This window comes from Pseudoxanthomonas sp. (assembly GCF_027498035.1).
In the GTDB taxonomy this organism is placed as follows: Bacteria; Pseudomonadota; Gammaproteobacteria; order Xanthomonadales; family Xanthomonadaceae; genus Pseudoxanthomonas_A.
Window position 1 is genome coordinate 3,737,295 of the sequence record NZ_CP114978.1, and the last position, 112,200, is coordinate 3,849,494.

At 65.5% G+C, this 112,200-nt stretch carries 107 protein-coding genes, 5 tRNA genes and 6 pseudogenes (2 of these 118 running past the window's edge); 84 read left to right on the forward strand and 34 right to left on the reverse strand.

Annotation, left to right across the window (positions count from 1 at the left end; all coding sequences use genetic code 11):
• On the forward strand, positions 1-363 hold the 3' portion of the coding sequence (locus tag O8I58_RS16365) for a hypothetical protein (RefSeq protein WP_298318419.1). The gene continues 336 nt to the left of window position 1, outside the view; 363 of the gene's 699 nt are visible here — the last part of the coding sequence; the start codon falls outside the window, past its left edge; its stop codon occupies positions 361-363.
• Between the two features lie 3 nt (positions 364-366).
• On the opposite strand, the gene O8I58_RS16370 is transcribed toward O8I58_RS16365, so the two are convergent.
• Positions 367-1,257 carry a LysR family transcriptional regulator gene (locus O8I58_RS16370; RefSeq protein WP_298318422.1) on the reverse strand — a complete coding sequence of 297 codons (891 nt, stop codon included), beginning with the start codon at positions 1,255-1,257 and terminating at the stop codon, positions 367-369.
• A gap of 127 nt (positions 1,258-1,384) precedes the next feature.
• On the opposite strand from O8I58_RS16370, the gene O8I58_RS16375 reads away from it, so the two are divergent.
• Complete coding sequence (locus O8I58_RS16375) at positions 1,385-2,545, forward strand: MFS transporter (protein WP_298318424.1); 1,161 nt, start codon at positions 1,385-1,387, stop codon at positions 2,543-2,545.
• A gap of 6 nt (positions 2,546-2,551) precedes the next feature.
• Here the strand turns inward: O8I58_RS16375 and O8I58_RS16380 are convergent, their stop codons facing one another.
• The 5 genes from O8I58_RS16380 to O8I58_RS16400 all read right to left on the reverse strand — a co-directional run bounded on the left by O8I58_RS16380 (position 2,552) and on the right by O8I58_RS16400 (position 6,350).
• Positions 2,552-3,418: a transglutaminase-like domain-containing protein gene (locus tag O8I58_RS16380; RefSeq protein WP_298318426.1), complete on the reverse strand. Its 867-nt coding sequence runs from the start codon at positions 3,416-3,418 to the stop codon at positions 2,552-2,554.
• Positions 3,419-3,444: 26 nt separating this feature from the next.
• Positions 3,445-4,257 (reverse strand): N-formylglutamate amidohydrolase, encoded by an 813-nt coding sequence (locus tag O8I58_RS16385; RefSeq protein WP_298318428.1) that lies wholly within the window; start codon positions 4,255-4,257, stop codon positions 3,445-3,447.
• Complete coding sequence (locus tag O8I58_RS16390; protein WP_298318430.1) at positions 4,238-4,789, reverse strand: NUDIX hydrolase; 552 nt, start codon at positions 4,787-4,789, stop codon at positions 4,238-4,240. The genes O8I58_RS16385 and O8I58_RS16390 overlap by 20 nt, the downstream gene beginning before the upstream one ends.
• Complete coding sequence (locus tag O8I58_RS16395) at positions 4,789-5,682, reverse strand: 5'-3' exonuclease (protein ID WP_298323086.1); 894 nt, start codon at positions 5,680-5,682, stop codon at positions 4,789-4,791. Before O8I58_RS16395 ends, O8I58_RS16390 begins: the two co-directional genes overlap by 1 nt.
• An 86-nt stretch (positions 5,683-5,768) precedes the next feature.
• Positions 5,769-6,350 (reverse strand): nitroreductase family protein, encoded by a 582-nt coding sequence (locus tag O8I58_RS16400; RefSeq protein WP_298318432.1) that lies wholly within the window; start codon positions 6,348-6,350, stop codon positions 5,769-5,771.
• Between the two features lie 130 nt (positions 6,351-6,480).
• On the opposite strand from O8I58_RS16400, the gene O8I58_RS16405 reads away from it, so the two are divergent.
• From O8I58_RS16405 to O8I58_RS16415, 3 genes are all read left to right on the forward strand, one after another.
• Positions 6,481-8,703, forward strand: coding sequence for a DUF1631 family protein (locus O8I58_RS16405; RefSeq protein ID WP_298318434.1), 2,223 nt, complete (start codon positions 6,481-6,483; stop codon positions 8,701-8,703).
• A gap of 143 nt (positions 8,704-8,846) precedes the next feature.
• The gene (locus tag O8I58_RS16410; protein WP_298318436.1) at positions 8,847-11,231 is read left to right on the forward strand and encodes a PacR family protein; all 2,385 of its coding nucleotides are present in this window, start codon (positions 8,847-8,849) and stop codon (positions 11,229-11,231) included.
• 98 nt (positions 11,232-11,329) lie between these two features.
• The gene (locus tag O8I58_RS16415; RefSeq protein ID WP_298318439.1) at positions 11,330-12,430 is read left to right on the forward strand and encodes an NAD(P) transhydrogenase subunit alpha; all 1,101 of its coding nucleotides are present in this window, start codon (positions 11,330-11,332) and stop codon (positions 12,428-12,430) included.
• A gap of 158 nt (positions 12,431-12,588) precedes the next feature.
• Here the strand turns inward: O8I58_RS16415 and O8I58_RS16420 are convergent, their stop codons facing one another.
• Genes O8I58_RS16420 through O8I58_RS16430 form a run of 3 tightly spaced genes read right to left on the reverse strand, consistent with a single transcriptional unit; the run spans position 12,589 to position 13,990 of the window.
• Complete coding sequence (locus O8I58_RS16420) at positions 12,589-13,062, reverse strand: DUF3106 domain-containing protein (protein WP_298318442.1); 474 nt, start codon at positions 13,060-13,062, stop codon at positions 12,589-12,591.
• Complete coding sequence (locus O8I58_RS16425; protein ID WP_298318444.1) at positions 13,059-13,421, reverse strand: hypothetical protein; 363 nt, start codon at positions 13,419-13,421, stop codon at positions 13,059-13,061. The genes O8I58_RS16420 and O8I58_RS16425 overlap by 4 nt, the downstream gene beginning before the upstream one ends.
• On the reverse strand, positions 13,418-13,990 hold the full coding sequence (locus tag O8I58_RS16430; RefSeq protein WP_298318446.1) for an RNA polymerase sigma factor: 573 nt from the start codon (positions 13,988-13,990) through the stop codon (positions 13,418-13,420). The genes O8I58_RS16425 and O8I58_RS16430 overlap by 4 nt, the downstream gene beginning before the upstream one ends.
• Positions 13,991-14,125: 135 nt before the next feature.
• On the opposite strand from O8I58_RS16430, the gene O8I58_RS16435 reads away from it, so the two are divergent.
• On the forward strand, positions 14,126-14,425 hold the full coding sequence (locus O8I58_RS16435) for an NAD(P) transhydrogenase subunit alpha part 2 (RefSeq protein ID WP_298318448.1): 300 nt from the start codon (positions 14,126-14,128) through the stop codon (positions 14,423-14,425).
• On the forward strand, positions 14,422-15,876 hold the full coding sequence (locus tag O8I58_RS16440; RefSeq protein WP_298318451.1) for an NAD(P)(+) transhydrogenase (Re/Si-specific) subunit beta: 1,455 nt from the start codon (positions 14,422-14,424) through the stop codon (positions 15,874-15,876). Before O8I58_RS16435 ends, O8I58_RS16440 begins: the two co-directional genes overlap by 4 nt.
• A 31-nt stretch (positions 15,877-15,907) precedes the next feature.
• On the opposite strand, the gene O8I58_RS16445 is transcribed toward O8I58_RS16440, so the two are convergent.
• Positions 15,908-16,318, reverse strand: coding sequence for a hypothetical protein (locus tag O8I58_RS16445; RefSeq protein WP_298318456.1), 411 nt, complete (start codon positions 16,316-16,318; stop codon positions 15,908-15,910).
• Between the two features lie 176 nt (positions 16,319-16,494).
• On the opposite strand from O8I58_RS16445, the gene sufT reads away from it, so the two are divergent.
• On the forward strand, positions 16,495-17,046 hold the full coding sequence (sufT, locus tag O8I58_RS16450) for a putative Fe-S cluster assembly protein SufT (RefSeq protein ID WP_298318459.1): 552 nt from the start codon (positions 16,495-16,497) through the stop codon (positions 17,044-17,046).
• Positions 17,047-17,053: 7 nt separating this feature from the next.
• On the opposite strand, the gene O8I58_RS16455 is transcribed toward sufT, so the two are convergent.
• On the reverse strand, positions 17,054-17,479 hold the full coding sequence (locus tag O8I58_RS16455) for a hypothetical protein (RefSeq protein WP_298318462.1): 426 nt from the start codon (positions 17,477-17,479) through the stop codon (positions 17,054-17,056).
• 377 nt (positions 17,480-17,856) lie between these two features.
• Between O8I58_RS16455 and O8I58_RS16460 the strand changes: the two genes are divergently transcribed.
• The 4 genes and pseudogenes from O8I58_RS16460 to O8I58_RS16475 form a co-directional block, all read left to right on the forward strand.
• Positions 17,857-19,755, forward strand: coding sequence for a M4 family metallopeptidase (locus tag O8I58_RS16460; RefSeq protein ID WP_298318465.1), 1,899 nt, complete (start codon positions 17,857-17,859; stop codon positions 19,753-19,755).
• A 171-nt stretch (positions 19,756-19,926) separates the two neighbouring features.
• Positions 19,927-21,024, forward strand: coding sequence for a branched-chain amino acid aminotransferase (locus O8I58_RS16465; protein WP_298318468.1), 1,098 nt, complete (start codon positions 19,927-19,929; stop codon positions 21,022-21,024).
• Between the two features lie 491 nt (positions 21,025-21,515).
• Positions 21,516-23,517 (forward strand): annotated as a pseudogene (locus O8I58_RS16470) (S8 family serine peptidase); the annotation flags it as partial.
• A 183-nt stretch (positions 23,518-23,700) separates the two neighbouring features.
• Positions 23,701-23,883: pseudogene (locus O8I58_RS16475) on the forward strand (proprotein convertase P-domain-containing protein); the annotation flags it as partial.
• A gap of 181 nt (positions 23,884-24,064) precedes the next feature.
• Here O8I58_RS16475 and O8I58_RS16480 read toward each other — a convergent pair.
• From O8I58_RS16480 to wrbA, 3 genes are read right to left on the reverse strand one after another with little or no spacing between them, the layout of a single operon-like run.
• Positions 24,065-24,550: an asparaginase domain-containing protein gene (locus O8I58_RS16480; RefSeq protein ID WP_298323090.1), complete on the reverse strand. Its 486-nt coding sequence runs from the start codon at positions 24,548-24,550 to the stop codon at positions 24,065-24,067.
• 32 nt (positions 24,551-24,582) lie between these two features.
• Complete coding sequence (locus O8I58_RS16485) at positions 24,583-24,981, reverse strand: DUF2069 domain-containing protein (RefSeq protein WP_298318472.1); 399 nt, start codon at positions 24,979-24,981, stop codon at positions 24,583-24,585.
• Positions 24,978-25,577, reverse strand: coding sequence for an NAD(P)H:quinone oxidoreductase (gene wrbA / locus O8I58_RS16490; RefSeq protein ID WP_298318475.1), 600 nt, complete (start codon positions 25,575-25,577; stop codon positions 24,978-24,980). Before wrbA ends, O8I58_RS16485 begins: the two co-directional genes overlap by 4 nt.
• Before the next feature lie 91 nt (positions 25,578-25,668).
• Between wrbA and O8I58_RS16495 the strand changes: the two genes are divergently transcribed.
• Genes O8I58_RS16495 through O8I58_RS16505 form a run of 3 tightly spaced genes read left to right on the forward strand, consistent with a single transcriptional unit; the run spans position 25,669 to position 27,802 of the window.
• The gene (locus O8I58_RS16495) at positions 25,669-26,946 is read left to right on the forward strand and encodes a YihY family inner membrane protein (RefSeq protein WP_298323093.1); all 1,278 of its coding nucleotides are present in this window, start codon (positions 25,669-25,671) and stop codon (positions 26,944-26,946) included.
• Complete coding sequence (locus O8I58_RS16500) at positions 26,943-27,536, forward strand: TlpA family protein disulfide reductase (RefSeq protein WP_298318478.1); 594 nt, start codon at positions 26,943-26,945, stop codon at positions 27,534-27,536. The genes O8I58_RS16495 and O8I58_RS16500 overlap by 4 nt, the downstream gene beginning before the upstream one ends.
• Entirely contained in the window at positions 27,533-27,802 is a 270-nt protein-coding gene (locus O8I58_RS16505) for an acylphosphatase (protein WP_298318481.1), read from the forward strand. The genes O8I58_RS16500 and O8I58_RS16505 overlap by 4 nt, the downstream gene beginning before the upstream one ends.
• Positions 27,803-27,823: 21 nt before the next feature.
• Here the strand turns inward: O8I58_RS16505 and O8I58_RS16510 are convergent, their stop codons facing one another.
• The 6 genes from O8I58_RS16510 to hemA all read right to left on the reverse strand — a co-directional run bounded on the left by O8I58_RS16510 (position 27,824) and on the right by hemA (position 33,097).
• Positions 27,824-28,912 (reverse strand): glycosyltransferase family protein, encoded by a 1,089-nt coding sequence (locus O8I58_RS16510; RefSeq protein WP_298318484.1) that lies wholly within the window; start codon positions 28,910-28,912, stop codon positions 27,824-27,826.
• Positions 28,913-29,042: 130 nt separating this feature from the next.
• Positions 29,043-29,828, reverse strand: coding sequence for a polyphosphate kinase 2 (gene ppk2, locus O8I58_RS16515; RefSeq protein ID WP_298318487.1), 786 nt, complete (start codon positions 29,826-29,828; stop codon positions 29,043-29,045).
• The gene (locus tag O8I58_RS16520) at positions 29,825-30,184 is read right to left on the reverse strand and encodes a helix-turn-helix domain-containing protein (protein WP_298318489.1); all 360 of its coding nucleotides are present in this window, start codon (positions 30,182-30,184) and stop codon (positions 29,825-29,827) included. Before O8I58_RS16520 ends, ppk2 begins: the two co-directional genes overlap by 4 nt.
• 6 nt (positions 30,185-30,190) lie before the next feature.
• The gene (gene moaB, locus O8I58_RS16525; protein ID WP_298318491.1) at positions 30,191-30,709 is read right to left on the reverse strand and encodes a molybdenum cofactor biosynthesis protein B; all 519 of its coding nucleotides are present in this window, start codon (positions 30,707-30,709) and stop codon (positions 30,191-30,193) included.
• A gap of 44 nt (positions 30,710-30,753) precedes the next feature.
• The gene (prfA, locus tag O8I58_RS16530) at positions 30,754-31,839 is read right to left on the reverse strand and encodes a peptide chain release factor 1 (protein WP_298318493.1); all 1,086 of its coding nucleotides are present in this window, start codon (positions 31,837-31,839) and stop codon (positions 30,754-30,756) included.
• Complete coding sequence (hemA, locus tag O8I58_RS16535) at positions 31,817-33,097, reverse strand: glutamyl-tRNA reductase (protein ID WP_298318495.1); 1,281 nt, start codon at positions 33,095-33,097, stop codon at positions 31,817-31,819. The genes prfA and hemA overlap by 23 nt, the downstream gene beginning before the upstream one ends.
• A gap of 66 nt (positions 33,098-33,163) precedes the next feature.
• Between hemA and O8I58_RS16540 the strand changes: the two genes are divergently transcribed.
• The 8 genes from O8I58_RS16540 to ychF all read left to right on the forward strand — a co-directional run bounded on the left by O8I58_RS16540 (position 33,164) and on the right by ychF (position 40,050).
• Positions 33,164-34,849, forward strand: coding sequence for a tetratricopeptide repeat protein (locus O8I58_RS16540; protein ID WP_298318497.1), 1,686 nt, complete (start codon positions 33,164-33,166; stop codon positions 34,847-34,849).
• The gene (lolB, locus tag O8I58_RS16545) at positions 34,846-35,490 is read left to right on the forward strand and encodes a lipoprotein insertase outer membrane protein LolB (protein WP_298318500.1); all 645 of its coding nucleotides are present in this window, start codon (positions 34,846-34,848) and stop codon (positions 35,488-35,490) included. The genes O8I58_RS16540 and lolB overlap by 4 nt, the downstream gene beginning before the upstream one ends.
• Positions 35,487-36,371, forward strand: a complete 885-nt coding sequence (ispE, locus tag O8I58_RS16550; RefSeq protein WP_298318503.1) for a 4-(cytidine 5'-diphospho)-2-C-methyl-D-erythritol kinase — start codon at positions 35,487-35,489, stop codon at positions 36,369-36,371. Before lolB ends, ispE begins: the two co-directional genes overlap by 4 nt.
• A gap of 5 nt (positions 36,372-36,376) precedes the next feature.
• A tRNA-Gln gene (locus O8I58_RS16555) sits at positions 36,377-36,452 on the forward strand.
• Positions 36,453-36,516: 64 nt separating this feature from the next.
• The gene (locus O8I58_RS16560) at positions 36,517-37,476 is read left to right on the forward strand and encodes a ribose-phosphate diphosphokinase (RefSeq protein ID WP_298318505.1); all 960 of its coding nucleotides are present in this window, start codon (positions 36,517-36,519) and stop codon (positions 37,474-37,476) included.
• Positions 37,477-37,590: 114 nt separating this feature from the next.
• A complete protein-coding gene (locus tag O8I58_RS16565) occupies positions 37,591-38,250 on the forward strand; it encodes a 50S ribosomal protein L25/general stress protein Ctc (protein ID WP_298318506.1) in 660 nt (219 codons plus the stop codon).
• Positions 38,251-38,304: 54 nt separating this feature from the next.
• Entirely contained in the window at positions 38,305-38,883 is a 579-nt protein-coding gene (pth, locus tag O8I58_RS16570; RefSeq protein ID WP_298318509.1) for an aminoacyl-tRNA hydrolase, read from the forward strand.
• A 75-nt stretch (positions 38,884-38,958) separates the two neighbouring features.
• Entirely contained in the window at positions 38,959-40,050 is a 1,092-nt protein-coding gene (gene ychF / locus O8I58_RS16575) for a redox-regulated ATPase YchF (RefSeq protein ID WP_298318512.1), read from the forward strand.
• A 180-nt stretch (positions 40,051-40,230) separates the two neighbouring features.
• Here ychF and O8I58_RS16580 read toward each other — a convergent pair whose 3' ends face one another.
• The gene (locus O8I58_RS16580) at positions 40,231-41,748 is read right to left on the reverse strand and encodes an MFS transporter (RefSeq protein ID WP_298318515.1); all 1,518 of its coding nucleotides are present in this window, start codon (positions 41,746-41,748) and stop codon (positions 40,231-40,233) included.
• 178 nt (positions 41,749-41,926) lie between these two features.
• Here O8I58_RS16580 and O8I58_RS16585 point away from each other — a divergent pair, with 178 nt between their 5' ends.
• Positions 41,927-42,835: a LysR family transcriptional regulator gene (locus O8I58_RS16585; RefSeq protein WP_298318517.1), complete on the forward strand. Its 909-nt coding sequence runs from the start codon at positions 41,927-41,929 to the stop codon at positions 42,833-42,835.
• 155 nt (positions 42,836-42,990) lie between these two features.
• On the opposite strand, the gene O8I58_RS16590 is transcribed toward O8I58_RS16585, so the two are convergent.
• Genes O8I58_RS16590 through O8I58_RS16610 form a run of 5 tightly spaced genes read right to left on the reverse strand, consistent with a single transcriptional unit; the run spans position 42,991 to position 49,467 of the window.
• On the reverse strand, positions 42,991-43,893 hold the full coding sequence (locus tag O8I58_RS16590) for a hydroxymethylglutaryl-CoA lyase (protein ID WP_298323095.1): 903 nt from the start codon (positions 43,891-43,893) through the stop codon (positions 42,991-42,993).
• A gap of 5 nt (positions 43,894-43,898) precedes the next feature.
• Positions 43,899-45,902 (reverse strand): acetyl/propionyl/methylcrotonyl-CoA carboxylase subunit alpha, encoded by a 2,004-nt coding sequence (locus O8I58_RS16595; protein WP_298318520.1) that lies wholly within the window; start codon positions 45,900-45,902, stop codon positions 43,899-43,901.
• Positions 45,899-46,684: an enoyl-CoA hydratase/isomerase family protein gene (locus O8I58_RS16600; protein WP_298318523.1), complete on the reverse strand. Its 786-nt coding sequence runs from the start codon at positions 46,682-46,684 to the stop codon at positions 45,899-45,901. Before O8I58_RS16600 ends, O8I58_RS16595 begins: the two co-directional genes overlap by 4 nt.
• 10 nt (positions 46,685-46,694) lie before the next feature.
• The gene (locus O8I58_RS16605) at positions 46,695-48,302 is read right to left on the reverse strand and encodes a carboxyl transferase domain-containing protein (RefSeq protein ID WP_298318526.1); all 1,608 of its coding nucleotides are present in this window, start codon (positions 48,300-48,302) and stop codon (positions 46,695-46,697) included.
• Between the two features lie 13 nt (positions 48,303-48,315).
• Complete coding sequence (locus O8I58_RS16610; protein WP_298318529.1) at positions 48,316-49,467, reverse strand: isovaleryl-CoA dehydrogenase; 1,152 nt, start codon at positions 49,465-49,467, stop codon at positions 48,316-48,318.
• Between the two features lie 335 nt (positions 49,468-49,802).
• On the opposite strand from O8I58_RS16610, the gene O8I58_RS16615 reads away from it, so the two are divergent.
• From O8I58_RS16615 to O8I58_RS16835, 45 genes and pseudogenes are all read left to right on the forward strand, one after another.
• Positions 49,803-49,888, forward strand: a tRNA-Tyr gene (locus O8I58_RS16615).
• Positions 49,889-49,924: 36 nt separating this feature from the next.
• Positions 49,925-49,998 (forward strand) — tRNA-Gly (locus O8I58_RS16620).
• A 51-nt stretch (positions 49,999-50,049) separates the two neighbouring features.
• A tRNA-Thr gene (locus tag O8I58_RS16625) sits at positions 50,050-50,125 on the forward strand.
• A 51-nt stretch (positions 50,126-50,176) separates the two neighbouring features.
• Complete coding sequence (gene tuf, locus O8I58_RS16630) at positions 50,177-51,367, forward strand: elongation factor Tu (protein WP_298318532.1); 1,191 nt, start codon at positions 50,177-50,179, stop codon at positions 51,365-51,367.
• A 169-nt stretch (positions 51,368-51,536) separates the two neighbouring features.
• Positions 51,537-51,612: transfer RNA gene (locus O8I58_RS16635), tRNA-Trp, on the forward strand.
• A 61-nt stretch (positions 51,613-51,673) separates the two neighbouring features.
• The gene (gene secE, locus O8I58_RS16640) at positions 51,674-52,066 is read left to right on the forward strand and encodes a preprotein translocase subunit SecE (RefSeq protein WP_298318535.1); all 393 of its coding nucleotides are present in this window, start codon (positions 51,674-51,676) and stop codon (positions 52,064-52,066) included.
• A 13-nt stretch (positions 52,067-52,079) separates the two neighbouring features.
• A complete protein-coding gene (nusG, locus tag O8I58_RS16645; protein ID WP_093134998.1) occupies positions 52,080-52,637 on the forward strand; it encodes a transcription termination/antitermination protein NusG in 558 nt (185 codons plus the stop codon).
• Between the two features lie 204 nt (positions 52,638-52,841).
• Entirely contained in the window at positions 52,842-53,270 is a 429-nt protein-coding gene (gene rplK, locus O8I58_RS16650; protein ID WP_093135003.1) for a 50S ribosomal protein L11, read from the forward strand.
• Between the two features lie 4 nt (positions 53,271-53,274).
• Entirely contained in the window at positions 53,275-53,973 is a 699-nt protein-coding gene (rplA, locus tag O8I58_RS16655; RefSeq protein WP_298318545.1) for a 50S ribosomal protein L1, read from the forward strand.
• Between the two features lie 364 nt (positions 53,974-54,337).
• Positions 54,338-54,889, forward strand: a complete 552-nt coding sequence (gene rplJ / locus O8I58_RS16660) for a 50S ribosomal protein L10 (protein ID WP_298318547.1) — start codon at positions 54,338-54,340, stop codon at positions 54,887-54,889.
• 41 nt (positions 54,890-54,930) lie between these two features.
• The gene (gene rplL, locus O8I58_RS16665; protein ID WP_298318550.1) at positions 54,931-55,305 is read left to right on the forward strand and encodes a 50S ribosomal protein L7/L12; all 375 of its coding nucleotides are present in this window, start codon (positions 54,931-54,933) and stop codon (positions 55,303-55,305) included.
• A gap of 282 nt (positions 55,306-55,587) precedes the next feature.
• Positions 55,588-59,782 (forward strand): annotated as a pseudogene (gene rpoB / locus O8I58_RS16670) (DNA-directed RNA polymerase subunit beta).
• A 102-nt stretch (positions 59,783-59,884) separates the two neighbouring features.
• On the forward strand, positions 59,885-64,102 hold the full coding sequence (gene rpoC / locus O8I58_RS16675) for a DNA-directed RNA polymerase subunit beta' (RefSeq protein WP_298323098.1): 4,218 nt from the start codon (positions 59,885-59,887) through the stop codon (positions 64,100-64,102).
• A gap of 235 nt (positions 64,103-64,337) precedes the next feature.
• Positions 64,338-64,713: pseudogene (gene rpsL / locus O8I58_RS16680) on the forward strand (30S ribosomal protein S12).
• A 10-nt stretch (positions 64,714-64,723) separates the two neighbouring features.
• Positions 64,724-65,191 carry a 30S ribosomal protein S7 gene (gene rpsG / locus O8I58_RS16685; protein ID WP_298318553.1) on the forward strand — a complete coding sequence of 156 codons (468 nt, stop codon included), beginning with the start codon at positions 64,724-64,726 and terminating at the stop codon, positions 65,189-65,191.
• 230 nt (positions 65,192-65,421) lie between these two features.
• Complete coding sequence (gene fusA / locus O8I58_RS16690) at positions 65,422-67,464, forward strand: elongation factor G (protein WP_298318555.1); 2,043 nt, start codon at positions 65,422-65,424, stop codon at positions 67,462-67,464.
• Between the two features lie 55 nt (positions 67,465-67,519).
• Positions 67,520-68,710, forward strand: coding sequence for an elongation factor Tu (tuf, locus tag O8I58_RS16695; protein ID WP_298318532.1), 1,191 nt, complete (start codon positions 67,520-67,522; stop codon positions 68,708-68,710).
• A gap of 405 nt (positions 68,711-69,115) precedes the next feature.
• Positions 69,116-69,427, forward strand: a complete 312-nt coding sequence (gene rpsJ / locus O8I58_RS16700) for a 30S ribosomal protein S10 (protein ID WP_014161383.1) — start codon at positions 69,116-69,118, stop codon at positions 69,425-69,427.
• Between the two features lie 10 nt (positions 69,428-69,437).
• Positions 69,438-70,091 (forward strand): 50S ribosomal protein L3, encoded by a 654-nt coding sequence (gene rplC, locus O8I58_RS16705; RefSeq protein WP_298318558.1) that lies wholly within the window; start codon positions 69,438-69,440, stop codon positions 70,089-70,091.
• Positions 70,092-70,102: 11 nt separating this feature from the next.
• Positions 70,103-70,708, forward strand: a complete 606-nt coding sequence (gene rplD, locus O8I58_RS16710) for a 50S ribosomal protein L4 (RefSeq protein WP_298318561.1) — start codon at positions 70,103-70,105, stop codon at positions 70,706-70,708.
• The gene (rplW, locus tag O8I58_RS16715; RefSeq protein ID WP_298318563.1) at positions 70,705-71,004 is read left to right on the forward strand and encodes a 50S ribosomal protein L23; all 300 of its coding nucleotides are present in this window, start codon (positions 70,705-70,707) and stop codon (positions 71,002-71,004) included. The genes rplD and rplW overlap by 4 nt, the downstream gene beginning before the upstream one ends.
• Positions 71,005-71,015: 11 nt before the next feature.
• Entirely contained in the window at positions 71,016-71,843 is an 828-nt protein-coding gene (gene rplB, locus O8I58_RS16720; protein ID WP_298318566.1) for a 50S ribosomal protein L2, read from the forward strand.
• Between the two features lie 6 nt (positions 71,844-71,849).
• Positions 71,850-72,125: a 30S ribosomal protein S19 gene (gene rpsS, locus O8I58_RS16725; protein WP_093135052.1), complete on the forward strand. Its 276-nt coding sequence runs from the start codon at positions 71,850-71,852 to the stop codon at positions 72,123-72,125.
• Positions 72,126-72,135: 10 nt separating this feature from the next.
• Complete coding sequence (rplV, locus tag O8I58_RS16730; protein ID WP_298318574.1) at positions 72,136-72,477, forward strand: 50S ribosomal protein L22; 342 nt, start codon at positions 72,136-72,138, stop codon at positions 72,475-72,477.
• Between the two features lie 4 nt (positions 72,478-72,481).
• The gene (gene rpsC / locus O8I58_RS16735; protein ID WP_298318576.1) at positions 72,482-73,201 is read left to right on the forward strand and encodes a 30S ribosomal protein S3; all 720 of its coding nucleotides are present in this window, start codon (positions 72,482-72,484) and stop codon (positions 73,199-73,201) included.
• A 6-nt stretch (positions 73,202-73,207) separates the two neighbouring features.
• A complete protein-coding gene (gene rplP / locus O8I58_RS16740; RefSeq protein ID WP_014161375.1) occupies positions 73,208-73,621 on the forward strand; it encodes a 50S ribosomal protein L16 in 414 nt (137 codons plus the stop codon).
• The gene (rpmC, locus tag O8I58_RS16745) at positions 73,621-73,806 is read left to right on the forward strand and encodes a 50S ribosomal protein L29 (protein ID WP_093135061.1); all 186 of its coding nucleotides are present in this window, start codon (positions 73,621-73,623) and stop codon (positions 73,804-73,806) included. Before rplP ends, rpmC begins: the two co-directional genes overlap by 1 nt.
• 11 nt (positions 73,807-73,817) lie before the next feature.
• Positions 73,818-74,084, forward strand: coding sequence for a 30S ribosomal protein S17 (gene rpsQ / locus O8I58_RS16750; protein ID WP_014161373.1), 267 nt, complete (start codon positions 73,818-73,820; stop codon positions 74,082-74,084).
• A gap of 14 nt (positions 74,085-74,098) precedes the next feature.
• Positions 74,099-74,469, forward strand: a pseudogene (gene rplN / locus O8I58_RS16755) (50S ribosomal protein L14).
• 15 nt (positions 74,470-74,484) lie between these two features.
• On the forward strand, positions 74,485-74,802 hold the full coding sequence (gene rplX / locus O8I58_RS16760) for a 50S ribosomal protein L24 (RefSeq protein WP_298318602.1): 318 nt from the start codon (positions 74,485-74,487) through the stop codon (positions 74,800-74,802).
• 11 nt (positions 74,803-74,813) lie between these two features.
• Positions 74,814-75,356 carry a 50S ribosomal protein L5 gene (gene rplE, locus O8I58_RS16765; RefSeq protein ID WP_298318605.1) on the forward strand — a complete coding sequence of 181 codons (543 nt, stop codon included), beginning with the start codon at positions 74,814-74,816 and terminating at the stop codon, positions 75,354-75,356.
• 15 nt (positions 75,357-75,371) lie between these two features.
• Positions 75,372-75,677 carry a 30S ribosomal protein S14 gene (gene rpsN, locus O8I58_RS16770; protein WP_298318608.1) on the forward strand — a complete coding sequence of 102 codons (306 nt, stop codon included), beginning with the start codon at positions 75,372-75,374 and terminating at the stop codon, positions 75,675-75,677.
• A gap of 186 nt (positions 75,678-75,863) precedes the next feature.
• The gene (gene rpsH, locus O8I58_RS16775) at positions 75,864-76,262 is read left to right on the forward strand and encodes a 30S ribosomal protein S8 (protein ID WP_298318611.1); all 399 of its coding nucleotides are present in this window, start codon (positions 75,864-75,866) and stop codon (positions 76,260-76,262) included.
• Positions 76,263-76,280: 18 nt separating this feature from the next.
• Positions 76,281-76,808, forward strand: coding sequence for a 50S ribosomal protein L6 (gene rplF, locus O8I58_RS16780; RefSeq protein WP_298318614.1), 528 nt, complete (start codon positions 76,281-76,283; stop codon positions 76,806-76,808).
• Between the two features lie 29 nt (positions 76,809-76,837).
• Entirely contained in the window at positions 76,838-77,194 is a 357-nt protein-coding gene (gene rplR / locus O8I58_RS16785; RefSeq protein WP_093135083.1) for a 50S ribosomal protein L18, read from the forward strand.
• A 153-nt stretch (positions 77,195-77,347) separates the two neighbouring features.
• Positions 77,348-77,884, forward strand: coding sequence for a 30S ribosomal protein S5 (rpsE, locus tag O8I58_RS16790; protein WP_298318622.1), 537 nt, complete (start codon positions 77,348-77,350; stop codon positions 77,882-77,884).
• Positions 77,877-78,068, forward strand: coding sequence for a 50S ribosomal protein L30 (gene rpmD / locus O8I58_RS16795; protein ID WP_298318624.1), 192 nt, complete (start codon positions 77,877-77,879; stop codon positions 78,066-78,068). The genes rpsE and rpmD overlap by 8 nt, the downstream gene beginning before the upstream one ends.
• Positions 78,068-78,511, forward strand: a complete 444-nt coding sequence (rplO, locus tag O8I58_RS16800) for a 50S ribosomal protein L15 (RefSeq protein WP_298323124.1) — start codon at positions 78,068-78,070, stop codon at positions 78,509-78,511. Before rpmD ends, rplO begins: the two co-directional genes overlap by 1 nt.
• 7 nt (positions 78,512-78,518) lie before the next feature.
• Positions 78,519-79,862, forward strand: a complete 1,344-nt coding sequence (secY, locus tag O8I58_RS16805; RefSeq protein WP_298318626.1) for a preprotein translocase subunit SecY — start codon at positions 78,519-78,521, stop codon at positions 79,860-79,862.
• Between the two features lie 349 nt (positions 79,863-80,211).
• A complete protein-coding gene (gene rpsM, locus O8I58_RS16810; protein WP_014161361.1) occupies positions 80,212-80,568 on the forward strand; it encodes a 30S ribosomal protein S13 in 357 nt (118 codons plus the stop codon).
• Between the two features lie 12 nt (positions 80,569-80,580).
• Positions 80,581-80,973, forward strand: coding sequence for a 30S ribosomal protein S11 (gene rpsK / locus O8I58_RS16815; protein WP_093135101.1), 393 nt, complete (start codon positions 80,581-80,583; stop codon positions 80,971-80,973).
• A gap of 15 nt (positions 80,974-80,988) precedes the next feature.
• The gene (rpsD, locus tag O8I58_RS16820; protein WP_298318631.1) at positions 80,989-81,618 is read left to right on the forward strand and encodes a 30S ribosomal protein S4; all 630 of its coding nucleotides are present in this window, start codon (positions 80,989-80,991) and stop codon (positions 81,616-81,618) included.
• A 52-nt stretch (positions 81,619-81,670) separates the two neighbouring features.
• Entirely contained in the window at positions 81,671-82,669 is a 999-nt protein-coding gene (rpoA, locus tag O8I58_RS16825) for a DNA-directed RNA polymerase subunit alpha (RefSeq protein ID WP_298318633.1), read from the forward strand.
• 194 nt (positions 82,670-82,863) lie between these two features.
• Entirely contained in the window at positions 82,864-83,238 is a 375-nt protein-coding gene (gene rplQ / locus O8I58_RS16830) for a 50S ribosomal protein L17 (RefSeq protein WP_093135110.1), read from the forward strand.
• Positions 83,239-83,402: 164 nt separating this feature from the next.
• Positions 83,403-83,912, forward strand: coding sequence for a disulfide bond formation protein B (locus O8I58_RS16835; RefSeq protein WP_298318635.1), 510 nt, complete (start codon positions 83,403-83,405; stop codon positions 83,910-83,912).
• Between the two features lie 52 nt (positions 83,913-83,964).
• Here the strand turns inward: O8I58_RS16835 and O8I58_RS16840 are convergent, their stop codons facing one another.
• The gene (locus O8I58_RS16840) at positions 83,965-86,091 is read right to left on the reverse strand and encodes a TonB-dependent receptor (protein WP_298318637.1); all 2,127 of its coding nucleotides are present in this window, start codon (positions 86,089-86,091) and stop codon (positions 83,965-83,967) included.
• Between the two features lie 199 nt (positions 86,092-86,290).
• On the opposite strand from O8I58_RS16840, the gene O8I58_RS16845 reads away from it, so the two are divergent.
• A complete protein-coding gene (locus O8I58_RS16845) occupies positions 86,291-87,682 on the forward strand; it encodes a class II 3-deoxy-7-phosphoheptulonate synthase (protein ID WP_298318639.1) in 1,392 nt (463 codons plus the stop codon).
• Positions 87,683-87,750: 68 nt separating this feature from the next.
• On the opposite strand, the gene O8I58_RS16850 is transcribed toward O8I58_RS16845, so the two are convergent.
• From O8I58_RS16850 to typA, 3 genes are read right to left on the reverse strand one after another with little or no spacing between them, the layout of a single operon-like run.
• Positions 87,751-89,355, reverse strand: a complete 1,605-nt coding sequence (locus tag O8I58_RS16850) for an amidase (protein WP_298318641.1) — start codon at positions 89,353-89,355, stop codon at positions 87,751-87,753.
• A gap of 60 nt (positions 89,356-89,415) precedes the next feature.
• Positions 89,416-89,889, reverse strand: coding sequence for a DUF2127 domain-containing protein (locus O8I58_RS16855; protein ID WP_298318643.1), 474 nt, complete (start codon positions 89,887-89,889; stop codon positions 89,416-89,418).
• Between the two features lie 31 nt (positions 89,890-89,920).
• Complete coding sequence (typA, locus tag O8I58_RS16860) at positions 89,921-91,768, reverse strand: translational GTPase TypA (protein WP_298318645.1); 1,848 nt, start codon at positions 91,766-91,768, stop codon at positions 89,921-89,923.
• Between the two features lie 105 nt (positions 91,769-91,873).
• Between typA and O8I58_RS16865 the strand changes: the two genes are divergently transcribed.
• The 5 genes from O8I58_RS16865 (at position 91,874) to prpE (ending at position 98,304) form a co-directional block, all read left to right on the forward strand.
• Positions 91,874-92,368 (forward strand): peptidylprolyl isomerase, encoded by a 495-nt coding sequence (locus O8I58_RS16865; RefSeq protein WP_298318649.1) that lies wholly within the window; start codon positions 91,874-91,876, stop codon positions 92,366-92,368.
• Positions 92,369-92,646: 278 nt separating this feature from the next.
• Positions 92,647-93,633 (forward strand): malate dehydrogenase, encoded by a 987-nt coding sequence (locus tag O8I58_RS16870; protein WP_298318651.1) that lies wholly within the window; start codon positions 92,647-92,649, stop codon positions 93,631-93,633.
• A 232-nt stretch (positions 93,634-93,865) separates the two neighbouring features.
• Positions 93,866-95,503: an acyl-CoA synthetase gene (locus O8I58_RS16875; protein ID WP_298318653.1), complete on the forward strand. Its 1,638-nt coding sequence runs from the start codon at positions 93,866-93,868 to the stop codon at positions 95,501-95,503.
• 63 nt (positions 95,504-95,566) lie between these two features.
• A complete protein-coding gene (locus O8I58_RS16880; protein ID WP_298318656.1) occupies positions 95,567-96,280 on the forward strand; it encodes an SEL1-like repeat protein in 714 nt (237 codons plus the stop codon).
• A gap of 122 nt (positions 96,281-96,402) precedes the next feature.
• Positions 96,403-98,304 carry a propionate--CoA ligase gene (gene prpE, locus O8I58_RS16885; RefSeq protein WP_298318658.1) on the forward strand — a complete coding sequence of 634 codons (1,902 nt, stop codon included), beginning with the start codon at positions 96,403-96,405 and terminating at the stop codon, positions 98,302-98,304.
• A gap of 18 nt (positions 98,305-98,322) precedes the next feature.
• Here the strand turns inward: prpE and O8I58_RS16890 are convergent, their stop codons facing one another.
• A complete protein-coding gene (locus O8I58_RS16890; protein ID WP_298318660.1) occupies positions 98,323-99,540 on the reverse strand; it encodes a citrate synthase family protein in 1,218 nt (405 codons plus the stop codon).
• A gap of 106 nt (positions 99,541-99,646) precedes the next feature.
• Here O8I58_RS16890 and prpB point away from each other — a divergent pair, with 106 nt between their 5' ends.
• From prpB to prpC, 3 genes are read left to right on the forward strand one after another with little or no spacing between them, the layout of a single operon-like run.
• Positions 99,647-100,534, forward strand: a complete 888-nt coding sequence (prpB, locus tag O8I58_RS16895; RefSeq protein ID WP_298318662.1) for a methylisocitrate lyase — start codon at positions 99,647-99,649, stop codon at positions 100,532-100,534.
• 35 nt (positions 100,535-100,569) lie between these two features.
• Complete coding sequence (locus O8I58_RS16900; protein WP_298318664.1) at positions 100,570-101,193, forward strand: DUF1003 domain-containing protein; 624 nt, start codon at positions 100,570-100,572, stop codon at positions 101,191-101,193.
• A gap of 4 nt (positions 101,194-101,197) precedes the next feature.
• Positions 101,198-102,355, forward strand: coding sequence for a bifunctional 2-methylcitrate synthase/citrate synthase (gene prpC / locus O8I58_RS16905; RefSeq protein WP_298318666.1), 1,158 nt, complete (start codon positions 101,198-101,200; stop codon positions 102,353-102,355).
• Between the two features lie 90 nt (positions 102,356-102,445).
• Here the strand turns inward: prpC and O8I58_RS16910 are convergent, their stop codons facing one another.
• Together O8I58_RS16910 and O8I58_RS16915 are read right to left on the reverse strand one after the other, a co-directional pair.
• Positions 102,446-102,904, reverse strand: a complete 459-nt coding sequence (locus O8I58_RS16910; RefSeq protein WP_298318669.1) for a cell wall hydrolase — start codon at positions 102,902-102,904, stop codon at positions 102,446-102,448.
• 321 nt (positions 102,905-103,225) lie between these two features.
• A complete protein-coding gene (locus tag O8I58_RS16915) occupies positions 103,226-105,250 on the reverse strand; it encodes an NADPH-dependent 2,4-dienoyl-CoA reductase (RefSeq protein WP_298323127.1) in 2,025 nt (674 codons plus the stop codon).
• A 399-nt stretch (positions 105,251-105,649) separates the two neighbouring features.
• Here O8I58_RS16915 and O8I58_RS16920 point away from each other — a divergent pair, with 399 nt between their 5' ends.
• The 3 genes and pseudogenes from O8I58_RS16920 to O8I58_RS16930 all read left to right on the forward strand — a co-directional run bounded on the left by O8I58_RS16920 (position 105,650) and on the right by O8I58_RS16930 (position 108,294).
• Positions 105,650-106,729 carry an OmpA family protein gene (locus tag O8I58_RS16920; protein WP_298318672.1) on the forward strand — a complete coding sequence of 360 codons (1,080 nt, stop codon included), beginning with the start codon at positions 105,650-105,652 and terminating at the stop codon, positions 106,727-106,729.
• Positions 106,730-106,952: 223 nt separating this feature from the next.
• Complete coding sequence (locus tag O8I58_RS16925) at positions 106,953-107,480, forward strand: hypothetical protein (RefSeq protein WP_298318674.1); 528 nt, start codon at positions 106,953-106,955, stop codon at positions 107,478-107,480.
• A gap of 48 nt (positions 107,481-107,528) precedes the next feature.
• Positions 107,529-108,294: pseudogene (locus tag O8I58_RS16930) on the forward strand (pseudouridine synthase).
• Positions 108,295-108,339: 45 nt separating this feature from the next.
• On the opposite strand, the gene kbl reads toward O8I58_RS16930, so the two are convergent.
• Entirely contained in the window at positions 108,340-109,548 is a 1,209-nt protein-coding gene (gene kbl / locus O8I58_RS16935; RefSeq protein WP_298318676.1) for a glycine C-acetyltransferase, read from the reverse strand.
• Positions 109,549-109,738: 190 nt separating this feature from the next.
• Here kbl and O8I58_RS16940 point away from each other — a divergent pair, with 190 nt between their 5' ends.
• The 3 genes in view from O8I58_RS16940 to cysW are tightly spaced (each overlapping or abutting the next) and all read left to right on the forward strand, a layout consistent with a single transcriptional unit that may run on beyond the window.
• Entirely contained in the window at positions 109,739-110,776 is a 1,038-nt protein-coding gene (locus O8I58_RS16940; protein ID WP_298318678.1) for a sulfate ABC transporter substrate-binding protein, read from the forward strand.
• Positions 110,773-111,633, forward strand: a complete 861-nt coding sequence (cysT, locus tag O8I58_RS16945) for a sulfate ABC transporter permease subunit CysT (RefSeq protein WP_298318680.1) — start codon at positions 110,773-110,775, stop codon at positions 111,631-111,633. Before O8I58_RS16940 ends, cysT begins: the two co-directional genes overlap by 4 nt.
• A protein-coding gene (cysW, locus tag O8I58_RS16950; RefSeq protein WP_298318682.1) for a sulfate ABC transporter permease subunit CysW crosses the window boundary here: on the forward strand, positions 111,633-112,200 show its 5' portion. The gene runs 347 nt beyond the window's last position; the window shows 568 of its 915 coding nt (coding positions 1-568); its start codon is at positions 111,633-111,635; its stop codon lies beyond the right edge, outside the window. Before cysT ends, cysW begins: the two co-directional genes overlap by 1 nt.

Here is a 112,200-nt window from a genome sequence, read left to right on the forward strand (position 1 = left end):
CGCTCGCAGGCCGGTGCCGACGCGATGCTGCGTCCGGAAATGGACTTCGCCGCACCGCTGAAGGGCACCCTGGTGCTGTACCGCAGCCGCGAGGCAGTGATCTTCGGCAGCACCGAATCGTCGGACGTGACGATCCTGCCGCTGTCGGGCGAGGGCGTGTCGATCGCGCCAGGCGTCTTGGCCAGCGTGCATGACGATGCCGGCGCGCTGCGCGTGGACATCGTCACCACCAATGACATCCACGTGACCTTCCGCTATCACACTGATGCGGGCGTGCTCACCGTGGTCGCGCATGCCGAAGGACCGTTCCCGCGTCCGGGCAGCCGTTTCGATGTGCAGCGCCAGTACCGACTGGCACGCTGAAGCTCACTGGCACCAGCCATTGGCGCGCAGTGCTTCGATCAAGGCCCGCAGCCGCGCCGAGCGCTGTCGCGACGGCGGGTAAACCAGTGATAGCGGTCGCTCGCTGCCTTCGTGTTCGGTCAGCACGCGCTGCACCCGGCCAGCGGCCAGCGAAGGCGCGGCGAAGAATTCCATCACCTGGGCGATGCCCGCGCCCAGCTCGGCGGCTTCGAGCAGGGGATCGCCGCTGTCGAACACCAGCCGCGCCTCGACCTGGACCGGATACTGGCCGTGGGCATTCATGAACTGCCATGGCGACAGCCGACCACTGCCCGCGCTGCGCACCGCCAGGCAGTCATGCGATGCGAGTTCATCGGGATGCCGGGGCGCGCCACGACGCTGCAGGTAGCTGGGCGCCGCGATGGCGATCCAGCGCAGCGGCCTGAGCGGCAGGGCGATCATGCGCAGATCGTCGATCGGGCCGGTCCGGAGCGCGGCGTCGTAGCCCTCCTCGACCAGATCGACCACGCGGTCGGTCAGTGCGGTCTCGATCGAGAGCTGCGGATGCCGCTGCAACAGCCCGGCCAGCAGGGGCAGCAGGACCACGCGGCCAAACGCGGACGGCGCCGAAAGCTTGAGCGTGCCGGACGGGGCGATGTTGTGGTCGGCGAGTTGCCGTTCGGCTTCCTCAAGCCCGGCCAGCAGCGGCGCGCAGGTTTCAACGAAGGCGCGGCCCTCGGCGGTCAGTGCCACCTGGCGGGTACTGCGATGGAGCAGTCGCACGCCCAGTTGCGTTTCCAGGCGGGCAATGGCGCGCGACAGGCCGGGCTGGCTGATCTCCAGCACTGCCGAGGCCCGGGTGAAGCTGCGTTCCTCGGCCACCTTGAGCAGCAAGCGCACGGCGTTGAGATCCATCGATTGATGCCAATCCGCATGACAGAATGAATGCAGATGGTATTTATTGATTCATGCGCATGGAAGAGACTGCGGCGCTGATTTCGTACTGGAGTGTCGTGTGACGTCTTTTTCTGGACCGGCCCGGATGCCGGCTGCGGTCGCCCTGCTGGGCGGCGCGATCTTCGCGGTGACCACCGCGGAATTCTCGGTGTCCGGCCTGCTGGACACGCTGTCGCGCGACCTGGATGCCTCGGTCGCGCAGATCGGCTACCTGGTCTCGATCTACGCCGCGGGCATGGCGCTTGGCGGTCCGCTGATGGTCCTGGCCCTGCGCCGGTTCCGGCAGACCACCGCCTTGACCATCGTCCTGATGTTGGTCGCCGCGGCGCAGTTGGCTGCGGCGTTTACGCCCGGCTACAACCTGCTGGCGGTGTCCCGGTTCGTGCAGGGATTTGCCGGTGCGGCAGCCTTCGGCCTGGCGCTGTCCATTGGCGCACGCCTTGGCGGCCCGGGCCGGGAAGGGCAGGCGGCGGCCCTGATCATGGGTGGGCTGATGATCGGTACCGTGCTGGGTCTGCCGCTGGCGACCTGGCTGGGCAGCCTGGTGGGTTGGCGCTGGGTCTTTGCCGGACTGGCAGGCGTGGCGGCGTTGGCCGCTGGGCTGGTCGCCGCGCTGGTCCATGCGCCGGAGGCCGACGCTGGCGCGCCTCGCCCGACGCGGGCGTTGGCCGATGCGGGCCTGTGGCAGGTGTTTGCCACCAGCTTCCTGCTGATCGGCGCGACCTTCGCGGCGTTCACCTATTTCGTGCCGTTGCTCGGCCAGCGTGCCGGCATCTCCGCGCGCTGGATTCCCGCCTGTCTGGTGTTGTATGGCGCGGCGACGGTGGCGGGCAACTTCGCCTGCGGGCGCTGGGTGGACCGGCACGGCGCATGGCGCGTGCAAGGCATCGGCCTTGCGGTCCTTAGTGCGGCATTGCTGTTGTTTGCCGTTGCCGGTGCGCACCCGGCTGTGGCCCTGCTGTCACTGGTGCTGATTGGCCTGACCGGCGTGGCGCTGAATCCAGCGATGGTGGCGCGGGTGTTGGCCATCGATGCCTCGCCGCTGGTCGGCGCCGTGCATACCGCGGTGATTTCGCTCGGGTTGCTGACGGGTGCAGCGCTGGGTGGCTTCCTGATCGAACGCACCGACCAGCTCGGCGCCGCGCTGTGGGTGGCGGCGGCGATGTCGGTGCTGGGTTGCCTGTCGCTGCTGCGCGCGCCTGATCGCCTCTCGGCACTGCATGCATCGCGTTCGGCGCGTGCGTGACACCGATCAGGTGGGCGTATAGGTCGGCGGCGTGGCGCTGACCGGCAGTCGCGGTGACAGCGTCGGGTCGTCGGTCTGCTCGGTCCACACCTCGAACTTCTCCAGTGTGCTGGCGCCGAAGCTGTTGCTGATCGCCGCATCGGCGGCATCGCGGCCGCGGGCGATCAGCACCCGGCCGATGCGCGGAGTGTTGTGGCGTGCATCGAAGGTGTACCACTGGCCGTCCAGGTAAGCCTCGAACCACGCCGAGAAATCCATCGGTGCGGCCACCGGCGCGACCCCGATATCGCCCAGGTAGCCTGTGCAGTAGCGGGCGGGGATGTTCATGCAGCGGCACAGCGCGATGGCCGAATGGGCGAAGTCGCGGCACACGCCGCGGCCTTCCTGCAGCGCCTGCATCGCGCCCTTGGTGGCATTGGCGTGGTGGTAGCCGAACTCGATCTGCGCGTGCACGTAATCGCAGATCGCCTGCACCCGGTTCCAGCCGGTCGGCGCGTTGCCGAACAGGTCCCAGGCCATGCCGACCAGTTTGTCGGTTTCGCAGTAACGGCTACCCAGCAGGAAGATCAGCGTCTCGTCGGGCAGCGCGTCCATTGGCACTTCGCGCAGCTGCGGCATGGTCAGGTCCTGCACGCCGCTGTCCTGCACGACTGCATCGCCGTAAAGGGTGAACAGGCCGGCCGGTGCGTGCAGGCGCGTGCAGGTGTTGCCGAAACTGTCGTGGTACTGGCGCATCGGCACGCCAGGCAGTGCGCGCAGTTCCTGGCCGATGACGATGTCGGTGCGGCGCGAATCGTGGATGTTCAGCGTGGCCAGCATCGGCGTGGGCTGCGGCAACCGGAAGGCGATCTCGTAACCCAGATGGATCAGCATGAGGTCGGCACTGCGTCGGGGAGGTGCTACCGGTATAGCACCTGCGAAACTTCGTGCTGCGTGAAGCCTGCTTCCAGTGAGGTCAGCAGGTTCGCCAGGCGCTGTGCCCAGGCCTGCTGGCCGGACTCGCTGGCGATCAGGTCCTGGCGGATTTCCAGCTCCAGGTGCACCAGTCCGCGCGCTTCGCCATGCACCGGAATCGCGTAATCGGTCTGGTCGCTGACCGCATACGGTTCGTTGTCGCCAACCACCAGTCCATCGGCTTCCAGCAGCGGCTTGAGCGCCATCGCCAGGCGGTTGTCGCGCTGGTACAGCACGCCGGCATGCCAGGGCCGCACGATGCCGGCATAGACCGGGGTGAAGCTGTGCATCGCCAGCAGGATCGTCGGCTGCTCGCGCGCGACGCGGGCATCGAGCTGGGTGCGGATCGCGTCGTGGTAGGGGGTGAAGATTTCCGCGACCCGCTGCGCGCGCTGGGTTTGGCTGGCGGCCACGTTCGCGGCGATGTCGGTGCCGTCGCTGACCGCGGGGATCGAGCCGGGCGCTACCAGCGGGCGGTTGCAGTCGATCACCAGCCGCGAATAGGTCTGCAGCACGGCGGTGGCGTCCAGCAGCGCGGCCAGCTTGCGGGTGACGCCGGCGATGCCGATGTCCCAGCCGATATGGCGGTCCAGTTCCCCCTGCGGCAGGCCCAGCTGCGCCAGCGCGGCGGGCACGATCTGGCCGGCGTGATCGGCGATCAAGAAGAATGGTGACGGCGCGTCTTCGCCGAGCAGGGTGAATGGGGGTGGATCGCTGGGCCCCAGCAGCGTGATCGCCTCAGACACGCGGCGCGCCATCCAGATGGTGTTCGATCATCCACAGGCCGGCCCACAGCTTGGCGTCGAGCTGGTAGCCCTCGCCGAGTTTCTGCACCAGCCAGGCCGCGGCCCGGGTGCGCGGGACTTCGTGCACGGTGATGTTCTCGTCGCCATCGCCGCCACCTTCGCCAACCTTGGTCAGGCCGGTCGCGCGCACGAACGCGATGCGCTCGTTGGTCGAACCCGACGACACCGGTCCGATCAGCAGCACTTCGGCGTGTTCGGCGGTCCAGCCGGTTTCTTCCTCCAGTTCGCGGATCGCCGACAGCTCGATCGATTCATCGGCGTGGATGTCGCCGACCAGCCCGGCCGGCATCTCGATGGTGTTGGCCTGCAGCGGCACGCGGAACTGCTCGACGAAGACGATGTTGTCCTCCGGGGTGACCGCGATGATGATCGCGGCCAGCCCGCCGGCATGGGCGCGTTCGGCGTATTCCCAGGTGCCGCGCCGGATCATGCGCAGGTACTTGCCGTCGTACATGAGTTCAGCGGGTTCGGTCTTGGAGTTCATCAGCCGGGCTCGTAGGAGGGGAAATGGGGGGCATCGTCGTCCTGCGGGGGCGTCCATGGCTGTTCCAGCCCGGCGGCGGTGCGCAGGCGCCGGCGCAGGGTCGGGCCGAAACGCACCGCATCGGACAGTGCGTCGAGCATGTCGCCATCGGCCGGCGCGCGGGTGAAATCGGGCGTGTTGCCATCCAGCGGCGCATCCAGCGCAATCGTGCTGAGCTGGCGCCACAGCAAGGCCTGCTCGCGTTGTTCGCGCAGGCGCGTGGCTGCCTGGGCCGCGCCGCGCATGCGCAGGAACGCCACTTCGTCACTGCGCGCCAGCAAGGCATCCAGGCTGCCGAAATGCGCCAGCAGGATCGCCGCGGTCTTGGCACCGATGCCGCTGACGCCGGGAATGTTGTCGACCGCATCGCCGCACAGCGCCAGGTAATCGGCGATCTGGTGCGCTTCCACACCATGCCGCGCCTTGACCCCGGTCATGCCCCAGCGCAGGCCGCGGGCGAAATCCCACTGCTCGTCGTGCTCGAACAGCAGCTGCGACAGGTCCTTGTCGGCCGAGATGATGACCCCGCGATAGCCCAGCGGCCGCGCCGCATGCAGCGCGCTGCCGATCAGGTCATCGGCTTCGTATTCGGTGTGGGCCAGGACGTTGAAGCCCAGCGCCGCGCACAGCGCCTTGCAGTGAGCGAACTGGCGCCGCAGCTCCGGCGGTGCCGGTTCGCGGTTGCCCTTGTAGGCCGGGTACAACGCATGTCGGAAGCAGCTGTCCAGCGCTTCGTCGAAGGCCACCACGATGTGCTGCGGGCGTTCGCGTTCGCTCAGGTCCAGCAGGAACCGCGCGAAGCCGTGGACTGCATTGGTCGGCCAGCCTTCGGCGTCGTGGAACTGGTCGGGCATCGAATGCCAGGCGCGGAACACGTACAGGCTGGCGTCGATCAGGTACAGCGGTGCTGGCTGCTGTGCATGCGCGGTGCGAAGTTCAGTCACGGCTGGCCGTGCCAATCCGTCAGCAACGCCGCGGCATCGGGACGTTCGCGTTCCGGCGCTTCCATCACGGCAGTGCCGATGTGGATGAAACCTGCAATGCGTTCATCCGGGCCCAGGTCCAGTGCAGCGTTGATGACCGGATCGGTCGCGGCCCAGCCGGTCAGCCATTGCGCGCCGAAGCCATAGGCCTGCGCGGCCTGGAGCAGGGCAAAGCACACGCTGCCGGCGGTCAGCCATTGCTCCTGCAGCGGCACTTTGTGACCTGGCTTCAGGTTGGCGACCACGGTGATGATCAGCGGCGCGTCCGAAAAACGACCGCGGTCCTTGTCCACGACTGAAGCTGGCGCAACAGGATCCTTCTGCAGGGTCCGGTTGGCCAGCAGGTCACCCATGGCCTGGCGTGCATCGCCTTGGATCCGGATGAAGCGGAAGGGCACCAGCTTGCCGTGGTCCGGCACGCGGCTGGCGCTCTGCAGCATGTGCAGCAGCGTGTCGTCGTCAGGTCCGGGGGCGCGCAGCTGCTTGGAGGGAACCGAACGCCGTTGGTCGAGCGCTTGCAGCAGTTCTGGGGTTGGCATGCGGTCCAGTTTATCCGTTTGGCACGTTTTTTGAGTGGAAGGCAGGTCAAGCGCAGGAATGGATGTGGATCACGTCCCAGTCAGCGTACGATTTCATTCTGCAGGGCATTCGGGGATCTGGTTTCGCGGCATGGCAAGTGTGTTCATCCAGGAGGTCAAGCGCGATCGCAACGCGGCGCTGCTTGAGCATTTGCGGCTGCTGGCGCTCGTGCCGGTGGGTGAGATCTTCCAGGCCGTCGTGGACCTGTTGCCGGCCCGCCTGGGTGAGCAGGCCGGTCGCGCCAGCGATGCACAGATCGAGCTGATCGAGGCCCGGCACGAAGTCCGTCGCCGCCGCGAGTACAGCCTCTCGCGTTTCCGCGCGCACCTGGTCAATGCCTGGCAGCTGCTGGAGCTGGGCCGGCCGCTATCGGTCGAATACAAGCTGGCCGAGACCGGCCTGGACCAGGAGGGCGGCAAGAAACTCAGCCTGCTCAGTCACCAGGACATGGAAGTACGCCTGGCGATCCGGCGCATGGCCGATGCCATCGCCTACCGCTGGCGTCCGGAGCTGATGCGGATCAACCGCGACGTCGGCCTGCTGGCCGGTGGCCTGAAGCTGGGCGACGACACCCTGCCGTTCGGTCCGCACCACATCGGGGCCGGCGTGTTCGATGCGTTCGAGGACATGGCCCTGGCCCCGGCTGCGCGCCTGGCCATCATCCGCATCTGCGAGGACGAACTGCAGGAACGCCTGGGATCGCTGTACGCCGGGCTGGAGCGGCGCCTGGTCCAGGCGGTGCGCAATTCGGAAAGCGCGTTGCTGAAGCCGCGTTCGCGCCTGCGCATTCCCACTGCGTCGCCCCAGGCTGGCGACGCCCAGGGCGAAGAGGCGCCTGACTGGATCGCGCGCTTCTTTGCCGAATGGCAGCCGCCCTCGACGGAGGCGCCGGTGGTTGCGGGTGCCGACCACGCCCGGACGGCCGCGGAGATCCTGCCGGGCGAGCTGCATGCGCTACTGCAGCAGGCGCGCGAAGCGGACGTGGCCAGCCTGGACCGGCGACGCCATCTGTCCCAGCGGGAACTGCTCTCGGTCCTGTCGCTGATGCAGTCGATGTCGGGTGAGTCCCAGGCGCCGGGTCCGCGTGATGGGCCGCTGCCCGAGCTGCTCAAGCGCGACATCCTGGTGACCGCCAGCAAGCTGGGCATTGACCCAGCGCAGGTGCGCCTGGATCCGGTGGACGAAGACATCGTCGACCTGGTGGCGAGGCTGTTCGAGGTGATGGTGGGGCAATGCCATCTGCACGGCGCCGAACGTGCCGCCATGCTGCAGCTGCTGGTGCCGTACACCAAGGTCGCGCTGCTCAGCCCGGAGCTGTTCCTGCGCGAGAACGATCCACCGCGCCGGCTGCTGAACCTGCTGGCTGACGCCGCCGAAGACCTGGCCGGCGGTGAGGTGGCTGAAAAACAGCTGCGGATCGAATTCGACCGCACGGTGGAGCAGATCACCACCGACTTCGCCGAGCACACCGATGTGTTCGCCGTGCTGCTGCACGCCTTCGGCACCACGTTTGGCAACTATCGGCGTCGGGTGGAGATCGCCGAGCGGCGTGCCACCGAAATGCACCGGGCCCAGGAGCGTCGCGACGAAGCGCGTCGTTTCGCCAGCGGTGCAGTTGCCGCGCGGGTACAGGGGCGCACCCTGCCACCTGCCATCCGAGATTTCCTGTCGCGCTACTGGGCGCCGTACACAAGCATGACCGTCCTGCGCGGCGAGAGCGGTGCGGCCGACCTGGCTGAAGCGCTGGCCTTGGTCGACGCCCTGCTGGAGGCCCTGGACCTACCCCGCGCGCATGGCCAGGGCTGCCCGTGGCTGGAGCAGTTGCAGCCGTCCCTGGCCAAGCTGCTGGCCGGTCTGGGGCTTGGCGCGGCCGGTGCAGAAGCCGCGCGCCAGGCGTTGGGTGATGCCCTGTCGGACCAGGCCCAGCATGATCAGCGCGTGCCGGTCGAACTCCCGCCGCTGCCCCACCTCCTGCCGACGGCCCAGCCCGAGGTGCCGGTGCCGGCCGCCTGGGAAGCGCCGGTCCCGCCGGAGGACGTGGACGAAGTCACCGCCGATTATTTCCGCCAGATGCCGATGGGGGCCTGGCTCGATTTCGTTTCCCGGGACGGCGGCGTGCGTCCTGGCAAGCTCAGCTGGGTCAGTCCGATCTCGGCCCGCCTGATGTTCGTGGACCGTCGGGGCGGGCGGATGTGCGTGGCCTCGCCGGATGAACTGTCGGCCTTGGCGCATCTGGACCGGGTGCGGCCCCACCGGCATGAGGACGCCTTCTACAGCGCGATGCAGGGCGCCGTCGACCAACTGGAACACTGACGCGGTTCACAGATGTCTTGGTTTCGTGGGGGACTGCCAATTTCATCACGGTCCACGGAAGGGCTTATTCTCTACGATCAGGTCCGCGGACTTTCGCGTGCCGCTTCCCCCGCGCAGCACCATTCACGGACGCCCTCGCCCGCATGTCCTCATTTGTTGACATCCAAGGCCGTCAAGGCCGCAATCCGCGCCTGCTAGAACAGGCGCGCGGCACGGTGTTGCCCATGCTTGTCACGGCGTTTGGCGATGCGCTTGGGACATTTGACGATGCGCTGTTCGACCGCGCCGAGCGCGCCGGTCCGGCGCAGATGGCGTTCCTGGACGGCATGCGCGAGCTGCGCAGGCAGCGCGAGCCGTCGATTTCGCGCTTCCGCCAGCACTTGGAAAAAGCCTGGCGCGCCCTGGAAGACGGCGTGCCGCTGTCGGTGGACACCGCTCTGACCGACCCGAACGCCACCGGCCTGAGCCTGGTGTCGGAGACCGAACTCGAATCGCGCCTGGCCGCGCGCAACCTGGCCAGTGTCGTCGGCCGCGATTGCCGCCAGGTGCTGACCCGCCTGGACCGCAGGCTGGGGCTGATCGCGGCGGTCGGCGACCTGGATGCGGACCACAACCCGATTGGTCCCGAGCACGTCGGCGTGGCCATGCATGAGGCGTTTTCCGGTTGCGACTTCACCCTGGACGTGCGCCTGACCGTGATCAAGCTGGGCGAGCGCGAGCTGGTGCCGCAGCTGTCGCGGATTTACGAAATGCTGGACCAGATGCTGCTCCAGGCCGGCGTGATCGGCGAACTGCCGGCGCCGCGCCGGGTGGTCCCGCAGCGGGCGCCCGCGCCTGCCCATATCCCCGGCCTGGAGCCCGTGGAAAGCCGTAACGTGGCCGAGCAGGGCATGCCGGCCGGCAACGATGATGTCTTGCCGGCCTGGATGGCGCGCTTCACCGAGCGCCTGCATGGCGGGGAGTCCTGGCAGGGCGGCGCCGAAGCGGGCGGCGGCCTGCAGGCGGGCGGCCACTACGGCGGCGCGGTCGATCCGTCCCTGGGCACTGGCGCCCAGGGCGTGCTGCTGGAAGCCCTGCATCATCTGTTGCAGGAGTCGCGTGGCCAGCGCGGCGAACCGGCAGCCGGCTACGGCGCCGGGCAAGGCCTTGCGGGCGGTGGTCTGGAGGGCGGCACCCGCCCGCTGTCCAAGCGCGAGATGCTCTCGGTCCTGTCCACGTTGCAGGCCACGCCCAGCGCCACGCTGCAGCGCGCAGCCGTCGGCGGCACCAATGAGTCCCTGGCCCAGCGCCTGAAGAGTGAAGTCATCAACAATGCGGGCCAGCTGGGCATGGAGCCGGGCACCACGCGGCTGTCGCCAGTCGATGAGGACGCTATCGACCTGGTCGGCATGCTGTTCGACGTGATGCTGGATGAGCGCGACCTGGAAGTGCACTCGCGCGAACTGATGGGCAAGCTGGTGGTGCCCTTCGTCAAGGTCGCGCTGCTGGACCGGCGCATGTTCGTGCAGAAGACCCACCCGGCACGGCGCCTGCTCAACGTGCTGGCCGAAGCCTGCGAAGGCAACGCTGGCGAAAGCGCGGCCGAGCGCGTGTTGATGGCCAAGGTGGAAGAGGTCGTCGAGCGGCTGGTGGCCGAGTTCAATGAGAACCTTGCGATCTTCCTGACCCTGGAAGAGGAGTTTCGCGACTTCCTGGGCCAGCACAAGCGCCGCATCGAGATCGCCGAGCGCCGGGCCACCGAGCTGCAGCGCGGCCAGGAACGGCTGGAGGCGGCCCGTGCGCGCGCCGCCGCCGAGCTGTCCAAGCGGCTGGAAGGCCGCCGCGTGCCGCAGACCATCGAGGATTTCCTGCGCCAGCCCTGGGCGCACCACCTGACCATGGCGCTGCTGCGCGATGGCGAGGACAGCTCCATGGCCGTCAGCGCGCTGGCGTTGGCCGATGGCGTGCTGCAGGAGCTGGCCGAGGCGCAGATGCAGATCGTGGGCAAGCCATGGCTGCAGGAATGGCGCCATGGCCTGATCAAGGTCTTCAGCAGCGTGGGCATGGGCGGCGAAGCGGCCGGTTCGGCCATCGATGCGCTGCACGACACGTTGCAGGCCGTGTCGGTGTCGCGCCCGGACCTGGAACGCGCGCTGCCGGACCTGCCGCCGGTGGCCGAACCCGCCGCGCAGGCCGCCGCTGCGCAGTCGTCCAATCTGGAGCTGATCGACGGCGCCGATGCGCTGGATTTCGACAGTGCCGATGCAGACCACTTCCGCGCGCTGCCGATCGGCACCTGGCTGGACTTCGTGGACAAGCAGAACAAGGTCCAGGCCGGGAAGCTGTCGTGGGTCAGCCCGATCTCCTCGCGACTGCTGTTCGTCAACCGCCGCGGCGTGCGCTTCTGCGTGGCTTCGCCGGAAGAATTGGCGGTGATGGTTCGCCTGGGCCGGTTGCGCCGCCATCGCCACGAAGATGCCTTCGACAGTGCCATGCAGGGCGTGATCGACCGGCTGGATGGCGTGAACCGCGAGCCCGCCGACAGCTGAGCGTGGATTCGCGCCAGCACCGCGGTGGCCGTCCGCGGCAACCGTAACCATTCACCTTTGCTAGCATCGCCGCTCTTTGGACAGCAGGCGATACCGGCATGACGGTCGAAGTACGGGTGGTGCGGGAAACGGCGGCAGGCGAACGGCGCGTGGCGGCGGTTCCGGAAACCGTGAAGAAGCTCGCCGCCGCCGGTGCCGCTGTCCAGGTGGAAACCGGGGCGGGCAGCGCCGCAGGCTTCACCGACCAGGCTTATCAGGATGCCGGCGCCACCGTCATCACCTCGGACACGCCGCTTACCGCTGGGCTGGTGCTGTGCGTGCAGTGTCCGGAAGTATCCGCGCTGTCGTCGTATCCGGCCGGCACGGTACTGGTGGGGTCGCTGCAGCCGCAGGCCGATACCGCCCGTGCGCAGGCATTGACCACCGCGGGTGTGGTCGCCTTCCCGCTGGAGCGCCTGCCGCGGACCACCCGCGCCCAGGCGATGGACGTGCTGAGTTCGCAGGCCGGCATGGCCGGCTACAAGGCCGTGTTGATCGCCGCCGAACTGACCCCGCGCTTCTTTCCGATGCTGACCACCGCGGCCGGCACCATCCGCCCGTCCAAGGTGCTGATCGTCGGTGCCGGTGTCGCCGGACTGCAGGCCGTAGCCACGGCCAAGCGCCTGGGCGCGCAGGTGGAGGGGTTCGACGTGCGGCCTGAGACCCGCGAGCAGATCGAATCACTGGGCGGCAAGTTCCTGGACCTGGGCGTCAGCGCGGCGGGCGAGGGCGGCTACGCGCGCCAGCTCACCGATGAAGAACGCGCCGAACAGCAGCGTCGGCTGGCCGAACACCTCAAGGGCGTGGACACCATCGTCTGCACCGCCGCCGTGCCGGGCCGTCCGGCGCCCAAGATCATCACCGCCGCCATGGTGGCCGGGATGAAGCCAGGTAGCGTGATCGTGGACCTGGCCGCCGAGACCGGCGGCAACTGCGAGCTGACCCAGCCGGGCCAGACCGTCGCTTCGGACAACGGCGTCACCGTCGCCGGCCCGCTCAACCTGGCCAGCATGGGCGCGGTGCATGCCAGCGAGATGTTCGCGCGCAACGTCTACAACTTCGTCGCGCTGTTCCTGAAGGACGGCGCGCTGTCCTTCGACTGGGAAGACGAACTGCTGGCCAAGACCCGTTGGCAACAGGCGGCTGCGGCCAACGCCTGACCCGGGACCGGGCGACCCTGGTGTGGTGTTCCATCAATTTGCGGTCCGTCATTCCCGTAAAAGCGGGAACCCAGTGGCTTCAACGCATTGAACGCAAAGGCGCTGGGTTCCTGCTTTTGCGGGAATGACGAACCATCGTTTCTTGCGGGGACACCGCATTAGTCCGGATCGTCGTTGTGCTCGGGCGGATGCGTCCGCACCCAGTCCTGGCGCTGTTGCGGGGTCATGCTCTTCCAGGTATCGCGCAGCTGTTTGCGCTGCGAGGGCGGCAGGTCGCGCATGTGGTCGAACAGGGCGCGGGCCTCCTCGCGCTGCTGCGGGTTCATGCCTTCGTAGCGACGCACGCCCTGGCGCGCCTGCTCGCGCTGCTGCGGGCTCATGTCATGCCAGCGCTGGGCGTGTTCCATCATCTTCGGGCGCTGGCTGGGGGCGGCGTTCCAGCGTTCGCGCAGCTGGGTCACCAGCGCGTCGCGCTGTTCGGGCGTCAGCTGTTCCCAGGCCGGCCACTGGCCCTGAGAGCCTGATGACGGAGGGGGCGGCGGCAGTCGTTGCTGCTGGGCCCACAGCGGCGCGGACAGGCTGGCCAGCAACAGCAGCAGGATCAATCGGAGGGGCGTGCGCATGGTCGTCATTCCATCGCCAGCGAGGCATCCGAGCCCAGCCAGACATAAAGGTCGGGATTTTGGTCCAGCACATCCGCAGTGCTGACGAAGTCGCCGGCGTCGTCACTGGCCTGCGCGGCGATGGTCGCCGGCTGGCTGGTTGCAGGCACCGCGCGGTACGTTGGCAGCAGCTGTGTGGCGACCACCACCGCCAGCACGGCGGTGCAGGCGGTGGCGCCCAGCCAGGCGAAAGTGCGGCCATGGCGCGGACGGGTGGCCGTGCCATGGCGCGCGCTGCGCAACCGGGCCAGGGTCTGCGGTGAGACCGCGCCGAGCGACGCGGCGTGCAGCTGCCGCAGGTCGTGGTCGAAGTCGGATGGGGTGTTCACCGGAAATCCTCCAGCTGTTTCTGCAAGGCGTCGCGCGCGCGCGACAAATGGGTTTTGACCGAACCTTCCGAACAGCCCATGGCGCGGGCGGTCTGTGCCACGTCCAGTTCTTCCAGCACGCGCAGGGTGAAGGCCTCGCGCTGGCGGGCGGGCAGGCCGCGCAGGGCCTGCACCAGCTTGCTGTAAGCCTCGTGCTGGTCGTGGCTGCCGGACGGTCCAGGCGTGGTATCGGCCCAGTCGATCAGGCTGTCCTCGTTGCGCTCGCTGGCCGGCAGCATCCAACGCAGGCGGAAGTTGCCCCGACGCTGCAGGTCGATGATGCGCCGGCGCAGGATGCTCCAGAACAGCGGCGTCCACTCGGCGGCCGGCCGGTCGGCGTAGCCCAGCATCTTCATCATCGCGTCCTGGACCGCGTCCAGGGCATCGTCGCGGCTGCGCAGGCCGGCCTCGGCGAAGCGGAACGCACGGGTGGAAATGCCGGCCAGGAACGCTTCCAGCGAAGCCGGCAAGGCTTCGCCGGTGGTGTCCGGGCGCGCCGGCGGGTCAGGGATGAGGGGGCTCACCAGCACAGCTTAGCCATGGCAGGGGGAAGACTGGTGCGAACGTGCCAGCGGGGCGGAGGTTGACCAGGGTCTCGGGCCAGTCAGCCCGCGGTTATGATGCCGCCCCCGGCTTTCGCCGGGCTTCCACGGGGAACACAGTCCATGAGTGACGGCTTCGTTGCGTTGTACATCTTCATGCTGGCGGCCATCGCCGGCCACGTCATCATCTCGCGCGTGCCGGTGATCCTGCACACGCCGCTGATGTCCGGTTCCAACTTCATCCACGGCATCGTGCTGATTGGCGCCATGGTGGTCCTGGGCCACGCCGACACCACGCTGGAAAAAGCACTGGGCTTCATCGCCGTGCTGCTGGGTGCGGGCAATGCCGCCGGCGGTTATGTGGTGACCGAGCGGATGCTGGACATGTTCAAGTCCAGCAAGAAGCCGGAGGCCAAGCCGTGAACCTGACCACTGCCGAATTGCTGAACTGGTTGGTCAGTGCCAGCTATCTGGTCGCCGCCACGCTGTTCCTGTTGGGCCTGCAGCGCATGGCTTCGCCGAAGACCGCGCGCAGCGGCATCCGCTGGGCCGGCGCCGGCATGCTGCTGGCGACCGTCGCCACCTTCTTCCTGCCCGACCTGCACAACATCCCGCTGATCCTGGCGGCGATCGTGATCGGCGTCGGCGCGGCCTGGGTGTCGGCCAAGAAGGTCGCCATCACCGACATGCCGCAGATGGTGGCGCTGTACAACGGCATGGGCGGCGGTTCGGCTGCGGCCATCGGTGCGGTGGAGCTGCTGCGCCTGTCGTTCCTGCTCAATCGCGATACCCGCAACTGGAGTGACCAGGCCATCGCCGACCTGGCCGCGCGCCAGCCCAGCGTGACGATGCTCGCGCTGGCGGTGATCGGTTCGGCTATCGGCGCGGTGTCGCTGTCTGGTTCGGTGATCGCCTGGGCCAAGCTGGACGGCCGCCTGGACAAGCGCGTGACCTTTCCTGGCCAGCAGGTGTTCAACCTGGCCGTCGCGGTGGCCGTGGTGGTGCTGGGCATCTGGGCAGCGGTGAGCCTGAGCCCGCTGGCGATCGTGGCGTTCTTCGTTACCGCGCTCGCGCTGGGCGTGCTGATGACCCTGCCGATCGGCGGCGCTGACATGCCGGTGGTGATCTCGCTGTACAACGCGTTCACCGGCCTGGCGGTGGCCTTCGAAGGCTACGTGCTGGGTAACGAGGCCCTGATCATCGCCGGCATGATGGTCGGCGCGGCCGGCATCCTGCTGACCCGCCTGATGGCCAAGGCGATGAACCGCCCGGTCAGCGGCGTGTTGTTCTCCAACTTCGGCGGTGGCGGCAGCGCGGCCGAGATCAGCGGCACGCAGAAGCCGATCGAAGCTGGTGACGTGGCCGCGATGATGGCCTTCGCTGAGCGCGTGGTGATCGTGCCCGGCTACGGCATGGCCGTGGCCCAGGCTCAGCACAAGATCTGGGAACTGGCCCAGCGCCTGATTGAGCGCGGGGTGAAGGTGAAGTTCGCGATCCACCCGGTCGCCGGGCGCATGCCGGGCCACATGAACGTGCTGTTGGCCGAAGCCGGCGTGCCGTACGACCTGATCGCCGACATGGATGACATCAACCCGGAGTTCGCCAACACCGATGTGTCGCTGGTGATCGGCGCCAATGACGTGGTCAACCCGGTCGCCAAGACCGACCCAGGCAGCCCGATCTACGGCATGCCGATCCTGGACGTGGTCGATTCGAAGAACACCATCGTGATCAAGCGCGGCAAGGGCACCGGCTTTGCCGGCATCGAAAACGCCCTGTTCTATGCCGACAACACCCGCATGCTGTACGGCGACGGTGCCGAAGCGGCCAGCAGCCTGGTCAGCGAACTCAAGGCCCTGGACGGCGGCCACTGAGTCGCAGCGGCCCTGCCATCGCCTTGCGGCTTCAGCGCGAGGCGATGGCGGCGCCGACGACGGCCAGCGCCAGCAGCGCGTAGTCCAGCGGCGTATTGGCCAGCAGGAACAGGGTTTTGGCCAGGTGCCAGCCCATCTTCACCGCCGATTCCTGCGGGCGCACCCCCATCGTCACGCCCATCTGCAGGACCACGATCCCCCAGCTGGTCCAGGCCACGCCAATGGCGGTCAGGCCGGCGGCCCACAGCATGCGCGGGCGCCCGGGGACCATGCCGCCCAGGCGCAACGATAAGGTGGCAGTTACTGCCAGGACCAGCGCCATCCAGCTGCATTGCGCGCCGAGGTAGAACGCCAGGGCCATCCAGATCAGGGATTGCAGCAGGCCTAGCAGCGCGAACAGGGACAGGGCGGTGAGCGGGGGAAACCGGGTCGGGGCGGGCATCGGCGGAAAGCAAAGGGCAATCCTGCAAGGATACTGCGCCGGGCGTCCGCGCCGTGGTGGGTCGCCCCAGCGGCCATGCTGCAACGCTGTGGGGTATGAGTGGAGGCGCGGCTGGCGGCCGCTGCCCGGTAGAATGCGTGCTTGCCTTGCGTCCGCGCGTCCCCATCTTTCCCCGCATGTACTCCAGTAGCAGCGAACCGGTCCAGTTTGAGCGCGATTGCGCCGCCGTCATGGTGCCCGCGGGCGAAACCGTGACCCTGCCGGCTGGCACCTACGGCTATATCACCCAGGCCTTGGGCGGTAGCTATACCGTCTTCGTGGAAGGCAACCTGTTCCGCATCGCGGGCAAGGACGCCGATGCCCTGGGCAAGGAGCCGGCGCCGGCGCTGGAGCTGGCCGAGAACGCCAGCGACGAACAGGCCGAGCAGCTGGTCTGGGCGCAGCTGCGCACCTGCTTCGATCCCGAGATCCCGTTCAACATCGTCGACCTCGGCCTGGTCTACGAAGTGGACATGTCCCACCGCGAGGATGGCCAGCGCCAGGTCGCGGTGAAGATGACCCTGACCGCGCCCGGATGCGGCATGGGCGACATCCTGGTCGATGACGTGCGTAGCAAGCTGGAGATGATCCCGACCATCGCCGAGGCCGATGTCGACCTGGTGTTCGACCCGCCGTGGAATCGTCACATGATGTCCGAAGCGGCGCGCCTTGAAACCGGGATGATGTAATCCCGCGTCACATTGCTCGCGCCTTCCCCCGCGCGGCATCCGTTCCAGATATTTCCTGCAATCCACCACGGAACGACGCGTGGCTTCCGTCGTGTTGTGCGTGGTTGCGCGCACGTCCCGTGTGCAGGACAACCGTTGCGATGATCGTGGGCACGCAGCGCACGATGCGCGCCATGGACGTGTGACTCCGCGCGATCTTCGCCGGCACTTCCTGACAAAAAGATCCCATCCGAGCGCGCTGCGCAGCGATGGCTGGAACAGTGGTGGCGTCGCGATTGCCAAGACAGTCCCATATCGGAAATATGAAACCGTCTTCCTGATAAACGCGGGTGTGAACCGTGTTTGACTCGCCACGCATTGTCATTTTGGACACGCAGACGTTGAGGTGTTCATTGGCTGCTGGAATCGCGATGCGACGCGCATCGGCAGCCATCCGTCATGGGTCATACAGGAGTTCGAACGCGTCACGCCGCAGGTCTTCGGGCAGCAAGGATGGCCATGACGGCTTCCAGCCCGGCGATGTGATGACGTCCAGGAAGATCCCGGCCCCACGGCCGCACCGGCAAGGTTGCCAGTGCGGATTGGTCTTTGTTGGTCGCAGATAAAAACAAGTGCTCTTCGAGAGTTGCGTGCATACGCCCGGTCTTGCGTACAGGGGGGCTTCTTGCGCGTTGGAGGATTGCGGGCCTGCAAAAAGCAGCCTGAAAGACACGACGGCCATGCCGGCTGTCGTGCAGCCCAGATGCGCCCTGGACAACCGATGTCCTTGGCGTGCACCGAACCTTTCATTGACGGAGAACCGCACTCGTGATGTCAAACAACGGACGTTCCATCGCCCTCTGGCTCAGCCCCCTGGCCATCGCGCTTTGCGCGGCATCGGCCCAGGCTGCCACGCGCACCGACCTGCATACGCAGAATGTCGCCCAGCTCAACGCGCAATACGCACGTGCCACGCAGACGCTGGGCGCCACGCCCGCGGTGGCCGAGCGCCACGCCGAACTGGCAGGCCTGGATGCGCGCTCCACGCTCAAGCTGATCAAGACCACCAAGGACAAGAACGGCGCGCAGCACTACCGCTACCAGCAGGTCTACAACGGTCTGCCGGTGTTCGGCGAACAGGTCGTGGTCGGCGAAGACAAGTCTGGCGCGGTACGCACGTTGTTCGGTCGCCGCGTCGACGGCCTGGCCAGCGAGATTCCGCTCAACGCCAGCACGCGCGTCACCGGCCCGCAGGCGCTGGCGGCGGCCAAGACCGCCACGCTGGGCAAGCAGGTCCTGACCCGGAAGATCGAGCGCGAAAAAAGCGAGCAGATGATCTACGTCGATGACACCGGCAAGGCGCATGTGTCCTACGTGGTGACCTTCTTCTCCGATGCGCCCACTGGCGGAAGCCCGACGCGCCCGGTGGTGATCATCGACGCGCAGACCGGCAACGTGCTGAAGAAATGGGATGCGCTGGCGCATGCCGAAACCGGCACCGGCCCCGGCGGCAACGCCAAGACCGGCCAGTACGAATACGGCACCGACTTCGGCTATCTGGACGTCACCCAGAGCGGCACCACCTGCACGTTCAACAACACCAACGTCAAGACGATCAACCTCAACGGTGGCACCAGCGGCAGCACGGCGTTCTCCTATACCTGCCCGCGCAATACGGTGAAGACCATCAACGGCGCGTACTCGCCGCTCAATGACGCGCATTACTTTGGTGGCGTGGTCTTCGACATGTTCAACGACTACGTCGGCCAGGCGCCGCTCACCTTCCAGTTGCAGATGCGCGTGCACTACAGCAGCAGCTACGAGAATGCGTTCTGGGACGGCACCGGCATGACCTTCGGCGACGGTGGCAGCACGTTCTATCCGCTGGTGGCGCTGGATGTGTCCTCGCATGAAATCGCGCATGGCTACACCGAGCAGAATTCCAACCTGACCTATGACGGGCAGTCCGGCGGCATCAACGAGGCGTTCTCGGACATGGCCGGCGAAGCGGCCGAGTACTTCAAGGACGGCAGCAACGATTTCGAAGTGGGTGCACAGATCTTCAAGGGCACCGGTGCGCTGCGCTACATGGCCAACCCGACCGCCGACGGCAGCTCCATCGACAATGCGGCCGACTACTACGACGGCCTGGACGTGCATTACTCGTCGGGCGTCTACAACAAGGCGTTCTACGAGCTGGCGACCACCTCGGGCTGGACGACCAAGACCGCGTTCCAGGCCTTCGCCAAGGCCAACTCGGATTACTGGACTTCCAGCACCGACTACGACACCGGTGCCTGCGGCGTGGAATCCGCGGCTGAAGACCTGGGTTTCGACCCGGCTGATGTCACGGCCGCCTTTGCAGCCGTCGGGGTGAGCTGCACCGGCGACGGTGGTGGCGATGATGGCGGCGGGGACGATGGCAGCGTGCTCAGCAACGGCGTGGCCAAGACCGGCTTGTCGGCCAGCACCGGTGGTGCGTTGAACTACACCCTGGCGGTGCCGTCGGGCACCAGCAGTGTGAGCTTCGTCATCTCTGGCGGCAGCGGCGATGCGGACCTGTACGTCAAGGCTGGCAGCGCGCCAACCGATAGCTCCTACGACTGCCGCCCCTACAGGGCCGGCAACAGCGAGACCTGCACCATTTCCAATCCGACCGCAGGGACCTATTACGTGCGGATCAAGGCCTATTCGACCTTTTCGGGCGTGAGCCTGAAGGGCACGTACTGAGAAACCCGGCAACGGCGTGATGCCGTCGCGACAGGGATGACCAGGCCCCGGCTTCGCGCCGGGGCTTTTTGTTGTGGGGTGGCGATCGGGACCAGACGGCTCCGTCGGGTGAATCACCCATCGGCGGGCGGTATGCTTGCGGGGTTTTGTCACTCAGCAGGTATGTGGTCCATGTCCTCGTCGTCCCCGGCCTTCACCGTCCAGACCTCCAACAACGCCCGCAGCGCCGCCGAGCGCGGGGAAATCCTTGCTTCACCAGGTTTCGGCACCCGCTTCACCGACCACATGGTCGCGGTGAGCTGGACGCCCGGCCAGGGCTGGTACGACGCCCAGGTCCGTCCGTACGGTCCGCTGCAGCTGGACCCTGCCGCGTCGGTGCTGCACTACGGCCAGGAAATCTTCGAAGGCATCAAGGCTTATCGTCATGAAGACGGTTCGATCTGGACCTTCCGCCCGGAAGCCAATGGTGCGCGTCTGCAGCGTTCGGCCAAGCGCCTGGCACTGCCGGAACTGCCGGTGGACCTGTTCGTCGAATCGCTGCGCCAGCTGATCGCCGTCGATGGCGCCTGGGTGCCGTCGGCGCCGGAAACCAGCCTGTATTTCCGCCCGTTCATGATCGCCGACGAAGCATTCCTGGGCGTGCGCGCGGCGCAGAAGGCTTCGTATTACGTGATCGCCAGCCCGGCCGGCCCGTACTTCGCCAAGGGCGTGGCGCCGGTGGCGATCTGGCTGTCCACCGACTATGCGCGTGCGGCCAAGGGCGGCACCGGTGCGGCCAAGTGCGGCGGCAACTACGCGGCCTCGCTGCTGCCGCAGCAGATCGCGGCCGGGCAGGGCTGCTCGCAGGTGTTGTTCCTGGATCCGGCCGAAGGCAAGTACATCGAGGAACTGGGTGGCATGAACGTGTTCCTGGTGTTCAAGGACGGCACGCTGGTCACCCCGGCGCTGTCGGGCAGCATCCTGGAAGGCATCACCCGCGACAGCATCCTGCAGCTGGCCCGCGACCGCGGCATGACCGTGCAGGAGCGCAAGGTCTCGATCGACGAGTGGAAGGCCGGCGTGGCTTCCGGTGACATCGCCGAGGTCTTCGCCTGCGGCACCGCCGCGGTGGTGACCCCGATCGGCCAGCTGAAGGGTGAGGGTTTCTCCGTCGGCGACCTGGATGCGCCGGCCGGCGAAGTCACCATGGCCCTGCGCAAGGAGCTGACCGACATCCAGTACGGCCGTCTGCCCGACCGCCACGGCTGGCTGGTCCGCCTGGACGCGTAAGGCATCCAGGCGTCTCCACGCTGCCTTCCCGCATCGCCCGCTTCAACCAAAACGCCCGGCCGCTGTGCCGGGCGTTTTCGTTGCACAGGCCCGGTGTCTACCGCGGCCATGTGCTGTCGTCGACGCATGTCGGTCAGGTCATGGCCTGTCCGACATGCGCAAATTCGGCGCTTCCGCCGCCGTAAATAACGAATAAATAACGAAATAAGCGATTCCGAGTCCGTTCCTGTCCGTTCTGAAAGCGGTTCAAGTGGTGACAGGCTTCGCGAATCTGAAATCCAGAGGCACATTTCGTCACAATTTGACGCGGGACCGATGTCTGGCGCGCGTCCTCTCGGTTAAGTTCTAGTCAGGTTCGGTGCAACGCCGGACCGTGTTCCCCCGGAGATCGCAGCAGCCATTACAACAAGACAGCTCCCGACACCGTCGTGGGCGATCACCCGGGTATTCCCGCATGAAGCGGGTCACATCATCTGAAGAGGGAAGTTCTGATGTCCGATGTCTCCAAGCGTCGTTTGCGTTTGCATTCGCTGGCCGCCGCCACGGTGGTCGCGTTGTCTGCGCTGAGCGCAGCCCCGGCCATGGCCGCTGGGCGCGTGAACCTGAGTGGTCTGCAATCCCCCGAGCAGCACAGCTTCGACCGCTTCATCGTGAAATACATCGACAACAGCACGCCGCAGACCAGCACCGCGGCGCTGACCCAATCCCTCTCCACCGCGGCCCGCGCGGTCCCCAGTGCGCAAGGACGCGCGCTGGGTATGCAGCGGTTGCGCCGTACGGCGGTGGGTTCGGATGTGGTGGTGGCCAACCGCAAGCTGGACCGCGTCGAGGCCGAAACCCTCATGCGCCAGATCGCCGCGGACCCGAACGTGGACTACGTGGAAGTGGACAAGCTCAACCACGCCTACCTGACCCCGAACGACACCAACTTCTCCCAGCAATGGGACCTGGGAACCGGCGTGGGCGGCATGTACGCGACCACCGCATGGGATGTGACCAGCGGCAGCGGTGCGGTGGTGGCGGTACTCGATACCGGCATCACCGCGCATTCGGACCTCGATGCGAACATCCTGCCGGGCTACGACTTCATCGTGGATACGTTCGTCTCCAACGACGGCGATGGGCGCGATGCCGATCCGTCCGATCCGGGCGACGCCTACGCGGCCAACGAATGCGGCAGCGGCATCCCGGCATCGACCTCCAGCTGGCACGGCACGCACGTGGCCGGCACGATTGCCGCGGTCACCAACAACAGCAAGGGCGTGGCGGGCATCGCCTATGGCGCCAAGGTCGTGCCGGTGCGCGTGCTGGGCAAGTGCGGTGGCTACGATTCGGACATCGCCGACGCGATCCATCTGGGCTTCGGGCGGCACGGTCAGCGGTGTACCGGCCAATCCCAATCCGGCTGAAGCGATCAACCTGAGCCTGGGCGGCAGCGGCGCCTGCGGCAGCACCACGCAGGCGGCCATCAACGGCGCGGTCTCGCGCGGCACCACGCTGGTGATCGCCGCGGGCAATGACAACACCAACGTCTCCAACGCCAGCCCGGCCAACTGCAACAACGTGATCGCGGTGGGCGCCACGACCAGCACCGGTGCGCGCGCCAGTTATTCCAACTACGGCGCGCTGGTGGACATCGCCGCGCCCGGTTCGGGGATTCTCTCGACGCTGAACACCGGCACCGGCGCACCGGGCACCGAGACCTACGCCTCCTACAGCGGTACCTCGATGGCGACGCCGCACGTGGCCGCGGTCGTGGCGCTGATGCAGTCGGTGGCCAATCCGGCACTGACCCCGGCGCAGGTGGAATCGATCATCAAGAGCACCGCACGTGTCTTCCCGTCCACGCCCTCGCAGACGATCGGCGCGGGCATCCTGCAGGCACGCGCAGCGGTCGATGCGGCCAATAGCGGCAGCGGTGGCGGCACCAATGCGGCACCGGTGGCGAACTTCACCTCGTCGGCCAACGGCCTGACGGTGGCCTTCACCGACAGCTCGACCGATAGCGATGGCACCATCGCTTCGCGCAGTTGGAGCTTCGGCGATGGCACCACGTCCACCGCAGCCAGTCCGTCCAAGACCTACACCGCGGCCGGTACGTACACGGTGTCGTTGACGGTGACCGACGACGGCGGTGCGACCAACACCAAGACCGCTTCGGTGACGGTCAGTGCGGCGGGCGATGGCGACACGGTCCTGAGCAACGGCGTCGCCAAGACCGGACTGGGCGCGGCCACCGGCGCATCGCTGGCCTACACCATCGTGGTGCCGGCGGGCGCGTCGAACCTGGTGATCGCAAGCGCTGGCGGCACCGGTGACGCGGACCTGTACGTCAAGGCCGGCAGTGCGCCGACCGACACGTCCTACGACTGCCGGCCCTACAAGTCGGGCAATGCCGAAACCTGCACGATCGCAAGTCCCACCGCTGGTACCTACTACGTGCGGCTGAAGGCCTATTCGACCTTCGCTGGCGTCAGCCTGACCGGCAGCTACACCGCCGGTACGAGCGGTGGAACCACGCAGACCTATACCAACGACACCGACGTCACCATCAGCGACAACGCCACGGTCAGCAGCACGATCAACGTGTCCGGTCGCAGCGGCAATGCCGGCAGCAGCGTACCGGTGGCGGTGAACATCGTGCACACCTATATCGGTGACCTGAAGGTCGACCTGGTCGCGCCCGATGGCAGCGTGTACGTGCTGAGCAACCGTGCCGGCGGCAGCGCCGACAACATCGTCAAGACCTACACGGTGAATCTGTCCAGCGAGGCGCTCAACGGCGCCTGGGCCTTGCGCGTGAACGACGGCGCCAGCGGCGACACCGGCTACATCAACAGCTGGAGCATCACTTTCTAAGCGGGATGCGACACCGCAGGGTGCGCAGTGGATGCGCCGGGCAAGGAGGCCCGCCCTGCTTCAAGGAAGATGCAGGACCACGACCCGCCGGGCAGGAAGCTCGGCGGGTCGTTCTGTTTGGGGCGGCGCAAATAAGAAGCCCCGGCTGGCCGGGGCTTTGATCGTCGGATCGAAGGACGGTTCAGGCCGCTTCGAAACGATTGGCCGCCACGTTCTTGCGCACCTGGGTCGGGTCCCAGATGCGGCCGTTCATGGCGATCCAGACGCCGTTGGGCGCCGACTGCACTGCACCGACCGCGCAGCCGATGTTGAACTCCGCATCCGAGCCGCGGAAACCGGCCGGGTTGAGCGCGCCGGTCAGCACGATCACCCGGTCTTCCAGCGAGGACAGCGCCTGGGCGGTGGCGACCATCGAATCGGTGCCGTGGGTGATCAGCACGTGGCGGGCGGACTGTGCGGCGATGGTGGCGCGCATCAGCTCGCGGTCGGCGTCGTTGATGTGCAGCGAGTCCTTGCGGATGATCGGGATCACCGTGAAGCGGAATGCCACGCCCAGCGCCTTGAGGATGCTGCCGATCTGCGGCTCGCCGACCTGGTAGTCGGATTTGTCGTCGAAATAGATCTTGTCGATGGTGCCACCGGTGGTGACCACCAGCAGTTCGTCCATCGGCTTGAGTGGTGTGTTCACGGGAAGGTCCATCACTGTGCGGAATCGTCGGGTTCTGATTTTACCCGGGTAGGCGCCGCTGCCCCAGCTTTACCCGTGCGGCCCAGCTTGGCGCGCAGGCCGGTCCAATTCGAGGCGAGGATCACCGCCAGGGCCAGGGCCAGTTCGATCCAGCCGTAGAGGCGGACGTCCGGGTGCGACCAGGCTGTCATCACCCCGTGGCTGAACCAGCCCAGTGCCAGTACACCGGACCAGAACACCGCCAGGCGCGCGCCGAGCCGGGCACCGACGGCCAGCAACAGCGGCGGCAGGGTGAACACCACCAGCGTGGCGACGAAATGCGGGTCGTCGCGGAACCACCACGCAAACAGCGCCGACAGCGCTAGCAGGGCGATCGCCAACAGCGGGCGCGGCGTACGGGCGGGCTTCACCGCGTGGCATCCAGACGGCGGGCGATATCGGCCAGGCGCCGGCCCAGGGCGCGGGCCAGGGCGGCTTCCTCATCGCTGGGTTGCGGGTCGTCCTCGCCACCGGCGACATGGCTGGCGCCGTAAGGCGAGCCACCGGTCCGGGTGGTGCTGAGCTGCGGTTCGGTGAAGGGAATGCCCACAATCACGCAGCCGTGGTGCAGCAGCGGGACCTGCATCGACAGCAGGGTGGATTCCTGGCCGCCATGCTGGGTGGCGGTGGAGGTGAACACCGACGCAGGCTTGCCGATCAGGGTGCCGCTGGCCCATTCGGCGCCCAGCGAGTCGATGAAGAACTTCATCGGCGCGGCCATGTTGCCGAAGCGGGTCGGGCTGCCGACGGCGATGCCAACGCACTCGGCCAGGTCCTGCTTGTCCACGTAGGGCGCGCCGTCTTCAGGCACCGGCGGTGCGCTGGTTTCGGTGACTGCGGCCACCGGCGGCACGCTGCGCAGGCGCGCGGACATGCCATCGATTTCACCGATGCCACGCGCGATTTGCCGGGCCAGCCTGGCCACCGAACCGCCGCGGCTGTAATAGAGGACCAGGATCTCGGGCATGGGCAGCACATCGCGCAGGAAGGAAGGGCGCCAGTATCGGCGCTGGTCGCAGGCCTGTCGCCCCGGGATGCTTGGGGTACCCTTGGCCGCGATGTCACTGGCCACCACTTTTCAGCGTTGGAACCAGAACGTGCGTGATCGTGCGCGTCTGGCGGCGTTCTCGCGGTTCCTGCTCAAGCGCTTCTGGGACGATCGCCTGTTCCAGACCGCCGCGTCGCTGGCCTATACGACCATGTTCGCGCTGGTGCCGCTGGCGATGGTGGTGTTTGGAGTGCTCTCGGCGTTCCCGGGTTTCAACCAGTGGAGCGACGCGCTCAGCGACTACATTTTCTCCAACTTCGTCCCCAGCGCGGCGCGCGCGGCCGAAAAATACCTGCGCGATTTTTCCGCAAGCGCGCGCGACCTGACCGTGGCCGGCGTGATCGCGCTGGTGATCTCGCTGCTGATTACGCTCAACAGCGTGGAGGCTGCGTTCAATCGCATCTGGCGCGTGCCGGGCTCGCGCCCGCGGCTGGGCCGCTTCGTCGTGTACTGGACGGTGCTGACCCTGGGCGCGCTGCTGTCAGCGGCCTCGCTGGCCATCACCGCCAAGGTGTTCGCACTGCCGCTGTTCAAGACAGAGGAAGGCCGTCAGGTCGCCTCGCTCGCGCTGTCGCTGGCGCCGGTGTTCATTGAGCTGTGCGCGATCGCGGTGATCTACCGGGTGGTGCCGCATCGCTCCATCCACTGGCGGTACGCGTTTGCGGGCGCGTTGCTGGCGACGGTTGGGCTGGAGGCGATCAAGTGGGGCATGGGCCTGTACCTGAGCAGCTTCAGCTCCTATACGCGGGTCTACGGCGCGGTCGCGGTGGCGCCGATCCTGATGCTGTGGATCTACCTGAGCTGGGGTTCGATCCTGTTGGGAGCGTCGCTGGCCGCGTCGATGTCGGCCTTCCGCTACCAGCCCGAATCGATGCGCCTGCCACCGGGCTTTGAAATCTATGGGCTGCTGCGGCTGCTGGGGCGCTTCCATGAGGCACGCCAGCAGGGTCGTGGCTTGAGCGATGACCGGATCCTGCAGCTGGAGCCGATGCTGACCGATTCGATGGTGCAGGAATTCCTGGAACAACTTGGTCGCATCAAGCTGCTGAGTCGTACCGAAAGTGGTGAATGGTTGCTCGCGCGTGACCTGGAAACCACCTCGCTGGCCGAGCTGTACGAAGCCTGCCAGCTGCGCATTCCCATCGCCGAGGTGCACCTTCCCTGCCAGGACGACGCACTCGGCGTCGCCGCGCGCGAGGCGCTGGATCGCATCCGCCTGCCAGTGCGTGACCTGCTGCGTCATCGTGCAGGCGCGATCTACCTTTCTCTTCCGGAGTCAAAGTCTTGAATACGGTTCGTTCGATTGCGCCGGTTGCTGGGGTGGCCTTGCTGGCCTGTCTGCTGTTCGCTGCCTGCAAGGGGAGCGAGAACGAGGCGATTTCAGCGCCGCCGGCATCCACTCCGGCCGTGGCGATGACCCAGTCCGAGCCGGTTGAAGCGGTGACGACGCCTTCGGCCGATGCGCCGGTCTCGTTGAAGCTGGCCACGGTCGACGGTGGCAGCTTCGACACGGCCGCGCATCGCGGTAAATGGCTGGTGGTGAACTTCTGGGCGACCTGGTGTCATCCGTGCCTGGCGGAAATGCCTGAGTTGTCGGCCATGGCGATGCAGCGCAAGGACATTGACGTGATCGGCCTGGCCTACGACGACATCGCGCCAGCGGCACTGAAGACCTTCATGCAGGCCCATCCGGTGAGTTACCCGATCGCGCAGGTCGATGTGTATGACCCGCCCAAGGTGTTCGAGGCACCGACCGGCCTGCCGACGACCTATCTGCTGGACCCGCAGGGCAAAGTGGCCAAGCGTTTCGTCGGTCCGGTGACACCGGCCGAGATCGAGCAGGTTGTCGATGGTGGCAAGGCCGCCGGCATGCCATGAGCGACGCAGCCCGGTTCCTGGTCAGTGGTCGCGTGCAAGGCGTGTGCTTTCGCGCTTCGACCCAGTGGCAGGCCCGGGCGCTGGGGCTACGGGGTGTCGCGCGGAACCTGGATGATGGACGGGTGGAGGTGATCGCCCAGGGCGACGGTGTCGCTATCGAAGCACTGGCGCAGTGGTTGCAGCATGGCCCGCCGATGGCGCAGGTGGAACGAGTCGAACGCAGCGTGTGGAGCGGTGCGGTCGCGGACGGCTTCGGAACGGCCTGACTCCGCGGGCGGCGTCTGCGTTTACTCGGCGGAGGTGCCGGGCAGCAGCGCAGCAGCCAGGCGAGCCACGCGTCGACGCGCCGGCGCGTGGCGACCGACGTCCAGCGAGGGCTGCAGTGCGTTGGCCAGCCGCTGCGGAAAGGCGGCGTCGTTTTCAAGGAAGAAGCCGCGGGCCGCCGCACCCATCGCCGCGCAGGTGTCCGGCGCCAGCGCCAGGGCGCGGGTCACTGCATCTTCAATCCCGGCGACATCGACGGTGTAACGCGTGCCGAGCGCCATCGGACGCTGGCCGGCGGGCTGCAGCAGGATGCCGCGTTCGGGCGTCACCAGCTCGTTCATCGGCTCGCCGTCGGTGGTGATGACGACCGCCGAGGTGCTCAGTGCTTCCACCAGGTAGTGGCCAAAGCCTTCGGCTTCGGATGGGCACAGGTGGAAGGCGTGCGCGTTCTGCAGGCGGCGTAGTTCGGCATCGTCCAGATAGTCCAGGCGATGGTCGATGTTGGCGGCTTCGACCCTGGGCACATCGCGCGACTGCACCACCGTCAACATTGGCCACTCCGGGTGTTGCAGCCAGGCCTGCATGACCGCTTCGGTGCCCTTGGCGGTGCTGCGCCCGGCCACGTGCAGGAAGGCGCGCTCACGCGGCACGCTGGCGTCGAAGCGGTCCTCGCTGGTGAAGCCGATATAGCGGGTATTGCAGCCCAGTTCCGAAAATACGCGTTCGGCATTGCGCGTCTTGCACAGCACGCGTTCGAACTGCGGCAGCAGCGGCAGCCACTTGTCCAGCATCCACTCGGGATTCGGAATCAGCACGTTGCGGTGCGCCGCCGGCAGCACGCCGCGGTAGATGCGTTCCAGGAAGATCTGGGTGTCGATGCGGCCGCCCGCGACGGCCTTCAGGCGTGTACCGGCCTGCATCAGGTTGTTGAGCACGCGGGTGCCGCCGAAGCTCAGTGCCTCGCTGTGGATCTGCGCACCGCGGAGGGCGCGCGCCACGATCTCCATGTCGCGGCGCAGACCGACCCCGTTGTCACGGGTGATCAGGCGGACGCGGCCGGTGTCGGGAAGCTTGGAGGCTGATGCGGGAGAGGGCGTGGTAAGCAGGGCCATGGTGACGTCTGGCACGGTGAGGACGTGCTGTTGAAAGGGTATGATGCAAGGTTGCCACCCAAACGTCATCACCCAATGCCGGGCCTTGTCATCGGATGTTCAGTGCCGTGGCGACGGTGCCGGGGGGATTTCAGTCGTTGTTGCTGCCGTCTGGGATCGGTTTCAGCAGGTTGAAGGTCTCGTGCAGGGCTGGGTGGCCCAGCTTCTTCAGTTTCAGCGTGGACTCGGGGACCGAGGTATCGGGCAGGCGCGACAGCAGGTCCCGGATCAGGGTCAGCCGGCCGCGCCGCTGGTCGTTGAAGTCCACCAGCGTCCATGGCGCGTGGTGACTGTGGGTGGCGGCCAGCATCGCTTCGCGGGCCTGGGTGTAGTCGTCGTATTTGGCCCGGGCCTGCAGGTCCACGGGTGAGAGCTTCCAGCGCTTGAGTGGGTCGTCCAGGCGCTCGGCGAAACGAGCTTCCTGTTCCTTCTGGTCCACGGTGAGCCAGTACTTGAACAGCAGGATGCCGTCGTCGACCAATAGCTGCTCGAACACCGGTGCCTGCTGCAGGAAGGCTGCGTACTGCCCGGGCGTGCAGTAGTCCATGACCTTTTCCACGCCGGCGCGGTTGTACCAGCTACGGTCCATCAGCAGCAGCTCGCCGGCCGCCGGCAGGTGCGGCACGTAGCGCTGGAAATACCACTGGGTGGCTTCGCGGTCGCTGGGTTTTGGGAGTGCCAGCACCTTGCACTGGCGCGGATTGAGATATTCGCGGATCGCATCGATGCTGCCGCCCTTGCCGGCGGTGTCGCGGCCTTCGAAGATCACCACGATCCGGCGCCCGGTCCTGGCCAGCCAGCGCGCCATCGACACCAGTTCCAGTTGCAGCGGTTCCAGTCGGGCCTGGTAGTCCTTGCGCTTGAGTGGCTTGCTCACGATGCATCCTTTGCGGAAGTGCGGCGCCGTCGGGCGCGGGTATCGGCCATGCCGCGAGCGACTTCAATCAGCGCCCCTCGCTGGCGTGGAGTCAGGCTGCGATAGGCGGTCAGCAGGTCGGATTCGCCACGGGTCCGGGCCGGATCGAGCTGGCTGGCCAGTTCCGACAAGAGCGCGCCGGCCGGAATCCCCAGCGTACGCGCCAGGGCGATGAGTTGTTCGCGACCGGGCAGTTTTTCCCCGGCCATCCAGGCCCGCACGGTGGCGGCGCCGACACGGGGAATGGCGGCGGCGAGATCGGCGGCGCTCAAGCCACTGCTGCGCGCGAGCAGGCGCAGCGTGGTGTCCAGCGCCACGCGCGCCTACTCCTTCAACCGTGGCCGCAAAGTGGCCAGGTTGCAGGGGCGGGTGCGGGCATCGAGCTGGGCGCCGATGATCTTTTCCCAGCCGGTGCGGCAGGCCGAGGTCGAACCCGGCAGGCAGAAGATGAAGGTCTGGTTGGCCAGCCCGGCAAAGGCGCGTGACTGCAGCGCCGAGGTGCCGATCTCGTCCACGCTGACGGCGCGGAACAGTTCACCGAAGCCGGGCATTTCCTTGTCTAGCAGCGGCAGGACGGCCTCGGGCGTGGAGTCGCGGCCGGTGAAGCCGGTGCCGCCGGTGACCAGCACGCCGTCCACTTCGTCATCGGCGATCCAGCGCGAGATGATCGCGCGCATCCGATAGATGTCGTCGGTGACCAGCAGGCGTTCGTGCAGCAGGTGGCCGGCATCGGTGGTGACCTGCACCAGGTAATCGCCGGAACTGTCATTGGCCAGGGTGCGGGTGTCGGAGACGGTCAGCACGCACAGGCGCAGAGGGATCAGGGTGTCGGCATGGCTCATGGGCCCAGCCTAAGCGTTGGGCCGCGCGGCTTCAACGCGGCGCGTCAACTGCCTTCGGCAAGCCGGGCCAGCTCGTCGGCCTGGTGCTCGTGCAGCAGGCGGCCGATCAGGTCGTCCATGCCGCCTTCGATGATGTTGGGCAGGTCATACAGGGTCAGGCCTTCGACGCGATGGTCGGTGATCCGGCCCTGCGGGAAGTTGTAGGTGCGGATGCGCTGGCTGCGGTCGCCGCTGCCGACCTGCAGCTTGCGGGTTTCGGCTTCGGCCGCGGCCTGCTTGCTGCGCTCGGCGTCGAGCAGCTGCGCCTTGAGCCGCTTCATCGCCTTGTCGCGGTTGGCGTGCTGGCTGCGTTCGGTCTGGCATTCGACCACCGTGCCGGTGGGCACGTGGGTGATGCGGATCGCCGAATCGGTCTTGTTGACGTGCTGGCCGCCGGCGCCGGACGAGCGAAAGGTGTCGACCCGCAGGTCGGCCGGATTGATCACGATCTCCTCGACCTCGTCGGCCTCTGGAATGATCGCCACCGTCGCGGCCGAGGTGTGGATGCGGCCCTGCGATTCGGTGGCCGGCACGCGCTGCACGCGATGCGTGCCCGATTCGAACTTCAGCCGCGAATACGCGCCACGGCCGACTACGCGCGCCACCACTTCCTTGTAGCCGCCGTGCTCGCCGGGCGAATCGGATTCGACCTCCACCTTCCAGCCCTGGCGCTCGGCATAGCGGGCGTACATGCGGAACAGGTCGCCGGCGAAGATCGCGGCTTCGTCGCCACCGGTGCCGGCGCGTACTTCCAGGAACAGGTTGCCGTCGTCGCGCGCGTCGCGCGGAATCAACAGCAGCGACAGGGTTTCGTCCAGTTCGGCCAGGCGCGCCTGGGCGGTGCTGACTTCCTCGTCGGCCAGCTCGCGCAGTTCGGGGTCCTCGCGCATGGCCAGCGCCGCGGCCAGGTCGTTCTGCGCGCGGCTTTCGTCGGCCATGGCGGTGGCGATCGGTTCGAGCTGGGCGAATTCGCGCGAGAAGTCGCGGAAACGGCTGTTGTCCGCCACCACCGACGGGTCGGCAAGCAGGCGTTCGAGTTCTTCGCGACGCTCGGCCAGCGCCTCCAGCTTACGGCGCAGGGTCGGCGTCATCGGGCAACTTGGCGTGGGAGTAGGGCGCCTGGGCCGGGAACATCCGGTCGGCTGCGCGGGTGAGTTCGGTGTCGCCGGACAGCGCCGCTTCGCGCAGGGCAGCGGTTGGCGGGTGCAGCAGGCGGTTGGTCAGGGTATGGGCCAGGAATTCCAGCACCTGCGCCGGGTCGCGGCCGTTGGCCAGCTGCGACTGCGCCTTGTCCAGCACGTCCTGGCGCGTGGCATCACCGTAGGCGCGCAGGCGCTTGAGCGGCTCCTGGCGGTTGCCGGCCTGCAGGGTTTCAACGAAGCGCGCGACCTGCACATCGATGATGGCTTCGGCCTCGTCGGCGGCTTCGCGGCGACCGCGGCGGTTTTCCTCGACGGCGCGTTCCAGGTCGTCGACCGTGTAGAGATAGGCGTCGTCCAATTCGGCGACGCTGGCCTCGATGTCGCGCGGCACGGCCAGGTCGAACAGCATCATCGGCTTGTGCTTGCGCCGACGCAGGGCTTCGGCAACCTGCGTACGGGTGATGATCGGTTCGCGCGCGGCGGTGGCCGAGAACACCACGTCGGCCTCGCCCAGGTGGCGGTCCAGCTCGGTCAGTGGCATCGCCACGCCGCCGTGGCGGCTGGCCAGCTCCTGCGCATGTGCAAGCGTGCGGTTGGCGACCAGCAAGCGCCGGACCTTGCCTTCGCTCAGGTGCTTGGCGGCCAGCTCGATGGTCTCGCCGGCGCCGACCAGCAGCACGGTTGAATCGCTCAGCCTGGCGAACGAGTTCTGTGCCAGGCGCACGGCGGTGGAGGCAACGGAAATCGGATTCGCGCCGACGCGGGTGTCGGTGCGGGCGCGCTTGGCCACGGCGAAAGCCTGCTGGAACAGCCGGTCCAGGCCGCTGCCCAGTGCCTGGTGCTCGCGCGCCAGCGCCCAGGCGTCCTTCACCTGGCCCAGGATCTGCGGTTCGCCCAGGACCATCGAATCCAGCCCGGTGGCGACCCTGAACAAGTGGCGCACGGCCTCGGCATCGCGGTGGCGATAAAGATAGGTGTCCAGCCCTTCGCCATGGGTGGCCAGCCATTGCACCAGCGGCGTGGCGTCGTCGGCCACGGCGTACAGCTCGGTCCGGTTGCAGGTGGACAGCAGTGCGGCCTCGCTGACCTGGGGCAGGCCGCGCAAGGCGCCCAGCGCCTCGGGCAGCGCATCGCCGGCAAAAGCCACCCGTTCGCGCAGATTGACCGGCGCGGTTTGGTGGTTCAATCCGAGGACCCACAACGTCATTTTTCGGGGCTTGCGCTAAGCTGCTGGCTATCTGTTGCCCGCCATTTTACGGCCCGGTTCCCCCTAATGCCTGCAAAGATGCGTTTCGTCCCGCCGTTGTTGCTGATTCTTGCCGGTTTTGCGTCATCTCCTGCGCTCCAGGCCCGGCAGCCAGCCAAGCCGGCGGACCAGGCGGCCGGGGTGCTGGAGCCAGTGCTGGCTGGTGAATTCGCCCTGCAGGCCGGCAAGCTGCCCGACGCCGCACGCTGGTACCTGCAGGCAGCCGAAGCCGGCCATGACGTCGGCCTGGCCGAACTGGCGACCCGGATTTCCCTGCTCGCCAACGACGATGCGCGTGCCACCCGTGCCCTGAAACTATGGAAGCAGCGCGCCCCGGAGTCGCTCGCCATGCGTGCGGCCCAGGCCACGCTGGCGTTGCGCGATGGCCGCGAGCGTCCGGCCCGGCGTGAACTCGAATCCCTGTTGCGCGACCCCGATCCCCAGGCCTGGCGCTATGCGCTGACGGCATTGGGCAGTGGTGGCCGGGATCCAGCGCTGTCGGCCAAGCTGCTGGGCCAGTTGCTGGATGGCAAGGCGCTGCCGAACCAGTTGAATGTCTGGTTGGCCTTCGGTGGACTGGCCCAGTCGCTGGAGCAGCCGGCGCTGGCCGAGCGTATCGTCGGCGAAGTCATCCAGCGCTTCCCGGTCAATGCGCAAGTCAGCCTGTTGCACGCCAGCCAGCTGCGCCAGGCCGGCAAGACCGACCAGGCTCGCCAGGTACTGGAAAACCTGCAGCAGCAGGCCGATGTCGACCCGAATGTCCGTCTGGGTGCCGCGGCCGAGTTCGATGCACTGGGCCTGCCGACCCAGGCGGCGGCGGTGCTGGCCCGCGGGCCGCAGGACACCCGCACCTACGGCCTGCGCGCGTCGCTATTGGCCAAGGCGGACGATACCGATGGCCTGGCCCGGCTGTACGACGAGGCCAAGACTTCGAATACCGATGCCCAGGACATGGCCCAGCGCCTGCTGCTGGGACAGATCGCGGAGTACCTCAAGCGGCCGCAGGAGGCGCTGGACTGGTACCAGGGCGTCGGTCATGGCGAGCATCAGGTGGAAGCGCGCTTGCGCGCGGCCAACGTGCTGTTCCAGTTGGGTCGCAAGGACGAAGCTTTTGCCTCGGCGCACGCGATGCAGGCCGATGCCAGCGTCGATGACGATGCGCGCCGCGATGCCTATCTGCTGGAAGCTGACCTGCGCCAGAAGAACGATGACGATGCCGGCGAGCTGGATGCGCTGGCCCGCGGCCTGGCGGCGTATCCGGACGACAACAACCTCCTGTATTCACGCGGCCTGGCCTGGGAGCGGCGCGACCGCATCGACCGTGCCGAGGCCGACCTGCGCCGCGTGCTGGTCACCGACCCGACCAACACCGCCGCGCTCAACGCACTGGGCTACACCCTGGCCGATCGCACCGATCGCTATAAGGAAGCGTTGGAGCTGATCGATCGCGCCCGTGCGGCCGAGCCCGACGAACCGGCGATCCTGGACAGCTATGGCTGGGTGCTCTATCGCATGGGCCGGCGCGACGAGGCGCTGGTCCAGATCCGGCGTGCCTTCACCCTGATGAAGGACCCGGAAATCGCCGCCCACCTGGGCCAGCTGCTGTGGGAGCAGGGCAACAAGGACGAGGCGCGGCATTACTTCGATGAGGCGCGCAAGCTGGATCCGGACAATCGCTCGCTGCTGCGCGCGCTGGAAAAGACCGGCGCATGAGCCGGCATCTGCGATGCGTGGCGGCGCTGGCTGCGGTCCTGTTGCTGGCCGGTTGCGCGGGCCTGTCCACGCGCCAGTCGTTGCCGCCGGCGGTCGATGTGGCTGCGGCGGCGCAGGTGCAAGCCGTTCGCGAGCAATGGCTGCAGGCCCATCGCGACTGGTCGCTGGAAGGGCGGGTGGCGATTCGCCGTGCCGACAAGGGTGGCAGTGGCCGCATCGACTGGACCCAGCGCGGCGAGGATTTCGAAGTGTCGCTCAGTGCGCCGATTACCCGCCAGAGTTGGCGCCTGACCGGCGATGGCGCGGGCGTGGTGCTGGATGGCCTGGATGGCGGTCCGCGTCGTGGTGCCGATGCTGGGCAGTTGCTGGTCGAAGCAACCGGCTGGGAGATTCCAGTGCAGGCGCTGGCCTACTGGATTCGCGGCCAGGCGGCACCGGGTCTGTCGGCGGCCGATCTCCAATATGGGGTCGACGGCCAGCTGGCCGCGCTCAGCCAGGGTGGCTGGAAGATCGCCTATACGGCCTGGCAGCCGGCGGCCGGCGACACGCCCGCGCTGCCGGCGCGGATCGAGGCCGAGCGCGGCGATTCGCGCGTTCGCCTGATCGTGGACGGCTGGCAACCCGGCGCGGCGTCGCCATGATCGACGCGGTTGCGCCGGGCGGCTGGTCCTGGTGGCCGGCGCCGGCTAAGTTGAACCTGTGCCTGCGGATCACCGGCCGCCGGGCCGACGGTTATCACGACCTGCAGAGTGCTTTTCGCATCCTGGATTGGGGGGATCGGGTCGGTATCCGGTTGCGGGCGGATGGCCACATTGGACGGGTCGGGGCATCGGTCCCCGGCGTGGCCGAAGCTGATGACCTGCTGGTCCGGGCCGCGCTTCTGCTGAAAAATCACGCCAATACCGCGCAAGGTGCTGAGATCTGCGTCGAAAAGCGCATTCCAGCCGGCGGTGGCTTTGGTGGCGGCTCGTCCGATGCGGCCACCGTGCTGCGTGTGCTCGACCGGTTGTGGGACCTGGATCTGGGTGAAGACGCGCTGGCTGCGCTTGGACTGACCCTGGGTGCGGACGTGCCGGTGTTCGTACGCGGGCGCAATGCCTGGGCCGAAGGCGTCGGCGAACAACTCACGCCGTTGGACCTGCCGCAGGCCTGGTACGTGCTGGTCGACCCGGGCATCCACGTCGCCACGGCCGGGCTGTTTGCAGCGCCGGATTTGACGCGCACTGCCACACCCGTGAAAATAGCGGACTTCCTTTCCGGATCTGTGCCCGACAACGTGTTCGAGCCGGTGCTGCGTCGTCGTGAACCTGCCATCGAGGCGGTGTTCGCCACGCTCTCGCGCATCGGGACGCCACGGCTGACGGGGACGGGCAGCGGCTGTTTCGTGGAATTCGCAAGCCTTCAGGCCGCCCAGGCCGGATTGGCATTGTTACCTGCGGATCTGCGTGGCTGGGTGGTAGCCGGGGCGACGCGCTCGCGCCTGCTGGATGCGCTGGAAAGGAACATGCAGGACATCAACTGATTCATTGGGGCGTCGCCAAGTGGTTAAGGCACCGGGTTTTGATCCCGGCACCCGCAGGTTCGAATCCTGCCGCCCCAGCCAGTCCCGTCCGTGCGCGAAAGGACCCGCGTCGTTTCGCCCACCGCTGTCCAATCGAGATCCCCACGTGCAAGACGAACGCAGCCTGCTGGTCTTTTCCGGCAACGCCAACAAGCCCCTGGCCCAGAGCATCTGCCGTGAACTCGGCGTGCGTCCGGGCAAGGCGATGGTCTCGCATTTCTCCGATGGCGAAGTCCAGGTGGAGATCGAGGAGAACGTGCGCCGGCAGGAAGTCTTCGTCATCCAGCCGACCTGCGCGCCCAGCGCCGAGAACCTGATGGAGCTGCTGGTGCTGATCGACGCGCTCAAGCGCGCCAGCGCCGCCAGCGTCACCGCGGTGGTGCCGTACTTCGGCTACTCGCGCCAGGACCGCCGCCTGCGTTCCTCGCGGGTGCCGATCACGGCCAAGGTGGCGGCCAAGATGTTCAGCGCGGTCAGTGCCGACCGCGTGCTGACCGTGGACCTGCATGCAGACCAGATCCAGGGTTTCTTCGATATCCCGGTGGACAACGTGTACGCCTCGCCGCTGTTGCTGGCCGACATCTGGCGCGCCTACGGCACCGACAACATGGTGGTGGTCTCGCCGGACGTGGGCGGCGTGGTCCGCGCCCGCGCGGTGGCCAAGCGCCTGGACGACGCGGACCTGGCGATCATCGACAAGCGCCGTCCGCGCGCCAACGTGTCCACGGTGATGAACATCATCGGTGACGTGGAAGGCAAGGCCTGCGTGCTGGTCGACGACATCGTCGACACCGCCGGCACCCTGTGCGCCGCCGCGGCCGCGCTGAAGGACCGTGGCGCGACCAAGGTCGCTGCCTACTGCACCCATCCGGTGCTGTCGGGCCCGGCCGTGGACAACCTGAACAAGTCGGTCCTGGACGAGCTGGTCGTGACCGATACCATTCCGCTGTCGGCCGCCGCCGCGGCCTGCACCAAGATCCGCCAGCTGTCGGTGGCCGGGATGCTGGCCGAGACCATCCGCCGCATCGCCTTCGGTGAATCGGTCAGCTCGCTGTACGTGGATTGATCCAAGGTTTTCGGGGAGTCGCCATTCCGGCGTCTGCCCAAAACGACTCTTCTGGTCGCGGAAGAGTCGCATCGCCGCCGCGAGGCGGTTTACTCAACGAAAGAAGTGAAAAACATGGCTAAGACACACGAAATCAAGGTGGAGCGCCGCGAAGACGAAGGTAAGGGTGCGAGCCGCCGCCTGCGTCACGCCGGTAGCGTCCCCGCCATCGTCTACGGTGGCGACCTCAAGCCGGTCAGCATCCAGCTGAACCACAATGAAGTCTGGACCGCCAGCCAGCACGACTGGTTCTACTCGTCGATCCTGGACCTGAGCCTCAACGGCGACGTGCAGAAGGTGCTGCTGCGTGACATGCAGCGCCATCCGTTCAAGCAGCAGATCATGCACCTGGACTTCCAGCGCGTGAACGACAAGGAAGCCATCCGCACCGCCGTGCCGCTGCACTTCCTGAACCAGGAAACCTCGCCGGCCGGCAAGTCGTCCGAAGTGGTCATCGGCCACGAGCTGAATGAAGTCGTGATCGAGTGCCTGCCGGCCGTGCTGCCGGAGTTCATCGAGGTCGACCTGGCCAAGCTGGCCCTGGGCGACGTGATCCACCTGTCGCAGCTGAAGCTGCCCAAGGGCGTCGAGATCCCCGAGCTGAAGCTGGGCAAGGAACACGACGTGGCCGTGGTCACCGCCAAGCACGGCCGTGTCGAAGCTGAGTCGGAAGGCGAGGCTTCGGCCGAAGTGCCGGCCGCCAAGGTGGCCAAGGACGAAGGCGACGCCAAGTAATCCACCTCCCCCGCGCTGGCCGAGGCTGGCGCGGGGGAACGGATTGCGGTCGATATGGAAGGCGTGCGCCTCATCGTCGGGCTGGGGAATCCCGGACCCGAACACGCGCGGACCCGGCATAACGCCGGGTTCCGTTTTGTGGACACCCTGGCGGCCAGCCAAGGCCAGCGTTTCAGCGTGGATGCCAAGCTGTTCGGCGAAACCGCGCAGGTCAGCATCAACGGCCAGACGGTGCGGCTGCTCAAGCCAGCCACCTACATGAACCTGTCGGGCAAGTCGGTCACCGCCGCGCTGCGGTTCTGGAAACTCGAACCCGAACAGGCGCTGCTGGCGCACGACGAGCTGGACATGCCGCCTGGCGTGGCCCGGTTGAAATTCGATGGTGGACACGGCGGCCAGAACGGCCTGCGCGACACCATGCACCTGTTGGGCCACGGGCGCTTCGGTCGCCTGCGGATCGGCATCGGCCATCCCGGCCACAAGGACAAGGTCACCGGTTGGGTGCTGGGCCGTCCCGGCGCGGATGACGAGATCCTGATCGGGCGCGCGATCGATGACGCGCTGGATGTTTTGCCGCTGGCGGTTGCCGGCGATTTCAACGAGGCGATGAAACGCCTGCACACCCCCAAATAGCGAGTCGTTCAACCGTGAGCCGATGCGCATCTGCGTGGGCTGACGGTTACCGGCTTTCGGTTACCGGAGAAATTCATGGGCATCAAATGCGGCATCGTGGGCCTGCCGAACGTCGGCAAGTCGACCCTCTTCAACGCGCTGACCAAGGCCGGCATCGCCGCGGCCAACTTCCCGTTCTGCACCATCGAGCCCAACGTCGGCATCGTGCCGGTGCCGGACCCGCGCCTGAACGCGCTGGCCGATATCGTCAAGCCGCAGCGGGTCGTGCCGACCGCGGTCGAGTTCGTCGATATCGCCGGCCTGGTCGCCGGTGCGGCCAGCGGCGAAGGCCTGGGCAACAAGTTCCTGTCGCACATCCGCGAAGTCGATGCGATCACCCACGTGGTGCGCTGCTTCGAGAACGACGACGTGATCCACGTCAATAACAAGGTCGATCCGATCTCGGACATCGAGACCATCGATACCGAGTTGGCGCTGGCTGACCTGGACAGCGTGGAAAAGGCGCTCAACCGCGCCGAGCGCAGCGCCAAGGGCGGCGACAAGGACGCGGCCGCGCGCAAGCCGGTGCTGGCCAAGTTGCTGGCCGCGCTCAACGACGGCACCCCGGCCCGCGGCGCGGGCCTGGACGAGGAAGAAAAGGCGCTGGTGCGCGACCTGTTCCTGCTGACCCTCAAGCCGGTGATGTACATCGCCAACGTGCTGGAGGACGGCTTCGAGAACAACCCGCACCTGGATGCCGTGCGTGCGCGTGCCGAGAAGGAAGGCGCGCGCGTGGTGCCGGTCTCGGCCGCGATCGAAGAAGAACTCTCGCAGCTGGACGACGAGGACCGCGACACGTTCCTGGCTGACCTGGGCCTGGAAGAGCCGGGCCTGAACCGGGTGATCTACGCCGCCTACCAGCTGCTGGGCCTGCAGACTTACTTCACCGCCGGTGTGCAGGAAGTGCGTGCGTGGACAGTCAAGGCCGGTTCGACCGCGCCCAAGGCCGCAGCCGTGATCCACACTGATTTTGAGAAGGGCTTCATCCGCGCTGAGACGATGGCCTACGACGACTTCATCAAGTACAAGGGCGAAGCCGGCTGCAAGGAAGCCGGGCGCCTGCGCCTGGAAGGCAAGGAGTACAAGGTGCAGGAAGGCGACATCCTGCATTTCCGTTTCAACGTCTGACCGCGCGTTACAGGTGGAACGAAAAGGCCGCGCATTGCGCGGCCTTTTTCGTGGCGGGATCTTCGTCCATGCGTCCTCGCTGGACGTGTACATCAATGCAGCCCTGCAAGTGCTTGCGCGACCCGGTGCCTGGCAGATGAAATTGACGGCCGTTCACCGGGGGATGAAATAGGCCAAGCGTCAACGCGCATGGCCGCGCTCCTCCCGCCTCAGCAGCACAAACACCAGGATGGCCGTCAATACGGATGCAGCGGCCAGCGCATGGAGCGCCTGCCCGAACGCATGGTCGTAGGTCGCCAGCAGCAGCGCACGCGCGCCAGGGAGTCGTGCCGCGGCTTGCTGCACGTCGCCCAGTGCAGTCCGGTTGGCGGCCTCGATCACCGCGGCAGGATCGGTAGCGCCCAGGCTGGCAAACAGGCCGGCCTGGATCAGGCTGGCCAGGAGCGCCCCGACCATCGCGATGGCGATGCCATCGGCTGAAACGCGCACGCAATTGAAGATGCCGGTCGCCATGCCCGCGCGCTCCTTCTCGACCACGCTCACCGCCATGCCATCCATCAGCCCCCACGGCAGGCCGATGCCGATGCCAGTCAGGGCCAGTGGCAATACCAGCGCGGTGCCTGCGCCATCGGCCAGCGTCCGGCCCAGCCAGACCAGGCCGGCGGCCACCAGCAGCAGGCCGAACCCGGACAGGCTGCCGGCACTGAACCAGCGCGTCAGCAACGCCGCCAGCAACGGGACAACCAGCAGCGGCACGGCCAGCGCGACCATCATCTGCCCAGCCTCCAGCGGCCCCAGGCCATCGATGCCGATGAAGCGCCCCGGCAGCATCACGATCAGCGTAACGAAGAAGAACGCAGGGGAGGCGGCCAGCACCTGCACGCCAACGAAGCGTGCCTGCCGGAACAGGGACAGGTCGAGCATCGGCCGCGCCACGCGGCGCTCAATGCCCACGAACGCGACGAACAGCACCGCCGAAGCCAGCAAGGCACCGAGCACCCGGCGACTGGTCCAGCCGTCCTCCGGGGCGAGCAGGATGCCGTAAGTGAACAAGGCCAGCGCCGCCGTGAAACTGATGGCACCGGGCCAGTCCAGCCCGCGCGCCTGCGGGTCGCGTGATTCCGTCGCCCCCACCCAGACCAGCACCAGGCCCAATATCGCGATCAGTCCCGTGGCCACGAACACCCAGCGCCAGCCGGCGATCTCCACCAGCCAGCCCGCAGCCAGTGGGCCGAATGCCAGGCCAAGACCGAAGGTGGTGCCCAGCAGGCTGAAAACGCGGGTGCGGGCCGGGCCATGGAAGGTCTGCGCCAGCGAGGACATCGCCCCGGCGAAGGCGGCCGCGCCGCCCAACCCCTGCGCCAATCGCAGTCCATCGACCCAACCCACTGTCGGCGCCAGCGGAATGGCGAATGTCACCAGTGCGAACAGCACCAGTCCGATCCACCACACCCGCTTGCGGCCATAGGCGTCGGTCAGGCTGCCGGCTGCCATCATCGCGCTGCCGTAGGTCAGGATGTAGCCATTGACCACCCAGTTCAGCTGTACGGCCGTGCCGCCCAGCGCGTGGCTGATGGAGGGCAGGACCACGGCTGGCCCGGTAAAGCACAGTGGAATGAGCAGGCCGCTGAGGCAGGCGGCTAGCAGGAGCAGCCAGTCGCGGCGGGGCGTGCCGCCTGGGGCGGGAAGTGGGGTCATGGGAAGCGTTCGCGGAAGTCGGTCGGGTTGCCATCCGGTCGGCGCCACCGCGTTCGATGGGATGTAGTGGCGATCAGCCAGCCGGAAGTGCGGACGCCAGCGTAGGATTTCGCGAACTAAAGAAAAATTAGTTAATGTTCTGAAGATATCGGACAAGAATTCTCAAATTGGTCGTGGCATGGATTCCTTGAGCGGCATCGACTTCTTCGTGCAGGCAGCGGAAACCCGCAGTTTTTCCGAGGCCGGGCGCAATCTCGGGGTGTCCTCGTCGGCGGTCGGCAAGGCTGTGGCGCGGCTGGAAGAGCGCCTGGGCGTGCGCCTGTTCCATCGCAGTACGCGTCGCATCACCTTGACGGCCGAGGGCGCGCTGTTCCTTGAGCGCTGCCGCCGCATCCTGGGCGAAGTGAAGGCGGCGGAACTGGAGCTGTCTGAAACCCGGCAGCTGCCACAAGGGCGCCTGCGCATCAGCCTGCCGCTGGTCAGCCGTTTGGTCATGCCGGCCCTGACGGCTTTCATGCACCGCTATCCGGCCATCGAACTGGATGTGGATTTCAGTGACCGGCTGGTCGACGTGATCAGCGAGGGTTTCGACGCCGTGATCCGCACCGGGGCGCCGGCGGACTCGCGACTCATGTCGCGGCCGCTGGGGACCTTCCGGCTGCTGCTGGTGGCCGCGCCCGGCTACCTGTCCCGGCGGGGCACGCCCGAAGTGCCTGCGGAACTTGCCGGCCATGCCTGCCTGCAGCACAAGTTCCCAAGTACGGGCCGGTTCGAGCCTTGGCCGCTCACGCTTGCCGAGGGCGAGGCCGAGCTGTCGCTACCGGCTTCGATGGTCTGCAACACCACCGAGGTGTTGATCGACGTGGCACGTGATGGATTGGGGATCGCCTGCCTGCCGGACTTCATGGTGCGCGAGGCCATCGAACGCGGTGAACTGGTCACCGTGCTGGACAGCTTCATCGAGCACCAGGGGACGTTCCGCATGCTGTGGCCTTCGAGCAAGCATCTGGCGCCGAAGTTGCGCGCGTTCATCGACTTCATGGGCGCGGAGTTGTTCAAGGTTCGCAGTCCTGCCGATCGACGGTAGATGCTGGATGGCGTTGCGGATGGGGCGCAGCACGCGCGCCGAGCGCGGAATCCGGTTCAATCGGCTGCCCGACGCCGCCGTTTCGGTGCCATTGGGGATCTGCATGCGGGGCACGGCTGCCGAACTTCTGCTCGGGAGACGGGCGGATGCTGTCGTCAGCCGGTCCCTTGTCCGGCCAGGGCCTGGGCGACCTTGGAACGCGTGGTGCGGCCCAGCGCCTGGCAGATGAAGTCGCCGGCTTCGGCGAGTTTGTGCAGGTCCACGCCGGTCTCGATGCCGAGCCCGTCCAGCAGGTAGAGCAGGTCTTCGCTGGCGACGTTGCCGGCTGCGCCGGGTGCATACGGGCAGCCGCCCAGCCCGGCGACCGAACTGTCGAACGTCGCCACGCCCAGCTCCAGCGAGGCATAGACGTTGGCCAGCGCCTGGCCAAAGGTGTCGTGGTAGTGGCCGGCCAATTGCGCGACCGGCACGCGCGCCATCACCGCTTCCAGCATCCGTTTGGTCTTGTCGGGCGTGCCGACGCCGATGGTGTCGCCTAGCGAGATCTCGAAACAGCCCTGGTCCAGCAACGCGGCGGCGACCTCGGCCACGGCCTGCGGTGCGATGGCGCCTTCGTATGGGCAGCCCAGCACACAGGACACGTAACCGCGCACCGGAATGCCGTGCTCGTGCGCGGCACGGGTCACGGCTTCGAAGCGCTGCAGGCTTTCGGCGATGGAGCAGTTGATGTTCTTCTGCGAGAACGACTCGGAGGCTGCACCGAACACGGCGACCTCATCGGCACCCGCAGCCAGCGCCGCCTCGAAGCCCTTCAGGTTGGGCGTCAGCGCCGAATAGGTCACGCCTGCGCGGCGCGGCACGCCGCGCATGACCGCCTCGTGGTCGGCCATCTGCGGCACCCACTTGGGCGAGACGAACGCGGTGGCTTCGATATGGCGCAGGCCGGCGTCGGCCAGGCGCGCGATCAGGGCAAGCTTGGTCTGCGTGGACACCGTGCCCGGCTCGTTCTGCAGGCCGTCGCGCGCGCCCATCTCGACCAGCTTCACCTTGCCGGGCAGGACACTCACGTCGTCGCCTCAAACTCGACCAGTGGCGCCTTGTCGGCGACGAGGTCGCCGACCTTGCATAGCATCCGGCTCACTGTGCCTGCGGTGGGCGCGCTGACGGTGTACTCCATCTTCATCGCCTCCATCACCAGCAGTGGCGTACCGGCATCGACCTGCGCACCGTCGGCGGCCAGCACCGCGATGATCCGTCCGGGCATCGGCGCGGCCAGTCCGCCATGCGCGTCACCGCCGCTGGCGACGTGGGCGAGTGGATCCACCGGCTGCAGCACCGCATGGCCAGCGCTGGCGAACACATGCAGCGCGCCATCGGCATCGGCCAGCACGGTGGCATGGCCCTGGCGGGTGCCGAGCTGATGGCGCAGCACGGCGCCTTCGACCGACAGCACGCGTGCCGGCGCTCCGTCCAGCACGAAACCACCGGCGCCGTCATGGTGCAACGCGAGCATGTGCGATGTGCCGGAGGCGTCGCGCAGTTCAAGCTGACGCGTGGCGGCGCCGTTGATGCGCCAGCCGTCGGCCGTACCCCAGGGGCTGTGTGGATCGGCGCTGCTGCGGGCCCGGGCCGTGGCTGCCTGCGTTTCGTGGTGCAGCGTCCACAGTGCGGCGATCGCCAGGGCGTCGGCAGGCAGTGCCGCATCCGCAGCCACCAGCTGGGGCAGGGCGCGTTCGATCAGGCCGGTGTCGTAGCCGCCGGCGCGGACCTCGGGGTGCGCGACCAGGCGCGACAGGAACGCGACGTTGTTGCCGACGCCGACGATCCGGGTGCCGGCCAGCGCCTGCAGCATCCGGGCGATGGCGGCTTCGCGGGTTTCATCCCAGACGATCAGCTTGGCGATCATCGGGTCGTAGTACGGGCTGATGACATCGCCGGCCTCGACGCCGCTGTCCACACGCATGTGGCGCAGCGCGGCCGGGAATTGCAGGTATTTCAGCGTGCCGGTCGAGGGCAGGAAGCCTTTCTCGGGCTGCTCGGCATACAGGCGCACCTCGATCGCGTGGCCTGCCAATGGGATTGCGTCCTGCAGCAGCGGCAGCGGTGCGCCGGCGGCCACCCGCAGCTGCCAGGCGACCAGGTCCTGGCCGGTGACCAGCTCGGTGACCGGGTGCTCGACCTGCAGCCGGGTGTTCATTTCCATGAAGTAGAACGCGCCGTCGGCATCGACGATGAACTCCACCGTGCCGGCGCCCACGTAACCCACTGCGCGCGCGGCATCGACCGCCGCGGTGCCGATGGCGGCGCGGAATGCTGCGCTGATGCCGGGTGCCGGTGCTTCCTCGATCACCTTCTGGTGGCGACGCTGGGCCGAGCAGTCGCGCTCGTACAAGTGCACCACGTTGCCGTGGCTGTCGCCGAAGACTTGCACTTCGATATGGCGCGGACGGACCAGGTATTTCTCCACCAGCACGCGGTCGTCGCCGAAGCTGGCCGATGCCTCGCGCTGGCAGGAGGCGAGCGCGGATTCGAAATCCGCCTCGCGCTCGACCACGCGCATGCCCTTGCCGCCGCCGCCGGCGCTGGCCTTGATCAGCACCGGATAGCCGATCCGGGTCGCTTCGTTGCGCAGCAGGGTGGGTGACTGGTCGTCCCCGTGGTAGCCGGGCACCAGCGGCACGCCGGCGGCCTGCATCAGCGCCTTGGCGGCGGACTTGGAGCCCATCGCCTCGATCGCAGCGGCCGGCGGGCCGATGAAGACCAGGCCGGCCTCCGCGCACGCGCGGGCAAAGCCCGCGTTCTCCGACAGGAAGCCGTAGCCCGGATGCACGGCTTGCGCGCCGGCCTGCACGGCGGCGGCAATGACCTTGTCCGCGCGCAGATAGCTGTCACGCGACGCCGGCGGACCGATGCATACGGCCTCGTCGGCCAGGCGCACATGGCGTGCGTTGGCGTCGGCTTCCGAATACACCGCCACGGTGGCGATCCCCAGGCAGCGGCAGGTGGCGATGATGCGGCAGGCAATCTCGCCGCGGTTGGCGATCAGGATCTTGTCGAACACGTTCATGCGCTCCAGTCCGGCAGGCGCTTGGCGAAGAAGGCGGCAACGCCTTCGTGCGCCTCGTCACTGTTGCGTGCCGCGGCGATGCGCGCGGTGGTGTCGTGGATCAATGCGGTGCTGATCGGCTGGGCCGCCACGTGCTGGACCAGGTGCTTGCACGCGGACTGCGCCCGTGGCGCGCCGGCCAGCAGCGCCTCGGAGACCTCGCCCACGCGCGTATCCAGTGCCTCTGGTTCGCAGACTTCGTGGATCAAGCCCAGCTGCTGCGCCTGGGCTGCATCGAAGCGCTCGCCGGTCAGGAAATAGCGCTGCGCCGCGCGCGCGCCGATCGCGCGGATCACGTATGGGCTGATCGTGGCCGGGATCAACCCCAGCCGGACTTCGGTGGTGCCAAAGCTGGCATTGGGCGTGGCCAGCGCGATGTCGCAGGTGGCAACCAGCCCGGTGCCGCCGGCCAGCGCCGCGCCATGCACGCGGGCGATGGTCGGCTTGGCGCAGCTGGCCAGCGTGGCCAGCATCGTTGCCAGCGCGCCCGCATCGCGCAGGTTCTCATCGTGGCTGAAGCCGGCCATGCGCCGCATCCAGTCCAGGTCGCCGCCGGCGCAGAAACTCCTGCCGCGCCCGGCCAGCACGATCACGCGCACGGCGGCATCGGCTTCCAGGGCGCGCAGGGCATGGGTCAGCGCGGCGATCAGGTGTTCGTCGAAGGCGTTGTGCACCTCGGGCCGGTTGAGCCACAGCGTGGCCACGGCGCCGTCGTGTTCGATCTGCAGGTTCGGTGAATTCATGTGGGCCGCCTCACATGCGGAACACGCCGAAGCGTGTCGGCGAAGTCGGTGCATTCAGCGCGGCCGCCAGGCCCAGGCCGAGCAGGCGGCGGGTCTGCGCGGGGTCGACGATGCCGTCGTCCCACAGGCGCGCGGTGGCGTGATACGGATCGGATTGCGCTTCGAACTGCGCGCGGGTCGGCGACTTGAAGGCCTCTTCTTCCTCCGGGCTCCAGGCCTTGCCCTGGGCTTCCAGCGCATCGCGGCGCACGGTGGCCAACACGGACGACGCCTGTTCGCCGCCCATCACCGAGATGCGCGAGTTCGGCCAGCTCCACAGGAAGCGCGGTGAATACGCGCGCCCGCACATGCCGTAGTTGCCGGCGCCGTACGAGCCGCCGATCAGCACGGTGAACTTGGGCACGGACGTGGTTGCGACCGCAGTCACCAGCTTGGCCCCGTCCTTGGCGATGCCGCCGTTTTCGTAGGCGCGGCCGACCATGAAGCCGGTGATGTTCTGCAGGAACACCAGCGGGATGCCGCGCTGCGAACACAACTCGACGAAGTGCGCGCCCTTGAGTGCGCTCTCGGAAAACAGGATGCCGTTGTTGGCGACGATACCGACCGGATAGCCGTGGATATGCGCGAAGCCGGTGACCAGGGTGGTGCCGTAGCGCGCCTTGAATTCATCGAAGCGCGAGCCATCGACGATGCGGGCGATGACTTCGCGCACGTCGTAGGGCTTGCGCGTATCGGAGGGAATCACGCCGTAGAGTTCGGATGGGTCGTAGCGCGGTTCTTCCGGCGTCTGCAGCTGCAGCGACGGCGCGCTGCGCGGACCCAGGTTCGACACGATCCGGCGCAGCAGCGACAACGCGTGGTGGTCGTTGTCGGCCAGGTGATCGGCCACGCCGGACAGGCGCGTATGCACGTCGGCACCGCCCAGGTCCTCGGCGCTGACCACTTCACCGGTGGCGGCTTTCACCAGCGGCGGCCCGCCCAGGAAAATCGTGCCCTGTCCCTGCACGATGATGGTTTCATCGCTCATCGCCGGCACATAGGCGCCGCCGGCGGTGCACGAGCCCATGACGCAGGCGATCTGCGGAATGCCCGCGGCCGACAGCTGCGCTTGGTTGTAGAAGATCCGGCCGAAGTGCTCCTTGTCCGGGAATACCTCGTCCTGCATCGGCAGGAACGCGCCGCCCGAATCGACCAGATACAGACAGGGCAGGTGGTTCTCGCGGGCGATTTCCTGCGCGCGCAGGTGCTTCTTCACCGTGATCGGGTAGTAGGTGCCACCCTTGACCGTGGCGTCGTTGGCCACGATCACGCATTCACGGCCCTGCACCCGGCCGATGCCGCCGACCACGCCACCAGCCGGCACCTGGTCGTCGTACATGCCGTGCGCGGCCAGGGGCGACAGCTCCAGGAACGGCGTGCCCGGGTCGATCAAGGCATCGACGCGATCACGCGCCAGCAGCTTGCCGCGGCCGGTGTGCTTGGCCCGGGCGCTTTCGCTGCCACCCAGTGCGGCCTGCGCGGTGCGTGCGCGCAAGCTGTCCACCTGCGCCTGCAGGGCGGCGCGGTTGGCCTGGAAGGCGGCGTCGTCGGTGCGCAGTTTCGAGGTGATGACGCTCATCGTGGCCTGCTCCTCAACCCTGGCCGACCAGCTCGCGGCCGATCAGCATGCGCCGGATTTCCGAGGTGCCGGCGCCGATTTCGTACAGCTTGGCGTCGCGCCACAGGCGGCCAGTGGGGTAGTCGTTGATGTAACCGTTCCCGCCCAGCGACTGGATCGCCTGGCCAGCCATCCAGGTGGCCTTCTCCGCGCTGTACAGGATCGCGCCGGCGGCATCCTTGCGCGTGGTCTCGCCGCGGTCGCAGGCCTTGGCCACTGCGTAGACATAGGCACGACAGGCATTGAAGCCCACGTACATGTCGGCCAGCTTGCCCTGCATCAGCTCGAATTCCCCGATCGGCCGGCCGAACTGGCGGCGTTCGCGCACATAGGGCAGCACGGCATCCATGCACGCGGCCATGATTCCCAGTGGCCCACCGGACAGCACCACGCGCTCGTAGTCCAGGCCGGACATCAACACTTTCACGCCCTGGTTGAGGCCGCCCAGGATGTTTTCCTCGGGTACTTCGCAATCGTTGAACACCAATTCGCAGGTGTTGGAGCCGCGCATACCCAGCTTGTCCAGCTTCTGTGCGGTCGAAAATCCCTTGAAATCCCGCTCCACGATGAATGCGGTGATCCCGCGCGGGCCGGCCTCCGGTTCGGTCTTGGCATAGACAATCAGGGTGTGGGCGTCCGGCCCGTTGGTGATCCACATCTTGCTGCCGTTGAGCACATAGCGATCGCCGCGTTTGTCCGCGCGCAGCTTCATGGAGACCACGTCCGAGCCGGCGCCGACCTCGCTCATCGCCAGTGCGCCGATATGCTCGCCGCTGACCAGCTTTGGCAGGTAGCGCGCTTTCTGCTCAGTCGTGCCGTTCTTGCGCAGCTGGTTCACGCACAGATTGGAATGGGCGCCATAGGACAGCCCGATCGCCGAACACGCCCGCGAGACCTCTTCCATGGCTACCACGTGGGCCAGGTAGCCCATGTTCGTGCCGCCGTATTCCTCATCCACGGTCAGGCCCAGCAGGCCCATCTCGCCCAGTTGCGGCCACAGCGCGTTGGGAAAGGCGTTGTCGCGATCGGCCGATTCGGCCAGCGGCGCGATCACGCTGCTGGAAAAGGCGCGGACCGCATCACGCAGCTGGTCGATGTCCTGCCCGAGGTCGAAGCTGAAATCCATGGTGCAAGGTGTCCTTTCGCTGGTCGTCCGTACCCGGAGAATGGCACGGCAAAAGCGGGGCAGGCTGCCGGTGGAATGCGGCGCTGGCACGCTGCAGGGCAGCATCCACAGAAATTTTCGCCGCGGTGCTTCCCGTAACGGCGCTTGCCTGCCACAATGCGCGCCCCTGAGGCTGGCCGCCGACGGGCACCAGCGATGGTGTGCTGCACTTCCGGGTGCGCAGGCGGGTGACGGGCAGCAGATTTGATGTGCAGTCGTTGACAGTACGTCGATCTCACGCCAGAATCACCGGCTGTTTCACCCCGACCCAAACTGGTCGGGTCCAGGCTTCATCTGGAGGGATACCCAAGCGGCCAACGGGGGCAGACTGTAAATCTGCTGGCTTACGCCTTCGGTGGTTCGAATCCACCTCCCTCCACCAGATTTCACCAGGTTTTTGTTGTTGCGGTATCCCGGCGCGGGAGTAGTTCAACGGTAGAACCTCAGCCTTCCAAGCTGATGGTGCGGGTTCGATTCCCGTCTCCCGCTCCATTGAACTTCCGCTCCATCGTCGCCAGGTTTGCCGCAGCGACAACGTTTTACGCTCACGTAGCTCAGTCGGTAGAGCACCTCCTTGGTAAGGAGGAGGTCGAAGGTTCGATTCCTTTCGTGAGCACCATCCAAGCAGTACGTTTCATCCTCTTATCTAACGATCCGAGAATAAGCAGCCATGGCAAAGGGTAAGTTCGAGCGCACCAAGCCGCACGTGAACGTGGGCACGATTGGTCACGTTGACCATGGCAAGACCACGCTGACCGCCGCACTGACCAAGGTCGGCGCCGAGCGTTTCGGTGGCGAGTTCAAGGCCTATGACGCGATCGACGCGGCGCCGGAAGAGAAGGCGCGCGGCATCACGATCTCGACCGCCCACGTGGAATACGAATCGCCGAACCGCCACTACGCGCACGTCGATTGCCCGGGCCATGCTGACTACGTCAAGAACATGATCACCGGTGCTGCGCAGATGGACGGCGCGATCCTGGTGTGCTCGGCCGCTGACGGCCCGATGCCGCAGACCCGCGAGCACATCCTGCTGTCGCGCCAGGTCGGCGTGCCGCACATCGTGGTGTTCCTGAACAAGGCTGACATGGTCGACGACGCCGAGCTGCTCGAGCTGGTCGAGATGGAAGTCCGTGAGCTGCTGAGCAAGTACGACTTCCCGGGCGACGACACTCCGATCATCCACGGCTCGGCCCGTCTGGCGCTGGAAGGCGACCAGAGCGAAATCGGCGTGCCGGCGATCCTGAAGCTGGTCGAAGCCCTCGACACCTTCATTCCGGAGCCGGAGCGCGACATCGACAAGGCATTCCTGATGCCAGTCGAAGACGTGTTCTCGATCTCGGGTCGCGGCACCGTGGTGACTGGTCGTATCGAGCGCGGCATCATCAAGGTTGGCGACGAAATCGAAATCGTCGGCATCCGTCCGGTGCAGAAGACCACCGTGACCGGCGTGGAAATGTTCCGCAAGCTGCTGGACCAGGGTCAGGCAGGCGACAACGCCGGTCTGCTGCTGCGCGGCACCAAGCGTGACGACGTCGAGCGCGGCCAGGTCCTGGCCAAGCCGGGTTCGATCAAGCCGCACACCGAGTTCGAGTCGGAAGTGTATGTGCTGTCGAAGGACGAAGGCGGCCGTCACACCCCGTTCTTCAAGGGCTACCGTCCGCAGTTCTACTTCCGTACCACCGACATCACCGGTGCGGTCGAGCTGCCGGAAGGCACCGAGATGGTGATGCCGGGTGACAACGTGAAGATGGTCGTGACCCTGATCAATCCGGTCGCCATGGACGAAGGTCTGCGCTTCGCGATTCGCGAAGGCGGTCGTACCGTCGGCGCCGGCGTCGTGGCCAAGATCATCAAGTGACGATCTGACCCCTGCATGCCATTGGCGCGCAGGGGCTTTGTTGGGTCGTCATCCCTGCGCAGGCGAGGATCCAGCGACTTGGCAAAGGCCAGTTCGTCATCCCCGCGAAGGCGGGGATCCAGAACCGGCACAGGCGAGTCTCTGATTCGCCTGTGCTTTTGTAGTTAATACGCCAGTAGCTCAATTGGCAGAGCAGCGGTCTCCAAAACCGCAGGTTGGGGGTTCGAGTCCCTCCTGGCGTGCCACTTCCCGTTCGTCCCGTCGCCCTTGGTGGCGGTGCAGTGCAAGGCGGCACATCCGACTTCAATGAACAGCAAGATCCAACAATCGAAGGCAGCAGGCACGTCCAGTGGCGACATCGCCAAGTACGTGGCGACAGCCGTGCTGGTCGTTGCCGGTCTGGTGGCGTGGTGGTGGTTCGCGGGCCAGTGGGTCACTCCGCTGCGCGCGCTGGCCGTCGTTGTCGGCCTGGTGGCTGGCGCAGCAGTGTTCATCTCCACGGCAAAGGGCAAGGACACGGTTGAGTTCCTGTCCGAGTCCCGCTTCGAGCTGCGCAAGGTGGTCTGGCCGACGCGCCAGGAATCGCTGCGCATGACCTGGGTGGTGATGGTGGTGGTGTTGATCCTCAGCCTGATCCTGGCTGGCTTCGATTTCGTCATCCAATGGATGATCGAAAAACTGTTCACGATGGGTCGTTGAGGAGAATTCCGCAGTGAAGCGTTGGTACGTGGTACATGCCTATTCGGGCTTCGAGAAGTCGGTGGCGCAGGCGTTGCGCGATCGCATCGTTCGCAATGGCATGGAAGAGCGCTTCGGCGACGTGTTGGTCCCGACCGAAGAGGTCATCGAAATGCGCTCCGGCCAGAAGCGTCGTTCCGAGCGCAAGTTCTTCCCCGGCTACGTGCTGGTGCAGATCGAGACCCACGAAGAGGCTGGCATCCCGCGCATCGACAACGAGTCGTGGCACATGGTGAAGGAGACCAGCAAGGTGCTGGGCTTCATCGGTGGTACCGCGGATCGTCCGCTGCCGATCCGTGACGACGAGGCGGCTGCGATCCTGGACCGTGTTCAGGAAGGTGTCGAGAAGCCGCGTCCGAAGGTGTTGTTCGAGCCGGGCGAGATGGTTCGCGTGGTCGACGGCCCGTTCAACGACTTCAACGGCGTGGTCGAAGAAGTCAACTACGAAAAGAGCCGCTTGCGCGTCGCGGTGCTCATTTTCGGGCGTTCCACCCCGGTGGAGCTGGAATTCGGTCAGGTCGAGAAGGCCTGATCCGCGCGCCCGGCGCCACGTGTGCCGGGGCGTGAAAAACCTGCTATAGTGCGCGGCTCCCTGCTTGGTCGAGCCGGGTAAAGGCATTGGCCGCCCTCGAGGGTGGCCTTTGTCACGAACGAGATACGCGAAGTCGGGACGCGTGATTTTCCCGATCCGATGGGGAGCCTGAGTTCCAGGCGCTAGCACCCGGAGAGCATTGAAATGGCAAAGAAAGTTGTCGGTTACATCAAGCTGCAGGTGAAGGCCGGTCAGGCCAATCCCTCGCCGCCGGTCGGTCCTGCGCTGGGTCAGCGCGGCCTGAACATCATGGAGTTCTGCAAGGCGTTCAACGCCGCAACGCAGAAGCTCGAGCCGGGTCTGCCGACCCCGGTCATCATCACGGCCTATTCGGACCGTACCTTCACCTTCATCACCAAGTCGACCCCGGCTTCGGTGCTGCTGAAGAAGGCTGTCGGCATCCAGTCCGGCTCCAAGCGCCCGAACACCGAAAAGGTGGGCAAGGTCACCCGCAAGCAGCTCGAAGAGATCGCCAAGGCGAAGGAAGCCGACCTGACTGCAGCGGACCTGGATGCAGCGGTGCGCACGATTGCGGGCTCGGCCCGTTCCATGGGTCTGACGGTCGAGGGCTGAGACAATGGCAATGAACAAGCGACAGAAGGCCATCCTGGCCGCAGTGACCCCCGGCAAGGCCTATGGCTTTGACGAGGCCCTGAGCATCCTCAAGAGCGCCACCAAGGCCAAGTTCGTCGAGTCGATCGACGTGGCCGTGCGCCTGGGCGTGGACGCCAAGAAGTCCGACCAGCAGGTGCGCGGTTCCACCGTGCTGCCGGCCGGTACCGGCAAGTCGGTCCGCGTGGCGGTGTTCGCACCGGCCGGTGCCAAGGCTGACGAAGCCCTGGCCGCTGGCGCCGAAGCCGTGGGCATGGACGATCTGGCCGAGAAGATGCAGGCCGGCGACCTGAACTACGACGTGGTCATCGCGACTCCGGACGCGATGCGCGTGGTCGGTAAGCTCGGCACGCTGCTGGGCCCGCGCGGCCTGATGCCGAACCCGAAGGTCGGCACTGTTTCGGCCAACCCGGCCGAAGCCGTGAAGAATGCCAAGTCGGGTCAGGTGCGTTACCGCACCGACAAGGCCGGCATCATCCACTGCACCATTGGCAAGGCCTCGTTCGAAGGCGAAGCGCTGAAGGGCAACCTGCAGGCGCTGCTGGCTGACCTGATCAAGGCCAAGCCGGCGACCGCCAAGGGCCAGTACCTGCAGAAGATTTCGATCAGCTCCACGATGGGTCCCGGCGTGATGGTGGACCAGTCCTCGCTGAGCCTGAAGTAATTGTTGTAACCGGCGGCAGGGCAACCTGCTGCCGGCGTTGTGCTTGAGGGCGATCGATCCGGTGTCATGCCGGGGAGAAAGCCGTCAAAGACCGCAGGTGCGGTCAGCGCGCTCCGACGACGGGCAGGGAAGCTCGGTCCTGGCAAGGATTCGGCGTCGGCGCTAGCGGGACTGCTTGATTGGCTTTACGGCCAGCCCGCGCAGATGGTGCCGCCTTCATCGGTTTGTTCTGGTTTTCCCGTTCCGGGTGCCAGTTGATGAGGCCACCAGTTGGGGTGCTTGGCATCCCCGGTGTCCAGGACGGACGCTGCCCTGGACCGCAAGCGGCAGGAGCCGTGAGCGGAGTTCACAAGAGGAGTGATTAATGGCTCTCAATCTGTCCCAGAAGCAAGAAGTTGTCGCCGAGCTGGCAGAAGTCGCTGCCAAGGCGCACTCCTTGATCGCCGCCGAATACGCAGGCACCACGGTCAGTCAGATGACCGCGATGCGCAAGCAGGCGCGTGAGTCCGGCGTGTACCTGCGGGTCGTCAAGAACACCTTGGCCGCCCGTGCAGTGGAAGGTACCGAATACGAGTGCACCAAGGACTCGTTGGTCGGCCCGCTGCTGTATGCGTTCTCGACCGAGGAGCCCGGCGCTGCCGGTCGCCTGATCAAGGAATTCGCCAAGAGCAACGACAAGCTGCAGCCCAAGGTTGTCGCCGTCGGTGGCCAGCTGTACCCGGCCAGCCACGTCGATGTCCTGGCTTCGCTGCCCACGCTCGATCAGGCCCTGGCCATGCTGGCCCGCGTCCTGGCCGAACCCGCCACGATGTTCGCCCGCGCCGTCAAGGCCGTGGCCGACCAGCAGGGCGGTGGCGACGAAGCGGCTCCGGTCGAAGCGGAAGCTTCCGCTGAAGCCCCGGCTGAATCGGCTTAACTACGTATCCCCATCCAGAATATTTACCGAAGGTAATCACAATGTCCCTGTCCAACGAACAGATCGTCGACGCCATCGCTGAAAAGACCCTCATGGAAGTCATGGAGCTGGTCAAGGCGATCGAAGAAAAGTTTGGCGTTTCCGCCGCCGCTCCGGTGGCTGCTGCTGGCCCGGCCGCTGCCGCTGCCGTGGTTGAAGAAGCGACCGAGTTCAACGTCATCCTGAAGGATGCCGGCGCCAAGAAGGTCGACGTCATCAAGGCTGTCCGCGCCATCACCGGCCTGGGCCTGAAGGAAGCCAAGGACCTCACCGAGGCCGGCGGCGTCCTGAAGGAAGCCGTGTCGAAGGAAGACGCAGAGAAGTACAAGAAGGACCTCGAAGCTGCCGGTGCGACCGTCGAAGTCAAGGCTTCTTAATTCGTCGCCTGGCTCCATCGGCGACACCCGAAGGCCGGGGGCGAAAGCCCCTGGCCTTTGGCCGTTGTTGAAATCGCAGTACGCAAGACGCAAGTAGCCGTTCGTAGTTCGCCACTTGAGTGTGGCCAGAAATCCACGAGTTGGTAGTTGGAAGTAGCGGGAGATGGCGTGCTGGTGCCGGCAATACCAGCGACTTCCAACTGACAGTTCCTCCCATTCGAAAGAATGTTTCCCCTTGGAGCCGCGGACGCGCGGTTCCTCAGATGCCAGAGGCAATGCCCCATGTCGACGACATACTCGTTCACAGAAAAGAAGCGCATCCGCAAGGACTTCGGAAAGCAGCGGTCGATCCTCGAGGTCCCGTTCCTGCTCGCCATCCAGGTCGATTCCTACCGCGAATTCCTGCAGGAGCACGTTGACGCCGCCAAGCGCGACGACCGTGGCCTGCACGCCGCCCTCAAGTCGGTCTTCCCGATCTCCAGCTATAGCGGCAACGCCGCGCTGGAATACGTCGGCTACAAGCTGGGCGACCCGGCGTTCGACGAGCGCGAGTGCCGCCAGCGTGGCATGAGCTACGGCGCGCCGCTGCGCGTGACCGTGCGTCTGGTGATCTACGACCGCGAATCGTCGACCAAGGCCATCAAGTACGTGAAGGAGCAGGAGGTCTATCTGGGCGAAATCCCGCTGATGACCGACAACGGCACCTTCATCGTCAACGGCACCGAGCGCGTCATCGTCTCGCAGCTGCACCGTTCGCCGGGTGTGTTCTTCGACCACGACCGTGGCAAGACCCACAGCTCGGGCAAGCTGCTGTACAGCGCCCGCATCATTCCTTACCGCGGCTCCTGGCTGGACTTCGAGTTCGACCCGAAGGACGCACTGTTCACCCGTATCGACCGTCGCCGCAAGCTGCCGGTGTCGATCCTGCTGCGTGCGCTGGGCTACAACAACGAAGAAATGCTCAACCATTTCTTCGAGATCAACACCTTCCACATCGATCCCAAGGAAGGCGTGCAGCTTGAGCTGGTGCCCGAGCGCCTGCGCGGCGAAACGCTGAACTTCGACCTGGCCAGATGGCGACAAGGTCATCGTGGAAGCCGGCAAGCGCATCACCGCGCGCCACGTCAAGCAGCTCGAAGCCGCTGGCGTCGCCGCGCTGGCCGTGCCGGACGAATACCTGGTCACCCGCATCCTGTCGCACGACGTGGTCGATGCCTCGACCGGCGAACTGCTGGCCAATGCCAACGACGAGATCACCGAAGACCAGCTGGCTGCGTTCCGCAAGGCCGGCGTGGAAACGGTCGGCACCCTGTGGGTGAACGACCTGGACCGCGGCGCCTACCTGTCCAACACCCTGCGCATCGACCCGACCAAGACCCAGCTCGAGGCCCTGGTCGAGATCTACCGCATGATGCGTCCCGGCGAGCCGCCGACCAAGGATGCCGCGCAGAACCTGTTCCACAACCTGTTCTTCACCTTCGAGCGCTACGACCTGTCCAGCGTCGGCCGCATGAAGTTCAACCGCCGCGTGGGCCGCAAGGAAACCACCGGTGAGTCGGTCCTGTTCGACTACAAGTACTACAGCAACCGCAACGACGAAGAGTCCAAGCGCCTGGTCGCCGCCAACGGCGAGACCTCGGACATCCTGGAAGTCATCCAGACCCTGACCGAGATCCGCAACGGCCGTGGCGTGGTCGACGACATCGACCACCTGGGCAACCGTCGCGTGCGTTCGGTCGGCGAAATGGCCGAGAACGTGTTCCGCGTGGGCCTGGTCCGCGTCGAGCGTGCCGTGAAGGAACGCCTGTCGATGGCCGAGTCCGAAGGCCTGACCCCGCAGGAGCTGATCAACGCCAAGCCGGTGGCCGCCGCGATCAAGGAATTCTTCGGCTCCTCGCAGCTGTCCCAGTTCATGGACCAGAACAACCCGTTGTCGGAAGTCACGCACAAGCGTCGCGTCTCGGCCCTGGGCCCGGGCGGCCTGACCCGCGAGCGCGCCGGCTTCGAAGTGCGCGACGTGCACCCGACCCACTACGGCCGCGTCTGCACCATCGAAACGCCGGAAGGCCCGAACATCGGCCTGATCAACTCGCTGGCCGTGTACGCCCGCACCAACTCGTATGGCTTCCTCGAGACGCCGTACCGTAAGGTCGTGGACGGCCAGATCACCGACGAGATCGAATACCTGTCGGCGATCGAAGAAAACGAGTACGTGATCGCGCAGGCCAATGCGCTGCACGATGCCAAGAGCCGCCTGACCGAACAGTTCGTGCCTTGCCGCTTCCAGGGCGAGTCGCTGCTGAAGCCGCCGGCAGACGTGGACTTCATGGACGTTTCGCCCATGCAGACCGTGTCGATCGCCGCGGCGCTGGTCCCGTTCCTGGAACACGATGACGCCAACCGCGCACTGATGGGCGCCAACATGCAGCGCCAGGCCGTGCCGACGCTGCGTTCGCAGAAGCCGCTGGTCGGTACCGGCATCGAGCGCGCCGTGGCGCGTGACTCGGGCGTGACCGTCAACGCGCGTCGCGGTGGTGAAGTCGTGCAGATCGACGCCGCCCGCATCGTGGTCAAGATCAATGAAGACGAGATCGTCGGCGAGCACGATGCCGGCGTCGATATCTATTCGCTGATCAAGTACACCCGCTCCAACCAGAACACCTGCATCAACCAGACCCCTCTGGTGAACGTGGGTGACGTGGTGGCGCGTGGCGACGTGCTGGCCGACGGTCCGTCCACCGACATCGGCGAACTGGCCCTGGGCCAGAACATGCTGATCGCGTTCATGCCGTGGAACGGCTACAACTTCGAAGACTCCATCCTGCTCTCCGAGCGCGTGGTGGAAGAGGATCGCTACACCACGATCCACATCGAAGAGCTGACCGTCCAGGCGCGTGACACCAAGCTTGGACCGGAGGAAATCTCGGCCGACATCCCGAACGTTTCGGAGAGCGCGCTGAACCGCCTCGACGAATCCGGCGTGGTGTACATCGGTGCCGAAGTGCGCGCCGGCGACATCCTGGTCGGCAAGGTCACGCCGAAAGGCGAGAGCCAGCTGACCCCGGAAGAGAAGCTGCTGCGCGCGATCTTCGGCGAGAAGGCTTCGGACGTGAAGGACAGCTCGCTGCGCGTGCCCCCGGGCATGGACGGCGTGGTCATCGACGTGCAGGTCTTCACCCGCGACGGCATCGAGAAGGACAAGCGCGCGCGCCAGATCGAGGATTCCGAGATCAAGCGCGTCAAGAAGGACTTCGACGACCAGTTCCGCATCCTGGAAAACGCGATCTTCTCGCGCCTGCGTAGCTCGCTGGTGGGCAAGGTCGCCAACGGTGGCACCAACCTGAAGAAGGGCGACACCGTCACCGACGCCTACCTGGACGGCCTGAAGAAGGCTGACTGGTTCGCCATCCGCATGAAGGATGACGACGCGGCCGACGCCATCGAACGCGCGCAGAAGCAGATCCAGGCGCACGAGAAGGAGTTCGAGCGTCGCTTCGCCGACAAGCGCGGCAAGATCACCGCTGGCGACGACCTCGCCCCGGGCGTGCTGAAGATGGTCAAGGTGTTCCTGGCCGTGAAGCGCCGCATCCAGCCGGGCGACAAGATGGCAGGCCGCCACGGCAACAAGGGTGTGGTCTCCAACGTGGTGCCGGTCGAAGACATGCCGTACATGGCCGATGGCCGGACCGTGGACATCGCGCTGAACCCGCTGGGCGTGCCGTCGCGTATGAACATCGGCCAGATTCTGGAAGTGCATCTTGGCTGGGCCGCAAAGGGCCTGGGCAAGCGCATCCAGACCATGCTCGACGAGCAGCGTGCGGTGACCGAGCTGCGTGAGTTCCTGGGCAAGATCTACAACCACGACGCAGCGCTTTCGGGCGATCGCGTGGAACTGGATCAATTCACCGATGCCGAGCTGATTGCACTGGCCAAGAACCTGACCGACGGCGTGCCGATGGCGACCCCGGTGTTCGACGGTGCGCATGAGGACGAGCTGCGCGAGATGCTCAACCTGGCTTACCCGGACGGTGATGCACAGACCGAACTGCTTGGCTTCAACCCCAGCAAGACGCAGATGCAGCTGTATGACGGCCGCACCGGCGAGGCGTTCGATCGCAAGACCACGGTTGGCTACATGCACTACCTGAAGCTGAACCACCTGGTGGACGACAAGATGCACGCCCGTTCGACCGGTCCGTACTCGCTCGTCACCCAGCAGCCGCTGGGCGGCAAGGCGCAGTTCGGCGGCCAGCGCTTCGGCGAAATGGAAGTCTGGGCGCTGGAAGCCTACGGTGCGGCGCACACCCTGCAGGAAATGCTGACGGTCAAGTCGGACGACGTGCAGGGCCGCAACCAGATGTACAAGAACATCGTCGATGGCGAACACGAGATGGTCGCGGGCATGCCGGAATCCTTCAACGTGTTGGTGAAGGAAATCCGCTCGCTGGCCATCAACATGGAGCTGGAAGACAACTGATCGCGCTGCCGGCGCGGTGGCCCAGGTTGCCGCGCCGGACGTCCCCATTCGACCAGCCCATCGACAAGCATTCCTCCTGAGGGAGAAACACCATGAAAAGACCTGCTCAACCTCTTCAACCAGCAGCGCCAGACCCTGGACTTCGACGCGATCAAGATCGCGCTGGCGTCGCCGGACCTGATCCGCTCGTGGTCCTTCGGCGAAGTGAAGAAGCCGGAAACCATCAACTACCGTACCTTCAAGCCCGAGCGTGACGGCCTGTTCTGCGCCGCCATCTTCGGACCGATCAAGGACTACGAGTGCCTGTGCGGCAAGTACAAGCGCATGAAGCACCGCGGCGTGGTCTGCGAGAAGTGCGGCACCGAAGTGACCCTGGCCAAGGTGCGCCGCGAGCGCATGGGCCACATCGACCTGGCCTCGCCGGTCGCGCACATCTGGTTCCTCAAGTCGCTGCCCTCGCGCATCGGCCTGATGCTGGACATGACCCTGCGCGACATCGAGCGCGTGCTGTACTTCGAAGCCTACGTGGTGACCGAGCCGGGCCTGACCCCGCTGGAAAGCCGCCAGCTGCTCAACGAAGAGCAGTACATGACTGCGCGCCAGGAGCACGGCGACGACTTCGACGCCGCGATGGGCGCCGAGGCCGTGTTCGACCTGCTGCGCGGCATCGACCTGCAGGCCGAGATGGTCAAGCTGCGCGAGGAAATCGCCAGCACCGGTTCGGAAACCAAGCTCAAGCGCCTCACCAAGCGCATCAAGCTGGTCGAAGCCTTCCTGGAATCGGGTAACCGTCCGGAATGGATGGTCATGACCGTGCTGCCCGTGCTGCCGCCGGACCTGCGTCCGCTGGTGCCGCTGGACGGCGGACGCTTCGCGACCTCCGACCTGAATGACCTGTACCGCCGCGTCATCAACCGCAACAACCGCCTGCGCCGCCTGCTGGAGCTCAATGCTCCGGACATCATCGTGCGCAACGAAAAGCGCATGCTGCAGGAGTCGGTTGACGCCCTGATGGACAACGGCCGTCGCGGCCGCGCCATCACCGGGACCAACAAGCGCCCGCTCAAGTCGCTGGCCGACATGATCAAGGGCAAGCAGGGCCGCTTCCGCCAGAACCTGCTCGGCAAGCGCGTGGACTACTCGGGCCGTTCGGTCATCGTGGTCGGTCCGTACCTGAAGCTGCACCAGTGCGGCCTGCCGAAGAAGATGGCGCTGGAGCTGTTCAAGCCGTTCGTGTTCGCCAAGCTGCAGCGTCGCGGCCTGGCCACCACCATCAAGGCCGCCAAGAAGCTGGTCGAGCGCGAAGAAGGCGAAGTCTGGGACATCCTGGAAGAAGTCATCCGCGAGCATCCGGTGCTGCTGAACCGTGCGCCGACCCTGCACCGCTTGGGCATCCAGGCGTTCGAGCCGGTGCTGATCGAAGGCAAGGCCATCCAGTTGCACCCGCTGGTCTGTACTGCGTTCAACGCCGACTTCGACGGTGACCAGATGGCCGTCCACGTGCCGCTCTCGCTGGAAGCCCAGCTGGAAGCGCGTGCGCTGATGATGTCCTCCAACAACATCCTGTCGCCGGCCAACGGCGAGCCGATCATCGTGCCGTCGCAGGACGTGGTGCTGGGTCTGTACTACATGACCCGCTCGCTGGAGAACAAGAAGGGCGAGGGCATGGTGTTCGCCAACATCGCCGAAGTGAAACGCGCCTACGACAACCGTGCGGTCGAACTGCACGCCAAGGTCAAGGTCCGCATCACCGAGACGGTGATCGCCGACGACGGCAGCCGCGAAAAGAAGACCTCGATCGTGGACACCACGATCGGTCGCGCCCTGCTGGCTGAAATCCTGCCGGATGGCCTGCCGTTCGCGCTGGCCAACACCGACCTGACCAAGAAGAACATCTCGCGCCTGATCAACTCCAGCTACCGCCAGCTGGGTCTGAAGGACACGGTCGTGTTCGCCGACAAGCTGATGTACACCGGCTTCCATTACGCAACGCGCGCCGGCGTGTCGATCGGTATCGACGACATGGTCATCCCGGACGAGAAGAAGGGCATCCTGGGCGAGGCCGAACAGGAAGTGCTGGAAATCCAGCAGCAGTACCAGTCCGGCCTGGTCACCGCCGGCGAGCGCTACAACAAGGTCGTGGACATCTGGTCGCGTACCAACGAGCGCATCGCCAAGGCGATGATGGACACCATCGGTACCGACAAGGTGCAGAACGCCAAGGGCGAGACCATCAACGAAAAGTCGATGAACTCGCTGTACATCATGGCCGACTCCGGTGCCCGTGGTAGCCAGGCGCAGATCCGTCAGCTGGCCGGTATGCGCGGCCTGATGGCGCGTCCGGACGGCTCGATCATCGAGACGCCCATCAAGGCGAACTTCCGCGAAGGCCTGAACGTGCAGGAGTACTTCAACTCCACCCACGGTGCCCGTAAGGGCCTGGCCGATACCGCGCTGAAGACGGCGAACTCCGGTTACCTGACCCGTCGCCTGGTCGACGTGGCCCAGGACGTGGTGATCACCGAAGTCGATTGCGGCACCTCGGAAGGTCTGACCATGACCCCGATCGTGGAAGGCGGCGACGTCGTCGAGCCGCTGCGCGAGCGCGTGCTGGGCCGCATCGTGGCCGAGGACGTGTTCCTGCCGGGCAACGACGAAGATCCGATCGTCACCCGCAACACGCTGCTGGACGAAGCCTGGGTGCAGAAGCTCGAAGACGCCAGCGTGCAGTCGGTGAAGGTCCGTTCGACCATCACCTGCACCTCGGACTTCGGCGTGTGCGCCTTGTGCTACGGCCGTGACCTGGCCCGCGGCCACACCGTCAACATCGGCGAAGCGGTCGGCGTCATCGCCGCCCAGTCGATCGGTGAGCCCGGCACCCAGCTGACCATGCGTACGTTCCACATCGGTGGCGCGGCATCGCGTGCGGCCGCCGTGGACAACATCACGGTCAAGACCACCGGCTCGGTGAAGTTCAACAACCTCAAGTCGGTCGAGCACGCCAGCGGCAACCTGGTCGCGGTGTCGCGTTCGGGCGAACTGTCGGTGCTGGACGCCCACGGCCGTGAGCGCGAACGCTACAAGTTGACCTACGGCGCGACCATCAACGTCAAGGACGGTGATGCAGTCAAGGCTGGCCAGACCGTGGCCAACTGGGATCCGCATAACCATCCGATCGTGTCGGAAGTGGCTGGTTTCGTGCGCTTCGTGGACTTCGTCGACGGCATCACCGTCATCGAGAAGACCGACGACCTGACCGGCCTGGCTTCGCGCGAGATCACCGATCCGAAACGTCGTGGTTCGATGGGCAAGGACCTGCGTCCGCTGGTGCGCATCGTCGACGCCAAGGGCAACGACCTGAACATCCCGGGCACCGACATGCCGGCGCAGTACCTGCTGCCGCCGCGCTCGGTCGTCAACCTGCAGGACGGTGCATCCGTCGGCGTGGGTGACGTGGTGACCAAGGTGCCGCAGGAAGCGTCCAAGACCCGCGACATCACCGGTGGTCTGCCGCGCGTGGCCGATCTGTTCGAAGCGCGCAAGCCGAAGGATCCGGCGATCCTGGCCGAGCGTTCGGGCGTGATCAGCTTCGGCAAGGACACCAAGGGCAAGCAGCGCCTGATCATCAAGGACACCGATGGTTCGGAACACGAAGAGCTGATTCCGAAGTTCCGCCAGATCATCGTGTTCGAAGGTGAACACGTGGCCAAGGGTGAAACGATCGTGGACGGCGAGCCCTCGCCGCAGGACATCCTGCGCCTGCTGGGTGTCGAGCCGCTGGCCGCTTACCTGGTCAAGGAAATCCAGGACGTGTACCGCCTGCAGGGCGTGAAGATCAACGACAAGCACATCGAAGTGATCACCCGTCAGATGCTGCGCAAGGTGGAAATCACCGATGCCGGCAACAGCAAGTTCCTGGCGGGCGAGCAGGTCGAGAAGCAGCGCATGATCGAAGAGAACGCCAAGCTGGTGGCCCGCAAGGAGCTCCCGGCCCAGGCCGATCCGGTCCTGCTGGGTATCACCAAGGCCTCGCTGGCCACCGAGTCGTTCATCTCCGCGGCTTCCTTCCAGGAAACCACCCGCGTGCTGACCGAGGCTGCCGTCCGCGGTACCCGCGACAGCCTGCGCGGCCTGAAGGAAAACGTGATCGTGGGCCGTCTGATCCCGGCAGGTACGGGTCTGACCTACCACGCAGGACGCCGTCGCAACGCATCGGGCTTGACCGAGTCGGAAATGGCGGCCCTGTCGGGTCCGGCCAGCGCCGAAGCGGTCGCCGAAGGTGGCGAAGCAGAGTCGGAAAGCGGCGCCGAGCAGCAGTAAGCAAGACCGGCCAGCCCCCGCGGGGGCTGGTCGTGCCAAGTGGAAAGGGGCGCAGGATGTGCCCCGTATCCCGGTCGGGGATCGACCAGACGGCTGTATGCATTTCGTCGGTTGACGACAAATTCAACAGCCAGCTATACTCTCCTGTCTCGGCGGGCCGCTTTTACGGCCTGCCGTCATTTTCACGCATAAGGCCTGGCTTTCTCCGGCCTGGCCTTCATTAAAGAATCCAAAGATGGCAACCATCAACCAGCTGGTCCGCAAGCCGCGGCAGGCGACCCACGTACAAGAGCCAGTCGCCCGCACTGGATAACTGCCCGCAGCGCCGTGGCGTCTGCACCCGCGTCTACACCACCACGCCCAAGAAGCCGAACTCGGCGCTGCGCAAGGTGGCCAAGGTGCGCCTGACCAACCAGGAAGAAGTCATCAGCTACATCGGTGGCGAAGGGCACAACCTGCAGGAGCACTCCGTGGTGCTGATCCGTGGCGGTCGCGTCAAGGATCTTCCGGGTGTTCGTTACCACACCGTCCGCGGTTCGCTCGACGCCGCCGGCGTTGCCAAGCGTCGCCAGGGCCGTTCCAAGTACGGCGCCAAGCGTCCGAAGAGCTGAGGGATAAGACATGTCACGTAAAGGTTCCGCGCCGCAGCGCACCGTTCTGCCTGACCCGAAGCACGGGTCGCAGACCATCGCCCGTTTCATCAACATGGTGATGCTGAGCGGCAAGAAGTCCGTCGCCGAAAAGATCGTCTACGGCGCCATGGATGTCATCGGTGAGAAGAATCCCAACGCCCTCGAGCTGGTCGAGAAGGCGCTGGAAAACATCTCCCCGGCCGTCGAAGTCAAGTCGCGCCGCGTTGGTGGTGCTACCTACCAGGTGCCGGTCGAAGTGCGCGCCTCGCGCCGCCTGGCACTGGCGATGCGCTGGTTGATCGAATCGGCTCGCAAGCGTGGTGAAAACACCATGCCGCGCAAGCTGGCTGCTGAGCTGGTCGATGCCTCGGAAAATCGTGGCGGCGCCATCAAGAAGCGCGAAGAAACCCATCGTATGGCCGAAGCCAACAAGGCTTTCGCGCACTACCGCTGGTAATGGCAAAGCAGGGGGCTTGATTCATCGGTCCCCAGGCGCCACATAGGCGCCACACTGCGGTGATCGCCGCGCCAGGTCATGAAAGCCGCCCCCGGGCGGCCTTTGGTCTTTAGGACTCTGGCGATCTTCCGCTCCCGTCCGCGCCTTCTGGCGCGGCGTTCTTTCAACATAGAGAGAGACTGTCGTGGCCTCGCACCACTCCCATCGAGCGTTACCGCAACTTCGGCATCATGGCCCATATCGACGCGGGCAAGACCACCACGTCGGAGCGCATCCTGTTCTACACCGGCGTGAGCCACAAGATCGGTGAAGTGCACGATGGCGCCGCCACGATGGACTGGATGGAGCAGGAGCAGGAGCGTGGCATCACGATCACCTCTGCTGCGACCACCGCCTTCTGGTCGGGCATGGATAAGTCCCTGCCGCAGCACCGCTTCAACATCATCGACACCCCCGGTCACGTGGACTTCACCATCGAAGTCGAGCGTTCGCTGCGCGTGCTCGACGGCGCGGTGTTCGTGCTGTGTGCCGTCGGTGGCGTGCAGCCGCAGTCGGAAACCGTGTGGCGCCAGGCCAATAAGTACGCTGTGCCGCGCCTTGCGTTCGTCAATAAGATGGATCGCACCGGTGCCAACTTCAACAAGGTCGTCGAGCAGCTGAAGGCCCGCCTGGGTGCCTACGCCGTGCCGATGCAGGTGCCGATCGGCGCCGAAGACGGCTTCGAGGGCGTGATCGACCTGGTCAAGATGAAGGCGATCCACTGGGATACCGCCTCGCAGGGCACCGTATTCGAGTACCGCGACATCCCGGCGCACCTGCTGGAAGAGTCGGAGGCTGCCCGCAGCTTCATGGTCGAGGCCGCGGCCGAAGCCAGCGAGACCTTGATGGATAAGTACCTCAATGAGGGCGAGCTGTCCGAAGAAGAGATCCTGTCGGGCCTGCGTGAGCGCACCCTGCGCGTGGAAGTGGTGCCGGTGTACTGCGGTACAGCCTTCAAGAACAAGGGCGTGCAGGCTATGCTCGACGGCGTGATCCAGTTGCTGCCGTCGCCGACCGATCGTCCGCCGGTGCAGGGCGTTGACGAAGACGACAAGGAAGACAGCCGCAAGGCGGGCGACAACGAGCCGTTCTCGGCGCTGGCGTTCAAGATCATGACCGACCCGTTCGTGGGTTCGCTGACCTTCTTCCGCGTGTACTCGGGCGTGTTGAATTCCGGCGACGCCGTATACAACCCGGTCAAGTCGAAGAAGGAGCGTGTGGGTCGCATCCTGCAGATGCATTCCAACAATCGCGAAGAAATCAAGGAAGTGCGCGCAGGCGACATCGCTGCCGCTGTCGGCCTGAAGGACGTCACTACGGGTGACACGCTTTGCGCGCAGGACAAGATCATCACCCTGGAACGCATGGTGTTCCCGGAGCCGGTGATCTCGATGGCGGTCGAGCCCAAGACCAAGTCGGACCAGGAAAAGATGGGTATCGCCCTGGGTCGCCTGGCGCAGGAAGATCCCTCGTTCCGCGTCCGCACCGACGAAGAATCCGGCCAGACCATCATCGCCGGCATGGGCGAGCTGCACCTGGAGATCCTGGTCGACCGTATGAAGCGCGAGTTCAACGTTGAAGCCAACGTTGGCAAGCCGCAGGTTGCTTACCGCGAGACGATCCGCAAGGGCGTCAAGCAGGAAGGCAAGTTCGTGCGCCAGTCCGGTGGTCGCGGCCAGTACGGCCACATCGTCATCGAGATGGAGCCGGCCGAGCGTGGCGCGGGTTTCTCCTTCGAGAGCGCGATTGTGGGCGGCGTGGTGCCGAAGGAATACGTCGCCGCTGCCGGTAAGGGCATTGAAGACGCGCTGAAGAATGGTGTGCTCGCTGGCTTCCCGGTGGTCGACGTGGCCATCAAGGCCGTCGACGGTTCGTACCATGACGTCGACTCCAACGAAATGGCGTTCAAGGTCGCCGGCTCGATGGCGTTCAAGGAAGCTTTCAGCAAGGCCAGCCCGGTCCTGCTGGAGCCGATGATGAAGGTCGAGATCGTCACCCCCGAGGATTACCTGGGCGACGTGATGGGTGACGTGAGCCGTCGTCGCGGCATCCTGCAGGGCCAGGACGACACGCCGTCGGGCAAGGTCATCAACGCCATGGTCCCGCTGGGCGAGATGTTCGGTTACGCCACCACGCTGCGCTCCATGTCGCAGGGTCGCGCAACCTTCTCGATGGAGTTCGACCACTACGCCGAAGCGCCGGCCAATATCGCCGAAGCAGTCACCAAGAAGTAAGGCCTGGCCGCTTCGCTAACGCATCAATACAGACAACTTTTGAAGGACAACGACAATGGCAAAGGGTAAATTCGAGCGCACCAAGCCGCACGTGAACGTGGGCACGATTGGTCACGTTGACCATGGCAAGACCACGCTGACCGCCGCACTGACCAAGGTCGGCGCCGAGCGTTTCGGTGGCGAGTTCAAGGCCTATGACGCGATCGACGCGGCGCCGGAAGAGAAGGCGCGCGGCATCACGATCTCGACCGCCCACGTGGAATACGAATCGCCGAACCGCCACTACGCGCACGTCGATTGCCCGGGCCATGCTGACTACGTCAAGAACATGATCACCGGTGCTGCGCAGATGGACGGCGCGATCCTGGTGTGCTCGGCCGCTGACGGCCCGATGCCGCAGACCCGCGAGCACATCCTGCTGTCGCGCCAGGTCGGCGTGCCGCACATCGTGGTGTTCCTGAACAAGGCTGACATGGTCGACGACGCCGAGCTGCTCGAGCTGGTCGAGATGGAAGTCCGTGAGCTGCTGAGCAAGTACGACTTCCCGGGCGACGACACTCCGATCATCCACGGCTCGGCCCGTCTGGCGCTGGAAGGCGACCAGAGCGAAATCGGCGTGCCGGCGATCCTGAAGCTGGTCGAAGCCCTCGACACCTTCATTCCGGAGCCGGAGCGCGACATCGACAAGGCATTCCTGATGCCAGTCGAAGACGTGTTCTCGATCTCGGGTCGCGGCACCGTGGTGACTGGTCGTATCGAGCGCGGCATCATCAAGGTTGGCGACGAAATCGAAATCGTCGGCATCCGTCCGGTGCAGAAGACCACCGTGACCGGCGTGGAAATGTTCCGCAAGCTGCTGGACCAGGGTCAGGCAGGCGACAACGCCGGTCTGCTGCTGCGCGGCACCAAGCGTGACGACGTCGAGCGCGGCCAGGTCCTGGCCAAGCCGGGTTCGATCAAGCCGCACACCGAGTTCGAGTCGGAGGTGTATGTGCTGTCGAAGGACGAAGGCGGCCGTCACACCCCGTTCTTCAAGGGCTACCGTCCGCAGTTCTACTTCCGTACCACCGACATCACCGGTGCGGTCGAGCTGCCGGAAGGCACCGAGATGGTGATGCCGGGTGACAACGTGAAGATGGTCGTGACCCTGATCAACCCGGTTGCCATGGATGAAGGTCTGCGCTTCGCGATTCGCGAAGGCGGCCGTACCGTCGGCGCCGGCGTGGTGGCCAAGATCATCAAGTAAGACAGAAACGGTCTCCGGCGACGGCGGCCGTTTTCAAGCAGTACCTGCCGGTCTCTCCCTGGGAGATGCGACCGGCCTACCGCGAAAAGAGGGGCAGGAAGCCCCTCGTGTTCGCCAGACAGGAAGTTGCTGTGTGAACCGCTGGCGCGAAAAGGCAACTTTTCGCGCGGTTGTGCGTCCGAGCAGTTGACGGGCGTGGTTTATGCGTTTTATACTTTTCCGTCTGGGCAGATCGTTCATCGATCTGCCTTGTTTGTCAGGAAGATTCCCGGGCCGTTGACGGCCCCGGCGCGTTACCTGGATCAGGTGGCATGGGCGCAGGGACTTTCAAAAGCACGTGAACCATTACCGGGGCAAGGCATCCCAGAGGCCGCGCCCGTCGCTCTTTCAACACAGGAAATCGTCATGGCGGACCAAAAGATCCGTATCAGGCTCAAAGCCTACGATCATCGCCTGATCGACCGCTCGGCTAGCGAGATTGTCGAAACGGCCAAGCGGACCGGCGCGCAGGTGCGCGGCCCGATCCCGCTTCCCACCAAGATCGAACGCTACACCATCCTGGTGTCGCCGCACGCCGATAAGGACGCGCGCGATCAGTACGAGACCCGCACGCACAAGCGTGTGCTGGATATCGTTGATCCCAACGACAAGACCGTCGACGCGCTGATGAAGCTCGAGCTGGCGGCTGGCGTTGACGTTCAGATCAAGTTGACCTGAGGCCCCGACCATGACTGCGAAGAAATTTTCGTTGGGCATCGTTGGCCGCAAGGCCGGCATGACCCGGGTATTCACCGAAGATGGCAAGTCCATCCCGGTCACCCTGATCGAAGCCACCCCGAACCGCATCACCCAGATCAAGACCACTGAAACCGACGGCTACAGCGCCGTGCAGGTTGCCGTTGGTACCCGTCGTGCTGCCCTCATCAACAAGCCGGTCGCCGGCCACCTGGCCAAGGCCAAGGTCGAAGCAGGCCGTGGCCTGTGGGAACTGCGCGTCGAAGCCGACAAGATTGGTGACTTCAGCATCGGCGGCGAGATCAAGGCCGACATCTTTGAAGTGGGCCAGAAGGTCGACGTCGAAGGCGTGACCAAGGGCAAGGGCTTCCAGGGCACCATCAAGCGTTACAACTTCCGGATGGGTGACGCCACCCACGGTAACTCGCTGTCGCATCGCGCACCGGGTTCGCTGGGTCAGCGTCAGACGCCGGGTCGCGTGTTCCCGGGCAAGAAGATGTCCGGCCACATGGGTGCCGTGCAGCAGAGTACGCAAAACCTTGAAGTCGTCCGCGTGGACGCCGAGCGTGGCCTGATCGCCATTCGCGGTGCCGTGCCGGGTGCGCCGGGTGGTGACGTGATCGTGCGTCCGGCGAGCAAGGGCTAAGGAGAACGATGATGGAACTCGCCATTAACGGCAGCGCCAACAAACTGTCGGTCTCCGACGAAGTGTTTGGTCGCGAATTCAGTCAGGACCTGGTTCATCAGGTCGTGGTGGCTTACCGCAATGCGGCTCGCTCGGGCACCAAGGCCCAGAAGACTCGTTCGGAAGTTGCCGGTACCACCAAGAAGTCGAAGAAGCAGAAGGGCGGCGGTGCGCGTCATGGCGCGCTGACGGCTCCGATCTTCATCGGCGGCGGCGTGACCTTCGCGGCCAAGCCGCGCAGCTTCGAGCAGAAGGTCAACCGCAAGATGTACCGCGCCGCGATGAAGGCCATCCTCAGCGAGCTCGCTCGCCAGGACCGCCTGACCATCGTCGACACGTTCGACGTCGAAGCGACCAATACCAAGGGCCTGATTTCCAAGCTCAAGGAACTGAACGTCGGCAAGCGCCCGCTGATCGTGACCGAAGACGCTTCGGAGCATCTGTATCTGTCGGCCCGCAACCTGCCTTACGTCGAAGTGCGCGACGTGCAGGGCCTGGACCCGGCTTCGCTGGTCGGCGCCGACACTGTCGTGATCACCGCTGACGCGGTGAAGAAGATCGAGGAGTGGCTGGCATGATCAGCAACGAAAAAATCTTCAGCGTGCTGCGCGCCCCGCGCGTGTCTGAAAAGACTGCACGACTGCAGGAAGTATCCAATCAGTACGTCTTCGAAGTCTCGAACGACTCCACCAAGGCCGACATCAAGGCCGCGGTTGAGCAGCTGTTCGAAGTCAAGGTCGAGGCTGTCAACGTGGTCAACGTGAAGGGCAAGAACAAGTCCTTCCGTAACCGCAATGGCCGTCGCGGCGACTGGAAGAAGGCGTATGTGCGTCTGGCCGATGGCCAGGCCATCGACGTGTCGGCCACGGCCTGAGGTAGACCCACATGCCATTGATGAAATTCAAACCCACTTCCCCCGGCCGCCGTTCGGCCGTGCGCGTGGTCACTCCCGACCTGCATAAGGGTGCCCCGCATGCTCCTCTGCTTGAAAAGCAGAGCAAGAGCGGCGGTCGCAACCACCATGGCCGCATCACCACCCGTCATATCGGTGGTGGCCATAAGCAGCATTACCGCATCATCGACTTCAAGCGCGACAAGGTCGGTATCCCCGCCCGCGTCGAGCGCATTGAATACGATCCCAACCGCACCGCCCACATCGCACTGCTGTGCTATGTCGACGGCGAGCGCCGCTACATCATCGCGCCGAAGGGCCTGAAGGCTGGCGACCAGGTGATCGCGGGCCGTGACGCCCCGATCCGCGCTGGCAACACCTTGCCGCTGCTGAACATCCCGGTTGGTACGACGGTTCACTGCATCGAGCTGAAGGTCGGCAAGGGCGCCCAGATCGCTCGCGCCGCTGGTGCAGCGGTGCAGCTGGTCGCTCGTGAGCAGGGCTTCGCCACGCTGCGTCTTCGCTCCGGCGAAATGCGCAAGGTGCCGGCCGAGTGCTGCGCCACCGTCGGCGAAGTCGGCAACGACGAGCACAGCCTCGAGAAGCTCGGCAAGGCTGGCGCCAAGCGCTGGCGCGGTGTCAAGCCGACCGTTCGCGGTGCGGCCATGAACCCGGTCGACCATCCGCACGGTGGTGGTGAGGCCAAGGCTGGCCAGGGCAACCCGCATCCGGTCACCCCGTGGGGTGTTCCGACCAAGGGTTACAAGACGCGCCATAACAAGCGCACGCAGCAATTCATCGTCCGCGATCGTAGGGGCTAATCGACCATGGCACGTTCACTCAAGAAAGGCCCGTTCGTCGATCACCACCTCGTCAAGAAGGTGGAGGCTGCGGCCGGTAGCAAGCGTCCGATCAAGACCTGGTCGCGTCGTTCAATGATCCTGCCGGAGATGGTGGGTTTCACCATCGCCGTGCATAACGGCAAGAACCACGTTCCGGTGCTCGTCAACGAGAACATGGTCGGCCACAAGCTCGGCGAATTTGCCGTCACCCGGACCTTCAAGGGTCACGGTGGCGACAAGAAGTCGGCCGGCAAGCGCTAAGGAGATGACAATGGAAGCGAAAGCCATCCTGCGCACCGCGCGCATCTCCCCGCAGAAGGCCCGCCTGGTCGCTGACCAGGTGCGTGGATTGTCGGCCGAGCGCGCCGTCAACCTGCTGAAGTTCTCGGACAAGAAGGCTGCGGCCCTCATCAAGAAGGTGGTCGAATCGGCCATCGCCAATGCCGAGAACAACCAGGGCGCCGACGTCGACGAGCTGAAGGTCCAGACCATCATGGTCGACGAAGGCCCGACGCTGAAGCGTTTCATGGCCCGCGCCAAGGGTCGCGGCACGCGCATCCTCAAGCGCACCAGCCATATCACTGTTGTGGTCGGCGAAGGCAAGGGCAAATAAGACTATGGGCCATAAAGTACATCCGATCGGCATCCGCCTTGGTATCTCCAAGGATTGGAATTCCAAGTGGTTCGCCAACAAGGGCGACTACGCCAGCTATCTGGCAGCTGACCTCAAGGTCCGCGAGATGCTGCGCAAGAAGCTTGCCCAGGCCGGTATCAGCAAGATCCTGATCGAGCGTCCGGCCAAGACGGCACGCGTGACGATCCACACCGCCCGTCCGGGCGTGGTGATCGGCAAGCGTGGCGAGGACATCGAGAAGCTGCGTAAGGAAGTGAGCGAGATGATGGGCGTCCCGGCGCACATCAACGTCACCGAAGTGCGCAAGCCGGAGCTGGACGCGCAGCTGGTGGCCGAATCCATCGCCCAGCAGCTTGAGCGTCGCATCATGTTCCGCCGCGCCATGAAGCGCGCGGTCGGCAACGCGATCCGCCTGGGTGCCCTGGGCATCAAGGTGAACGTCGCTGGCCGACTGAACGGTGCCGAGATCGCCCGTTCCGAGTGGTACCGCGAAGGTCGTGTGCCGCTGCACACCCTGCGCGCCGACATCGACTACGGCTTTGCCGAAGCGAAGACCACCTACGGAATCATCGGCATCAAGGTGTGGGTCTACAAGGGCGAAGTCTTCGACTTCAGCCAGGTGGGTCAGGAAAAGCAGGACGATTCGCGCCCCGAGCGCAGTGAACGTCCGTCGCGTCCGTCCCGCGATCGTGACGCGAGGTAACCGGCAATGTTGCAACCCAAGCGAACCAAATACCGCAAGATGCACAAGGGCCGTAACTCGGGCCTGAGCTGGAGCGGAAACCTCGTCTCGTTCGGCGAGTACGGCCTGAAGGCCACGGCGCACGGTCAGCTGACCGCGCGCCAGATCGAGGCAGCACGTCGTTCCATCAGCCGCTACGTCAAGCGCGGCGGCAAGATGTGGATCCGCGTGTTCCCCGACAAGCCCATCACCAAGAAGCCGATCGAAGTCCGCATGGGCTCCGGTAAGGGCAACGTGGAGTACTGGGTCGCCCAGATCCAGCCGGGCCGCATGATCTATGAAATCGAAGGCGTGGATGAGGCAACGGCACGCGAGGCGTTCCGCCTGGCCGCCGCCAAGCTTTCGGTCACCACCACCTTTGTTGCCCGGACGGTGCGCTAATGGCTATCAAAGAACTCCGCGAGAAGTCTGCTGACGAGCTGAACGCCCACCTGGGCGAGCTGCGCAAGGAGCAGTTCTCCCTGCGTATGCAGAAGGCCACCGGTCAGCTGCCGAAGACCCACGAAACCCGTCGGGTCCGCCGCGAGATCGCTCGCGTCAAGACCCTGCTCGGCAGCAAGAAGTAAGGACAGCCGACATGAGTGATAACGAACAGAAAACGCAGCGCACGGTCGAAGGCCGTGTCGTGAGCAACAAGATGGACAAGACGGTCACCATCCTGGTGGAACGTCAGGTCAAGCACGCCCTGTACGGCAAGTACATCAAGCGCTCGACCAAGCTGCACGCCCATGATGCCGACAACGCCTGCAATGAAGGCGACCTGGTGCGCATCGTGGAAATCGCGCCGCTGTCCAAGACCAAGAACTGGCGCGTGGTCGAGATCGTCGCCCGCGCGGCCGAATAAGAGGAGTCTGAATCATGATCCAGATGCAGAGCTATCTCGACGCGGCCGACAACTCCGGCGCCAAGGAACTGATGTGCATCAAGGTGCTCGGCGGCTCCAAGCGTCGTTACGCCGGCATCGGTGACATCATCAAGGTCACCGTGAAAGATGCAATTCCGCGCGGCAAGGTCAAGAAGGGCGAAGTCTACGACGCCGTCGTGGTGCGTACCCGCAAGGGTGTGCGTCGCGCCGACGGTTCGCTGATCCGCTTCGACGGCAACGCTGCCGTGCTGCTCAACAACAAGCAGGAGCCGATCTGGGCACCCGTATCTTCGGACCGGTGACCCGTGAACTGCGCTCCGAGAAGTTCATGAAGATCGTCTCGCTCGCACCCGAAGTGCTGTGAGCGGAGGAAATCAAGATGGCTAACCGTATCAAGAAAGGCGACCAGGTGGTCGTTCTCACCGGCAAGGACAAGGGCAAGCAGGGCGACGTGCTGCGTGTGGAAGGCGACCGCGTGGTCGTGTCCAACGTGAACATCGTCAAGCGCCACACCAAGCCGAACCCCCAGGCTGGTGTTGCTGGTGGCGTCGTCGAGCGCGAAGCCTCGATCCATATCTCCAATGTTGCTCCGTTCAACGCCGCCAGCGGCAAGGGCGAACGCATTGGCTTCAAGGTGCTGGAGGATGGACGCAAACTGCGTGTGTTCCGCTCCAGCGGTGAGGCGCTAGACGCCTGAGGAATGAGGTAATGACCACTCGTCTCGAAAAAATCTACAAGGAAGAGGTTGTTCCGAACTTGACCAAAAAGTTCGGCTACGCCAATCCGATGGAAGTCCCGAAGATCACCAAGATCACCATCAACATGGGTGTGGGTGAAGCGGCGACCAACAAGAAGATCCTGGAAAACGCCGTCGCTGATCTGGCCAAGATCACCGGCCAGAAGCCGATCACGACCAAGTCGCGCGTCTCGGTGGCTTCGTTCAAGATCCGTGACGGCTGGCCGATCGGCTGCAAGGTCACCTTGCGCCGCGCCCAGATGTACGAATTCCTGGACCGCCTGGTCAGCATCGCGCTGCCGCGCGTGCGCGACTTCCGTGGTGTCTCGGGCCGCTCGTTCGACGGCCGTGGCAACTACAACATGGGCGTGAAGGAACAGATCATCTTCCCGGAAATCGACTTCGACCAGGTCGACGCCGTCCGCGGCATGGATATCGCCATCACGACGACCGCCAAGACCGATGCCGAAGCGAAGGCATTGCTCGAAGCGTTCAAGTTCCCGTTCCGCAACTAAGTCGAGGAGACACTCATGGCAAAGACCTCCATGGTCAACCGCGACATCAAGCGGGCGAAGCTGGCCAAGAAGTTCGCGGTCAAGCGCGAAGCACTGAAGAAGATCATCTCCAGCCAGGACGCGTCCTACGAAGAGAAGATCGAAGCCTCGACCAAGCTGCAGAAGCTGCCGCGCGACTCGTCGCCGAGCCGTTTCCGCACCCGTTGCGAACTGTCTGGCCGTCCGCGTGCCGTGTACAGCAAGTTCGGTCTGGCCCGTAACAAGCTGCGTGAAGCCACCATGCGCGGCGACGTGCCTGGCCTGCGTAAGGCGAGCTGGTAACATTGCAGCGTAATATGGTGTAGAATCCGCGGCCCGGATTTGACGCCTCACGCAAGCCTGGTTGCCAGCGGCACCCAGGCTTGCGCGTTGTAGAGAACATCGGAAAGGGCGGGGCCCAAGCGGCCTGCCACCACAACCCAAGATCTTCGCGAAAGCGGATATCGGTGCACTCATAGGAAATCGCACATGAGCATGACTGATCCCATCGCCGACATGCTGGTCCGCATCAAGAATGCGGCCGCCGTTGGCAAGCAGACGGTGAAAATGCCGTCCTCCACCATCAAGGTCGCCATCGCTGGCGTGTTGAAGGCCGAGGGCTACATCGCCGACTCGCGCGTCACCAAGACCGAGAACAACAAGGCCGAGCTGGAAGTGGTCCTCAAGTACTTCGAGGGCAAGCCGGTCATCGATACGCTCAAGCGCGTGTCGCGTTCGGGCCTGCGCCACTACCGTGGCAAGGACGAGCTGCCGAAGGTCCTCAACGGCCTGGGCATCGCCATCATCTCCACCTCCAAGGGCATCATGACCGATTCGCAGGCGCGCCAGCAGGGCGTCGGCGGTGAAGTCCTGTGCTTCGTGGCCTAAGCGAAGGAGCTTGCGACCATGTCCCGCGTAGCCAAGAAGCCGATCACCCTGGCCAAGGGTGTTGAGTACAAGAACGAGAACGACACGCTGACCGTCAAGGGCCCCAAGGGCACCCTGTCGCTGGCCAAGCCGGCTGGTGTGAACATCGCACTGGAAGACGGCGTGTTGAACCTGACCCCGGCCACCCCGGGCGACGACGCCATCACCGGCACCATCCGCGCAATCCTATCCAACATGGTGCAGGGCGTGTCGGAAGGTTTCCAGCGCAAGCTGGACCTGGTCGGCGTGGGTTACCGTGCCACCATGCAGGGCCCGGACCTCAGCCTGGCGCTGGGTTTCTCGCACCCGGTCCTGTTCAAGGCGCCGGAAGGCATCACCCTGGTGACCCCGACCCAGACCGAAATCCTGGTGCAGGGCGCAGACAAGCAGCGCGTCGGTGAAGTTGCGGCCAAGATCCGCGGTTTCCGTCCGCCGGAGCCCTATAAGGGCAAGGGCGTGAAGTACTCCGACGAAACCATCATTCGCAAGGAAGCCAAGAAGGCCTAAGGCACTTCTCCTTCCCGAGGATCAAGATCATGAGCATCAAGAATACCGCCCGTCTGCGCCGCGCCAAGTCCACCCGTTCGCACATCCGCGTGCTGGGCGTGCATCGCCTGACCGTCCTGCGTACTGGTCAGCACCTGTACGCGCAGGTCTTCACCGCCGATGGCTCCAAGGTGATCGCTTCGGCGAACACCCTGCAGGCCGACGTCAAGGAAGGCCTGAAGAATGGCAAGAACAGCGATGCCGCCGCCAAGGTCGGCAAGCTGATCGCCGAGCGCGCCAAGGCAGCTGGTGTCGAGAAGGTCGCTTTCGACCGCTCGGGCTACCGTTACCACGGCCGCGTCAAGGCGCTGGCCGATGCAGCTCGCGAAGGCGGCCTGCAGTTCTAAGCTTGAACGGCGTGGGGCCAGTCCCCACGCTACTCCTGCCGGTGCGGGCTGCACCGGGCGTTCCGTCTCTTCTGCATTCGGCCACGCGTCACAGCTCCAGACCACAGCTATAAGCGGCCAAGCCGTACAGACCCTTTCAACAGGAATATAGACATGGCAGAAGAACAACGCTCGCGCGGGCGCGATCGCAACCGCGAAGAGAAAGTCGATGACGGCATGATCGAGAAGCTGATCGCGGTCAATCGCGTCAGCAAGACGGTCAAGGGCGGTCGCCAGTTCACCTTCACCGCACTGACGGTGGTGGGCGACGGCAATGGCAAGATCGGTTTTGGTTACGGCAAGGCGCGCGAAGTGCCGGTCGCGATCCAGAAGTCGATGGAATATGCGCGCAAGGGCATGCTCAGCGTGACCCTCAACAACGGCACCCTGTGGCACCCGGTCAAGGCCGGCCACGGCGCAGCCCGCGTGTTCATGCAGCCGGCATCGGAAGGTACTGGCGTCATCGCCGGTGGCGCCATGCGTGCCGTGCTGGAAGCGGTTGGCGTGAAGAACGTGCTGGCCAAGGCGGTCGGTTCGCGTAACCCCATCAACCTGGTTCGCGCGACCCTGCGTGGCCTGGAAGACATGCAGTCGCCGGCCCGCATTGCGGCCAAGCGCGGCAAGTCGGTGGAGGAGTTGACCCATGGCTAATGAATCCACCAAGACTGTGAAGGTCCGCCTCGTGCGTGGCCTGCGTGGTTCCCAGGCCCGTCACCGTTTGTCGGTGAAGGCACTGGGCCTGAACAAGCTCAACGATGTGCGTGAACTGAAGGACAGCCCGCAGGTGCGCGGTCTGATCGCCAAGGTTCACTACCTCGTCCGCGTCGAGGAGTAATCAACATGCGTCTCAACACTCTCGCGCCCGTCGATGGCGCCCGTACCGATCGCAAGCGCGTCGGTCGCGGTATCGGTTCGGGCCTGGGCAAGACTGCCGGCCGCGGCCACAAGGGTTCCTTCGCCCGTTCGGGTAAGGGCAAGATCAAGGCGAAGTTCGAAGGCGGCCAGATGCCGCTGGTCAAGCGTCTGCCGAAGGTCGGTTTCCGTTCCAAGCTGAAGAAGAACGTCGCTGAAGTGCTGTCCTATGAATTGGACAAGCTGCAGGCTGGCGAGATCGACTTCGCCGCGCTCCGCGCCGCCAAGCTGGTGCCCAGCACCGCCAAGCGCGCCAAGATCGTGTTGAAGGGTGGCCTGACCAAGGCTTTCACGCTCAAGGGCGTGGCGGCAACGGCCGGTGCCAAGGCGGCGATCGAAGCTGCCGGCGGCAGCATCCAGGAGTAAGCGAAGCATGGCGCAACAAGGCATCGCAGGTGGTCTGGGCAAATTCACCGAGCTACGGCAGCGTCTGCTGTTCGTGCTGGGGGCCCTGATCGTTTATCGGATCGGCTGTTACGTTCCGGTGCCGGGTGTGAACCCGGATGCCATGATTGCGCTCATGCAGCAGCAGGGCGGCGGCATCGTGGACATGTTCAACATGTTCTCGGGCGGCGCCCTGCATCGCTTCAGTATCTTCGCGCTGAATGTGATGCCGTACATCTCGGCATCCATTGTGATCCAGTTGGGCGCGCACATTTTCCCGGCGCTGAAGGCGCTGCAGAAAGAAGGCGAGTCCGGCCGGCGCAAGATCACCCAGTACTCGCGCATCGGCGCAGTCCTGCTGGCGGTGGTGCAGGGCGGCAGTATCGCCCTGGCCCTGCAGCATCAGACTGCCCCGGGCGGCGCGCCTGTCGTCTACATGCCGGGCATGGGTTTCGTGGTCACCGCCATCGTGGCGCTGACCGCGGGCACCATCTTCCTAATGTGGGTGGGTGAGCAGGTCACCGAGCGTGGCGTCGGCAACGGCGTTTCGCTGATCATTTTCTCGGGCATCGTTGCTGGTCTGCCGGCCGCGGTGATCCACACTTTCAGTGCCGTCAACGATGGCACGATGAGCCCCATCGCGCTGATCGTCGTCGCGCTGGTGGTGTTCGCCTTCACCTGGTTCGTGGTGTTCGTCGAGCGTGGACAGCGCCGGATCACGGTCAATTACGCCCGTCGTCAGGGTGGTCGTAATGCCTACATGAATCAGACGTCCTTCCTGCCGCTCAAGCTCAACATGGCAGGCGTGATCCCGCCGATCTTTGCCTCGTCGATCCTGGCATTCCCGGCGACCCTGGCAATGTGGTCAGGGCAGTCTCCGGCCGCCGTCACCCTGCAGCGCATCTCGCAGGCGTTGGCTCCGGGCGAGCCGCTGCACATGATCGTGTTTGCCGCGATGATCATCGGCTTCGCTTTCTTCTACACGGCCCTGGTGTTCAACTCACAGGAAACGGCCGAGAACCTGAAGAAGTCTGGCGCACTGATCCCGGGCATCCGTCCGGGCAAGGCGACCGCTGACTACGTGGACGCTGTGCTGACCCGCTTGACCGCCGCCGGCGCGCTGTACTTGGTGGCCGTGTGTCTGCTGCCAGAAGTGATGCGCACCCAGCTCGGTACGTCGTTCTACTTCGGTGGCACCTCGCTGCTGATCGTGGTCGTCGTGGTCATGGACTTCATTGCGCAGATCCAGGCGCACTTGATGTCACACCAGTATGAAAGCCTGTTGAAGAAGGCCAACCTGAAGGGCGGTTCGCGCGGCTTGTCGCGCGGCTGATCTGACGGTCGAAACATCGGCGGTCCCATCCGCCACCAAGCCCGGTCATCGACCGGACTTTCAAAATGGGCGGCTCGTGCGGCGGTCTCGCGCGCGGGTGTGAAGCGGTCAGTCCCTGCGCCAGAGTAGCGCGGGGCGGCGGAATGTCCTTCGGGGCGTTTCGTCAGGACGCTTCCGGCGCCGGAGCACGGGCACACTCCCCATGCCGGGTCCGTGGAACCGAAAGGTTCCATGGGCTTCCAAGTAACCCGAGACCTTGCTATCATTTCCAGTTCACTACGCCACTTGGCGTCAATCCGTGTTCCGGATGGCGTCATTCCGGCCATCAAACAGTTTGGAGAACCGCGTCATGGCGCGTATTGCAGGTGTCAACCTGCCTGCCCAGAAGCATGTCTGGGTGGGGCTGCAGAGCATCTACGGCATTGGCCGTACCCGGTCCAAGAAGGTCTGCGAAGCTGCAGGCGTGACGGTGACCACCAAAATCCGTGACCTGTCCGAGCCTGAAGTCGAGCGCCTGCGCGCCGAAATCGGCAAGTACATCGTCGAAGGCGACCTGCGTCGCGAAGTCGGTATGGCGATCAAGCGCCTGATGGACCTGGGCTGCTACCGCGGTCTGCGCCATCGCCGCGGTCTGCCGCTGCGCGGCCAGCGCACCCGTACCAATGCCCGCACCCGCAAGGGTCCGCGCAAAGCCATCAAGAAGTAAGGGGCGCACATCATGGCCAAGCCAGCTGCAAAGGCACCGAAGAAGAAGATCAAGCGCGTCATCACTGATGGCGTCGCCCACGTCCACGCTTCCTTCAACAACACCATCGTCACCATCACCGACCGCCAGGGCAATGCGCTCTCGTGGGCTACGTCGGGCGGTGCGGGCTTCCGCGGTTCGCGCAAGTCCACCCCGTTCGCAGCACAGGTCGCCGCCGAAAAGGCGGGCCGCGCTGCCCTGGACTACGGTTTGAAGTCGCTGGAAGTCCGCATCAAGGGTCCGGGTCCGGGCCGTGAGTCGGCCGTACGTTCGCTCAACAACGTCGGCTACAAGATCACCAACATCATCGACGTGACGCCAATCCCGCACAACGGGTGCCGTCCGCCGAAGAAGCGTCGCGTCTAAAGGGAGCGATAAGAAATGGCTCGTTACATCGGTCCTACCTGCAAACTCGCCCGTCGCGAAGGTGCAGACCTGTCCCTCAAGAGCCCGGCGCGTGCGCTGGACTCCAAGTGCAAGCTGGAGCAGAAGCCCGGCCAGCACGGCGCCACTGCCCGCCGCGGCAAGCTGTCCGACTACGCCAACCAGCTGCGTGAAAAGCAGAAGGTTAAGCGTATCTACGGCCTGTTGGAGCGTCAGTTCCGCAATTACTACAAGAAGGCCTCGACCAAGAAGGGCAACACCGGCGAGAACCTGCTGCAGCTGCTGGAAACCCGTCTGGACAACGTGATCTACCGCATGGGTTTCGCGGTCACCCGTCCGGCCGCTCGCCAGCTGGTGTCGCATCGTGGCGTGCTGGTCAACGGCAAGTCCGTCAACCTGCCGTCCTACCAGGTCAAGGCCGGTGATGCGATCGAGCTGTCGGAAAAGGCCCAGAAGCAGCTGCGCGTGCAGGAATCCCTGAACGTTTCGGCCCAGCTGGACCTGAGCCCGTCGTGGGTGGAAGTGGATTCGAAGAAGTTCGCCGGCGTGTTCAAGGCCGTGCCGGTCCGCTCGGACCTGCCTGCCGACATCAACGAAGCGCTGATCGTCGAGCTTTACTCGAAGTAATCACATTCGCACCCCTGCTCTCGCAGGGGTGTTTGCAGGAGACAAAGCAAACATGACGGGTATCACTCAGCAAGTGCTGCGCCCCCGCGGCCCGCAGATCGAGCGCCTGACCGACAACCGCGCCAAGGTGGTCATCGAACCGCTGGAGCGTGGTTATGGTCATACGCTGGGCAATGCGCTGCGTCGCGTGCTGTTGTCGTCCATCCCCGGCTTCGCCATCACCGAGGTCGAGATCGACGGCGTGCTGCACGAATACAGCACCATCGAGGGTCTGCAGGAAGACGTGCTGGAAGTCCTGTTGAACCTCAAGGATGTGGCCATCCGCATCCACACCGGTGACAACGCCACCCTGAGTCTGACCAAGCAGGGCCCGGGCGTCGTGACCGCCAGCGACATCAAGACCGACCACAACGTCGAGATCCTGAATCCCGACCACGTGATCGCGCACCTGACCAAGGACATCGCGGTCAACCTGCGTCTGAAGATCGAGCGCGGCTTCGGCTACCAGCCGGCGGCTGCCCGTCGTCGTCCGGACGAAGAAAACCGCGCCATCGGCCGCCTGGTCCTGGACGCATCGTTCTCGCCGGTCCGTCGCGTTGCCTACGCCGTCGAGTCCGCTCGCGTCGAACAGCGCACCGACCTGGACAAGCTGGTCCTGGACATCGAGACCAACGGCACGATCGACGCCGAGGAAGCCGTGCGCACCGCCGCCGACATCCTGAGCGACCAGCTGTCGGTGTTCGGCGACTTCACGCACCGCGACCGCGGCGCGCCGAAGCAGCAGACCGGTGGCGTTGATCCGGTGCTGCTGCGCCCGATCGACGATCTGGAACTGACCGTGCGTTCGGCCAACTGCCTCAAGGCCGAGAGCATTTATTACATCGGCGACCTGATCCAGAAGACCGAAGTCGAGCTGCTCAAGACCCCGAACCTCGGCAAGAAGTCGCTGACCGAGATCAAGGAAGTCCTGGCGCAGCGCGGTCTGTCCCTGGGCATGAAGCTGGAAAACTGGCCGCCGGCCGGGGTTTCGCAGCACGGCATGCTGGGCTGATCCAAGCAAGACACAGGTCCCCGCATCTCGGTGCGGGGATCTGGCTGTAAACCGCAGTATTTCGACGACGGGCCACAGGCCCGCGCGATGTCCGGACAGGATGACCGGACCCGGACCAACCGCAGTCCAAGCAACAACGCCACGATGGCGACAGCGAATCCCAATAGACCCAACATTCACTAGGAAATACCGTCATGCGCCACCAGAAAGCAGGCCGTAAGTTCAACCGCACCAGCTCGCATCGCGCCGCGATGTTCTCCAACATGGCTGCGTCGCTGATCAAGCACGGCCTGATCAAGACCACCCTGCCGAAGGCCAAGGAACTGCGTCGCGTCGCCGAGCCGCTGATCACCCTGGCCAAGGTCGATGGCGTTGCCAACCGCCGCCTGGCTTTCGCGCGTCTGCGCGACAAGGAAGCCGTGGGCACCCTGTTCACCACGCTGGGCCCGCGCTATGTGTCGCGCCCGGGTGGCTACCTGCGCATCCTCAAGTGCGGTTTCCGTGCTGGCGACAACGCGCCGATGGCCTACGTGGAACTGGTCGACCGTCCGGACGCTGCCACCGAGTAATCGGTCGCACGCCGACATCGATCCAAGCGGACCCCGGCTGATGCCGGGGTTTTGCTTTATGGGCATCGATGAAATGAAGCCATGCGATGCAGCGTGCCATCCTGTCATTGGCCCGCAAGGGGCGGGATGGCGATAATGCGGGCACTTTCCAGATGTACGTGCCCATGAATCCTTTCCGCTGGTCTTTCCGTGCGCAGTTCCTCTCCGGTTTCGTGGCGTGCGTGGTGCTGCTTGGCGCCGCGCTGTACACACAGTATTTCCAGAACCAGATTCCGTGCCCGCTGTGCACGTTCCAGCGGGGCGCGTTCGCGCTGCTCGGCGTGTTGTTCCTGATTGGTGGGCTGCATGCGCCGAAGGGACGCGGTGGCCGGGCGACGTACGGCGTGCTTGCGCTGGTCCCGGCATTCATTGGTCTGGGGATCGCCGGTCGCCACGTGTGGCTGCAGCACCTACCGCCGGACCAGGTGCCGGCCTGCGGTCCGGACCTGGCTTACATGATGGAAGCCTTCCCGATGGGGGCGATGCTGCGGCAGGTGCTGACCGGCTCGGGCGAATGCGCCGAGGTGACCTGGCGCCTGCTGGGCCTGTCGATGCCGGAGTGGAGCCTGCTGTGGTTCGTGCTGCTGACGGCGTGGTTGCTGGTGGCCGCGTTCCGGCACCGCAAGCGCCGCTGATGGTTTGAGAAGGCCGGCAAGGAGTTGCCGGCCTTGGGTTCATGCAGGCAGGTCAGAAGTCCTGCTGCAGGGACAGGTACACGCCGCGCCTGGGTGCCCACTGCGGTGCGAAGACGCCGATGCCGCCGCCATCGCGCAACTGGTAGCTGCGGTCCAGTGCGTTGACCGCAGCCACCTGCACGTGCAGCGGGTGGTGCGTATCGGCTTCGAAGTCGTGTGCCGCGCTCAGGTTCAACTGGAAGTACGACGGCAGCTCGGCACCGTTCGGCACCGTATCGGTGTCGGTCCGCAGGCCGCTGCCATACAGGTAGTTCGCGCCAAGCCGGTTATGGCCGACGAAGCTGTAGCTGACACCGCCGGATGAAGTGAACTTCTGGTCGTGGTCCAGGTGGATCCAGTTGTCGGCCACGTAGGCCAGTGCGGCGGGGTCGAAGTTGTAGCTGCCGGTCATGACCTGCTTGCCCATGGCCTTGCTGTAGGCCCCATTGAAGTAGGCGCTGATCGGGCCGTTATCGTAATCAGCCGAAAACTCCAGGCCGCGGATGTGGCCGTAGCGATAGTTGAAGGTCGAATAGATGTACGCGGCGCCGAATTGGCCTTCGTCCTGCAGGCGGTCCGCGCGGCGGTCGTAGGCGTCCAGGCCGAGGGTGAGGTGGTCGCCGACGTTCTGTGACACGCCCAGGTCGTAGTAGTTGCTGCGCTCGCTGAGTGGCGCATTGGTGCCGGCGGCAACCTGCTGGTTGGTGGTGCCGTTGTACAGGGCGATGTCGCCGGTGGAGATCAGCTCCGCGGCTGGTGGCGTGAAGTAGCGCGCATAGCCGGCGTGCACGGTGGTGCTGTCGGTCGCCTGCCAGACGGCGCCGATGCGCGGGCTGACCTGGCCTTCCTCACTGCCGAAGGCCTTGTAGCGATCTCCACGCAGGCCGTAGTTCACCACCCAGTCGTCACCGATCTTCCACTCGTCCTGCAGATAGATCGCGGTGGTGCTGGTATGGAAGCGGCTGGCGTCGGGAATCAGCTCCGGAACATTGCTGGTCTGGTTGCCGTCGGCGTCGGCGGGGAAGACCCACGAATTGTTGCTGGCCAGCGCGTGTTCGAAGTCGCCATACACGCCGTAGCGCAGGGTGTGGGAGTCGCCCAGTGGCGTGGAGAAATCGGCCTGCAGGACGTTGGCGCGATTGCTGCGCTGAACCTGCGAGGCGACACCGTCGAAGATCAGGTCGCCTTCGACATCCGGATCGAAGGCCACGCTGCTGTAGCGCTGGCTCAGCGAGACCTGATAGGACGTCGCATCGCCCAGCAGCCCCTGCAGGGAAACGGTGGCGAAGCGGGTCTTTTCCTGCTGGTTCTCATCCAATGCCGACGAGTCGTACGTGGTGGTGCCCTGATCGTCATAAGCAGGCGTCTGGCCAGGATTGTCGGGGACCTGGAAGCGGTTGTTCGCATAGCCAGCCATCACGCTGATTCGGGTGTCGTCGTTGATCAGGTAGCTGAGGTCGGCGAAGGCTTTGCCCTGATGGGTCTTGTCATGCTCCGGCGTGCGGCTGCCGGTGGGGTTCTCCAGGCCAATCTTGTTCTGGTCGTAGTCGCCGGTGACGAACCAGCTCCAGCGTCCCTGGCTGCCCCACCAGGAGGCCGAGGGATTGAAGGTGCCGAACGAGCCCGTGGTCAGGCCGATGCTGCCGCCGTTGCCCAGTTCGTGGCCATTCTTGGTGGTGATGTCCACCACCGCGGCGGTGCGGTCGCCGAACTGCGCCGGCAAGGCGCCATCAAGCAGGCGGATGCTCTTGATCGTGCGCGCGTCCAGGCTCTGGCCGAAGCCGGAGATGGATTCGGGAATGATCACGCCATTGATGCGGTACTGGAGGTTGGCATGATCGCCACGCACGTGGACGCCGCCATAGGAGTCCTGGACCACGCCCGGCGCCTGCAGCAGCACCTGGTTCATGGGCGTGGAGGCGCCGAGCGGCAACTTCTGGATATCGGCCGAGGAGATGGTGAACTGGCTGCTGCCGATGTCCGGGGACAGCGCATTGCGTGCCACGTCCAGCTTGGCAGTCACTTTGACTGCATCCAGGTTGGTGGGCGTATCGGTTGTGCTGTCGGCTGTATCGGCCAGTGCCGGAGCGGTGGCCAGTGCCAGGGAGATGGCCAGGGCGAGGGGGCGGAACGCGTTCATGGAGTCCAATGCGTGGGGGCGAAAGATTTCGTTATTGAGTAACGTTCCTCTCCGTTGCCCCTGGCCGCCTAGGCCAGAAGTCACGCTGCCGGATTCGGCTTTGCCGCGGGTTCAATGACATCGGAAAAATGTCGGAGCCGTCAGGCTTTGTCGTGCTGGCCAGGTCTGCGATCATGCGCGACTGATCTGGAGCCCCACGATGTCCTTGCCGTCCCCCACACCATCGGCCGAAACGACCACCAACGGGTGGAGCCCTGGCAGTTGGCGTGCGCGCCCGGCGCTGCAGATGCCCACCTATCCCGATGCCGCGGCGCTGAAGTCGACGCTGGAAGAGCTGGGCCGGCTGCCGCCGCTGGTGACGTCGTGGGAGATCTTCGCGCTGAAGAGGCAGCTGGCCGAGGCACAGGAAGGCAAGCGCTTTCTGCTGCAGGGTGGCGACTGCGCCGAGAGTTTTTCCGACTGCGAATCCGGGCTGATTTCCAACCGCCTGAAAGTGCTGCTGCAGATGAGCCTGGTGCTGGTGCACGGCCTGCAGCTGCCGGTGGTGCGGGTCGGCCGCTTTGCTGGCCAGTACGCCAAGCCGCGTTCGACCGACATGGAAACCCGCGGCGACATCACCCTGCCGAGTTATCGCGGCGACCTGGTCAATGCGCCCGAATTCAGCGAGGCCGCGCGCATTCCTGACCCGCAGCGGATGATCCGCGCGCACTCGCGTTCGGCCATGACGATGAACTTCGTGCGGGCGCTGATCGATGGCGGCTTCGCCGACCTGCACCATCCCGAGTACTGGAACCTCAACTGGGTCGGTTATTCGCCGCTGGCCAACGAATACCAGCAGATGGTGTCGGACATCGGCGGCGCGGTGCGTTTCATGGAAACGCTGGCTGGCGTTGAAGTGCACAACCTCAATCGGATTGATTTCTACACCTCGCACGAAGCGCTGTTGTTGCCCTACGAAGAAGCGCTGACCCGCGAAGTGCCGCGCCAGCGGGGCTGGTTCAACCTGTCCACGCATTACCCGTGGATTGGCATGCGCACCGCAGCGCTCGATGGTGCGCATGTGGAATACCTGCGCGGCGTGCGCAATCCCATCGCGATCAAGGTCGGTCCGTCGGTGCAGCCCGACCAGCTGCTGCGGTTGATGGATGTCCTCAATCCCGATGACGAACCTGGCCGCCTGAGCTTCATCCATCGCATGGGCGCCGCGCAGATCGCCGACAAGCTGCCGCCGTTGCTGGAGGCGGTCAAGCGCGATGGCCGGCGCGTGCTATGGGTCTGCGATGCGATGCACGGCAATACCGAAAGCACCTCCAATGGCTTCAAGACGCGCCGCTTCGACAATATCCGCAGTGAAGTCGAACAGTCCTTCGATCTGCATGCCGCGGCCGGCACCCGCCTGGGTGGCGTGCATCTGGAGCTGACCGGCGAGGACGTCACCGAATGCACCGGCGGTGCGCGCGAGCTGACCGACGTGGACCTGGAGCGGGCCTATCGTTCGACCGTCGATCCGCGCCTGAACTACGAGCAGTCGCTGGAAATCGCGATGCTGATCGTGCGCAAGCAGCGCCAGAACGCGGTCGCCGCCGTCTAGCGTTGAGGGCGAAGGGTGCATCGCCCGGCGCCGGAGACTTCCGCTGCCCGCAGGCATGATGCCTGGCGTTACCTGGCGACCTTCGGCTCGGCCAGGGTCGGCAGGTATTGCGGGGGCGTCCGCGCCAGCGTGCGCTGCTCGTAGTCGTAGCCCAGTTCGATCAGCCTGGCCTCGCTCCAGGCGGTGCCGATGAACAGGATGCCCAGCGGCAGGCCACGGCTGCTGCCCATCGGCACGGTCAGGCTGGGATAGCCGGCCACCGCCGCCGCGCCGTAACCGGCACCGGGGAACGGATCCTTGAACGTCGGATCGGTGCGCCACGCCGGGCCGGTCGAAGCGGCGATCAAGGCGTCGAGCTTCTGCGCCTTCAGTGCCGCATCGATGCCTTCCGGCCCGGCCAGGCGTTTGATGCGCGAGCGCGCCTGGATATAGGCCGGATCGTTGAGGCCGCCCATCGCTGCGGACTGTTCGAACAGGTCCTGGCCGAACAGGCCCAGCTCGTCGCGCGCGTGTTGCTGGTTGAAGCCGATCAGCTGCTGCAGCGACGACAGTGGCGCGTCGTGGCTGGTCAGGTAGCGCGCCAGGCCGTTCTTGAACTCGGTCTTGAGCACCAGCAGTTCGTCGTCATCCCATTGCCCGGCAGTGGGGATTTCGGCATCCACCACCGTGGCGCCGGCCTGGCGCAGGGTGATGACTGCGCCCTCCATCGCCTTGGCCACGTCGGGGCTGAAATTGAAGCTGCTGCGGAGGACGCCGATCCGTGCGCCCTTCAGTCCGCCCGGACGCAAGCGCGCCTGATAATCCAGCGCCGCATTGAGCGTGGCGTAACCGGTGGTGGCATCGGCGGCATCGCGCCCGGCCATCACCGACAGCAGCGCGGCGGCATCGGACACGGTGCGGGTGATCGGGCCGGCGGTGTCCTGGCTCCAGGAGATCGGCACGATGCCGTCGCGACTGACCAGGCCGACCGTGGGCTTCAGGCCGACGACGCCGTTGACCGAAGCCGGGCAGATGATGCTGCCGTCGGTTTCGGTGCCGACCGTGGCGGCGGCCAGGTTGGCCGAGGCGGCCACGCCGCTGCCGGCGCTCGAACCGCAGGGATTGCGATCCAGTACGTAGGGGTTGCGGGTCTGGCCGCCGACGCCGCTCCAGCCGGAGATCGAATCGGTGGCGCGGAAGTTCGCCCATTCGCTCAGGTTGGTCTTGCCCAGGATCACCGCGCCGGCTTCGCGCAGGCGCTTGACCAGGAAGGCGTCCTGCTTGGGGCGGAAGTCCTTCAAGGCCAGCGAGCCAGCCGTGGTTGCCATCGGCGTGGCGTCGATGTTGTCCTTGAGCAGGATCGGGATGCCCTGCAGCGGTCCGCGGATGGTGCCACCCTCGCGTTCGCGGTCGCGCAGGGCCGCTTCGGTCATCGCCTCGGGATTGAGTTGGATCACCGCGTTGAGCTTCGGCCCGGCGCGATCGACCTGGGCAATGCGGTCCAGGTAGGCGCGGGTCAGCGTGCGACTGTCCAGCGTGCCGTCCTGCATGCGCTGCTGCAGCTGGGCGATGGTCTGTTCGGCGTAGAGGAAATTGGCTGGTGCGGCCAGGGCATCCCTGGACGGGGTCGCCGGCACCGAGCAGGCCGTCAGGACGAGCAGGCACGACAGGCTCAGCGCAGGCCAGGCACGCATTGCAATATTCCGCAGACCGAGACGCCGCAGGCTATACGCTCGCGGCCCGGACGCGCAACGTCAGTGGCGACGCCGGCGCAGCAGGTCGCGGGCCAGGATGGCCACGACTAGCAGGTTGAGGATGACCACCGCACCGGTATGCCAGCCCGGATGCCGGGCCAGTGCGTACATGTCGAAGGGCAGGTAGACCGCCGTGCCCACGCAGCCCAGCCAGGATGCCCAGGCCTTGGCACGCCACAGGCCCCACGATTCCACCAACCGCCAGACGGCGTAGATGGTGACCACCGCGACGGCCAGGTGGACCGCTTCGGGATTGATGGCTTTGAGCAGCGAGGGCAGGGTGCCCCGGTCGGGGTCAAGGTTGAAGCGCGCGATCATCTCGTGGATGAAGCGGCGGATGGGCCCGGGGCCCATCACTTCCAGGCTGGCCGCTGCGATCAGGGCCAGCAGGCCCTTGGCCAGTTCGAACAGCGCCAGCGCATGCAATCCCGGATGCGCATGCGGATCCGGGTTGTAGGGGCGTTGCGGATGCATCGAACGTGCGAAGGGCCGTGTTGCGAGGCGATCAGGCGGCGCGGGAAGCGCGCTTGCGATCGCTTTCGGTCAGGAACTTCTTGCGCAGGCGGATTTCCTTCGGCGTGATCTCGACCAGCTCGTCGTCGTCGATGAAGTCCAGGGCCTGTTCCAGCGAGAACTTGATCGCCGGGGTCAGGGCGATCGCGTCGTCCTTGCCCGAAGCGCGCATGTTGGTCAGCGGCTTGGTCTTGATCGCGTTGACGGTCAGGTCGTTGTCCTTGGAGTGGATACCGACCAGCTGGCCTTCGTACACGTTGTCGCCTTCGGCGGCGAACAGCTTGCCGCGTTCCTGCAGCGGGCCGAGCGAGTACGCCGGGGTCGCACCCGGGGCATTGGCGATCATTACGCCGTTCAGGCGCTTGGCGATGGCGCCCTGTTCCTTCGGACCGTAATGGTCGAACACGTGGAACAGCAGGCCGCCACCCTGGGTCAGGGTCTTGAACTCGTTCTGGAAGCCGATCAGGCCACGCGCCGGGATTTCATAGTCCAGGCGCACGCGGCCCTTGCCGTCCGGCTCCATGTTCTTCAGCTGGCCCTTGCGGGTGCCCAGCTTTTCCATGACGCCGCCCTGGTGGATTTCTTCCACGTCGACGACCAGCTGCTCGATCGGCTCCATCATCTTGCCGTCGATTTCCTTGATGATCACTTCCGGACGCGACACGGCCAGCTCGTAGCCTTCGCGACGCATGTTCTCGATCAGCACCGACAGGTGCAGCTCGCCACGGCCGGAGACCAGGAACTTGTCCGCGTCTTCCAGCTGCTCGACCTTCAGTGCCACGTTGTGCACGGTCTCGCGCTCCAGGCGGTCCTTGAGCTGGCGGCTGGTCAGGAACTTGCCACCGGACAGGTCCTTGTTGCCGGCGAACGGCGAGTTGTTGACCTGGAAGGTCATCGAGATGGTCGGCTCGTCCACGGTCAGCGCCGGCAGTGCTTCCGGGGTATCCAGGGCGCAGATGGTGTCGGAGATGGTCAGCTCGGCGATGCCCGAGATGGCGACGATGTCACCGGCCTCGGCGGTGTCCTGCTCGATGCGTTCCAGGCCCAGGAAGCCCAGCACCTGCAGGACCTTGCCCTGGCGCTTCTTGCCTTCGCGGTTGATCACCGAGACCGGCATGTTCTTCTTCAGGGTGCCGCGCTGGATGCGGCCGATGCCGATCACGCCCACGAAGTTGTTGTAGTCCAGCTGGCTGATGCGCATCTGGAAGGCGCCTTCCGGGTCCACTTCCGGCTTGGGCGCGTGTTCCATGATCGCTTCGTACAGCGGGGTCATGTCGCCGCTGCGCACGCTGTCTTCCAGGCCGGCGTAGCCGTTCAGGGCCGAGGCGTAGACGATCGGGAAGTCCATCTGCTCGGGCGTGGCGCCCAGGCGGTCGAACAGGTCCCACACCTGCTCCACGACCCATTCGGGACGCGAGCCGGGGCGGTCGACCTTGTTGATCACCACGATCGGCTTGAAGCCCATCGCGAAGGCCTTCTGGGTCACGAAGCGGGTCTGCGGCATCGGGCCGTCCATCGCGTCGACCAGGATCAGCACGGTGTCGACCATCGACAGCACGCGCTCGACCTCACCGCCGAAGTCGGCGTGGCCGGGGGTGTCGACGATGTTGATGCGGTTCTTGACGCCGCTGCGCTTGTCTTCCCAGGTGATGGCCGTGTTCTTGGCCAGGATCGTGATGCCACGTTCCTTTTCCTGGTCATTGCTGTCCATCACGCGCTCTGCGAGCACGGTGCGCTCAGACAACGTGCCGGACTGCTTGAGCAGCTGGTCGACGAGGGTGGTTTTACCGTGGTCGACGTGGGCGACGATGGCGATATTGCGGAGATTTTCGATGGACATGCGTCGGCGGGCGCGCTGGTGTGCACGCAGGGCTAGGGAGGGAAGCGCGTATTATAGCCGGTTACCGCCCGGCTCCGGGCCGATTGTTCCGAAGGAGTTAAACCGATGTCCCTGACCGCCACTTTCAACACCTCCCGCGGCCCCATCCAGGTCGAGCTGTACCCCGAAAAGGCCCCGCTGACGGTCGCCAATTTCGTGAACCTGGCCAAGCACGGCTTCTATGACGGCCTGATCTTCCACCGCGTCATCCCCGATTTCATGATCCAGGGCGGCTGCCCGGAAGGTTCCGGCCGCGGCGGCCCGGGCTACCGTTTCGAGGACGAGACCAACAACGGCCTCGGCCATGAGCGCGGCGTGCTGTCCATGGCCAATGCCGGCCCCAGCACCAACGGCAGCCAGTTCTTCATCACCCACGTGGCCACCCCGTGGCTGGATGGCAAGCACACCGTGTTCGGCAAGGTCCTGTCGGGCCTGGAGGCCGTCGATGCAGTCAAACAGGGCGACGTGATCGAGACCCTGACCATCGAAGGCGACGCAGACGCCGTGCTGGCCGCCAAGGCCGACCGCGTGGCCGAGTGGAACAAGCACCTGGCTGCCTGATCCGCTGCAGGCCTGCCCGGCCCGGTTGTCCGACGCGCATGGCGTCACCCGGGCGGGCCCGGCCTGCATGGTAAAATTCCGCGCCGCAAAATCCATGCGGCGCGAGATCCACCCAAGAGGTGTTGCAGTCTTGAAGTCGCCCCGCCCTGAGTCTGGCTCCATGCCTCCCGCGCTGCGCCGCTGCTTCCGCATTGCCCTCAACCGTCCGGCGCGATAAGGCGCCTTCTCCCACGCGGCGGGCCGTGGCCCGCCCACGATGCTTCGAGGAAATAGTGACCATGAAATCCCCAGTCCGAGTTGCCGTCACCGGTGCCGCCGGCCAGATCGGTTATGCCCTGCTGTTCCGCATCGCCTCCGGCGAAATGCTGGGCAAGGACCAGCCGGTCATCCTGCAGCTGCTGGAGCTGCCGATCGACAAGGCCCAGGCCGCGCTGAAGGGCGTGATGATGGAGCTGGAAGACTGCGCGTTCCCGCTGCTGGCCGGCATGGTCGGCACCGATAACGCCGAAGTGGCCTTCAAGGATGCCGACGTCGCCCTGCTGGTCGGCTCGCGTCCGCGCGGCCCGGGCATGGAGCGCAAGGACCTGCTGCTGGCCAACGCGGAGATCTTCACCGCCCAGGGCGCGGCGCTGAACAAGGTCGCCAAGCGCGATGTGAAGGTGCTGGTGGTCGGCAATCCGGCCAACACCAATGCCTACATCGCCATGAAGTCGGCCCCGGACCTGGATCCGAAGAACTTCACCGCGATGCTGCGCCTGGACCACAACCGCGCGCTGAGCCAGCTCTCGGCCAAGCTCGGCAAGCCGGTGGCCGGCATCGAGAAGCTGGCCGTGTGGGGCAACCACAGCCCGACCATGTACCCGGACTACCGCTTCGCCACCGCCGACGGCGCCTCCATCGGCGAGGCCATCAACGACCAGGAATGGAACGCCAACACCTTCATCCCGACCGTGGGCAAGCGCGGCGCGGCGATCATCGAAGCGCGCGGGCTGTCCTCGGCGGCCTCGGCGGCCAACGCCGCCATCGACCACATCCATGACTGGGTGCTGGGCACCAATGGCAAGTGGGTGACGATGGGCGTGCCGTCCGATGGTTCCTATGGCATTCCGGAAGGCGTGATGTTCGGTTTCCCGGTCACCACCGAGAACGGCAAGTACGCCATCGTCAAGGATCTGCCGATCGACGACTTCAGCCAGAAGTACATCGACAAGACCCTGGCCGAACTGGAAGAAGAGCGCGCCGGCGTGGCCCACCTGCTGGGGTGAGCGAAGGCTGCTTGCGGGCCACTGGGCCGCAGCCTTTGCGAACGCCCGCGCTGCTTGCGCAGGCCGGGCGTGCGATCCATCGCTGACGTCAGTGTCATCAAACGCCGGGCCGCGAGGTCCGGCGTTTTTGTTTGCGCGACTGTCGCAACTGAGACCAAGGTCGAAACGCCGGGCTGGTATCGGCCGATTACGCTTCGTGCCATGCCATCGGCTTATCGCCGGGAGGATGTTGATGTCGCACGACGCTTACACGCAGGGCCTGGAGCGCAATCCGGCCAACTACACGCCGCTGTCGCCGCTGAGCTTCCTGCGGAAGGCGGCGCTGGTGCATCCGCAGCGGGTAGCGCTGATCCATGGTGCGCGCCGCTTGACCTGGGCCGACGCGTACGCGCGCTGCCGGCAGCTGGCAGCGGCGCTGCAGGGCTGGGGTATCGGTCGTGGCGACACGGTGGCGGCGATGATGCCCAACACGCCAGCGATGTTCGAGCTGCATTACGGGCCGGCGATGCTTGGCGCGGTGGTCAACACGCTCAATACGCGGCTGGATGCGACCACGATCGCCTTCATGCTGGACTACGCCGAGGCGAAGGTGCTGTTCACCGACCGCGAGTTCGCACCGGTGATCGAACAGGCCTTGAAGCTGTGCAAACAGCCGCCGCGGGTGATCGATGTGGACGATGCGGACGTGACGGCGGGCGCGTTGGTCGGCGAGATCGAATACGAGGCGTTCATCGCGCACGGTGATGCCGGATTCGAGATGACGCTGCCGCCGGACGAGTGGGATGCGATCTCGCTCAACTACACCTCCGGCACCACCGGTGATCCGAAGGGCGTGGTGTACCACCATCGCGGCGCGTACTTGAACGCGGTGGCCAACATCATCGACTGGTCGATGCCGCAACATCCGGTGTACCTGTGGACGCTGCCGATGTTCCACTGCAATGGCTGGTGCTTCCCGTGGACGATGGCGGCGGTGGCCGGCACGCAGGTCTGCCTGCGCAGGTTCGATCCCAAGCGCGTGTTCGAACTGATGCGCGAACACGGGGTCACCCATTACTGCGGCGCGCCGATCGTGCACAGCGCGCTGGTCGCCGCGCCTGCGGAATGGAAGCAGGGCGTGTCCGGCGTACACGCGCAGGTCGCTGGCGCCGCGCCACCGGCGGCGGTGATCGAAGGCATGGAACGCATGGGTTTCCACATCACCCACGTGTATGGCCTGACCGAGGTTTATGGGCCGGCATCGTTGTGCCAGCCGAGGGAGGAATGGAGCGCGCTCGACATCGAGGCGCGCGCCGACCTTAACAGCCGCCAGGGCGTGGCCTGCCTGCTGCAGGAGGACATGCAGGTGCTTGATCCGGAAACCCTGCAGCCGGTGCCGTGGGATGGCCAGGCCATCGGCGAGATCATGTATCGCGGCAACATCACGATGAAGGGCTACCTGGGTAACGCCGCAGCCACGCAGCAGGCATTCAAGGGTGGCTGGTTCCATACCGGCGACCTGGCGGTGGTGTATCCCGATGGCTACGTGAAGATCCGTGACCGTTCCAAGGACGTGATTATTTCCGGTGGCGAGAACATTTCGTCCATCGAAGTCGAAGATGCGTTGTGCCGTCATCCAGCGGTCATGGCCGCGGCGGTGGTCGCACGGCCGGACGAGAAGTGGGGTGAGACGCCATGCGCTTTCATCGAGTTGAAGTCCGGCGGCGAGCCGCTGCCACCCGACGCCATGCAGCAGTATTGCCGCGAGCATCTGGCCGGCTTCAAGGTGCCGCGTGCGTTCGTGTTCGGCGAGTTGCCGCGGACCGCGACCGGCAAGGTGCAGAAGTTCCTGCTGCGCGAACGCGCGCGTGACCTGGATCCAGCGCCTTGACACTTGCGTAATTTTAATTTTCTATCCATGGCAGGCGTCGAGCCGGCTACGGGAAGTGCGGCCATGAAGCGATCTGTCCTGCATTGGTGTCTCGCGGTGTGTGTCCTGGTGTCCTGTGGCGGCACGTTGCCGGTGACGGCCGCGCCCACCAGTGCGCTGGCGGGTTGCGCAACCACCGAGCCGGTGTTTCGACTGGTGCCGGGGCATTTCGATTTCTGTGTCGCCCGCAAGCTATGGTCGAGCGGGGACTATCGCGGTGCCGAGAAGATGCTGCTGCAGGCCGCGCGCTGGGCCGACAAGAATGCACAGCTGGCGTTGGGCGTTGCGTATTTCACCGGGGCGGGGCTCGAACATGATCGCCCGCTTGGGCTGGCCTGGCTGGCATTGGCCTGCGAGCGTGGCAATGCCGTCCTCCAACCCACCTGCGACCAATACCGCACGCAGGCCACGCCGCAGGAGCAACAGGCGGCGCAGGTTCGCCTGGCCAGGCTCAGCCCGGTCTATGCCGACCGGGTTGCAGCGCCGCGAGCGGACCGCCGTTACCAGAAGGAGGCTGCGCTCATGCGTGGCAATCCCGCGTATGGCGGTGCGTGCATCGCCGGCATCGATCTGATCGTGCAGGCGAATTTCAACAGTGATCCGCCGACCGACGCGGACGGTTGTGGGCTGGGCAGCCAGATGCGCACGGCGCGGATACTCGACGTGCTGCACGACGACTATTTCGAAGGCTGGAATGGAAAGGTGCAGGTTGGCGCGCCGCAGTCCCATCCGGACTGATCTGGCCCGCAGAGCAGGGAAGCTGCCTCGATAGATCGACGTTCCTCCTAAGACCAAGGTCGGGAAGCGTCTCCCGGAAGCGGCCGATATTCTCGGCTCCATATGCTCTGGGAGGGGCTGCAATGTCATACGAAGAGGTCTATCGCCGATCCATCGAGCAGCCCGAGGCCTTCTGGGCCGAGGAAGCCAAGGCGATCCACTGGCATGTGCCGCCGCAGCAGATCTTGGAGTATTCCAGGCCGCCGTTCCGCAAGTGGTTCGTCGGCGGCCAGACCAACCTCTGCTACAACGCGATCGACCGGCACCTGGAAGAGCGCCCCGATCAGCTTGCACTCGTCGTGGTCTCCACCGAGACCAACGTCACTCGCGAGATCAGCTACCGCGAGCTGCATCGCGAAGTGAATGCCTTTGCTGCCGTGATCCAGCGGCTCGGCGTTGGGCGTGGTGATCGCGTGGTGGTGTACATGCCGAACATGGCCGAAGCCGTGTTCGCGATGCTGGCCTGCGCGCGGATCGGCGCGGTGCACTCGGTGGTGTTCGGTGGGTTTGCCGCACACAACCTGGCGCTGCGCATCGACGATGCCCAGCCCAAGCTGTTGATTGCTGCCGATGCCGGCAGCCGCGGCGGCAAGGTGATTCCGTACAAGCCGATGATCGATGCGGCCTGCGCCGAAGCGCAGTTCCCGCCGCCCAAGGTGCTGATCGTCTCGCGTGATCTTGATCCGGCCGAACCGAAAGTGGCGGGGCGCGATGAGGACTACGCCGCGCTGCGTGCACAGGTGGGCGATGCGGACGTGCCGGTGGAATGGCTGGAATCCAATGAGCCGGCCTACCTGCTCTACACCTCGGGAACCACCGGCAAGCCCAAGGGCGTGCAGCGCGATGTCGGCGGCTATGCGGTGGCGATGGCGCAATCGATGCGCACCATCTTCGACTGTGGCCCGGGCCAGGTGATGTTCTCCACTTCGGACGTGGGCTGGGCGGTGGGCCATTCCTACAACGTGTATGGGCCACTGATCGGTGGCTGCACGGCGATCCTCTACGAAGGCCTGCCGACCAATCCCGATGCCGGCATCTGGTGGGCGCTGTGCGAGCAGTACGGCGTGCGCACGATGTTCTCTTCGCCGACCGCGATCCGGGTGCTGAAGAAGCACGACGTGGACTTCATCCGTCGCCACGACCTGTCCGAATTGAAGTACCTGTTCCTGGCCGGCGAGCCGCTGGACGAACCCACCGCGCACTGGATTACCGATGCGCTGCGCAAGCCGGTCATCGATAACTACTGGCAGACCGAAACCGGTTGGCCAGCATTGACCGTGCTGCCGGGCCTGGACATGAAGCCGGTGCGGTTCGGCTCGCCGGGGTTTCCGAATCTTGGCTACAAGATGAAGATCATCGACGAAGCCACCGGCGAGGAAGTCGCGCCCAACCAAAAGGGCGTGCTGGTGATGCAGCCGCCGCTGCCGCCGGGCTGCATGACCACGATCTGGAACGACGACCAGCGCTTCCTCGATAGCTACTTCAGCCACTTCAAGGAGCTGCTGTACAGCTCGCTGGACTGGGCGATCAAGGATGAAGATGGCTACACCTTCATCCTGGGGCGCACCGACGATGTGATCAACGTGGCTGGGCATCGCCTGGGCACGCGCGAGATCGAGGAATCGGTATCCGGCTTCCGCGACGTGGCCGAAGCTGCGGTCGTCGGGGTCAATGATGAACTGAAGGGCCAGGTGCCGGTGGTATTCGCCACGCTGCGCCAGGCGACCGAAGAGGCTGGCGCGCGCAACCTCGCTGCCGATGGCATGCGCAGGATGGTGGAGACCGACCTGGGCGCGGTCGCGCGTCCGGCGCGGGTCTACATCGTCAACGCATTGCCCAAAACACGTTCGGGCAAGCTGCTGCGTCGTTCGATCCAGGCGCTGGCGCAGGGCAGCGATCCGGGCGATCTGTCGACGCTCGACGATCCCGGCGCGCTGGAGGAAGTGCGGCGCGCGCTGAGCCGCGGGCCCGATTCGGGGTCGTGACGGATTGGCGCATCGGCATTACGCCTTGATGGGCGCGATGCCGGTGTACTGCGCGCGTGGCCGGATCAGTTTGCCCAGCGTCTGCTGCTCCAGCACATGCGCCAGCCAGCCGGCCAGGCGCCCGCAGGCGAACAGCACCAGCGCGGGCGAGGCGGGCAGTCCATGGACGAAGCAGAGCGTGGCCAGCATCAGGTCCACGTTCGGATGCAGGCCGCTGACTTCATGCGCATGTGCGATCAGGGCTTCCACGTGCTGCAGCTGTGGCGTGTCGCCGGCGCGTTGGCGCAGCATCGCCAGCAGCTCGGCGGCGCGCGGATCGCCGTGCGGATAGAGCGCATGGCCGAAGCCGGGCAGGTCGTCGCCGCGCGCCCAGCGGGCTGCGAGTTCTTCGACTGAGCCTTCCAGCAAGGTGTAGGCGCGTGCGGTCGCGCCGCCGTGGCGCGGCCCGGACAGCGCGGCCAATCCGCTGCACACCGTCGCGTGCAGGTGCGCGCCGGTGGAAGCCACCACGCGCGCGGCGAAGGCCGAGACATTCAGTTCGTGATCGGCGCACAGCACCAGCGCGGCGCGGACCAGTTCGGCCAGGTCCGCGTTGCCAGGCGCCCAGTGTCCGGCCAGTTGTAGGTGGACCGGCTGCGCGCTGGGTTCACTGGCGATCAGCAGCGCGGCGTTCTGGCGTAGCAGCAGTGCGGCCAGGTCGTGACGGACCGGCAGGGCGAGGTTGAAGGAATGGCGGACTTCCAGTGCCAGCAGCGGCATGCAGGCCAGGGTGCGCTCCAGCGGCGGCAAGGCGCTGTTGGTCGCCAAACCTGCGAGCGTGGCTGGCCAGGGCGCGGGTGCATGGGCGAACGGATCGTGCGTGCCGCAATCCCACAGCAGGCGCGCGGCGTCTTCCAGGGTGGCGCCGGCGCGGACCGCGGCCACGGCGGACTGGCCGCGGTAGTAGGGACCATCGGGCTGGATCAGCGAAATCCGGGTTTCCAGCACCGGCAGGCCGCGGTCGAGGCTCTGCGCCGCCCCGCGCGCGGCGCCGCGGCCGGCGCGCTTGTTCTCGGCCAGGCGTTCGACCTCCTGCCTGCGGTACATGCGGCTGCGGTGGTCGGTGCCGGGGCGCGATTCCAGCAGGCCCCGGCTGACGTAGGCATACAGCGTGGCGGCGCTGATGCCGAGCAGTTCGCAGGCCTGGCTGGCGGGGATGAGGTCGTCGTCCATCAACAGGTTGATTTGTGCGATCAAGATTGATCAATGCATTAGAGGGTGCCAGATTGCGCTTCGTTCCGCGAATCGGCGCCTCGCAGGCCGTGGTCGCGACCGCATACGCATATAGATATGGAGTAATGCCATGACGTCCCCGACCGCAGGCGCGCGTTTCCGCGCTGCCCTTGCCGCCGAATCCCCGCTGCAGGTGATCGGCGCCATCAACGCCAACCATGCGCTGCTGGCCAAGCGCGCCGGCTACAAGGCCGTGTACCTGTCCGGCGGCGGCGTGGCGGCCGGCTCGCTGGGCATGCCGGATCTGGGCATCAACACGCTGGAAGACGTGCTGATCGACACCCGCCGCATCACCGACGTGTGCGACCTGCCGTTGATGGTGGATATCGACACCGGCTTCGGCGCCAGCGCGTTCAACATCGAGCGCACCATCAAGTCGCTGATCAAGGCCGGCGCGGCGGCCTGCCATATCGAGGACCAGGTCGGCGCCAAGCGCTGCGGTCATCGCCCGGGCAAGGAGATCGTCTCGCAGGGCGAGATGGCCGACCGGGTCAAGGCAGCGGCCGATGCGAAGACCGACGCGGACTTCTTCCTGATCGCGCGTACCGATGCGATCCAGGTCGAAGGCGTGGACAAGGCGATCGAACGCGCCATCGCCTGTGTCGAAGCCGGCGCCGACGGCATCTTCGCCGAGGCCTCCTATGACCTGCAGACCTACAAGCGCTTCGTCGATGCGGTAAAAGTGCCGGTGCTGGCCAACATCACCGAGTTCGGCGCCACGCCGCTGTTCACTCGCGACGAACTGGCCAGTGTCGGCGTGGCGATCCAGCTGTATCCGCTGTCCGCGTTCCGCGCCATGAACAAGGCCGCGGAAAATGTCTATGAAACCATCCGCCGCGACGGCCACCAGAAGGCCGTGCTCGACACCATGCAGACCCGCGAGGAGCTGTACGACCGGATCGGCTATCACGCGTTCGAGGACAAGTTGGATGCATTGTTTGCATCCCGCGCGCGCTGATTGTCGGCGCGCCGCATTCGCGCAGGATCCGAGCCATGCCGTTGTCTCTCCGCCATACCAAGGGCCAAGACCGCCTGCAGACCGCGCGTGCGTTTCTGGAAAGCGAGATCGAGAAGCTGCCTGAAGAAGAGCGTTCGATCGTCGAACGCTTCGTCCAGCGCCGCCAGGTGTCACGCAACATCGCGCGTGATTACGACCGGTCTTCATCCTTCGGTGAGCGCATCGCCGACAAGGTGGCGGCCATCGGCGGAAGCTGGACCTTCATCCTGGTGTTTCTGGCGTGCCTGGTCGGATGGATGGTGATCAACTCACTCGTGCTGGCGCGCGATGCCTTCGATCCCTATCCCTACATCCTGTTGAACCTGTGCCTGTCGTGCGTGGCCGCCATCCAGGCCCCGATCATCATGATGAGCCAGAACCGCCAGGGCACGATCGACCGCCTGCGTGCGGAGAACGACTACGCCGTCAACGTCAAGGCCGAACTCGAAGTCATGCAGGTGCAGGAAAAACTCAGCGTCCTGCGGGATCAGGACTGGGCCAGCCTGGTCGAGCTGCAACACCAGCAGATCGTCATGCTGCAACGCCTGGTGAGCGACCTGTGCGGCGCCGGTGCCGCCGATGAAACACAACCCAACATTCCAGAGCAGAAGAGCGAGTAATCCCATGAGCGAATCCGCCACCGCCACATCCGGCTTCAAGCCGAAGAAATCCGTTGCACTGTCCGGTACGCCGGCAGGAAACACCGCACTGTGCACTGTCGGTCGTACCGGCAACGACCTGCATTACCGCGGCTACGACATCATGGATCTTGCCAGGAGCGAGTTCGAGGAAATCGCCTACCTGCTGGTCCACGGCAAGCTGCCGACCGAAGCGGAGTTGCGCGACTACAAAGCCAAGCTCAAGATGCTGCGCGGCCTGCCTGCAGCGGTGAAGACTGCGCTCGAACAACTGCCGCCCAGCGCACATCCGATGGACGTGATGCGCACGGGCGTGTCCGTACTGGGCTGCGTGGTGCCGGAGAAGGACGATCACAACCATCCCGGCGCGCGCGACATCGCCGACAAGCTGATGGCCTCGCTCGGTTCGATGCTGCTGTACTGGTACCACTACGCGTTCAACGGCCGCCGCATCGAAGTGGAAACCGATGACGATTCCATCGGCGGGCATTTCCTGCACCTGCTGCACGGCGAGAAGCCAAGCGATGCCTGGGTCAAGGCGATGCACACGTCATTGGTGTTGTATGCCGAACATGAGTTCAATGCATCGACGTTTGCGTGCCGCGTGATCGCCGGCACCGGCAGCGACATGTTCAGTGCGATCACCGGCGGCATCGGTGCACTGCGTGGCCCCAAGCATGGTGGTGCCAATGAAGTCGCGTTCGAAATCCAGAAGCGCTACGACTCGCCCGATGAAGCCGAGGCCGACATCAAGGCGCGCGTGGAAAGGAAGGAAGTGGTGATCGGCTTCGGCCATCCGGTCTACACCGTCAGCGATCCGCGCAACAAGGTGATCAAGCAGATCGCACAGGATCTTTCCAAAGCGCAGGGCAGCACCAAGATGTACGACATCGCCGAGCGCCTGGAAACGGTGATGTGGGACATCAAGAAGATGTTCCCGAACCTGGACTGGTTCAGCGCGGTGAGCTACCACATGATGGGCGTGCCGACGGCGATGTTCACGCCGCTGTTCGTCATCGCGCGCACAGCAGGCTGGAGTGCACACATCATCGAGCAGCGCATCGACGGCAAGATCATCCGTCCCAGTGCGAACTACACCGGCCCGGAAGATCTGGCGTTCGTGCCGATCGGCAAGCGCGTGTGATGCATCGTTGATGCGTGCGTGATGTCGTGCAGATGCGAGAAGGGCCGGCGATGCCGGCCCTTCTTCGTTCATGCAGGCGTGCGTGCCGGCTTACAGGCGCGGCTTGAGCGACTGCACGCGATAGAACGTGTGGTCGCCGATGGTGGCCACGGTGTAGGCGTTGCTCCAGCTTGGCGTTGCGATGGAGAGCGCGGCGAAGTGGCTCGCACCCGGCACGATTTCACGACGCGAACCATTGGGCAGCGACCAGTTGCGCTCCGAGTCCAGCGCGACCGAAACCGACTTGGCCCAGGCGTTGCCGTTCTGCAGGCGCGTGGAGGCGGGAACGATGCCAGGTGCGAATTGATGACGTGCAGTGACCACATCGCAGATCGAATCGCCCCACAGGCCGCTATCACGGCGGCGCAAGGCAACTTCTGCAACCGCTTCCTGTCCACGCACGCTCTGATCGCGGGCTTCCAGGTAGACGGTGGTGGATAGGCACAACGAATCGGCGGCCGGCTGCGGCAACATGTTGTGCGACAGCCATAAGATCCAGGCCAGTTTCATAAGACTCCTTGCTCCGTTTGGCCGCATCTCCTGGGTCGTCCCGTGTTGCGAGGGAAGACGTTGGAGCGATGCAGTTGAGCGTCATGGGGAGGCAGCCGTCTCGCGGGCTGCCCGGGTCTGGCCTGAATCAAAGGTCGGCCAGAAGATCCCGCCTGAACTGGGCGGCGGGTCGGAAAGTTGGCGCAAGGTACGGGCCAAATTCAAAACCTCACCTGAATATCGCCGCTTGCATTCACACTGCTGACTAGGCAGGAAGCGTCTCACCGCGAGCGATCCGCGATGCTGTTCCGCAGCATGAATCAGCGCCTTTCACGCTGACTCTCACAACGATGCGGCGAGCCTGCTGGCCTGGTCGATGGCACGCTTGGCATCGAGTTCGGCTGCGACATCGGCGCCGCCAATCAGATGTGGCGTGATGCCGGCCGCCTTCAATGCATCGACAAGATCGCGGCGTGGTTCCTGGCCTGCACAGATCACCACGGTGTCCACGGGCAACGTCTGCGTGCTGCCATCGATCCGCACATGCAGGCCTTCGTCATCGACGCCGAGATATTCGACGCCGCCGAGCATGCGGACGCCCTTGGCCTTGAGCGTGGCGCGATGGACCCAGCCGGAAGTCTTGCCGAGTTTCGCGCCAGGGCGTCCCGGCGTGCGCTGCAGCAACCACACTTCGCGTGCAGGCGCTTCGGGCTGCGCAGGGATCAGGCTGCCGGGCGCTTCGAACGTGGCATCCACGCCCCATTCGGCCATCCAGCGCTTGCTGTCCAGACTGGACGAAGCGCCGTGCTGCACCAGGAACTCGGCCACGTCGAAACCGATGCCGCCAGCACCGATCAGCGCAACACGTTTGCCTGGCACGGCGCGGCCGGACAGCACCTCGACATAGTTCACGACCTTGGCGTGGTCGGCGCCGGGGAAGTCCACGGCGCGCGGCGTGATGCCGGTAGCGAGCACTACGTCATCGAAGCCCCGCAACATGTCGGTGTCGGCGTGCGTCGACAAGCGCACCGTCACGCCGGTGTCGTCCAGGCGCTGGTTGAAGTAGCGCAGCGTCTCGTGGAATTCTTCCTTGCCCGGGATGCGCTTGGCGTAATTGAACTGGCCGCCGATCTCGCTGCTGCTTTCGAACAGCGTGACGTTGTGGCCACGCTCGGCGGCCACCGTCGCGCAGGCAAGGCCCGCGGGACCTGCGCCAATCACGGCGACGCGTCGCGGTGCTGCAACTTGGGTGTAGCGCAGTTCGGTTTCCGCACACGCGCGCGGATTGACCAGGCAACTCGCGCGCTTGTTCTGGAACACGTGATCCAGGCAGGCCTGGTTGCAGGCGATGCAGGTGTTGATCTTCTCGCTTTGCCCAAGGCGCGCCTTGCGCACCCACTGCGGATCGGCCAGTAGCGGACGCGCCAGCGACACCATGTCGGCCTTGCCGGCGCTGAGGATGTCTTCAGCCACCTGCGGCATGTTGATGCGGTTGGTGGCGATGACCGGCAGCGAGACTTCGGCCTTCAGCTTGGCGGTGACGTCGGCAAACGCCGCACGCGGGACCGAGGTGACGATGGTGGGGACGCGCGCCTCATGCCAGCCGATGCCGGAATTGATCAGGGTTGCTCCGGCCGCTTCCACGGCACGCGCCTGCGCGGCGATGTCCGACCAGGCGTTGCCGCCTTCGACCAGGTCCACCAGTGACAGCCGATAGATCAGGATGAAATCGGGGCCGCAGGCCTCCCGCACGCGTCGCACGATCTCCACGGCAAAGCGCATCCGGCGTTGTGCATCACCGCCCCAGGCGTCATCACGCTGGTTGGTGCGCGCGGCCGTGAACTGGTTGATCAGATAGCCTTCCGAGCCCATTACCTCGACGCCGTCATAGCCGGCGTCCCGGGCCATGCGCGCGGCATGGGCGTAGGCATCGATCTGTCGCTCGATCCCGCGGGCGCTGAGGGCGCGCGGGGTGAACGGGTTGATCGGCGCCTTGATCCGCGACGGTGCCACCGAGAGCGGGTGGAACGCATAGCGTCCCGCATGCAGCAGCTGGGCGCAGATCTTGGCGCCGTGTGCGTGCGCGGCCTGGGTCAGCTGTCGATGTGGGCGGCCTTCCCACGGCCAGGACAACTTGCCGCCGAAGGGTTTGAGCCAGCCGACCAGGTTTGGGGCGAAGCCTCCGGTGACGATCAGCCCCACTTCGCCCTGGGCGCGCTCGGCGACGTAGGCCGCCAGCCTGGGGAAATCCGCGGCGCGATCTTCCAGGCCGGTATGCATCGAGCCCATCAGGACCCGGTTGCGCAGCTGGGTGAACCCCAGGTCCAGCGGTTGCAGCAGATGCGGGAAGGGCGTTCCGGAGTCCATCGAGGCCTGGCGTGCGTCGGGGCTGGGCATTTCAATACGCTTGCGTACGGAGGGTGCGCGCACAGTGCCGCAACGCCTTTCCCCAGGCAAGAGGGAAAGGGCATAAGGGTCTGGTTTCCAGGGCTGAATCCGGGCAAACGAACGATTTGGATACAAGTCCGATGCGTCGATTTCACACTCCGTGCGCTTTGGCGCCCGTATAACCTGCCCCGCGCCGAGCAGGGCGCTGGATAACTTGTTAGGCTGTCGTTAACGTGGTCTTCACAAGCCCCTGCATAATCTGCGCCGGTGTTGACGGCCTGACCGCTGATCAAACATTCGACTGAATGCAGTTAGTCCGGGGATATCCCCGCTCCCACGCAAACGGTTTTCAAAACCCTGATTTTCAAGGAGTCGCAAATGAACAAGAAACTTCTCTGTGCCGCAATGCTGGCCGGACTGAGCCTGGCGCAGGCCGCTTCGGCCCAGGAGTTTGATGACCGTTGGTACCTGACCGGTGCAGTTGGCTGGAACAAGCAGGACAGCGACCGCAATACCGATGACGCCCCGTTCGGTTCGATCGGCCTGGGTAAGTTCATCAGCCCGAACTGGTCGCTGGATGGTGAGCTGAACTACCAGAACCCGCAGCTGGATCCGGAAGACGGCCTGAACTGGAGCCAGTACGGCATCTCGTTCGACCTGCGTCGCCACTTCATCAAGGAAGGCCGCGGCTGGAATCCCTACGTGCTGGCGGGCCTGGGCTACCAGCGTTCGGAAGAAGAGTACGACAACAACCCGAACCCGAATTCGCCGGGCGAGAACAAGGACGGCAACTTCGCCGCCAAGGTTGGCGTTGGTCTGCAGACCACCTTTGAAAGCAAGGTCGCCGTGCGTGCTGAAGTCGCCTATCGCGCCGATTTCAACGACAGCAGCTACCGCGCTCCGGATGAGTCCTACTTTGGTGACGTGCTGGCTTCGGTCGGTGTCGTGATCCCGCTGGGCACCAAGGCCGAGCCGGTTGCTCCGCCGCCGCCGCCGCCGCCGGCTCAGACCTGCGCCGATCTGGATGACGACGGTGACGGCGTCAACAACTGCGACGACAAGTGCCCCGGTTCGCAGGCTGGCCAGACCATCGGTCCGGACGGCTGCCCGGCTCCGGTCACCATCGACCTGAAGGGCGTGAACTTCGACTTCGACAAGTCGACCCTGCGTCCGGACGCCGTGGCGATCCTGTCCGAAGCGACCCAGATCCTGCAGCGTTACCCCGACCTGAAGGTTGAAGTCGCCGGCCACACCGACTCGGTCGGTACCGATGCCTACAACCAGAAGCTGTCGGAGCGTCGCGCCAAGGCTGTGTACGACTACCTGACCAGCAACGGTGTTGATGCCTCGCGTCTGCAGGGTCCGGTTGGCTACGGCGAGAGCCGTCCGATCGACACCAACGACACCGCAGAAGGCCGTGCGAAGAACCGTCGCACCGAGCTGAACGTCCAGAACTAATCTGGCAGCTCAGGGGAAGTTCCGGCCTGGCCGCACTTCCTTTGCAATCCGCGAAAGCCCGGCCCTGTGCCGGGCTTTCGCTTTTTGTCGTCCAGAGAACGGTTAGGCAACGTATTCAGTCTTTCTTTTCAGTTATTTGCGTGAAAAACATCGCGTGATGGTTGATTGCCCGTGGGCAGCTTGCCTACACTCGCGCAATTCTTTTCCAGGCCAAGACCCCTTCATGCGCGCGATTCCTCTTGCGGTGCTGTCCCTGCTTGCCGTCGCTCCGTTCGCACACGCCCAGCAGGCGCAGAACTGCAGCGGCGTCAGCCCGCAGCCGATTCCGCAACGGACCACGATCCTGCCGCCGGTTGCGGTAGAGCTGTTCGCCAACACCACGCGCCTGGGAGCGCCGAGTGGCGTGCTGGCCCAGTCTTACGACGAAGCCCAGTCGGTGGACCGCGTGTTGCTGCGGCTGAAGGTCGATGGCTGCCGCGAACTGGCGATGGCGACGCCGGCGCTGAAGGCGAACGATCCGGCGGCCTACAAGCCCAAGACCCAGTTCGATAATTCGCCCTGGCGGTTCGACATGAACCAGAACGGCAAGCGCATGACGGCCGACGAGTTCGATGCCTGGATGAAGTCGCGGGGCGTGCGCGTGGTCAAGGCCAAGCCGGCGGCTGCAGCGCCTGCACCTGCAGCGCCGGGCGATGCCACCACGGCACCGGCAGCCACGCCTGCGGTCGCCGATCCGGCCAAGTCGAAGTAAGCCTGGCCGGTGTGACGCCGGCCGGTTTCTTTTCAAGCATCAACAACGATGGCAATCCGCAGACCGGCACGCGAAACGGCGCCCCGGCACGGGCTGGCGCGCGCGCTGTCCAAGCTCGGCTTGTGCTCTCGCACCGAGGCCGCACGCTGGATTGTTGCCGGACGCGTGCGCGTGGACGGCAGGCTGGTGCTGGACCCGGAGTTCCCGACCGTGGCCGGCCGTTCGACGATCACGGTTGAAGGCCTGGAGGCGCCCGCAGCCGAGCGCCGCTACCTGATGCTCAACAAGCCACGTGGCCTGGTCACGACGGCATCGGATGAGCGCGGACGCGACACGGTCTACCGCTGCCTGGACGGCGCCAGCCTGCCTTGGCTTGCGCCAGTCGGACGCCTGGACAAGGCCGAGCGAAGGCCTGCTGCTGCTGAGTAATGATCCGGCCTGGGCGGCAGCGATCACCGATCCGGCGACTGGTCCGGACAAGACCTATCACGTGCAGGTCGATGCGATTCCCGATGCGGCGCTGCTGGCCTCGCTGGAGGCCGGCGCGGTTGTGGACGGCGAACTGCTGCGTGCTGTCAGGGCCACGCTGTTGCGCACCGGCACCCGTAACGCCTGGCTGGAAATTGGCCTGGACGAAGGCCGCAACCGACAGATCCGGCGTCTGCTGGAGGCCTTCGATCTGTCGGTGCTGCGACTGGTGCGCGTGGCCATCGGCGAGCTGTCGCTGGGCGAACTTGGCAAGGGCGCGTGGCGCGACTTGAGCGCTGCCGAGGTCGCTGCGCTGGGGCCGCCGACGAAGTCCGGCCGGCGCTGAAACCCGGCAATAGCGAGGGCTTCAGTGCCAGAGGCCAGGTGCCGCTCAGGCCTTCAGGACACCCAGTTCGTGGCCGATGCGGGTGAAGGCATCGATGGCCTGATCCAGGTGCGCGCGGGTATGCGCGGCGCTGATCTGGGTACGGATACGCGCTTGGCCCTTGGGTACGACCGGGAAGAAGAAGCCGATCGCGTAGATGCCTTCCTCCAGCAGTCGCTCGGCGAACTTCTGCGCCAGCGGTGCGTCGTACAGCATCACCGGGCTGATCGGATGCACGCCGGGCTTCACGTCGAAGCCAGCGACGGTCATCTTCTCGCGGAAGTAGGTCGTGTTCTCCTTGAGTTGGGTGCGCAGGCCGCCGGCGGCACCGAGCATGTCGAAGGCGGTGATGCCAGCGGCCACCACATGTGGTGGCAGCGAATTGGAGAACAGGTACGGGCGGGAACGCTGGCGCAGCAGTTCGATCACCTCGGCGCTGGCGGTGGTGAAGCCGCCGAGTGCGCCGCCCATGGCCTTGCCCAGGGTGCCGGTGATGATGTCGATGCGGTCCAGCACGCCCTTGACCTCGGCCGAGCCGCGGCCGGCCTCACCCAGGAAGCCGGTGGCGTGGCATTCGTCGATGTGGACCAGTGCGCCGTACTTCCTTGCCAGCGTGGTGATCTCATCGAGCGGGGCGATGAAGCCATCCATCGAGAACACGCCGTCGGTGGTGATCAGCTTGGTCTTGCAGCCGGCTGCGTCGGCGGCCTGCAGCTGGGCTTCCAGGTCGGCCATGTCGCAGTTGGCGTAGCGGAAGCGCTTGGCCTTGCACAGACGCACGCCGTCGATGATCGAGGCATGATTGAGCGCATCGGAAATGATCGCGTCGTCCTCGCCCAACAGTGGCTCGAACAGCCCGCCGTTGGCGTCGAAGCACGCCGCGTACAGGATCGTGTCCTGCTTGCCGAAGAAGCTGGCAATCCTGGCTTCCAGCTGCTTGTGCAGGTCCTGGGTGCCGCAGATGAAGCGCACCGAGGCCATGCCGAAACCGTGCGTGTCCAGCGCCGCCTTGGCCGAGGCGATGATGTCCGGATGGTCGGCCAGGCCCAGGTAGTTGTTGGCGCAGAAGTTCAACACCGTGCGGCCATCTTCCAGGGTGATTTCCGCCGACTGCGGGCCGGTGATGATGCGCTCGGACTTGAACAGGCCGGCATCGCGGATGCCCTCCAGTTCCTCGGCGTAGCGATGGGTCAGGGCGGGGTGGGCGTCGGTCATCGGGCGAGGGCCTGTGGCGGCTGAACGGGCGGCCATTTTACGCCGGTGGTCTTTCAGCACTGTCATCATGCCCTGGCTGATTCCTGTTGGAGATAAGCACGCTTCCTTTCATTATTTCGCGGCACACTCATGCCTGTGCAGCATGACGTTTACTGAACGCGGCCTTGCCGCCCCGCCCACGAGGTCTGCCATGTCCACATTCCGATCCGGTCGCCTGCGCCATGTGTTCGCCATTGCCATGGCCGCCTGTGTCCTGACCCTGGCCGCCGCTGCGGTGGCGCAGCAGAAGCAGCTGCTCAACGTGTCCTACGACCCGACCCGCGAGCTGTACCGCAACCTCAATGCCGAGTTCTCCAAGGAATGGCAGGCCAAGCACGGCACGCCGATCCAGGTGGAAGCCTCGCACGGCGGCTCGGGCAAGCAGGCGCGTGCGGTGATCGATGGCCTGGAGGCCGACGTGGTCACCCTGGCGCTGGCCTACGACATCGATTCGATCGCCGAGCAGGCCAAGCTGCTGCCGGCCGACTGGCAGAAGCGCCTGCCCGACAACAGCACGCCGTACACCTCGACGATCGTGTTCCTGGTGCGCAAGGGCAACCCGAAGCAGATCAAGGACTGGCCGGACCTGCTCAAGCCGGGGGTGGCGGTGATCACGCCGAACCCGAAGACCTCCGGCGGCGCGCGCTGGAACTACCTGGCGGCCTGGGCCTATGGCCAGTACATCTTCAAGGGCGACGAGGCCAAGACCCGGCGCATGGTGACTGCGCTGTTCAATAACGTGCCGGTACTCGATACCGGCGCGCGTGGCGCCACCACCACCTTCGTCCAGCGCGGGATCGGTGACGTGTTGCTGGCCTGGGAGAACGAGGCCTTCCTGTCGCAGGAAGAACTTGGCCCGGACAAGTTCGACATCGTGGTGCCCAAACTGTCGATCCTGGCCGAGCCGCCGGTCGCGCTGGTCGACAAGAACGTGGACAAGCACGGCACCCGCGCCGAGGCGCAGGCCTATCTTGAGTTCCTGTACACGCCGGAAGCGCAGAAGATCATCGCGCACAACTACTACCGCCCGCGTCATCCCGAGTTCGCCGATCCGGCCGACATCGCACGCTTCCCGAAAGTGAAGCTGGTGACGGTGGACGAGGCCTTCGGCGGCTGGGCCAAGGCACAGGCCACGCACTTTGCCGATGGCGGTGAGTTCGACAAGATGCTGGCAGGCAAGAAGCGTTGAGCGCAGCCGGCGTCGCAGTACAGCGTCAGCGCCGAAGGCGGGTGATTCCCGGCTTCGGTCTCAGCCTGGGCACCACCTTGTTGTGGCTCGGGCTGATCGTGTTGTTGCCGCTGGCGGGGCTTTTCATCAAATCGGCGGGCCTGGGCTGGCACGGATTGTGGGCGGTGTGGACCGATCCGCGCGTGCTGGCGGCGCTGCGGATCAGCTTCGGGACCGCGCTGGCGGCGGCGGCCTTCAACGCGGTGGCCGGGACGCTGGTGGCCTGGGTGTTCGTGCGCTACGACTTCTGGGGCAAGCGGTTGTTCGACGCGATGATCGACCTGCCATTCGCGCTGCCCACCGCCGTGGCCGGGATCGCGCTGACCCAGCTGTATGGGCCGACTGGCTGGATCGGGCGCTGGCTGGAAGCCGGTGGCATCAAGGTCGCCTACACACCGCTGGGGATCACCGTGGCACTGGTGTTCATCGGCCTGCCGTTCGTGGTGCGCGTGGTCCAGCCGGTGTTGGCCGAAGCGGAAATAGAGTTTGAAGAAGCCGCCGCCAGCCTGGGCGCAGGGCGCCTGCGCACCGTGCTGTCGGTGGTGCTGCCCTCGGTGTGGCCGGCGGTGCTGTCCGGTTTCGCGCTGGCGTTCGCGCGTGGCGTGGGTGAGTACGGCTCGGTGATCTTCATCGCCGGCAACCTGCCCGGCGTGTCGGAGATCGCACCGCTGCTGATCACGATCAAGCTGGAAGAGTTCGACTACGCCGGCGCCACCGCGATCGCCGCGGCCATGTTGCTGCTGTCGTTCGCGCTGCTGCTGGTCATCAATACGCTGCAGGCGCAGCTGGCGCGTCGCGGCATGAAGGCGCTGGTCTGATGGCCAGCGTCCCGCTCTCCCGCAGCGCACGGCCGCGTTCGCCGACCACCGAACCGACCTGGGTGAAAGGCTCGCTGGTGGTGCTGGCGCTGCTGTTCCTGTTTTCGTTCCTGCTGCTGCCGCTGGTGCTGGTTTTCAGCGAAGCGTTGCGCGGCGGATGGGCTGCATTCCTCACTGCGATCCGCGACCCCGACGCATTGGCGGCGATCCGCCTGACCTTCGTGGTCACCGCGACCGTGGTGCCGTTGAACCTGGTATTCGGCGTGGCCGCTGCCTGGGCGGTAAGCAAGCATGATTTCCCGGGGAAACGCATCCTGGTGAGCCTGGTCGACCTGCCGTTCGCGGTCTCGCCGGTGGTGGCGGGCCTGGTATTCGTGTTGATCTTCGGCGCGCAGGGCTGGGCCTGGCCGCTGATCGATCACGGCTGGCGCGTGGACCTGCCGCTGCTGGGCGACACGCTGATCCAACTGCCGAAGATCGTGTTCGCGCTGCCGGGTATCGTGCTGGCGACGACCTTCGTGACGTTCCCCTTCATTGCGCGTGAGCTGATGCCGTTGATGGAGCAGC

Excerpts from the sequence above, each read along its gene's own strand:
- wrbA (WP_298318475.1), bottom strand. The coding sequence starts at position 25,577 with ATGCCCGAGATCCTGGTCCTCTATTACAGCCGCGGCGGTTCGGTGGCC.
- kbl (WP_298318676.1), bottom strand. The coding sequence starts at position 109,548 with ATGACCGACGCCCACCCCGCCCTGACCCATCGCTACGCCGAGGAACTG.
- rplQ (WP_093135110.1), top strand. The coding sequence starts at position 82,864 with ATGCGCCACCAGAAAGCAGGCCGTAAGTTCAACCGCACCAGCTCGCAT.
- O8I58_RS16415 (WP_298318439.1), top strand. The coding sequence starts at position 11,330 with ATGACGGTCGAAGTACGGGTGGTGCGGGAAACGGCGGCAGGCGAACGG.
- O8I58_RS16400 (WP_298318432.1), bottom strand. The coding sequence starts at position 6,350 with ATGCCAACCCCAGAACTGCTGCAAGCGCTCGACCAACGGCGTTCGGTT.
- O8I58_RS16420 (WP_298318442.1), bottom strand. The coding sequence starts at position 13,062 with ATGACGACCATGCGCACGCCCCTCCGATTGATCCTGCTGCTGTTGCTG.
- O8I58_RS16875 (WP_298318653.1), top strand. The coding sequence starts at position 93,866 with ATGTCGCACGACGCTTACACGCAGGGCCTGGAGCGCAATCCGGCCAAC.
- rpsN (WP_298318608.1), top strand. The coding sequence starts at position 75,372 with ATGGCAAAGACCTCCATGGTCAACCGCGACATCAAGCGGGCGAAGCTG.
- rplK (WP_093135003.1), top strand. The coding sequence starts at position 52,842 with ATGGCAAAGAAAGTTGTCGGTTACATCAAGCTGCAGGTGAAGGCCGGT.
- rplE (WP_298318605.1), top strand. The coding sequence starts at position 74,814 with ATGACCACTCGTCTCGAAAAAATCTACAAGGAAGAGGTTGTTCCGAAC.
- O8I58_RS16940 (WP_298318678.1), top strand. The coding sequence starts at position 109,739 with ATGTCCACATTCCGATCCGGTCGCCTGCGCCATGTGTTCGCCATTGCC.
- O8I58_RS16510 (WP_298318484.1), bottom strand. The coding sequence starts at position 28,912 with ATGGCCCTGCTTACCACGCCCTCTCCCGCATCAGCCTCCAAGCTTCCC.
- O8I58_RS16925 (WP_298318674.1), top strand. The coding sequence starts at position 106,953 with ATGCGCGCGATTCCTCTTGCGGTGCTGTCCCTGCTTGCCGTCGCTCCG.
- O8I58_RS16870 (WP_298318651.1), top strand. The coding sequence starts at position 92,647 with ATGAAATCCCCAGTCCGAGTTGCCGTCACCGGTGCCGCCGGCCAGATC.
- rplJ (WP_298318547.1), top strand. The coding sequence starts at position 54,338 with ATGGCTCTCAATCTGTCCCAGAAGCAAGAAGTTGTCGCCGAGCTGGCA.
- rplR (WP_093135083.1), top strand. The coding sequence starts at position 76,838 with ATGAGCATCAAGAATACCGCCCGTCTGCGCCGCGCCAAGTCCACCCGT.
- O8I58_RS16540 (WP_298318497.1), top strand. The coding sequence starts at position 33,164 with ATGCCTGCAAAGATGCGTTTCGTCCCGCCGTTGTTGCTGATTCTTGCC.
- rplP (WP_014161375.1), top strand. The coding sequence starts at position 73,208 with ATGTTGCAACCCAAGCGAACCAAATACCGCAAGATGCACAAGGGCCGT.
- rpsK (WP_093135101.1), top strand. The coding sequence starts at position 80,581 with ATGGCCAAGCCAGCTGCAAAGGCACCGAAGAAGAAGATCAAGCGCGTC.
- rplF (WP_298318614.1), top strand. The coding sequence starts at position 76,281 with ATGTCCCGCGTAGCCAAGAAGCCGATCACCCTGGCCAAGGGTGTTGAG.
- rpsE (WP_298318622.1), top strand. The coding sequence starts at position 77,348 with ATGGCAGAAGAACAACGCTCGCGCGGGCGCGATCGCAACCGCGAAGAG.
- rplV (WP_298318574.1), top strand. The coding sequence starts at position 72,136 with ATGGAAGCGAAAGCCATCCTGCGCACCGCGCGCATCTCCCCGCAGAAG.
- lolB (WP_298318500.1), top strand. The coding sequence starts at position 34,846 with ATGAGCCGGCATCTGCGATGCGTGGCGGCGCTGGCTGCGGTCCTGTTG.
- O8I58_RS16915 (WP_298323127.1), bottom strand. The coding sequence starts at position 105,250 with ATGGACTCCGGAACGCCCTTCCCGCATCTGCTGCAACCGCTGGACCTG.
- O8I58_RS16380 (WP_298318426.1), bottom strand. The coding sequence starts at position 3,418 with ATGCTGATCCATCTGGGTTACGAGATCGCCTTCCGGTTGCCGCAGCCC.
- O8I58_RS16595 (WP_298318520.1), bottom strand. The coding sequence starts at position 45,902 with ATGAACGTGTTCGACAAGATCCTGATCGCCAACCGCGGCGAGATTGCC.
- rpsG (WP_298318553.1), top strand. The coding sequence starts at position 64,724 with ATGTCACGTAAAGGTTCCGCGCCGCAGCGCACCGTTCTGCCTGACCCG.
- rplC (WP_298318558.1), top strand. The coding sequence starts at position 69,438 with ATGACTGCGAAGAAATTTTCGTTGGGCATCGTTGGCCGCAAGGCCGGC.
- sufT (WP_298318459.1), top strand. The coding sequence starts at position 16,495 with ATGTACTCCAGTAGCAGCGAACCGGTCCAGTTTGAGCGCGATTGCGCC.
- fusA (WP_298318555.1), top strand. The coding sequence starts at position 65,422 with ATGGCCCATATCGACGCGGGCAAGACCACCACGTCGGAGCGCATCCTG.
- prpE (WP_298318658.1), top strand. The coding sequence starts at position 96,403 with ATGTCATACGAAGAGGTCTATCGCCGATCCATCGAGCAGCCCGAGGCC.
- O8I58_RS16445 (WP_298318456.1), bottom strand. The coding sequence starts at position 16,318 with ATGCCCGCCCCGACCCGGTTTCCCCCGCTCACCGCCCTGTCCCTGTTC.
- rpmC (WP_093135061.1), top strand. The coding sequence starts at position 73,621 with ATGGCTATCAAAGAACTCCGCGAGAAGTCTGCTGACGAGCTGAACGCC.
- rpmD (WP_298318624.1), top strand. The coding sequence starts at position 77,877 with ATGGCTAATGAATCCACCAAGACTGTGAAGGTCCGCCTCGTGCGTGGC.
- O8I58_RS16565 (WP_298318506.1), top strand. The coding sequence starts at position 37,591 with ATGGCTAAGACACACGAAATCAAGGTGGAGCGCCGCGAAGACGAAGGT.
- O8I58_RS16610 (WP_298318529.1), bottom strand. The coding sequence starts at position 49,467 with ATGGATTTCAGCTTCGACCTCGGGCAGGACATCGACCAGCTGCGTGAT.
- O8I58_RS16395 (WP_298323086.1), bottom strand. The coding sequence starts at position 5,682 with ATGCCCGACCAGTTCCACGACGCCGAAGGCTGGCCGACCAATGCAGTC.
- O8I58_RS16455 (WP_298318462.1), bottom strand. The coding sequence starts at position 17,479 with ATGGCTGCCGATGCGCGTCGCATCGCGATTCCAGCAGCCAATGAACAC.
- rplW (WP_298318563.1), top strand. The coding sequence starts at position 70,705 with ATGATCAGCAACGAAAAAATCTTCAGCGTGCTGCGCGCCCCGCGCGTG.
- O8I58_RS16605 (WP_298318526.1), bottom strand. The coding sequence starts at position 48,302 with ATGAGCGTCATCACCTCGAAACTGCGCACCGACGACGCCGCCTTCCAG.
- O8I58_RS16865 (WP_298318649.1), top strand. The coding sequence starts at position 91,874 with ATGTCCCTGACCGCCACTTTCAACACCTCCCGCGGCCCCATCCAGGTC.
- tuf (WP_298318532.1), top strand. The coding sequence starts at position 50,177 with ATGGCAAAGGGTAAGTTCGAGCGCACCAAGCCGCACGTGAACGTGGGC.
- O8I58_RS16410 (WP_298318436.1), top strand. The coding sequence starts at position 8,847 with ATGTCCTCATTTGTTGACATCCAAGGCCGTCAAGGCCGCAATCCGCGC.
- O8I58_RS16435 (WP_298318448.1), top strand. The coding sequence starts at position 14,126 with ATGAGTGACGGCTTCGTTGCGTTGTACATCTTCATGCTGGCGGCCATC.
- O8I58_RS16480 (WP_298323090.1), bottom strand. The coding sequence starts at position 24,550 with ATGGACGAACTGCTGGTGGTCACCACCGGTGGCACCATCGACAAGATC.
- O8I58_RS16585 (WP_298318517.1), top strand. The coding sequence starts at position 41,927 with ATGGATTCCTTGAGCGGCATCGACTTCTTCGTGCAGGCAGCGGAAACC.
- O8I58_RS16505 (WP_298318481.1), top strand. The coding sequence starts at position 27,533 with ATGAGCGACGCAGCCCGGTTCCTGGTCAGTGGTCGCGTGCAAGGCGTG.
- rplA (WP_298318545.1), top strand. The coding sequence starts at position 53,275 with ATGGCAATGAACAAGCGACAGAAGGCCATCCTGGCCGCAGTGACCCCC.
- O8I58_RS16375 (WP_298318424.1), top strand. The coding sequence starts at position 1,385 with ATGCCGGCTGCGGTCGCCCTGCTGGGCGGCGCGATCTTCGCGGTGACC.
- moaB (WP_298318491.1), bottom strand. The coding sequence starts at position 30,709 with ATGAGCCATGCCGACACCCTGATCCCTCTGCGCCTGTGCGTGCTGACC.
- rpsQ (WP_014161373.1), top strand. The coding sequence starts at position 73,818 with ATGAGTGATAACGAACAGAAAACGCAGCGCACGGTCGAAGGCCGTGTC.
- rplX (WP_298318602.1), top strand. The coding sequence starts at position 74,485 with ATGGCTAACCGTATCAAGAAAGGCGACCAGGTGGTCGTTCTCACCGGC.
- O8I58_RS16370 (WP_298318422.1), bottom strand. The coding sequence starts at position 1,257 with ATGGATCTCAACGCCGTGCGCTTGCTGCTCAAGGTGGCCGAGGAACGC.
- typA (WP_298318645.1), bottom strand. The coding sequence starts at position 91,768 with ATGTCCATCGAAAATCTCCGCAATATCGCCATCGTCGCCCACGTCGAC.
- rpsC (WP_298318576.1), top strand. The coding sequence starts at position 72,482 with ATGGGCCATAAAGTACATCCGATCGGCATCCGCCTTGGTATCTCCAAG.
- rpoA (WP_298318633.1), top strand. The coding sequence starts at position 81,671 with ATGACGGGTATCACTCAGCAAGTGCTGCGCCCCCGCGGCCCGCAGATC.
- O8I58_RS16600 (WP_298318523.1), bottom strand. The coding sequence starts at position 46,684 with ATGAATTCACCGAACCTGCAGATCGAACACGACGGCGCCGTGGCCACG.
- pth (WP_298318509.1), top strand. The coding sequence starts at position 38,305 with ATGGAAGGCGTGCGCCTCATCGTCGGGCTGGGGAATCCCGGACCCGAA.
- rpsJ (WP_014161383.1), top strand. The coding sequence starts at position 69,116 with ATGGCGGACCAAAAGATCCGTATCAGGCTCAAAGCCTACGATCATCGC.
- rplB (WP_298318566.1), top strand. The coding sequence starts at position 71,016 with ATGCCATTGATGAAATTCAAACCCACTTCCCCCGGCCGCCGTTCGGCC.
- O8I58_RS16850 (WP_298318641.1), bottom strand. The coding sequence starts at position 89,355 with ATGCGTGCCTGGCCTGCGCTGAGCCTGTCGTGCCTGCTCGTCCTGACG.
- O8I58_RS16840 (WP_298318637.1), bottom strand. The coding sequence starts at position 86,091 with ATGAACGCGTTCCGCCCCCTCGCCCTGGCCATCTCCCTGGCACTGGCC.
- O8I58_RS16580 (WP_298318515.1), bottom strand. The coding sequence starts at position 41,748 with ATGACCCCACTTCCCGCCCCAGGCGGCACGCCCCGCCGCGACTGGCTG.
- rpsM (WP_014161361.1), top strand. The coding sequence starts at position 80,212 with ATGGCGCGTATTGCAGGTGTCAACCTGCCTGCCCAGAAGCATGTCTGG.
- O8I58_RS16495 (WP_298323093.1), top strand. The coding sequence starts at position 25,669 with ATGTCACTGGCCACCACTTTTCAGCGTTGGAACCAGAACGTGCGTGAT.
- O8I58_RS16845 (WP_298318639.1), top strand. The coding sequence starts at position 86,291 with ATGTCCTTGCCGTCCCCCACACCATCGGCCGAAACGACCACCAACGGG.
- O8I58_RS16900 (WP_298318664.1), top strand. The coding sequence starts at position 100,570 with ATGCCGTTGTCTCTCCGCCATACCAAGGGCCAAGACCGCCTGCAGACC.
- O8I58_RS16460 (WP_298318465.1), top strand. The coding sequence starts at position 17,857 with ATGTCAAACAACGGACGTTCCATCGCCCTCTGGCTCAGCCCCCTGGCC.
- ispE (WP_298318503.1), top strand. The coding sequence starts at position 35,487 with ATGATCGACGCGGTTGCGCCGGGCGGCTGGTCCTGGTGGCCGGCGCCG.
- prfA (WP_298318493.1), bottom strand. The coding sequence starts at position 31,839 with ATGACGCCGACCCTGCGCCGTAAGCTGGAGGCGCTGGCCGAGCGTCGC.
- rplL (WP_298318550.1), top strand. The coding sequence starts at position 54,931 with ATGTCCCTGTCCAACGAACAGATCGTCGACGCCATCGCTGAAAAGACC.
- rplD (WP_298318561.1), top strand. The coding sequence starts at position 70,103 with ATGGAACTCGCCATTAACGGCAGCGCCAACAAACTGTCGGTCTCCGAC.
- O8I58_RS16855 (WP_298318643.1), bottom strand. The coding sequence starts at position 89,889 with ATGCATCCGCAACGCCCCTACAACCCGGATCCGCATGCGCATCCGGGA.
- secY (WP_298318626.1), top strand. The coding sequence starts at position 78,519 with ATGGCGCAACAAGGCATCGCAGGTGGTCTGGGCAAATTCACCGAGCTA.
- secE (WP_298318535.1), top strand. The coding sequence starts at position 51,674 with ATGAACAGCAAGATCCAACAATCGAAGGCAGCAGGCACGTCCAGTGGC.
- O8I58_RS16910 (WP_298318669.1), bottom strand. The coding sequence starts at position 102,904 with ATGAAACTGGCCTGGATCTTATGGCTGTCGCACAACATGTTGCCGCAG.
- O8I58_RS16465 (WP_298318468.1), top strand. The coding sequence starts at position 19,927 with ATGTCCTCGTCGTCCCCGGCCTTCACCGTCCAGACCTCCAACAACGCC.
- O8I58_RS16405 (WP_298318434.1), top strand. The coding sequence starts at position 6,481 with ATGGCAAGTGTGTTCATCCAGGAGGTCAAGCGCGATCGCAACGCGGCG.
- ychF (WP_298318512.1), top strand. The coding sequence starts at position 38,959 with ATGGGCATCAAATGCGGCATCGTGGGCCTGCCGAACGTCGGCAAGTCG.
- O8I58_RS16835 (WP_298318635.1), top strand. The coding sequence starts at position 83,403 with ATGAATCCTTTCCGCTGGTCTTTCCGTGCGCAGTTCCTCTCCGGTTTC.
- O8I58_RS16390 (WP_298318430.1), bottom strand. The coding sequence starts at position 4,789 with ATGAACTCCAAGACCGAACCCGCTGAACTCATGTACGACGGCAAGTAC.
- O8I58_RS16880 (WP_298318656.1), top strand. The coding sequence starts at position 95,567 with ATGAAGCGATCTGTCCTGCATTGGTGTCTCGCGGTGTGTGTCCTGGTG.
- O8I58_RS16385 (WP_298318428.1), bottom strand. The coding sequence starts at position 4,257 with ATGGCGCGCCGCGTGTCTGAGGCGATCACGCTGCTGGGGCCCAGCGAT.
- prpC (WP_298318666.1), top strand. The coding sequence starts at position 101,198 with ATGAGCGAATCCGCCACCGCCACATCCGGCTTCAAGCCGAAGAAATCC.
- rpsS (WP_093135052.1), top strand. The coding sequence starts at position 71,850 with ATGGCACGTTCACTCAAGAAAGGCCCGTTCGTCGATCACCACCTCGTC.
- prpB (WP_298318662.1), top strand. The coding sequence starts at position 99,647 with ATGACGTCCCCGACCGCAGGCGCGCGTTTCCGCGCTGCCCTTGCCGCC.
- rpsH (WP_298318611.1), top strand. The coding sequence starts at position 75,864 with ATGAGCATGACTGATCCCATCGCCGACATGCTGGTCCGCATCAAGAAT.
- hemA (WP_298318495.1), bottom strand. The coding sequence starts at position 33,097 with ATGACGTTGTGGGTCCTCGGATTGAACCACCAAACCGCGCCGGTCAAT.
- O8I58_RS16920 (WP_298318672.1), top strand. The coding sequence starts at position 105,650 with ATGAACAAGAAACTTCTCTGTGCCGCAATGCTGGCCGGACTGAGCCTG.
- rpsD (WP_298318631.1), top strand. The coding sequence starts at position 80,989 with ATGGCTCGTTACATCGGTCCTACCTGCAAACTCGCCCGTCGCGAAGGT.
- tuf (WP_298318532.1), top strand. The coding sequence starts at position 67,520 with ATGGCAAAGGGTAAATTCGAGCGCACCAAGCCGCACGTGAACGTGGGC.